Origin of the sequence: Klebsiella sp. CN_Kp106, from assembly GCF_040064575.1 — a bacterium.
In the GTDB taxonomy this organism is placed as follows: Bacteria; Pseudomonadota; Gammaproteobacteria; order Enterobacterales; family Enterobacteriaceae; genus Klebsiella; species Klebsiella michiganensis.
This window is the reverse complement of record NZ_JBEAIG010000015.1, coordinates 115,344-229,757: the sequence shown is the minus strand read 5'-3', so window position 1 is coordinate 229,757 and position 114,414 is coordinate 115,344. Positions and strand designations below refer to the sequence as shown.

General features: G+C 56.5%; 103 protein-coding genes, 4 pseudogenes and 2 riboswitches (2 of these 109 running past the window's edge). Of the genes and pseudogenes, 48 read left to right on the top strand and 59 right to left on the bottom strand.

Going from position 1 to position 114,414, the window contains the following annotated elements:
- A protein-coding gene (locus ABLU96_RS09955) for a Vmh family MBL fold metallo-hydrolase (protein WP_048263040.1) crosses the window boundary here: on the bottom strand, positions 1-500 show its 5' portion. It extends 352 nt beyond the left edge of the window; 500 of the gene's 852 nt are visible here — the first part of the coding sequence; the start codon lies at positions 498-500; its stop codon lies beyond the left edge, outside the window.
- Positions 501-614: 114 nt separating this feature from the next.
- On the opposite strand from ABLU96_RS09955, the gene ABLU96_RS09950 reads away from it, so the two are divergent.
- The 7 genes from ABLU96_RS09950 to ABLU96_RS09920 all read left to right on the top strand — a co-directional run bounded on the left by ABLU96_RS09950 (position 615) and on the right by ABLU96_RS09920 (position 8,215).
- On the top strand, positions 615-1,517 hold the full coding sequence (locus ABLU96_RS09950; protein WP_025108266.1) for a LysR family transcriptional regulator: 903 nt from the start codon (positions 615-617) through the stop codon (positions 1,515-1,517).
- Positions 1,517-1,996 carry a GNAT family N-acetyltransferase gene (locus ABLU96_RS09945; RefSeq protein ID WP_032695032.1) on the top strand — a complete coding sequence of 160 codons (480 nt, stop codon included), beginning with the start codon at positions 1,517-1,519 and terminating at the stop codon, positions 1,994-1,996. Before ABLU96_RS09950 ends, ABLU96_RS09945 begins: the two co-directional genes overlap by 1 nt.
- 80 nt (positions 1,997-2,076) lie before the next feature.
- A complete protein-coding gene (locus ABLU96_RS09940) occupies positions 2,077-2,508 on the top strand; it encodes an OsmC family protein (protein ID WP_004138064.1) in 432 nt (143 codons plus the stop codon).
- A gap of 114 nt (positions 2,509-2,622) precedes the next feature.
- Positions 2,623-3,492, top strand: a complete 870-nt coding sequence (locus ABLU96_RS09935) for an oxygenase MpaB family protein (protein ID WP_025108268.1) — start codon at positions 2,623-2,625, stop codon at positions 3,490-3,492.
- A 199-nt stretch (positions 3,493-3,691) separates the two neighbouring features.
- A complete protein-coding gene (locus ABLU96_RS09930) occupies positions 3,692-4,600 on the top strand; it encodes a cation diffusion facilitator family transporter (RefSeq protein ID WP_049104245.1) in 909 nt (302 codons plus the stop codon).
- A 203-nt stretch (positions 4,601-4,803) separates the two neighbouring features.
- On the top strand, positions 4,804-5,721 hold the full coding sequence (locus tag ABLU96_RS09925; RefSeq protein ID WP_014229301.1) for a bestrophin family ion channel: 918 nt from the start codon (positions 4,804-4,806) through the stop codon (positions 5,719-5,721).
- A gap of 193 nt (positions 5,722-5,914) precedes the next feature.
- Positions 5,915-8,215, top strand: a complete 2,301-nt coding sequence (locus tag ABLU96_RS09920; protein ID WP_064404878.1) for an FdhF/YdeP family oxidoreductase — start codon at positions 5,915-5,917, stop codon at positions 8,213-8,215.
- Between the two features lie 44 nt (positions 8,216-8,259).
- Here the strand turns inward: ABLU96_RS09920 and ABLU96_RS09915 are convergent, their stop codons facing one another.
- Both ABLU96_RS09915 and ABLU96_RS09910 read right to left on the bottom strand, forming a co-directional pair.
- Positions 8,260-8,877 (bottom strand): LysE family translocator, encoded by a 618-nt coding sequence (locus tag ABLU96_RS09915; RefSeq protein WP_014229303.1) that lies wholly within the window; start codon positions 8,875-8,877, stop codon positions 8,260-8,262.
- Between the two features lie 85 nt (positions 8,878-8,962).
- The gene (locus tag ABLU96_RS09910) at positions 8,963-9,763 is read right to left on the bottom strand and encodes an AraC family transcriptional regulator (RefSeq protein WP_049104247.1); all 801 of its coding nucleotides are present in this window, start codon (positions 9,761-9,763) and stop codon (positions 8,963-8,965) included.
- 156 nt (positions 9,764-9,919) lie between these two features.
- Between ABLU96_RS09910 and ABLU96_RS09905 the strand changes: the two genes are divergently transcribed.
- Complete coding sequence (locus tag ABLU96_RS09905; protein ID WP_014229305.1) at positions 9,920-10,825, top strand: LysR family transcriptional regulator; 906 nt, start codon at positions 9,920-9,922, stop codon at positions 10,823-10,825.
- Here the strand turns inward: ABLU96_RS09905 and ABLU96_RS09900 are convergent.
- A pseudogene (locus ABLU96_RS09900) lies at positions 10,822-11,028 on the bottom strand (LysR substrate-binding domain-containing protein); the annotation flags it as partial. The gene ABLU96_RS09905 and the pseudogene ABLU96_RS09900 sit on opposite strands and share 4 nt — an antisense overlap.
- A 5-nt stretch (positions 11,029-11,033) precedes the next feature.
- Complete coding sequence (locus ABLU96_RS09895; protein ID WP_025108275.1) at positions 11,034-12,443, bottom strand: MFS transporter; 1,410 nt, start codon at positions 12,441-12,443, stop codon at positions 11,034-11,036.
- 287 nt (positions 12,444-12,730) lie between these two features.
- On the opposite strand from ABLU96_RS09895, the gene ABLU96_RS09890 reads away from it, so the two are divergent.
- The 5 genes from ABLU96_RS09890 to mgtU all read left to right on the top strand — a co-directional run bounded on the left by ABLU96_RS09890 (position 12,731) and on the right by mgtU (position 17,450).
- Positions 12,731-13,243: an anti-virulence regulator CigR family protein gene (locus tag ABLU96_RS09890; RefSeq protein ID WP_048263050.1), complete on the top strand. Its 513-nt coding sequence runs from the start codon at positions 12,731-12,733 to the stop codon at positions 13,241-13,243.
- 412 nt (positions 13,244-13,655) lie between these two features.
- Positions 13,656-14,351 carry an MgtC family protein gene (locus tag ABLU96_RS09885; protein WP_064374954.1) on the top strand — a complete coding sequence of 232 codons (696 nt, stop codon included), beginning with the start codon at positions 13,656-13,658 and terminating at the stop codon, positions 14,349-14,351.
- A gap of 155 nt (positions 14,352-14,506) precedes the next feature.
- On the top strand, positions 14,507-17,239 hold the full coding sequence (mgtA, locus tag ABLU96_RS09880) for a magnesium-translocating P-type ATPase (RefSeq protein WP_025108278.1): 2,733 nt from the start codon (positions 14,507-14,509) through the stop codon (positions 17,237-17,239).
- Positions 17,240-17,257: 18 nt separating this feature from the next.
- Positions 17,258-17,350, top strand: coding sequence for a protein MgtR (mgtR, locus tag ABLU96_RS09875; protein ID WP_014229313.1), 93 nt, complete (start codon positions 17,258-17,260; stop codon positions 17,348-17,350).
- A 13-nt stretch (positions 17,351-17,363) separates the two neighbouring features.
- Positions 17,364-17,450 carry a magnesium transporter protection protein MgtU gene (gene mgtU / locus ABLU96_RS09870; RefSeq protein ID WP_251009858.1) on the top strand — a complete coding sequence of 29 codons (87 nt, stop codon included), beginning with the start codon at positions 17,364-17,366 and terminating at the stop codon, positions 17,448-17,450.
- Between the two features lie 50 nt (positions 17,451-17,500).
- Here the strand turns inward: mgtU and katG are convergent, their stop codons facing one another.
- A complete protein-coding gene (katG, locus tag ABLU96_RS09865) occupies positions 17,501-19,684 on the bottom strand; it encodes a catalase/peroxidase HPI (protein WP_032695023.1) in 2,184 nt (727 codons plus the stop codon).
- 265 nt (positions 19,685-19,949) lie between these two features.
- Positions 19,950-20,882, bottom strand: coding sequence for a LysR family transcriptional regulator (locus ABLU96_RS09860; RefSeq protein ID WP_049083657.1), 933 nt, complete (start codon positions 20,880-20,882; stop codon positions 19,950-19,952).
- A 99-nt stretch (positions 20,883-20,981) separates the two neighbouring features.
- Here ABLU96_RS09860 and ABLU96_RS09855 point away from each other — a divergent pair, with 99 nt between their 5' ends.
- The 3 genes from ABLU96_RS09855 (at position 20,982) to ABLU96_RS09845 (ending at position 22,675) form a co-directional block, all read left to right on the top strand.
- The gene (locus ABLU96_RS09855) at positions 20,982-21,416 is read left to right on the top strand and encodes a DMT family transporter (protein ID WP_004850792.1); all 435 of its coding nucleotides are present in this window, start codon (positions 20,982-20,984) and stop codon (positions 21,414-21,416) included.
- 9 nt (positions 21,417-21,425) lie between these two features.
- Positions 21,426-21,893, top strand: a complete 468-nt coding sequence (locus ABLU96_RS09850; RefSeq protein ID WP_025108281.1) for a DMT family transporter — start codon at positions 21,426-21,428, stop codon at positions 21,891-21,893.
- Between the two features lie 149 nt (positions 21,894-22,042).
- Complete coding sequence (locus ABLU96_RS09845) at positions 22,043-22,675, top strand: LysE family translocator (protein WP_014229317.1); 633 nt, start codon at positions 22,043-22,045, stop codon at positions 22,673-22,675.
- Positions 22,676-22,721: 46 nt separating this feature from the next.
- Here the strand turns inward: ABLU96_RS09845 and ABLU96_RS09840 are convergent, their stop codons facing one another.
- The gene (locus ABLU96_RS09840) at positions 22,722-23,414 is read right to left on the bottom strand and encodes a B3/4 domain-containing protein (protein WP_014229318.1); all 693 of its coding nucleotides are present in this window, start codon (positions 23,412-23,414) and stop codon (positions 22,722-22,724) included.
- Between the two features lie 43 nt (positions 23,415-23,457).
- On the opposite strand from ABLU96_RS09840, the gene ABLU96_RS09835 reads away from it, so the two are divergent.
- The 10 genes from ABLU96_RS09835 to ABLU96_RS09790 all read left to right on the top strand — a co-directional run bounded on the left by ABLU96_RS09835 (position 23,458) and on the right by ABLU96_RS09790 (position 36,990).
- Positions 23,458-24,051, top strand: a complete 594-nt coding sequence (locus ABLU96_RS09835; RefSeq protein ID WP_348862483.1) for an XRE family transcriptional regulator — start codon at positions 23,458-23,460, stop codon at positions 24,049-24,051.
- A gap of 212 nt (positions 24,052-24,263) precedes the next feature.
- Positions 24,264-24,362, top strand: a riboswitch (guanidine-I (ykkC/yxkD leader).
- Positions 24,363-24,419: 57 nt separating this feature from the next.
- Positions 24,420-25,478, top strand: coding sequence for a putative urea ABC transporter substrate-binding protein (locus tag ABLU96_RS09830; RefSeq protein ID WP_014838452.1), 1,059 nt, complete (start codon positions 24,420-24,422; stop codon positions 25,476-25,478).
- A 24-nt stretch (positions 25,479-25,502) separates the two neighbouring features.
- On the top strand, positions 25,503-26,318 hold the full coding sequence (locus ABLU96_RS09825) for an ABC transporter permease (protein WP_348862481.1): 816 nt from the start codon (positions 25,503-25,505) through the stop codon (positions 26,316-26,318).
- Positions 26,315-27,091: an ABC transporter ATP-binding protein gene (locus tag ABLU96_RS09820; protein ID WP_009652163.1), complete on the top strand. Its 777-nt coding sequence runs from the start codon at positions 26,315-26,317 to the stop codon at positions 27,089-27,091. Before ABLU96_RS09825 ends, ABLU96_RS09820 begins: the two co-directional genes overlap by 4 nt.
- Before the next feature lie 4 nt (positions 27,092-27,095).
- Positions 27,096-27,824 (top strand): urea amidolyase associated protein UAAP1, encoded by a 729-nt coding sequence (locus ABLU96_RS09815; RefSeq protein ID WP_014838455.1) that lies wholly within the window; start codon positions 27,096-27,098, stop codon positions 27,822-27,824.
- Between the two features lie 10 nt (positions 27,825-27,834).
- Positions 27,835-28,470, top strand: coding sequence for an urea amidolyase associated protein UAAP2 (locus tag ABLU96_RS09810; protein WP_009652130.1), 636 nt, complete (start codon positions 27,835-27,837; stop codon positions 28,468-28,470).
- A gap of 168 nt (positions 28,471-28,638) precedes the next feature.
- Entirely contained in the window at positions 28,639-32,244 is a 3,606-nt protein-coding gene (uca, locus tag ABLU96_RS09805; RefSeq protein WP_348862480.1) for an urea carboxylase, read from the top strand.
- The gene (gene atzF, locus ABLU96_RS09800) at positions 32,241-34,037 is read left to right on the top strand and encodes an allophanate hydrolase (RefSeq protein ID WP_064404890.1); all 1,797 of its coding nucleotides are present in this window, start codon (positions 32,241-32,243) and stop codon (positions 34,035-34,037) included. The genes uca and atzF overlap by 4 nt, the downstream gene beginning before the upstream one ends.
- Before the next feature lie 185 nt (positions 34,038-34,222).
- Entirely contained in the window at positions 34,223-36,142 is a 1,920-nt protein-coding gene (gene mrdA / locus ABLU96_RS09795) for a penicillin-binding protein 2 (protein WP_004850811.1), read from the top strand.
- A gap of 104 nt (positions 36,143-36,246) precedes the next feature.
- Complete coding sequence (locus ABLU96_RS09790; protein ID WP_064404894.1) at positions 36,247-36,990, top strand: glutamine amidotransferase; 744 nt, start codon at positions 36,247-36,249, stop codon at positions 36,988-36,990.
- Between the two features lie 2 nt (positions 36,991-36,992).
- Here the strand turns inward: ABLU96_RS09790 and ABLU96_RS09785 are convergent, their stop codons facing one another.
- The gene (locus tag ABLU96_RS09785) at positions 36,993-37,541 is read right to left on the bottom strand and encodes a TetR/AcrR family transcriptional regulator (RefSeq protein ID WP_064404896.1); all 549 of its coding nucleotides are present in this window, start codon (positions 37,539-37,541) and stop codon (positions 36,993-36,995) included.
- Positions 37,542-37,657: 116 nt separating this feature from the next.
- Here ABLU96_RS09785 and ABLU96_RS09780 point away from each other — a divergent pair, with 116 nt between their 5' ends.
- A complete protein-coding gene (locus ABLU96_RS09780; RefSeq protein ID WP_064404898.1) occupies positions 37,658-38,446 on the top strand; it encodes an SDR family oxidoreductase in 789 nt (262 codons plus the stop codon).
- 342 nt (positions 38,447-38,788) lie between these two features.
- Here the strand turns inward: ABLU96_RS09780 and ABLU96_RS09775 are convergent, their stop codons facing one another.
- The 9 genes from ABLU96_RS09775 to ABLU96_RS09735 form a co-directional block, all read right to left on the bottom strand.
- Positions 38,789-40,270, bottom strand: coding sequence for an aspartate aminotransferase family protein (locus ABLU96_RS09775; protein WP_163520711.1), 1,482 nt, complete (start codon positions 40,268-40,270; stop codon positions 38,789-38,791).
- Between the two features lie 9 nt (positions 40,271-40,279).
- Entirely contained in the window at positions 40,280-41,665 is a 1,386-nt protein-coding gene (locus ABLU96_RS09770) for a diaminobutyrate--2-oxoglutarate transaminase (RefSeq protein ID WP_009652210.1), read from the bottom strand.
- A 307-nt stretch (positions 41,666-41,972) separates the two neighbouring features.
- A complete protein-coding gene (locus ABLU96_RS09765) occupies positions 41,973-42,908 on the bottom strand; it encodes an ABC transporter substrate-binding protein (protein WP_025108383.1) in 936 nt (311 codons plus the stop codon).
- Between the two features lie 24 nt (positions 42,909-42,932).
- The gene (locus ABLU96_RS09760; RefSeq protein WP_004850829.1) at positions 42,933-43,673 is read right to left on the bottom strand and encodes an ABC transporter permease; all 741 of its coding nucleotides are present in this window, start codon (positions 43,671-43,673) and stop codon (positions 42,933-42,935) included.
- Positions 43,670-44,398: an ABC transporter ATP-binding protein gene (locus tag ABLU96_RS09755; protein WP_014229332.1), complete on the bottom strand. Its 729-nt coding sequence runs from the start codon at positions 44,396-44,398 to the stop codon at positions 43,670-43,672. The genes ABLU96_RS09760 and ABLU96_RS09755 overlap by 4 nt, the downstream gene beginning before the upstream one ends.
- Positions 44,395-45,090 (bottom strand): TenA family protein, encoded by a 696-nt coding sequence (locus tag ABLU96_RS09750; RefSeq protein WP_064404903.1) that lies wholly within the window; start codon positions 45,088-45,090, stop codon positions 44,395-44,397. Before ABLU96_RS09750 ends, ABLU96_RS09755 begins: the two co-directional genes overlap by 4 nt.
- A 69-nt stretch (positions 45,091-45,159) precedes the next feature.
- Positions 45,160-45,261: riboswitch (TPP riboswitch) on the bottom strand.
- A gap of 152 nt (positions 45,262-45,413) precedes the next feature.
- A complete protein-coding gene (locus tag ABLU96_RS09745) occupies positions 45,414-46,586 on the bottom strand; it encodes a Gfo/Idh/MocA family oxidoreductase (RefSeq protein ID WP_064404905.1) in 1,173 nt (390 codons plus the stop codon).
- 14 nt (positions 46,587-46,600) lie between these two features.
- On the bottom strand, positions 46,601-47,524 hold the full coding sequence (locus tag ABLU96_RS09740; protein ID WP_064404906.1) for a TIM barrel protein: 924 nt from the start codon (positions 47,522-47,524) through the stop codon (positions 46,601-46,603).
- Between the two features lie 184 nt (positions 47,525-47,708).
- Complete coding sequence (locus ABLU96_RS09735) at positions 47,709-48,743, bottom strand: LacI family DNA-binding transcriptional regulator (protein WP_064404909.1); 1,035 nt, start codon at positions 48,741-48,743, stop codon at positions 47,709-47,711.
- 168 nt (positions 48,744-48,911) lie between these two features.
- Between ABLU96_RS09735 and ABLU96_RS09730 the strand changes: the two genes are divergently transcribed.
- The gene (locus ABLU96_RS09730; protein ID WP_064404910.1) at positions 48,912-50,054 is read left to right on the top strand and encodes an alpha/beta hydrolase; all 1,143 of its coding nucleotides are present in this window, start codon (positions 48,912-48,914) and stop codon (positions 50,052-50,054) included.
- A 60-nt stretch (positions 50,055-50,114) separates the two neighbouring features.
- Here ABLU96_RS09730 and ykgR read toward each other — a convergent pair whose 3' ends face one another.
- Positions 50,115-50,216, bottom strand: a complete 102-nt coding sequence (gene ykgR / locus ABLU96_RS09725; RefSeq protein ID WP_004137159.1) for a small membrane protein YkgR — start codon at positions 50,214-50,216, stop codon at positions 50,115-50,117.
- A gap of 200 nt (positions 50,217-50,416) precedes the next feature.
- On the opposite strand from ykgR, the gene ABLU96_RS09720 reads away from it, so the two are divergent.
- Positions 50,417-50,842 carry a hypothetical protein gene (locus tag ABLU96_RS09720; protein ID WP_025108376.1) on the top strand — a complete coding sequence of 142 codons (426 nt, stop codon included), beginning with the start codon at positions 50,417-50,419 and terminating at the stop codon, positions 50,840-50,842.
- 5 nt (positions 50,843-50,847) lie between these two features.
- A complete protein-coding gene (locus tag ABLU96_RS09715) occupies positions 50,848-51,408 on the top strand; it encodes an RNA polymerase sigma factor (protein ID WP_075912516.1) in 561 nt (186 codons plus the stop codon).
- 57 nt (positions 51,409-51,465) lie between these two features.
- Here the strand turns inward: ABLU96_RS09715 and ABLU96_RS09710 are convergent, their stop codons facing one another.
- The 5 genes from ABLU96_RS09710 to ABLU96_RS09690 form a co-directional block, all read right to left on the bottom strand.
- The gene (locus ABLU96_RS09710) at positions 51,466-52,083 is read right to left on the bottom strand and encodes a TetR/AcrR family transcriptional regulator (RefSeq protein WP_064404916.1); all 618 of its coding nucleotides are present in this window, start codon (positions 52,081-52,083) and stop codon (positions 51,466-51,468) included.
- Positions 52,084-52,094: 11 nt separating this feature from the next.
- The gene (locus tag ABLU96_RS09705; RefSeq protein ID WP_064407250.1) at positions 52,095-55,202 is read right to left on the bottom strand and encodes a multidrug efflux RND transporter permease subunit; all 3,108 of its coding nucleotides are present in this window, start codon (positions 55,200-55,202) and stop codon (positions 52,095-52,097) included.
- A 16-nt stretch (positions 55,203-55,218) separates the two neighbouring features.
- Entirely contained in the window at positions 55,219-55,641 is a 423-nt protein-coding gene (locus tag ABLU96_RS09700; RefSeq protein ID WP_064404920.1) for a hypothetical protein, read from the bottom strand.
- A gap of 126 nt (positions 55,642-55,767) precedes the next feature.
- Positions 55,768-56,220: a nuclear transport factor 2 family protein gene (locus ABLU96_RS09695; RefSeq protein WP_064404923.1), complete on the bottom strand. Its 453-nt coding sequence runs from the start codon at positions 56,218-56,220 to the stop codon at positions 55,768-55,770.
- 51 nt (positions 56,221-56,271) lie between these two features.
- Positions 56,272-57,561 carry a glycoside hydrolase family 10 protein gene (locus ABLU96_RS09690; RefSeq protein WP_162557345.1) on the bottom strand — a complete coding sequence of 430 codons (1,290 nt, stop codon included), beginning with the start codon at positions 57,559-57,561 and terminating at the stop codon, positions 56,272-56,274.
- A gap of 308 nt (positions 57,562-57,869) precedes the next feature.
- Here ABLU96_RS09690 and ABLU96_RS09685 point away from each other — a divergent pair, with 308 nt between their 5' ends.
- Both ABLU96_RS09685 and nqrE read left to right on the top strand, forming a co-directional pair.
- Positions 57,870-59,405 carry a cyclic diguanylate phosphodiesterase gene (locus tag ABLU96_RS09685; RefSeq protein ID WP_064404924.1) on the top strand — a complete coding sequence of 512 codons (1,536 nt, stop codon included), beginning with the start codon at positions 57,870-57,872 and terminating at the stop codon, positions 59,403-59,405.
- A gap of 120 nt (positions 59,406-59,525) precedes the next feature.
- A complete protein-coding gene (nqrE, locus tag ABLU96_RS09680; RefSeq protein WP_009652200.1) occupies positions 59,526-60,137 on the top strand; it encodes an NADH:ubiquinone reductase (Na(+)-transporting) subunit E in 612 nt (203 codons plus the stop codon).
- Positions 60,138-60,225: 88 nt separating this feature from the next.
- On the opposite strand, the gene ivy is transcribed toward nqrE, so the two are convergent.
- Together ivy and ABLU96_RS09670 are read right to left on the bottom strand one after the other, a co-directional pair.
- Positions 60,226-60,666 carry an Ivy family C-type lysozyme inhibitor gene (gene ivy, locus ABLU96_RS09675; RefSeq protein WP_049079850.1) on the bottom strand — a complete coding sequence of 147 codons (441 nt, stop codon included), beginning with the start codon at positions 60,664-60,666 and terminating at the stop codon, positions 60,226-60,228.
- A gap of 57 nt (positions 60,667-60,723) precedes the next feature.
- Positions 60,724-60,885 carry a YqaE/Pmp3 family membrane protein gene (locus ABLU96_RS09670; RefSeq protein WP_004102047.1) on the bottom strand — a complete coding sequence of 54 codons (162 nt, stop codon included), beginning with the start codon at positions 60,883-60,885 and terminating at the stop codon, positions 60,724-60,726.
- A 318-nt stretch (positions 60,886-61,203) separates the two neighbouring features.
- On the opposite strand from ABLU96_RS09670, the gene ABLU96_RS09665 reads away from it, so the two are divergent.
- On the top strand, positions 61,204-61,434 hold the full coding sequence (locus ABLU96_RS09665; RefSeq protein ID WP_004850864.1) for a hypothetical protein: 231 nt from the start codon (positions 61,204-61,206) through the stop codon (positions 61,432-61,434).
- A gap of 53 nt (positions 61,435-61,487) precedes the next feature.
- On the opposite strand, the gene ABLU96_RS09660 is transcribed toward ABLU96_RS09665, so the two are convergent.
- Both ABLU96_RS09660 and ABLU96_RS09655 read right to left on the bottom strand, forming a co-directional pair.
- A complete protein-coding gene (locus ABLU96_RS09660) occupies positions 61,488-62,372 on the bottom strand; it encodes an SDR family oxidoreductase (protein ID WP_064404926.1) in 885 nt (294 codons plus the stop codon).
- Between the two features lie 116 nt (positions 62,373-62,488).
- Positions 62,489-63,016 (bottom strand): GNAT family N-acetyltransferase, encoded by a 528-nt coding sequence (locus ABLU96_RS09655; RefSeq protein WP_025108366.1) that lies wholly within the window; start codon positions 63,014-63,016, stop codon positions 62,489-62,491.
- Positions 63,017-63,160: 144 nt separating this feature from the next.
- Between ABLU96_RS09655 and treZ the strand changes: the two genes are divergently transcribed.
- Genes treZ through glgX form a run of 3 tightly spaced genes read left to right on the top strand, consistent with a single transcriptional unit; the run spans position 63,161 to position 69,563 of the window.
- Positions 63,161-64,948, top strand: a complete 1,788-nt coding sequence (gene treZ / locus ABLU96_RS09650) for a malto-oligosyltrehalose trehalohydrolase (protein WP_064404929.1) — start codon at positions 63,161-63,163, stop codon at positions 64,946-64,948.
- A complete protein-coding gene (gene treY, locus ABLU96_RS09645; RefSeq protein WP_064404930.1) occupies positions 64,945-67,488 on the top strand; it encodes a malto-oligosyltrehalose synthase in 2,544 nt (847 codons plus the stop codon). Before treZ ends, treY begins: the two co-directional genes overlap by 4 nt.
- 5 nt (positions 67,489-67,493) lie before the next feature.
- Positions 67,494-69,563, top strand: a complete 2,070-nt coding sequence (gene glgX / locus ABLU96_RS09640) for a glycogen debranching protein GlgX (RefSeq protein WP_064404933.1) — start codon at positions 67,494-67,496, stop codon at positions 69,561-69,563.
- A 44-nt stretch (positions 69,564-69,607) separates the two neighbouring features.
- On the opposite strand, the gene lpdA is transcribed toward glgX, so the two are convergent.
- The 4 genes from lpdA to ABLU96_RS09620 are packed head-to-tail and all read right to left on the bottom strand — an operon-like array spanning position 69,608 to position 74,512.
- Positions 69,608-71,005 (bottom strand): dihydrolipoyl dehydrogenase, encoded by a 1,398-nt coding sequence (lpdA, locus tag ABLU96_RS09635; protein ID WP_064404936.1) that lies wholly within the window; start codon positions 71,003-71,005, stop codon positions 69,608-69,610.
- Positions 70,989-72,518 (bottom strand): 2-oxo acid dehydrogenase subunit E2, encoded by a 1,530-nt coding sequence (locus tag ABLU96_RS09630; protein WP_064404937.1) that lies wholly within the window; start codon positions 72,516-72,518, stop codon positions 70,989-70,991. Before ABLU96_RS09630 ends, lpdA begins: the two co-directional genes overlap by 17 nt.
- Positions 72,519-72,521: 3 nt before the next feature.
- Positions 72,522-73,541 (bottom strand): alpha-ketoacid dehydrogenase subunit beta, encoded by a 1,020-nt coding sequence (locus ABLU96_RS09625; protein WP_064404939.1) that lies wholly within the window; start codon positions 73,539-73,541, stop codon positions 72,522-72,524.
- Positions 73,542-73,552: 11 nt separating this feature from the next.
- Positions 73,553-74,512 (bottom strand): thiamine pyrophosphate-dependent dehydrogenase E1 component subunit alpha, encoded by a 960-nt coding sequence (locus ABLU96_RS09620; protein WP_162557587.1) that lies wholly within the window; start codon positions 74,510-74,512, stop codon positions 73,553-73,555.
- 253 nt (positions 74,513-74,765) lie between these two features.
- Here ABLU96_RS09620 and ABLU96_RS09615 point away from each other — a divergent pair, with 253 nt between their 5' ends.
- Entirely contained in the window at positions 74,766-77,519 is a 2,754-nt protein-coding gene (locus ABLU96_RS09615) for a LuxR C-terminal-related transcriptional regulator (RefSeq protein ID WP_064404942.1), read from the top strand.
- Positions 77,520-77,697: 178 nt separating this feature from the next.
- Here ABLU96_RS09615 and ABLU96_RS09610 read toward each other — a convergent pair whose 3' ends face one another.
- Positions 77,698-78,612, bottom strand: coding sequence for an AraC family transcriptional regulator (locus ABLU96_RS09610; RefSeq protein WP_064404944.1), 915 nt, complete (start codon positions 78,610-78,612; stop codon positions 77,698-77,700).
- A 209-nt stretch (positions 78,613-78,821) separates the two neighbouring features.
- Between ABLU96_RS09610 and ABLU96_RS09605 the strand changes: the two genes are divergently transcribed.
- Together ABLU96_RS09605 and ABLU96_RS09600 are read left to right on the top strand one after the other, a co-directional pair.
- Positions 78,822-79,910 (top strand): alpha/beta hydrolase, encoded by a 1,089-nt coding sequence (locus tag ABLU96_RS09605; protein ID WP_163520707.1) that lies wholly within the window; start codon positions 78,822-78,824, stop codon positions 79,908-79,910.
- Between the two features lie 84 nt (positions 79,911-79,994).
- On the top strand, positions 79,995-80,366 hold the full coding sequence (locus ABLU96_RS09600) for a DUF2255 family protein (RefSeq protein ID WP_064404945.1): 372 nt from the start codon (positions 79,995-79,997) through the stop codon (positions 80,364-80,366).
- A 103-nt stretch (positions 80,367-80,469) separates the two neighbouring features.
- On the opposite strand, the gene ABLU96_RS09595 is transcribed toward ABLU96_RS09600, so the two are convergent.
- From ABLU96_RS09595 to ABLU96_RS09555, 9 genes are all read right to left on the bottom strand, one after another.
- Positions 80,470-81,039 carry a histidine phosphatase family protein gene (locus ABLU96_RS09595; protein WP_047723907.1) on the bottom strand — a complete coding sequence of 190 codons (570 nt, stop codon included), beginning with the start codon at positions 81,037-81,039 and terminating at the stop codon, positions 80,470-80,472.
- 4 nt (positions 81,040-81,043) lie between these two features.
- Entirely contained in the window at positions 81,044-81,799 is a 756-nt protein-coding gene (locus ABLU96_RS09590; protein ID WP_064404947.1) for a CbtA family protein, read from the bottom strand.
- 10 nt (positions 81,800-81,809) lie between these two features.
- Positions 81,810-82,019, bottom strand: coding sequence for a CbtB-domain containing protein (locus ABLU96_RS09585; protein WP_004850884.1), 210 nt, complete (start codon positions 82,017-82,019; stop codon positions 81,810-81,812).
- The gene (locus ABLU96_RS09580; protein WP_064404949.1) at positions 82,016-82,486 is read right to left on the bottom strand and encodes a nitrile hydratase accessory protein; all 471 of its coding nucleotides are present in this window, start codon (positions 82,484-82,486) and stop codon (positions 82,016-82,018) included. The genes ABLU96_RS09585 and ABLU96_RS09580 overlap by 4 nt, the downstream gene beginning before the upstream one ends.
- The gene (gene nthB, locus ABLU96_RS09575; protein WP_032719090.1) at positions 82,483-83,136 is read right to left on the bottom strand and encodes a nitrile hydratase subunit beta; all 654 of its coding nucleotides are present in this window, start codon (positions 83,134-83,136) and stop codon (positions 82,483-82,485) included. The genes ABLU96_RS09580 and nthB overlap by 4 nt, the downstream gene beginning before the upstream one ends.
- 15 nt (positions 83,137-83,151) lie before the next feature.
- On the bottom strand, positions 83,152-83,760 hold the full coding sequence (gene nthA, locus ABLU96_RS09570; RefSeq protein WP_049076625.1) for a nitrile hydratase subunit alpha: 609 nt from the start codon (positions 83,758-83,760) through the stop codon (positions 83,152-83,154).
- Between the two features lie 23 nt (positions 83,761-83,783).
- Complete coding sequence (locus ABLU96_RS09565; protein ID WP_064404951.1) at positions 83,784-85,298, bottom strand: amidase; 1,515 nt, start codon at positions 85,296-85,298, stop codon at positions 83,784-83,786.
- Between the two features lie 134 nt (positions 85,299-85,432).
- Positions 85,433-85,969: a group 1 truncated hemoglobin gene (locus ABLU96_RS09560; protein WP_223226793.1), complete on the bottom strand. Its 537-nt coding sequence runs from the start codon at positions 85,967-85,969 to the stop codon at positions 85,433-85,435.
- Positions 85,970-86,761 (bottom strand): transporter, encoded by a 792-nt coding sequence (locus ABLU96_RS09555; RefSeq protein WP_348862496.1) that lies wholly within the window; start codon positions 86,759-86,761, stop codon positions 85,970-85,972.
- Here ABLU96_RS09555 and ABLU96_RS09550 point away from each other — a divergent pair.
- Positions 86,722-87,441 (top strand): annotated as a pseudogene (locus tag ABLU96_RS09550) (AraC family transcriptional regulator); the annotation flags it as partial. The gene ABLU96_RS09555 and the pseudogene ABLU96_RS09550 sit on opposite strands and share 40 nt — an antisense overlap.
- Before the next feature lie 277 nt (positions 87,442-87,718).
- A pseudogene (locus ABLU96_RS09545) lies at positions 87,719-88,305 on the top strand (ISNCY family transposase); the annotation flags it as partial.
- 120 nt (positions 88,306-88,425) lie between these two features.
- On the opposite strand, the gene ABLU96_RS09540 reads toward ABLU96_RS09545, so the two are convergent.
- Positions 88,426-88,779 carry a nuclear transport factor 2 family protein gene (locus tag ABLU96_RS09540; RefSeq protein ID WP_038423437.1) on the bottom strand — a complete coding sequence of 118 codons (354 nt, stop codon included), beginning with the start codon at positions 88,777-88,779 and terminating at the stop codon, positions 88,426-88,428.
- A gap of 323 nt (positions 88,780-89,102) precedes the next feature.
- Here ABLU96_RS09540 and ABLU96_RS09535 point away from each other — a divergent pair, with 323 nt between their 5' ends.
- Entirely contained in the window at positions 89,103-89,918 is an 816-nt protein-coding gene (locus ABLU96_RS09535; RefSeq protein ID WP_064407248.1) for an APH(3')-I family aminoglycoside O-phosphotransferase, read from the top strand.
- A gap of 128 nt (positions 89,919-90,046) precedes the next feature.
- On the opposite strand, the gene ABLU96_RS09530 is transcribed toward ABLU96_RS09535, so the two are convergent.
- Entirely contained in the window at positions 90,047-90,940 is an 894-nt protein-coding gene (locus ABLU96_RS09530) for a LysR family transcriptional regulator (RefSeq protein WP_025106358.1), read from the bottom strand.
- 193 nt (positions 90,941-91,133) lie between these two features.
- Here ABLU96_RS09530 and ABLU96_RS09525 point away from each other — a divergent pair, with 193 nt between their 5' ends.
- From ABLU96_RS09525 to ABLU96_RS09510, 4 genes are all read left to right on the top strand, one after another.
- On the top strand, positions 91,134-92,291 hold the full coding sequence (locus ABLU96_RS09525; protein WP_064407247.1) for an iron-containing alcohol dehydrogenase: 1,158 nt from the start codon (positions 91,134-91,136) through the stop codon (positions 92,289-92,291).
- A gap of 77 nt (positions 92,292-92,368) precedes the next feature.
- Positions 92,369-93,550, top strand: a complete 1,182-nt coding sequence (locus ABLU96_RS09520; RefSeq protein WP_224243713.1) for an MFS transporter — start codon at positions 92,369-92,371, stop codon at positions 93,548-93,550.
- Positions 93,551-93,685: 135 nt separating this feature from the next.
- Positions 93,686-94,183 (top strand): lipocalin-like domain-containing protein, encoded by a 498-nt coding sequence (locus ABLU96_RS09515; protein WP_196547451.1) that lies wholly within the window; start codon positions 93,686-93,688, stop codon positions 94,181-94,183.
- Between the two features lie 270 nt (positions 94,184-94,453).
- Positions 94,454-95,041, top strand: a complete 588-nt coding sequence (locus tag ABLU96_RS09510) for a TetR/AcrR family transcriptional regulator (protein ID WP_025106354.1) — start codon at positions 94,454-94,456, stop codon at positions 95,039-95,041.
- A gap of 26 nt (positions 95,042-95,067) precedes the next feature.
- On the opposite strand, the gene ABLU96_RS09505 is transcribed toward ABLU96_RS09510, so the two are convergent.
- The 8 genes from ABLU96_RS09505 to ABLU96_RS09470 form a co-directional block, all read right to left on the bottom strand.
- A complete protein-coding gene (locus ABLU96_RS09505; protein WP_025106353.1) occupies positions 95,068-95,850 on the bottom strand; it encodes a BPL-N domain-containing protein in 783 nt (260 codons plus the stop codon).
- 545 nt (positions 95,851-96,395) lie between these two features.
- Positions 96,396-97,418 (bottom strand): acyl-CoA--6-aminopenicillanic acid acyl-transferase, encoded by a 1,023-nt coding sequence (locus ABLU96_RS09500; protein ID WP_025106351.1) that lies wholly within the window; start codon positions 97,416-97,418, stop codon positions 96,396-96,398.
- 19 nt (positions 97,419-97,437) lie between these two features.
- Entirely contained in the window at positions 97,438-98,160 is a 723-nt protein-coding gene (glnQ, locus tag ABLU96_RS09495) for a glutamine ABC transporter ATP-binding protein GlnQ (RefSeq protein WP_025106350.1), read from the bottom strand.
- A gap of 2 nt (positions 98,161-98,162) precedes the next feature.
- Entirely contained in the window at positions 98,163-98,819 is a 657-nt protein-coding gene (glnP, locus tag ABLU96_RS09490) for a glutamine ABC transporter permease GlnP (protein WP_025106349.1), read from the bottom strand.
- Positions 98,820-98,871: 52 nt separating this feature from the next.
- Entirely contained in the window at positions 98,872-99,624 is a 753-nt protein-coding gene (gene glnH, locus ABLU96_RS09485) for a glutamine ABC transporter substrate-binding protein GlnH (RefSeq protein WP_025106348.1), read from the bottom strand.
- Positions 99,625-99,756: 132 nt separating this feature from the next.
- On the bottom strand, positions 99,757-100,308 hold the full coding sequence (locus tag ABLU96_RS09480; protein WP_025106347.1) for a carboxymuconolactone decarboxylase family protein: 552 nt from the start codon (positions 100,306-100,308) through the stop codon (positions 99,757-99,759).
- Positions 100,305-101,648, bottom strand: a complete 1,344-nt coding sequence (locus tag ABLU96_RS09475; RefSeq protein WP_014229371.1) for an aspartate aminotransferase family protein — start codon at positions 101,646-101,648, stop codon at positions 100,305-100,307. Before ABLU96_RS09475 ends, ABLU96_RS09480 begins: the two co-directional genes overlap by 4 nt.
- Before the next feature lie 132 nt (positions 101,649-101,780).
- Positions 101,781-102,638: a MurR/RpiR family transcriptional regulator gene (locus ABLU96_RS09470; protein ID WP_025106346.1), complete on the bottom strand. Its 858-nt coding sequence runs from the start codon at positions 102,636-102,638 to the stop codon at positions 101,781-101,783.
- A 329-nt stretch (positions 102,639-102,967) separates the two neighbouring features.
- Here ABLU96_RS09470 and ABLU96_RS09465 point away from each other — a divergent pair, with 329 nt between their 5' ends.
- Complete coding sequence (locus ABLU96_RS09465) at positions 102,968-103,408, top strand: helix-turn-helix transcriptional regulator (protein ID WP_009652280.1); 441 nt, start codon at positions 102,968-102,970, stop codon at positions 103,406-103,408.
- 73 nt (positions 103,409-103,481) lie between these two features.
- Here the strand turns inward: ABLU96_RS09465 and ABLU96_RS09460 are convergent, their stop codons facing one another.
- From ABLU96_RS09460 to pgtC, 5 genes and pseudogenes are all read right to left on the bottom strand, one after another.
- Entirely contained in the window at positions 103,482-104,849 is a 1,368-nt protein-coding gene (locus ABLU96_RS09460) for an L-serine ammonia-lyase (protein WP_014229375.1), read from the bottom strand.
- Positions 104,850-104,912: 63 nt separating this feature from the next.
- Complete coding sequence (locus tag ABLU96_RS09455; protein ID WP_014229376.1) at positions 104,913-106,196, bottom strand: HAAAP family serine/threonine permease; 1,284 nt, start codon at positions 106,194-106,196, stop codon at positions 104,913-104,915.
- Between the two features lie 350 nt (positions 106,197-106,546).
- A complete protein-coding gene (locus tag ABLU96_RS09450; RefSeq protein WP_064404958.1) occupies positions 106,547-107,797 on the bottom strand; it encodes a sigma-54 dependent transcriptional regulator in 1,251 nt (416 codons plus the stop codon).
- Positions 107,787-109,781, bottom strand: a complete 1,995-nt coding sequence (pgtB, locus tag ABLU96_RS09445; protein WP_163520716.1) for a two-component system sensor histidine kinase PgtB — start codon at positions 109,779-109,781, stop codon at positions 107,787-107,789. The genes ABLU96_RS09450 and pgtB overlap by 11 nt, the downstream gene beginning before the upstream one ends.
- Positions 109,782-109,792: 11 nt before the next feature.
- Positions 109,793-111,046 (bottom strand): annotated as a pseudogene (pgtC, locus tag ABLU96_RS09440) (phosphoglycerate transport regulator PgtC).
- 373 nt (positions 111,047-111,419) lie between these two features.
- Here pgtC and pgtP point away from each other — a divergent pair.
- On the top strand, positions 111,420-112,808 hold the full coding sequence (pgtP, locus tag ABLU96_RS09435; protein WP_064407246.1) for a phosphoglycerate transporter PgtP: 1,389 nt from the start codon (positions 111,420-111,422) through the stop codon (positions 112,806-112,808).
- 72 nt (positions 112,809-112,880) lie between these two features.
- Here pgtP and ABLU96_RS09430 read toward each other — a convergent pair whose 3' ends face one another.
- Entirely contained in the window at positions 112,881-114,191 is a 1,311-nt protein-coding gene (locus ABLU96_RS09430; RefSeq protein WP_064374685.1) for a salicylate synthase, read from the bottom strand.
- Between the two features lie 27 nt (positions 114,192-114,218).
- Positions 114,219-114,414 carry the 3' end of a yersiniabactin-associated zinc MFS transporter YbtX gene (gene ybtX, locus ABLU96_RS09425; RefSeq protein WP_064404962.1) on the bottom strand. 1,085 nt of this gene lie beyond the right edge of the window, so the window shows 196 of its 1,281 coding nt (coding positions 1,086-1,281); its start codon lies beyond the right edge, outside the window — the gene reads right to left on this strand; the stop codon is at positions 114,219-114,221.

The following is a 114,414-nucleotide window of genomic DNA, read 5'->3' as shown; positions in this document are numbered from 1 at the left end:
ATCCAGACATAGGCGGCATAATTTTGCGGCTGGCGGATCTCAACCTTTTCGCCGTCGATGGTGAAGGTGTTTGCCGTCAGCGCTTGCGGGACGTAAACCTGCTTCGGCGCGCCGTCCTTCATCTGCGGGCCCCAGTAGGCCAGTTTGGCCGCTTTGGTTGCGTTAATGTGTTTAACCACTTCCGCGGTCGCCACCACGTTGACATCCGGGAAAGCCTTTACCAGCGGCTCGAGGCCGAAATAGAAGTCCGGATCGCCGGAGGTAATCACGATGCGGGTCAGTTTTTTACCGCTTTTCTTAATCATTTCAACCAGCTTCTCGCCATCTTTGACGCTGAATTGAGCGTCAAACAGCACCGCTTCATGCGGGCCGGAGGCGAGGGTGGAGTTAACCGCGAAGATGCCGTTCTCCTGCGGGTTGTAGGTTTGCAGCGTTAGGGGCGCGGCCAGAACTGACGTGCTGAACAGCGTGGTCGCGATAGCAAGGGCAGATAATTTCATATTCGTTTTCTCTTGGTCAGGTGAATAGGCGCTATTGTACGGATTTCATGATTTGCGAAAATTCCTGAAAAAAGAGATGCTGAGTTTCATAAAACGTGCAGATGGAAATCAGTTATGGATCGGGTTATTGCCGCGCAGGTGTATATGCGCATTTGTGAACTGGGGAGCTTAAGCGCCGCCGCCCGCGCGCTGGGGATGTCGCGTCCGATGGTCAGCCGCTATCTGGAACAGATGGAGCAGTGGGCGGGAACCCGGCTGGTCCATCGCTCAACCCGCAAACTGACGCTCACGGCTGCGGGGGAAAAGGTGCTGCAAAAAACGCGCACCCTGACGCAGCTGTCGGATGAGATCGCCGGGCAAAGCGAGCGTGCGATCCCCAGCGGGACGCTGCGCGTCGCCTGCGCTCACTTTACGGCGATGCAGCTGATTTCGCCGCTGCTACCCGATTTTCTCGCCCGTTATCCGCAGCTGCGCCTTGAGCTGGATATCAATAATCACCCGGTCAGCCTGATCGGCGAACGGATCGACGTGGCGATTCGGATCACCGACAATCCGGAGCCCGGGGCTATCGCCCGCCGCCTTGGCGTGTGTCGTTCGGTGCTGTGCGCGTCGCCGCGCTGGCTTCAGCAGAACGGTCCGCTGCAAACGCCGGAAGATCTCACTCGTCACAACTGCCTGCATTACAGCCATTTTGCCAGCCAGACCTGGCAGTTTAGCGACGCCAGCGGCGAAAACGTGGCGGTGGCGGTTTCCGGCAACCTTAGCGCCGGGATCTCCTCGCTGCTGATGGAGGCGGCGGTCGCCGGCTGCGGCATCGCGATGCTGCCGGAGCTGGAGGCGCAGCGGGCGCTCAACAGCGGGGCGCTGAAACAGGTTTTACCGGCCTGGCGGCCAAAAGCGCTAAGCGTATATGGTATTTACCTTTCACGGGACTATCAGCCAAGCGCGCTGCCGCTGTTTCTCGGTGAGATTCAGCAGAAACTGGCGCAAACTCACGATATAAAAGGAACCCTTTAATGATAGTGCTTCGCCCAATGCGCGCTACGGAGTACCCGGCGTATCTCGACTACTTTATCCCCGACTACGCGGCGGAAATCTCCGCCAATTACGCGCTCTCGCCGGCGGCCGCGTTAGCCCAGGCACAGCGCGAAATCGCCGCGGATCTGCCCGACGGCGTCAATACTCGCGGCCAGGTTTTATGCTGCTTATTCGATGACAGTGACGGCGCGGAAAAGCGGGTCGGCTATCTCTGGTACAAGCCTGACGAAGAAATGCGCTCCGCCTTTATCTGCGATTTTTATATTTATCCGGCGTTTCAGGGACAGGGCCTGGGTAAACAAGCGATGGCGGCTTTTGAGCATGCGCTGAAAAGCCAGGGGATCGGCCAAATTAAACTGCGCGTCGCCGGGGATAATCAGCGCGCGCGCCATCTCTACGACGCCGCGGGTTTCCGCGTTACCGGCGTTAATATGAGTAAAAATATCCCGACGGATTGATCTGAAAAACGCCGCGCGCCGCCCAAATGCCTTAGGGGGTTCTATACTTAACCCTTTCATATCAAAAAAGGAGCGATATTATGGCAATCCATAAGAAAGGTCAGGCGCATTGGGAAGGGGATCTGAAAAGCGGAAAAGGAACCGTCTCGACCGAGAGCGGCGCGCTGAACCAGCAGCCTTATGGTTTTAACACCCGTTTCGAAGGCGTCAAGGGCACCAACCCGGAAGAGCTTATCGGGGCCGCCCATGCCGCCTGTTTCTCCATGGCGCTCTCGCTGATGCTGAGCGAAGAGGGCTACACCGCCACCTCCATTGATACCGTGGCGGTGGTGACGCTGGATAAGTCCGGCGGCGGCTTCGCCATCACCCAAATCGCGCTGCAGAGTAAAATTGTGCTGCCAGGCATTGAGGCCGATGCGTTTGACGGCATCATTCAAAAAGCCAAAGCCGGTTGCCCGGTGTCGCAGGTGCTGAACGCGGAGATAAGCCTCGACTACCAGCTCAATCCATAAGCTCACTGGCGCCCGCTATCGGCGGGCGCTCCTGCCCTAAAAGCCATCGTTGGCAAATGCCCCCGTCGTTAATAAATGCTATCTTTCTCGCTCACGGATCAGAGCAGGTGGGTAATGACCAGCATACGCGGAATGATTGAAGCTCAGGTTCTGGGCTTAACCGGCATGGCGCTAAAAGAGATCGATTTTGAACACCCCAAAGGCGAACCGGGGCTATTTGGTCCGCAGTCGGCCATCTGGCAGGTTCATGGCGATTTTACCTCCATGCTCTGCGGCGGCGTCAGCGCGCTGCTGTTACAGATGCTGCATCCTCTGGCACTGGCGGGCGTCTGGGATCACTCAAATTTCCGCGAAGATATCTTTGGCCGCCTGCGCCGTACCAGCCAGTTTATTTCCGCCACCACCTTTGGTACCACCGCCGACGCCGAACGGCTGATCGCAAAAGTGCAGGGGATCCACCTGCGGGTGAGCGGCAAGGATAAAGACGGCACGCCCTATCAGGCCAGCGACCCGGCGCTGCTCACCTGGGTTCATGTCGCCGAATGCAGCAGCTTTATGGCCTCGCACCTGCGCTACAAGCGGACCGTGGTCAGCGCTGCCCGCCAGGAGCAGTATTATCAGGAGGCCGCCGAAATTGCCCGCCGCCTTGGCGCTCGGGATATCCCGGTAACGCCGCGTCAGGTTGCCGACTACCTGCAGGATATGCGCCCAACGCTGCGCTGCGATGAGCGAACGCAGGAAGTTGCCGACGTCCTGCTATCGACCCGCCTGCCGGGGCGCCTGAGTCAGCCCGTCGGGCGAATGATGATGCGCGCCGGGATTGACCTTCTGCCGCCGTGGGCGCAGGCGATGCTCAATTTGCCGATGAGTGCGCTGCAGCGGCACAGCGCACGAATTGCGGTACACGGCGTCGCCCGCGTACTGCGCGCGTCGGTGCGTAACGGCGCGTATCATTGCGCAATGCGCCGGATGAATCAGTTTTAATTATTCAGGCTGCGTTTTTACGCCAAAAATATAGCCATGGCTATTATTGTTATGGCTATATTTTTTAAAAACAAACTATTCTCATTTATATATTTGACAGCAATAAAAATAAGTAAATATTCTCTTAACGGCGGCGGATTATTCAGGAAAAATTAAGCCAAATCGCGTACGTTATTTCTTTTTTTACGGGGGAGTCATCATGGCGAAAATGACTGACGATGGTCAGCGCGCCCAGGTTGCGCGTAAAACGACGCTGGTCAGCGTGGTGGTCAATCTTTTTTTATCCAGCGCCCAGGTTCTGGCGGGCGTTTTTTCCGGTTCGCAGGGATTAATTGCCGATGGTATTCATTCTCTTTCCGATTTAGTCGCTGATTTCGTCGTGCTGTTGGCCAATAAAAAAAGCGGCAAACCCTCGGATAGCGATCATCACTACGGACACCGGCGCTATGAAAACGGCGCTTCACTGGTGATTGGCGCGCTGCTGTTACTGGTTGGCGCGGGTATGCTGTGGTCCGCCTGCGGCAAACTGCTGCATCCGGCGTCTATCCCGAGCGTGCATATTACCGCTCTGTGGGTGGCGCTCGCCGCGCTGACCGCCAAAGAGATGTTATTCCGCTATATGCTCAGGGCGGCTAAACAAATTCAGTCGTCCATGCTGATTGCCAACGCCTGGCACGCCCGCTCGGATGCCGCGTCGTCGGTGGTGGTCGCGGTCGGCATCATCGGTAACCTGGCCGGCTTCGCCTGGTTCGATCCGGTGGCCGCGCTGGCCGTCGGCGCGCTGGTCACCCGCATGGGCTATACCTTTTCGTATGACGCCCTCCATGACTTGATGGATCGGTCAGTGGATAGCGACAGCGAGCAGCAGATAATCACCACTATTCTGGCAACGCCCGGCGTCGTGGCGCTGCATGACCTGAAAACCCGACGCGCCGGCGATGGGATCCTGGTCGATGTACATATCGAGGTGCCGGGAGATTTATCGGTGGCGGAAGGGCACGATATTGCGCTGTTGGCCCGCGCGCGGGTGCTAAACAGCCAAAACGTGCTGCATATGATGATTCATATTGACCCTTGCCGCGCGGATAGCGACGCGATTATCGCTTAGGTTATTCCCCTGAACGCTTGAGGGCTTTGTCAGCCTGCGGATAATATTGCCTGTGAAATAAAAAAGGACCATAATCCAGCGGCTATTCTTTCATCGCTGATAAATAGCCGGCTGACGCCGTGTCGTGTTTTTAAACAATATAAAAAGGCAATCGCATAATAGAAAGTATCTATTATTCGTTCGAAACTTCAGGAAGTAAAACAATGATTATCCGGCCAGAACAACACTGGTTCCTTCGCTTGTTTGACTGGCACGGCTCCGTGCTGTCAAAAATCGTCTTTCGCCTGCTGCTTAACCTGATGATGTCGATTATCGCGATCATCAGCTATCAATGGTACGAACAGCTGGGTATCCATCTTACCGTCGCGCCGTTTAGCCTGCTGGGGATCGCCATTGCCATTTTTCTTGGCTTTCGCAATAGTGCCGGATACAACCGCTTTGTTGAAGCGCGCAATTTGTGGGGAACGGTGCTGATTGCCCAGAGAACGCTGGTGCGCCAGCTGAAGAATATCCTGCCGGCCGAAAGCGCAGCCCATCAACGCCTGGTGAGCTACCTGGTGGCGTTTAGCTGGAGCCTGAAGCATCAGCTGCGCAAGACGGATCCGAGCGCCGATTTAGCGCGTCTGCTGCCGGCGCAAAGCGTGGCGGAAATTCTCGCCAGTTCGATGCCAACCAACCGCATTCTGCTGCTGGCAGGCGATGAGCTTGGGCGCCTGCGCGCAGAAGGGAAGATCGGCGATGTCACCTTCAGCCTGATGGACAATAAGCTTGATGAGCTGGGGCACGCCCTGGGCGGCTGTGAGCGCCTCGCCAGCACCCCGGTGCCCTTTGCCTACACGCTCATTTTGCAGCGCACCGTGTATCTGTTCTGTACGCTGCTGCCGTTTGCGCTGGTCGGCGATCTTCACTATATGACGCCGTTCGTGTCGGTGTTTATCTCCTACACCTTTCTGTCGTGGGATTCGCTGGCGGAAGAGCTGGAGGACCCGTTCGGTACCGCAGCCAACGATTTGCCTCTGAACGCGATGTGTAACACCATTGAGCGCAACCTGCTGGATATGACCGGCCAGCATCCATTACCGGAGAAACTGGCGCCGGATCGCCACTACAATCTGACCTGATTTTTGTATGTTTATTATTCGTTAAATAAGTTAAATCTAACGCGTGATAGATAACATTGATTATACAGTCACCGCCCTGATTGTTATGCTTTCGTTAACAAAAAACGCCCGTTATCCTGGCTGGTAACGGGTGATAAGAGATCGTGCGGCGTTTCACCTGCCATACGCCGCCGAAAGCGCATCAGGAGTGAACATGAGTAACAGAAGACGCGTCGTTCCCGGCGTCCATCCCTATGATGGTCCGGCGGGCGGCTGGGGTGCCTTAAAAGCCACCGCTATCGCCGTTCGTACGCAAATGGATGCGCTCGATGCCCCCGCCACGCTGCTGCGGACCAATCAGCCGGATGGCTTTGATTGTCCCGGCTGCGCCTGGCCCGACAAAGAGCATAAATCGACGTTTCAGTTCTGCGAAAACGGCGCCAAAGCGGTGACCTGGGAAGCCACCAGTAAACGGGTCACGGCTGAGTTTCTCGCGGCTAACACCGTGACGTCGCTGCTGGCGCGCAGCGATTTTGAGCTGGAAGGCTACGGGCGCTTAACCCAGCCCCTGGCCTACGATAAGGCCAGCGATACCCTGCGTCCGGTCTCATGGGACGCGGCGTTTACCCGCATCGGCGCCATTCTCCGTACGCTGCAGCCCAATGAAGTCGAGTTTTATACCTCCGGGCGCGCCTCTAACGAAGTGGCCTTCCTGTTCCAGCTGTTTGCCCGCGAATATGGCACCAACAACTTTCCGGACTGCTCCAATATGTGCCACGAGTCGACCAGCGTCGGCCTGCCGCAGTCCATCGGCATCGGTAAAGGGACGGTCTCCCTCGATGACTTTGATAAGACCGAGCTGGTTATCTCTATCGGCCACAATCCCGGAACCAACCATCCGCGCATGATGGGTACGCTGCACGAACTGGCGCGCCGGGGGGTGCCGATTATCGTCTTCAACCCGCTAAAAGAGCGGGCGCTGGAGCGTTTCGCCGATCCGCAGAACGTCATTGAGATGGCGACCTACGGCTCAACCAACATCGCGTCGACCTATTTCCAGGTCAAAGCGGGCGGCGACGCGGCGGCGCTTAAGGGTATCGCGAAGGCGCTGCTCCGGCTGGAAGCAGAGCAGGGCGAGGTGCTGGATCGGGCGTTTATCGATGAGCATACGCTGGGCTTTACCGACTTTGCGCAGGATGTGGACGCGACGCCGTGGCCGGATATTGAACGCGAGTCCGGCCTGACGCGCGGCGATCTTGAACGGGTAGCGGCGGCTTACGCTAAATCTAACGCCACGATTATCACCTACGGTATGGGCATCACCCAGCACAATAAGGGCACCTCTAATGTACGCCTGATAGCCGACCTGCTGCTGATGCGCGGGAATATCGGCAAGCCGGGGGCCGGGATCTGCCCGCTGCGCGGACACTCCAACGTACAGGGCAACCGTACCGTCGGCATCACTGAAAAGCCGAGCCCCCCGTTTCTCGCCAACCTGCAGCGGGTGTTTGGTTTTACGCCGCCGCAGGAACATGGTCACGATGCGGTAAAAGCGCTACAGGCGATGATCGACGGCGAATCGAAAGCGCTGCTCTGCCTTGGCGGGAACTTCGCGGTGGCTATGCCGGATAGCGAACGGGCTTTTCCGGCGATGCGGGGGCTGGATCTGAGCGTGCATATTGGCACCAAGCTGAATCGCTCGCATCTTCTGGTGGCCAATGAGACCTTTATCCTGCCGTGCCTTGGCCGAACCGAACTCGATATTCAGGAGACGGGACGCCAGTCAATCACCGTGGAAGATTCGATGTCGATGGTGCACGCGTCGTCGGGCAAGCTGAAACCCGGTTCGCCAGAGCTGCGATCGGAGCCGGCGATTGTCGCGGCGATGGCCATGGCGACGCTGCCGGAAAGCAAGGTTGACTGGCTGTCGCTGGTCGCCGACTACGATCGCATTCGCGATCTGATCGAGCAGACCATTCCCGGCTTTGACCAGTACAACCAGCGTATTCGCCATCCCGGCGGTTTTCGCATGCCGCTGCCGCCGACGGAGCGTATCTGGCCGACGCCGACCGGCAAAGCGATGTTTTCCGTTTTTCACGGGGTGCACGAAAACCAGCAGGTAGCAGGGCATGACGTGATGCGCCTGGTGACGCTGCGCAGCCACGATCAGTACAACACCACCATTTACGCCATGGACGACCGCTACCGCGGCGTGTTTGGCCGTCGCGACGTGTTGTTTATGAACGAGCAGGATATGGCTGAGCAGGGATTCGAACACGGCGATCGGGTGGATATCAGCTCCGCGCTGCCGGGCCACCATCAGCGGTTGGAAGATATCACGCTGGTCGCCTACAGCATCGCGCCGGGCACCGTTGCCGCTTATTACCCCGAAGCCAACGTGCTGGTCCCTCTGGATTATCTCGATAAAGAGAGCGGCACGCCGTCGTATAAATCGGCGCCCGTCCGTTTAACGCTGCGCTCGAAAGAGATCCGCGCGCTGGCGGGGCTTCGCTAAAGCGCCGTTTGCCCGCGGCGATCGTCGCGTCGTGGGCAAAATCGCTACCTCTGCGCCAGAATCAGCTTAATCCCCAGCCCGACAAAACCGGCGGCAAAGCAGGCTCTCAGCCCCTGTAACACCCGCGGACGCGACAGCACGTATCCGCGCATCGCCGCCGAAAAGGCGCCATAGAGCATAAAAACCAGCAGCGTCATCAGCATAAAAACGGCGCTCAGGATCAGCATTTCCCCGATCGGCGAAGCCGAGCCGCGCTGGATAAACTGCGGCAGAAAGGCGAGAAAGAAGAGCGGCAGCTTAGGGTTAAGCAAATTAATCAGAATCGCGTGGCTGATGACCTGGCGCGGGTTGCGTTGCTCGACGCCCTCCACGTTCAGGCTGCCGCGCTGGGTCAGGGTGGCCCATGCGAGGTACAGCAGCCAGGCGACGCCGGCGTACTTCACCAGCTCGAAGGCGCCGGGGGTACTGTGGAGGATAGCCGCCAGCCCGGTTATCGCCGCCAGCATATGCGGAATAATGCCCAGCGTGCAGCCGAAGGCCGCGGCAAAACTCATGCCTCTGCCCGCCGCCAGGCCGGTGGCAATGGTGTAAAGCGTCCCGGTGCCGGGGGCGATGACCACAATCAGCGAAGTCAAAAGAAACTCAGGGGTGATGAACGCCATGATGTCATTCCTGTTGCAGAGAATCGAGGCCCTGAGTATTTCGCAAAGCCGCGCGCCGGTATTGAACAAAATTGCACAGCGTCGGCTAGCGGCTCGCCTGATAGCTGCCTGGGGTCATGGCGAACTGCCTTTGAAACGCGCGGGTCAGATGGCTTTGATCGGCAAAGCCGGCCATGAAGGCGGTATCGGCGGGGGAGTGACCTTCGGCGAGCAGGCGGCGCGCCAGGCGCAGGCGGGCCTGTACCAGATAAGCGTGCGGCGTGATGCCGGTTTCGCGAGCGAAGCCGCGGATCAGCTGAAAGCGGCTGAGACCGCAGAGGGTAGCAAGCTCCTCGAGAGAGATTTTCTCTTCGGGGGCATCATCGAGATATTGCCTTGCCAGCGCGATGGAGGGGGTACCGCTTTTATCAGGCCGCCGTGCGCAGAGATGGTATCGGCTCACCCGCATCAGGCAGAGCAGTAGCGCCTCTTCTACGGCGGTATCCTCGGGGGCGCTGGCGACAATCTCGCTAAACAGCCGCAGCATCAGTCCGCGCAGCTGCGGGTCCTCGACCACCGGGCGCAGGAGAATATCTTCGGCCTTTATCGCCCCCTGAAATTCAGCGGCAACCCGCTCGGGATCGAGATAGATCATCTGCCAGCTGCGCGGGCCATTCAGCGGGATACCGTCGTGCATCTCCCCCGGATTAACCATAATGATATTTCCGGCGGCGGCCTCAATTTTGCCCAGATGGCTCCACGAACGCTGCGCGCCCTGAGTGAAAATCCCGATGCCGAACTGGTCGTGGGAATGGCGCGGAAAACTCTGTTCCGTGACTAACGACATGGCTTCCAGTCCCGGCATGGTGAGCCGGTGCTGCTGAACGTGATGAAGGCGAGTTTTCAACGGTTTCTCCTGCCGGGGCATAGCATGAGTGTAGCCTCAGGCACGCGGGACGAGCAACGGTCGACCGGCGCTTGAATTTCATCAACGCAGAACATAACATTTAGCTAACATTTTGCCTGCTGCGCTGCCAGCAGATTGCGCAAACAGTGGATGATAATGGATATTAAACAGCTTAAGTACCTGATTGCGCTCGACAGAACACGACATTTCGGCCAGGCCGCGGCGGCCTGCCATATCACCCAGCCCACGCTATCGATGCGTATCCGCAATCTTGAAGAAGAACTTAATCTGACGCTGATTCAGCGCGGGCAGCGGTTTGAAGGGTTTACCCCAGAGGGCGAGCGTATTCTGGCCTGGGCGCGAGCGCTGCTGGCGGCGCACGACGGGCTGGAGGCGGAGGCGGCTATCTGTCGCGGGCAGATGGTCGGCCAGCTAAGAGTCGGGATGGTGCCTTTAGCCAGCCTGAATCCGATGCAGCTGATCAAGCCGCTGGCGGATAAATACCCGGAGCTGCAGTTCAGTCTGCTGTCCATGACCTCGGAACAGATTATCGACGGCGTTAGCCGCAACCAGCTGGATCTGGGGATCTGCTATCTGCACCACGTCGATAGCCAACTGTTCAACGTGGTCTGGCTGCCGAATACCCGCATGGGGCTGCTGCACGATAGGCGTCATTATCAGTTTGCCGACGCGACGCCTGAGTGGGATACCCTGGCCGCGCTGCCGCTGGGCTTTCTGACCAAGGGTATGTACTACCGTGAATCGATTGAGATGAGCTTTAAGGCCAAGGGGCTGGCGCCAAAATACGTTTTTGAAAGCGACTCTACGTTTCAGATCATCCAGGCGGTGCAGGCCGGGATCTGCTGTGCGATTATGCCGCTGAACAACGGCCTCGAAGCGCTAAGCGATAATCTGGAAATCAGGCCGATCCCCGAGACGGAGGTCGACTCGATGCTGGCGCTGATCATGCGCAACAAAGAGCCGGTGTCGTCGCTGGCGGAAAAATGCTTCGCCGATGCGCAGGTGATTTTTAGCGAACGCCAGTCGGCTGACGGCGCTTAGCTGGCCATCTGCGACTGGATAAATTCAAGCCAGACGCGCGTTCTGGCGGGCATAAAGTGGCGCTCCCGATAGAGGGCGGAGAGCTGTAACGGCGCCGGCGGCAGCTCCAGCGCGACTTCCTGGAGTTCACCGCGATCGATAAACGGGCGGCAGGGTTTCTCCCCCAGAATAGCGAAGCCAACGCCGGCTAACCCGGCGGCGGCTACCGTCAAATATTCTCCAGGCTGATCCCGCGGGTTTTCGGACCAAAGATGCCCACCGACAGCATCACCATCAGCATACTGGCGACGATAAAGCTAATCACGCCAGGGGTACCGGCGTATTGCAAAATAATGCCGATCAAAATGCTGGTGATCGCCGTCGACAGCCGGCTAAAGGAGTAGCAGAAGCCGACCGCCCGCGCGCGAATGTGGGTCGGGAAAACTTCGGCCTGGTAGGCGTGATAGCTAATGGTCAGCCAGGCGTTTGACCAGGTGATCATAAACCCACAGATCACCAGCAGCACCGGGCTGTTCTGCAGGGCAAACAGGGTGCCAAACACCACCGTCATCAGCGCGGAAAGCACAATTTGCCATTTGTTTTCAAAACGATGAACGAAGCGGGTGCAGAACAGACAGCCAATCGGATAGGCGAGGGTAATAAAGAACGCATACAGCAGGCTGTGGGTGATGCTCGCCCCCTGGCCGGAAAGCAGGGCCGGTAGCCAGTTGCCGAAGCCAAAGAAGCCGATGGCCTGGAAGAAGTTCATTACCATCAGCATGATCGTACGTTTGCGGTACTGCGGCGCCCAGATCGCTTTAAAGCTTCCCAGCCTGCGCGGGTTATCCTGCCTCTCAACCTGGTGGCGTGGCGAGGGAGAAACGCCGCAGCGCTGTTCCATTTCGCACATCACCTTATGGGCTTCCTCGTGGCGGCCTTTTTCATCCAGCCAGCGCGCCGACTCCGGCAGCTTCTTGCGGATAACCCAGATAATCAGCGAACAGAGCGCGCCGAAGATGATCACCCAGCGCCAGCCGGTCAGGCCGAAAAGGGTAATCGGCACCAGCAGCCACGACATCAGCGCCACGGCGGGAACCGATAAAAACTGAATAAAGAAGGCGAAAGCGAAGGCTTTATTGCGCAGATGCGTCGGCACCCATTCGCTTAAATAGGTGTCGATGGTCACCAGCTCAATGCCGAGACCGACGCCGACCAGAAAGCGGCAGAAGATAACCCCTTCAGCGCTGCTTTGCAGGGCCATCATCAGCGAAAATACGCCGTACCAGGCGAGGGCAAACATAAACGTCAGGCGGCGGCCCAGCTTATCCGCCAGCGGCGCAAGCAGGCTGGCGCCAATAAACAGCCCCATAAAGGTGGACGACGCGAAGGCGGCCTGGTCGGAGATACCGAAGATACCCTGCTCGCCGGTATGGAAAATATCCTCTGCCAGCAGCCCGGTGCTGATATAGCCGGTCTGAAAAAGATCGTACAGCTCGAAGAAGCCGCCCAGCGCCAGGAGGGTGATAAAAGACCACAGGCCAACGGAGGCGGGGAGCGCATCGATGCGAGCGGTCAGGCTGGAGTGGGGATGTCCTGGGGAGGCGAACGCGGCGTCGCCCAGAACCTGGGTGGTAGACATATTATTATTTTCCTCAGATAAAATGTTTGCCTGCTAATGTTATTTGATTGTTAATGGTTTTAAATTTTTAATCGCATCGGGGGAGAGAGATTTGCAGAATAAAATAATGCCAATGTGGTTTGGCTGGCGTTGTGTGCTGGTTTTCGCCTGTGGCCCGGCCGCAGAGTGAAGGAATTCACCATCGGGCCGCCAAGTTTGACCTGAAATAAATTTAAGATAACGAGAGATTGTTGCGCTCAGGTTATTCACCTACATTCAAAGCGAGTACTCCCACTCAGGAAAAAATCATGTCCAGTAAGAAAGTCCTACAGGCAGCGCTGGCCGCGGCGCTTTCGCTGTCAATGATGGCCACGCCGGTTTTCGCCAACCCGGGTAATGGCAACGGCGGCGGTAATCATGGTAATAGCGGTAACCATGGCAATAACGGTAACAACGGCAATAGCGGTAAAAACAACGTTGATAAGGGCAACCAGGGTCATAAAGAAGGAAATCCGGGGCAGAGAAAAAACTACGGCAAACCCGATCATGTCTCCGCTGATATCAGCTTCTCCAGAGCGCGTTCGCTGGCGGTAAACTACGGTTTAACCGGCTATCAGTCGCTGCCGCCGGGAATCGCCAAAAATCTGGCTCGCGGTAAACCCTTACCTCCGGGGATTGCAAAAAAAGCGGTTCCGGCATCGATGCTCAACGAACTGCCTTACTATCCTGGCTATGAATGGCGCGTGGTGGGCCAGGATTTAGTGCTGATCGCGCTGAGTACGGCGATCGTGACGTCGATAATTAATGGCGTCTTTGACTAGTGAATTAACCCCGGTTCGCGCCGGGGTTAATCCTGACGGGCAGGCTTAGCGCATTAAGGTCATTCTAAACAAATCGTCACTAAAGCGAGATTTTAACTTTACTCAAATAATTGAATGACTATAATGAGCACAAATTCACACAGGAGAAATATGTTGGACAGTCACCCTTACTTAAACATCAAGGCAAGCTGACGCTATTTTTTCTGCGCTGCTTGCCAACCGGCGGGCAGCAATCTCCTCATCCAGACGATTGCATCCCATAAAAAATAACGCAGCATGGCTGCGAGGATAATCGTCATGTTCATGTTTAAAAATACATTATTTCCTCCACCGTCAACGCGACGTTAATCGCCTCTCTGGCGACAATTTGTCGTGTGCTTAATAAAGCACGTAGTTAATTCTTCCAGCAAAAATGGAGGAAGCTATGTTGATGTTTCCTTATATCGCAAATTTACTCGCCGCGATGCTGTTGGGCGCGCTGATTGGCGCCGAAAGACAGTGGCGTCAGCGGATGGCTGGCCTGCGCACCAATGCGCTGGTCGCCACCGGCGCGGCGGTTTTTATTCTGAGCTCTATCTCCACATCGCCGGATAGTCCGGGACGTATTGCCGCGCAGGTGGTTTCCGGAATTGGTTTTCTCGGCGCCGGGGTCATCATGCGGGAAGGCATGAACGTGCGCGGCCTGAATACCGCGGCAACCCTGTGGTGCTCTGCGGCGATTGGCGTACTGTGTGGCTTAGGCCAGTTCTGGCAAGCGGCGGCGGCAACGCTGATCATCCTGTGCGCCAATATTCTACTGCGCGAAGCGGCGCAGAGAATTAATCAGATCCCCGGCGCGACAGAAGAAGAAAAATGCTACGTCCTGAATATTATCTGTCATAGCGAACATGAAAACGCGATTCGTCAGCTATTGCTTAATATCAGTAAAGATATGACGCTCAGCTTGCAGGGGCTGGTGTCGATAGCAGCAAAAGAACAAGGACATAAAGAAATCCGCATCGAACTGGTTGGTAATACCGACTCCCGCAAAGCGCGAGATCTTATTATGTCAAGAATTGGCGGTGACGAAAACATTACGTCAGTGCGCTGGTGCGTCGAGGGGAGTTAGCCTCCCTGATATTCTACTCTGGCAATGATTTATCTAAGGAGGGAATGATGGATATTCCCAGGCAATTAAAGTAATAAGCGTTTAATAACGTAAAAATGAATTATGCATAAGTCAATTATGCAGGGATAACGACGTCTTAAATTTGAGGAATAATCATGACTGACATGAAAATAGAAAACCGGAAAATAAACCGGTCTGCGTCAGAAAATGATAAGCAGCATAAAAAAAGCTTCGCCATTGAAACCGAGGCATTTAACAGCCCGGATCATACGCTGGCGCGGCTCAACAGCAGCCGTCAGGGGCTCACCACCGAAGATGCCCTTGAACGGCTGAATGAATATGGCCGCAATGAAGTCGCGCACGAGCAGGCGCCGCCGGCGCTAATCCAGCTTTTGCAGGCATTCAATAACCCGTTTATCTATGTCCTGATGGCGCTGGCCGCCGTCAGCTTCGTGACCGATTACTGGCTACCGCTGCGTAACGGCGAAGAGACCGATCTGACCGGGATTATCATTATCGTCACGATGGTCAGCCTGAGCGGGTTATTGCGTTTCTGGCAGGAGTTTCGCACCAACAAAGCGGCGCAGGCGCTGAAATCCATGGTTCGCACCACGGCGACGGTACTGCGTCGCGGTCCTGGTAACATGGGGCCAGCGCAGGAGGAGATTGCCATTGAGGAACTGGTGCCCGGTGACATCATCTTCCTGGCTGCGGGGGATCTGGTTCCGGCGGATGTCCGCCTGCTGGAGTCCCGGGACCTGTTCGTCAGCCAGTCGATACTTAGCGGCGAATCGCTGCCGGTGGAAAAGTATGACGTTCTGGCCAGCGTGTCCGGCAAAGGGTGCGACAGGCTTCCCGAGCCGAACAAAGATAAAAGCCTGCTGGAGATGGGCAATATCTGTCTGATGGGCACCAACGTGACCAGCGGCAGGGCGCAGGCGGTGGTGGTGGCTACCGGAAACCGCACCTGGTTTGGTTCGCTGGCGAAGTCCATTGTCGGTACGCGCACCCAGACGGCGTTCGACCGTGGGGTAAACAGCGTCAGCTGGCTGCTGATCCGTTTTATGCTGGTGATGGTGCCGATTGTGCTGCTGATTAACGGCTTCAGCAAAGGAGACTGGGTTGAGGCATCGCTGTTTGCCCTGGCGGTCGCGGTGGGCCTGACGCCGGAAATGCTGCCGATGATCGTCAGCTCAAACCTGGCGAAAGGCGCTATCGCCATGTCGCGGCGCAAAGTGATCGTCAAGCGGCTGAACGCTATTCAGAACTTTGGCGCCATGGACGTGCTGTGCACCGATAAAACCGGCACGCTGACGCAGGACAATATCATTCTTGAGCATCATCTTGACGTCAGCGGCAGCGAGAGCGACCGGGTGCTGACGCTGGCGTGGCTCAACAGCAGCAGCCAGAGCGGGGCGCGCAACCTGATGGACCGGGCGGTGCTGCGCTTTGGCGAGGGGCGGATTGCGCCAGCGACCAAAGAGCGCTTCGTAAAGCTTGATGAACTGCCGTTTGATTTTGTCCGCCGTCGGGTCTCGGTGTCGGTGGAAGATGTCCGCCACGGCGATAAAAGCCTGATCTGCAAAGGCGCGGTCGAAGAGATGCTGATGGTGGCCACGCATCTGCGCGAAGGCGACCGCGTGGTTGCGCTGGATGAAACCCGCCGCGATCTGCTGTTAGCCAAAACGCAGGATTACAACGCCCAGGGTTTCCGCGTGCTGCTGGTCGCGACCCGCAAGCTGGATGACTCCGCCCTGACAACCCCGCTGTGCGCCGCGGATGAGCAGGGGCTGACGGTCGAAGGGATGCTGACCTTCCTCGATCCGCCGAAGGAGAGCGCGGGAAAAGCGATTACCGCGCTGCGCGATAACGGCGTGGCGGTCAAAGTGTTGACCGGCGATAACCCGGTGGTCACGGCGCGTATTTGCCTGGAAGTGGGGATTGATGCCCACGGTATCCTGACCGGCGCACAGATTGAAGCGATGACGGATAACGAACTGGAGCGCGAAGTGGAAACGCGTTCGGTATTCGCCAAACTGACGCCGCTGCAGAAGTCGCGCATCCTGAAAACGCTGCAGAAAAACGGCCACACCGTCGGCTTCCTCGGCGATGGCATCAACGATGCGCCGGCGCTGCGCGATGCGGACGTCGGTATTTCCGTCGACAGCGCGGCGGATATCGCCAAAGAGGCATCCGATATCATCCTGCTGGAAAAGGATTTGATGGTGCTGGAAGAAGGGGTGATCAAAGGGCGTGAGACCTTTGGCAATATCATTAAGTACCTGAATATGACCGCCAGCTCTAACTTCGGCAACGTCTTCTCGGTACTGGTGGCCAGCGCGTTTATTCCGTTTCTGCCGATGCTGGCGATTCATCTGCTGATCCAGAACCTGATGTACGATCTCTCTCAGCTCTCGCTGCCGTGGGACAAGATGGATAAGGAATTCCTGCGTAAGCCGCGCAAGTGGGATGCGAAAAATATCGGCCGCTTTATGCTGTGGATTGGCCCGACGTCGTCCATTTTTGATATCACCACCTTCGCGCTGATGTGGTACGTGTTTGCGGCGAATCACGTTGAAGCCCAAGCGCTGTTCCAGTCCGGGTGGTTTATTGAAGGGCTGCTGTCGCAAACGCTGGTGGTGCATATGCTGAGAACGCAGAAAATTCCGTTTATCCAGAGTCGGGCGACGTTGCCGGTGCTGCTCACCACCGCGGTCATTATGGCGATGGGCATCTACATTCCGTTCTCGCCGCTGGGGGCGATGGTCGGGCTGGAGCCGCTGCCGCTGAGCTACTTCCCGTGGCTGATCGCGACGCTGCTCAGCTACTGCCTGGTCGCGCAGGGCATGAAGCGTTTCTATATCAAACGCTTTGGTCAGTGGTTCTGATGATAAGGAGGCGCAGAGATGAATCGTTCTCCGGACACCCTCATCGCGCTGATATTTTTCCTGGTGGGTCTGCTGGTGCTGTTGCTGGCTATCTGGCAAATCCTGTTCTGAAAAAGGGGGCGCGATGCGCAGAGGATCGCTGGATAAAGTCTTTATTCAGGTGGCGATTATTGCGGCCATCATTATTCTGCTGACAATCTGGATTAGATAAGAGGAGCCCGGGCCATTGGCCCGGGTTTAGCATTTCTGCCGGGGAAAGGATTACAGATCGAAGCGGTCGAGGTTCATCACCTTGGTCCATGCGGCAACGAAGTCATTCACGAACTTCTGCCGCGCATCGCTGCAGGCATACACTTCAGCCAGGGCGCGCAGGACGGAGTTGGAGCCAAACACCAGGTCAACGCGGGTCGCGGTATATTTCTCTTCGCCGCTTTTACGGTCGCGGCCGATAAACAGCTCAGCGTGCTCGTCAGCGGCTTTCCAGACGGTCCCCATATCGAGCAGGTTAGCGAAGAAATCATTGCTCAACACCCCCACGCGGTCGGTGAACACGCCGTGTCGGCTGCCGTCGAAGTTCGCGCCCAGCACGCGCAGACCGCCCACCAGTACCGTCATTTCCGGCGCCGTCAGCGTTAACTGCTGCGCTTTATCAATCAGCAGCGTTTCGGTAGAGATGCCGCCGCCAACGCGACGATAGTTGCGGAAACCATCGGCCAGCGGCTGCAGCAGATCCATCGCTTCCACATCGGTCTGATCCTGACGCGCATCGACGCGGCCAGGGGCGAAGGGAACGCTAACCTGAACGCCCGCCGCCGCGGCAGCCTGCTCAATGCCCACCACGCCGGCCAGAACGATAATATCGGCCAGCGACGCTTTACCGGATGCCTGCTGAATCCCCTGCAGGGTCGGCAGCACGCGGGACGCGATGGCGTTTACCGGCCAGGATTTCTGCGGTTCCAGCGCCAGACGCGCGCCGTTGGCGCCGCCGCGTTTATCGCCGCCGCGGAAGGTGGAGGCCGATGCCCAGGCCACGGAAACCAGCTCGCTGACCGAAAGGCCGGCGTCGGCAATGGCGGTTTTCAGCGTCGCGATATCCTCTGCGGTTGGGGTGTGGACCGCCGCCGGTAGCGGATCTTGCCAGATCAGATCTTCTTTCGGCACTTCCGGGCCCATGTAGCGGGACTTCGGCCCCATATCGCGGTGGATAAGTTTAAACCACGCGCGGGCAAAGGCTTCGTTAAAGGCCTGCGGGTCGTTAAGGAAGCGGCGGGAAATCTTGTCGAACTCCGGGTCGAAGCGCAGCGTCAGGTCGGTGACCAGCATGGTCGGCTTGCGTTTTTTCTCCGGATTAAACGGGTCAGGAATGATCTCCGGCGCATCTTTCGCTTCGAACTGAATCGCGCCTGCCGGGCTGCGGGTTTGCACCCACTCATATTTGTACAGGTTTTCGAAGAAGTAGTTGCTCCACTGGGTCGGCGTTTGCGTCCAGACCACTTCCAGACCGGAGGTGATCGCGTCGGCGCCCGCGCCGCTGCCGTAGCTGTTCGCCCAGCCGAGTCCCTGCGCTTCAATCGGCGCCGCTTCCGGCTCTGCGCCAACGTGGCTGGTCACCGCGGAACCGTGGGTTTTGCCCAGCGTATGACCGCCGGCGATCAGCGCGACGATCTCTTCATCATTCATTGCCATATTGCCGAAGGTCGCGCGAATCGCGGAGGCGGCGGAGAGCGGGTCGCCGCTGGCGTTGGGGCCTTCAGGGTTGACGTAAATCAGCCCCATTTCGGTCGCGCCGATGGCCTGCTGATTCAGGCTTTCCGGATGACGATGGGCCAGCCATTCGGTTTCGTTACCCCAGTCGACGTCCAGATCCGGTTCCCAAACGTCTTCACGACCGGCACCGAAGCCAAACGTACGGAAACCGGCATTTTCCAGCGCCACGTTGCCTGCCAGCATATAGAGGTCGGCCCAGGAGATTTTTTGCCCGTATTTTTGTTTTACCGGCCACAGCAGGCGACGGGCTTTGTCGAGGCTGACGTTATCCGGCCAGGAGTTGAGCGGTGCGAAACGCTGCTGGCCGCGGCCCGCGCCGCCGCGCCCGTCAACGGTACGATAGGTACCGGCGCCGTGCCACGCCATACGAATAAACAGCCCGATATAGCTACCCCAGTCCGCTGGCCACCACTCCTGAGAATCGGTGAGCAGGGCGCGCAGATCGGCCTTCAGGGCCGAGTAGTCGAGCTTCTTAAACTCTTCGCGGTAGTTAAAGTGTTCGCCCAGCGGGTTTGAACGATTGGAGTGCTGATTCAGCAGATCCACCCGTAGTTGATTTGGCCACCAGTCGCGGTTGCCGGTGCCACCGCCCGCGCTCTGGGTGGGCGTCGCCGTCTCGGCGTGGAAAGGGCATTTCCCTGCCGACGGGGTATTCGAAGGATCGTTTGACGTGCTCATATCAGGCTCCGTTTGCTTTTGTGAATGCCATTACGATATACACTGCTACCAATAAGCGATATTTGAATGAGTCTACGGATTTAATAGTTATTTCCGTTCAATGCCTTTGTAAAAACCGAACATATATCATTGTTCAATGATTGATTGTTCAGTATTGACTCAACCACAATAGTCGTAACATACGCGTAAAGGAATCGTTAAGACATCATCCCCGCCAGCGAAGACCGATTGTTTGAGTTACGACAATTTTAGTGCGTAAAACGGCTTAGCGCTGCCAGTATAAAGGCGTACCAAAAACGTCGATAAAATAGTCTATTACCGCACGTACGTTTAACGAAGGATGACGGGCGTGAGGGTAGATCGCCGACACCGGCGAGGGGCTGCTGCCGATCGCCGCGCTGTAGTGAGGCATCAGCTGAATCAGCCTTCCAGCCCCCATGGCTTCATTGACCATCCAATCGGGAAAGAGCACCACCCCCATGCCTCCCAGCGCAGCGGTCAGCAGCGCATCGGCGTTATTTGATGCCAGCCGCGGCGTTTGCGGATAGTGAACCCATTCTCCCTCCGCGAGGCGGAACAGCCAGCGGTTAGGTCCATTTGAACCGCTGTAGACCAGCGTGCTGTGATGGCGAAGATCTTCCGGTTTCTCCGGCGTGCCGCAGCGCTGCAGATAGTCCGGAGCCGCAACCAGATAGTGATGCTGCATACCCAGCACTCTGGCATGAACGCTGGAGTCCGGCAGGCTGCCGATGCGGAAAATCAGGTCGGTCGCTTCGCGGTGCGGATCGATAAAATCATCGGTCAGCGCCAGCGCAATTTGCATCTGTGGATAGCGCTGCGTCAGCCCCGGCAGCCACGGCGCGATATGGCGCTGGCCAAAATAGACCGGGGCGTTGATCCGCACCAGTCCACCCGGCTCAAGACGACGGTCCTGCAGGTCGCGCCTGGCAACGCTGAACCGTTCGCCGAGCTCTCTGGCATGTTCGGCAAACAGGCGTCCCGCTTCGGTGGGAACCACCGCCCGGGTATTACGATAAAAGAGCTGCTGGCCGAGCGCATCCTCAAGCTGGTGAATGACGCGCGACACCATCGAGGGCGAAACGCCTTCCCGCCTCGCCACCACGGAGAAACTCTGGCTGTCATAGACGGCGATAAACAGCTGTAGCGCCCGAAAATTTACATTACCCGCATCGCTCATTAATGCAATATCCGCAAAAGTGTTTCCCTGATTGTATCGTTTTTCACATTACTTCGCTGCTTTATGCTCAGCCACCCAATCAATAATCGGATATCAACGATGCAGTTATTACTTATTTTTCTTGTGATTGCCGGCGGCATGGGGTTATCCGTGGAAGCCGGACTACTCGGGCCGCTTGCCGGTCAGGTAGGGGACCTGTGGGCCACATTCAGCATTTTTAGCGTCGGGAGCGCGCTAACCTTTCTGCTGATGCTGCTGTTTGGCCCCAGGCAGGGCCCCTCGTTCTTCTCCTTACCGGGCTGGCAGCTTACCGGGGGCGTACTGGGGCCCATTTACGTCGTCATCTTAACCATTGCCGTACCGGTTATCGGTATCGCCATGACGATGATCGGCATTCTGGCCGGTCAGGTATGCAAAAGCCTGCTGATTGACCATTACGGTCTGTTTGGTTCGGCAAAACGTAAAATCGATGGACGGCGGGTTATCGCGCTGCTGTTTATCATCGTCGCCCTGATTCTGATCGCCACAAGCTGAGGAGTTAACATGAGTAGCATAATGATTTTGCTGGCGCTGGTCGGCGGCGCGATGCTGAGTATGCAGGCGGCGATTAACGGCCGTTTGGGCAGCCAGGTGGGCGTATTTCGCAGCGCGTTTCTCACGTTTGCGGTGGGCGCCTTGATCACGGCGCTGCTGATTTTTTATTTTGCCCCCCATCAGTCGACAACGCTACTGGATGTGCCGAAATGGCAGCTGCTGGGCGCATTTTGCGGGGTTCCCTATATCGTAATTATGGTGGTGGCGGTGCAGCGTATCGGTACCGCGACGGCCACGGTGGCGGTGATTTTTGGCCAACTGGCCATGAGTCTGCTGATCGATAATTTTGGCTGGCTGGGTAACGACGCCATTGCCTTTTCAGCGGGGCGGCTGGGGGCCATCGTCTGTCTGGGGCTGGCGCTGTTCTTTATTTACCGCTCCAGCGCGGCGGCAAAAGCTGAAGATAAGGAGAGTTAGCCCACCTGTTCAGGTGAGTTGTCGCGCATCGCCAACCGCGGTCATACTGTTCGTCACCCTGTGACTGGCGCTTTAGACAGGTACTGTCGGGGAGCATGGGGATCGCCGCCGCGCGCCTGGGCATCACATCACTTTACCGGAGATACGCTATGCCTGAGATACCGTCGCTGCTGACCTTCGCGCTTGTTGCCCTTGGCCTGGTATTGACCCCGGGGCCGAATATGATCTATCTGATTTCGCGCTCGATTTGTCAGGGAAGAAGGGCCGGACTGGTCTCCCTCGGCGGGGTGGCGCTGGGGTTTGTGTTTTATATGCTGTGCGCCGCGTTCGGTATTACCGCACTGATCTTCGCCGTTCCCTACGCTTACGACGCGTTGCGCATCAGCGGCGTGGTCTATCTGCTTTATCTGGCCTGGCAGGCGGTGAAGCCCGGCGGGCGCTCGGTCTTTGCGGTGCGCGACCTGCCTGCCGATAGCGGCCGTAAGCTGTTTATGATGGGCTTTATTACTAACCTGGCGAACCCTAAAATCGCCATCATGTATCTCTCACTGCTGCCGCAGTTTATCTCTCCCGGACACGGCAGCATCCTTGCGCAGTCGCTGGTGCTGGGAGGGACGCAGGCGCTCATTAGCGTAGCGGTTAATGCGCTTATTGTGGTGATGGCCGGGCAGGTGTCGCTGTTTCTCGCGGGGCGCCCGTTATGGCAGCAGTTTCAGCGCTGGCTGATGGCGACGGTGCTGGCGGGGATGGCGGTGAAAATTGCCTTCGAGGCGCGGAAGTAATCGCTGCGCCCGGCGGTGCTACGCTGCCGGGCGCAGGGGAATGGCTTTAGGCCCCTGGCCCTATCAGCTGTGAGCGGATCGTCGCCTCCGGCATCATCTCCAGCAGGCCGTTGCTCAGCATCTCTCCCGCCTCCTGCAGCGCGCTAAGCGGCATTTCCGGCAGGCTTTCAAGAATAAACCACATCCGCGGACTCTCCACGCTCAGACGAGTACGTACTCCCTGTCGCCAGTTCCAGCGTCGGCAGGTCACGCCGCGATCGTCGCCCCAGACCACTTCTCCCGCATCGGGATATTCGTGAACGATCTGCCCCTCTTTGACGGTATCGAACGGTTCGCTGCCGTCCGCGAGCTTGAGGTGCGGGGCGCCAACGTAAGCCGCCAGGTTTTCGCCGCCGACCGGCACGGCGTAGCGCAGGCTCACCGCATTATAGAGATCGACGATGGGATCGATCGCAGCCATCTCGCCATCGCGCAGCACCCGCCTGCGCAAGGCTTCCGCCGAGCAGGGCGTCCGCTTGGGTTTTGCGCCAAAGGCGCGGAATACCTCGTTCCAGGCCTGCAGGTGCGCCTCCGCCCACTGCGGCTCGCCGGCGATAACCGCCTGGCAGGCGGAGCGGAGCGCATCGGACCCGACCAGGGGGGCGCGTACGGCGGCGGAAACGACATCAATGCTCAGGGCGCGAAAGCCGGGGGCCAGCGCGGAGACCTGCGGGCTGATTGACGGTAATACGCTATTCATTGGATAATCCTGTAACGACCATTTTAAAGCATAATATCGACCGATGACCAATAAAGTCAATATAACGACCGACGCGGGCGCCGATGCCGCCATGATTAATGAAGCCGTTGCGGCGCGCATTAAGCGCTACCGGGCGGAAAAGAAGATCTCCCTGGATGAGCTGTCGCGACGCGCGGGCGTCAGCAAAGGTATGCTGGTAGACATTGAAGCCTGCAGGGCCAATCCCAGCATTGCGCTGTTGTGCCGTCTGGCCTCGGCGCTGGGCGTTTCCGTGGCCGATTTTGTCAATGTCGCCACCGCGCCGCCGGTAAAGGTGATTGCAGAAGGCGAGATTCCCACGCTGTGGCAGGGCGGCAAGGCGCGGCTCCTTGCCGGTACCAGCGGTCCGGATATGGTTGAGCTCTGGCAGTGGAGCCTCAATCCGGGAGAAATGTTCACATCGCCGGGGCACGGGGAGGGGACGACTGAGCTGCTTTTCGTGACCGAGGGCGCCTTAACCCTGACGGTTAACGACGGGGTCTATCTGATTCGAGAGGGGGATTCCGCCGTCGCGCGTACCGACGCCCCGCATAGCTACGCTAACGCCGGGGATAAGATCGCGCGATTCACCATGACGGTGAGCGAAAAAGCGCGCTAGCAAGCGTTTCCCGGCGAGCGGCTATCGTCCCGACCGCTCGCCGCCTTCACGCCATACGCACCAAATCCATGCAATGCCCCATCATCACTCCCCATTTTTGGGAGCCGCGGCGGCGCCTGCCGCCGTAGGGCTGATTTTACGCGCGCTGCGCGCCTGGCATAGACCTTGCAAACTCCTGTTCAGAAGGCAGCGCAACAGACAATTGAGATAACACAATAGCTGGCTAGGGTTCCGGTTCACTCAGGTGAACGTCTGGTCCGAGAGCTGGCGACCTCTGCGAGGTTACACGGCGGGACAAAAGCCCGGGAGACAGCAGCACCGTTGGGTGTCGCGCTGCCCCCGTTTCTCGTGCTAACCAGAGGTCCACCATGAAGACACCGCCGATCCTCCGCTCTCTTATCCTGTCGCTGGCGCTGCTGGCCAGCGTCCCCTCGTTTGCCGCCGTCAAAAAAGAGTTCAACATCTGCTGGACTATCTATGCCGGATGGATGCCCTGGGGCACCATCAGCAACGAAAAGATCATCGATAAATGGGCCAGCAAATACGGCATCAAAATCAATATCGTTCAGCTGAACGACTACATCGAATCCATTAACCAGTACACCGCGGGCCAGTTTGACGGTTGCACCATGACCAACATGGATGCCCTGACCATTCCGGCGGCGGGGGGCGTTGATACCACGGCGCTCATTACCGGCAGCTACTCCGACGGCAACGACGGCGTGGTGCTGAAGGGGGCGGATAAAAAGCTCAGCGATCTGAAAGGCATGGCGGTGTATCTCCCGGAGCTTTCGGTATCGCACTACCTGCTGGTTCGCGGTCTGGAAAAAGCCGGGCTGCAGGAAAAAGACGTCAAAGTGGTCAATACCTCGGATGCGGATATCGTCTCGGCTTTTGGCACCAGCGGCGTACGCGCGGCGGTGGCCTGGAATCCGCAGCTTTCGGTTATCAAAAAGACGCCGCAAACCACGGAGGTCTTTAGCTCTTCGCAGGTTCCCGGCGAGCTGATCGACATGATGGTGGTGAATACTCAGACCCTGAAAGATAACCCGGCGCTGGGTAAAGCCCTGACCGGCGCCTGGTTCGAGATGATGGCCAAAATGCAGGCCGGAGATACGCAGGCGCTAAGCGCAATGGCCGCCGATTCCGGCACCGACCTCGCCGGCTACCGGGCGCAGCTAAAAACAACCCATCTCTTCTGGACGCCTGCCGATACCCTGACGTTTATCTCCTCGCCGGCGCTGGCAAAAACCATGCAGCGGGTGGCGCAGTTCTCTTTTGATAAAGGGCTGCTGGGAGAGGGGGCGCAGAGCGCTGACTTTATCGGCATGACCTTCCCCGGCGGCGTCACCGTCGGCGATACCGCCAACAGCAAATTGCGCTTTGACGACAGCTATCTGAAGCTGGCCGCGGCGGGGCAGCTGTAATGATTGACCTTGGGAGTCCACGCCATGCGCCACATTAACCGCTATCCCCGGCAGGGTATGCGCCTGACGCTGATGCTATTGCCCTTCGTCCTGATGATCGCCGCCTGGTTTATCGGTTCGGCGGTGCGGCTGGAAGCCAACCCGCAGGATAAGCTGCTGCCCGGCCTGTCGCAGATGATCGCGGCCATCGATCGGATGGCCTTCACCCCGGATAAACGCAGCGGCGAGTATCTGCTGTGGGCCGACACGCTGATTAGTATGAGCCGCCTGCTGATTGGTCTGGCGCTCTCGTCGCTGATTGGCCTGGGCATCGGCATCGCCGCCGGCGTGTTCCCGATGTACCGCGCGGCGCTGTCGCCGCTGATGACCGTGGTGTCGATGATCCCGCCGCTGGCGATCCTGCCGGTGCTGTTTATCGTCTTCGGCCTGGATGAGCTATCAAAAGTGATGCTTATCGTCATTGGCATTACGCCGATGCTGGCGCGCGACCTTGAACAGCGGGCGCGGGAAATCCCGGCGGAGCTGTTTATCAAAGCGCAAACCCTCGGCGCCAATAGCTGGACGGTGGTGCTGCGGGTAGTGCTGCCGCAGCTGCTGTCGCGGCTGATAACCTCCCTGCGCCTGCTGCTGGGCTCCGCATGGCTGTTTTTGATCTCCGCCGAGGCCATTTCCGCCACCGCCGGTCTCGGCTATCGCATATTCCTCCTCCGCCGCTATATGGCGATGGATGTGATTATTCCTTACGTCATCTGGATAACCCTGCTGGCATGGCTGATGGATCTGGCTCTGCGCCAGCTGCACAAAGCCTGTTTCCCGTGGGCGGAAGGAGGCCGGGCATGAGCTTTATCGACATCAAAAATATCTGGCAGGAGTACGGCGACCACGTGGTGCTGGAGCGCATCAATTTGCAGGTGAAAGAGGGCGAGTTCTGTTCGATGGTCGGCGCGTCCGGCTGCGGGAAGTCGACGTTTTTACGCCTGCTGCTCGGCCAGGAAAAGCCGACTCGCGGGGAAATCACCCTCGACGGCCAGCCGCTGGCGGCGGAGCCGGACCGCAGCCGCGGCGTGGTGTTTCAGCGTTATTCGGTTTTTCCGCACCTCAACGTGCTGGATAACGTCGCCATTGGCCTCGAACTCCCGGCGTCACCGCTGTTTGGCCGGCTGTTTGCCGGCAGGAAACGCGACGCGCGCGAACGGGCGCAGCGGATGCTGGAGAAAGTCGGGCTGGGGCACGCGCTGAATAAATATCCGGCGCAGCTCTCCGGCGGGATGCAGCAGCGGCTGGCGATCGCCCAGGCTTTCGTCATGCAGCCGCGCGTACTGCTGCTTGATGAACCCTTCGGCGCGCTGGATCCCGGTATTCGCAAGGATATGCACGGGCTGCTGCTCCAGCTGTGGAGCGAAACGCGGATGACGGTATTTATGGTCACCCACGACCTCGCGGAGGGCTTCAACCTTGGCACCCGGCTGCTGGTTTTCGACAAAGTGCGCATCGATCCGCAGGCGCCCAACGCCTGGGGTGCGCGCGTTACCTACGATATTCCGCTCAATGAAGCGCGAATGTCGCAGATAACCACCGGCAGCGACAATAACGTTTACGCATTAAGGAGATAGTTTGATGACCGCACTTTTTCACTCATCCCCCAGCCTGCGCGAAGAGCGGCTACCCGGCGGGGCGCACACCTCATTGATTTTGCGCAAAGGGCAGATTCTGCGCCTGACCGATATCGACGGCGGAGCCAACGTCAGCATGATGATGCTGAATCCCCATGAGAAGAGTGAGCGCCTGAATCTGCCGGATACCCTCAAGGGGCAGCACACCGCGCGCCTGACCGCCGGGCACTGTTTCTACTCCGATATGGGGCGCGTTCTGGCCGGGATTGTTGCCGACAGCTGCGGCTGGCACGACCCGTTCGGCGGGATACTCAACGCCGACGAGACGCGTGAAAAATATGGCGCAGGACGCTACCAGGAGCTGCGAAACGGCTTCTACCGCAACGGCGTCGATAACCTGCTGGTTGAAATGGGTAAATGGGATCTGGGCCTGGAGGACCTGCTGATGGTGGTTAACTTCTTCAGCAAAGTCACCGTCGATGAGGATGGCCGTTTTCAGTTTATTTCCGCCAACAGCCGCGCCGGAGATTACGTTGAGCTGTTTGCGCCGATGGATGTCCTCATGGTGCTGACCGCGCTGCCGCATCCTCAGGACCCTGCCGCTGAGTACGCCCCGCGGCCGATCCAGCTGAGCTGGTACCAGGCTGACGATGCGCAGGCGGCCGCGGAAGCGCTCTTTACCCGCGATGAAAACCAGCGCGCGTTCCTCAACACCCAACTTTTTGCCCTGTAAGGAGGCTGCGATGACCCTGATCGCCAGTAACCGTCGTCCCGAAGATGCCGTCTATCGCCATGTGATCCCGGCAGGGGAACCCTGGCTGTTTGAGGTACAAAAAGGGCAAACCCTGCGCCTGCTTGACCTCGAAGGCAACCAGGCCATTGATACCCTGTTTTACAACGCCGATAACCCCCGAGAACGCTACGATCCGCAGCGCACGCTGCGCCGCCAGGGCAATGCCTATCTGACCACCGGCAGCGTACTCTATTCCAATCTGGGCAATCCACTGCTGACCATCGTTGCCGACACCTGCGGTCGCCACGATACCCTCGGCGGCGCCTGTGCCCAGGAGAGCAACACCGTGCGCTACGCCCAGGATAAACGCTATATGCACAGCTGTCGGGATAATTTCCTCTGCGCCTGCCTGCACGATGGCCGCCTGCATAAACGCGATATCGGCGCCAACATTAACTTTTTCATGAACGTCCCGGTAACGCCGGAAGGCGGTCTGACCTTTGAGGACGGGATATCGGCGGCGGGGAAATACGTTGAGCTGCGCGCCGAGTGCAACGCCGTGGTGCTGATTTCCAACTGTCCGCAGTTAAATAATCCCTGCAACGGCTGGAACCCCACGCCCGCCGAGGTGCTGGTATGGAACTGACCCGCTGGCAGCGCTGGCGTCTGCTGGCCTTTCGGCTCTTCGCCGTCCGCGCAGACCGCCTGAACAGTACGCCGACGCGCAAACCTTAAGCGCCGGTTCACCCCGGGGACGACCTCAGGGGAACATCGAATTCTTGCGGGACGACCCGCGACCCTGTGAGTTCCGCTTATGTTTGATACCTTACTGATTGCCAACCGCGGCGCCATCGCCTGCCGCATTATGCGCACCCTGCGCGCGATGCAGGTGAAGGGCGTCGCCGTCTATTCCGAAGCCGACCTGAGTAGTCTGCATATCCGCGACGCGGATGAAGCGTTAAGCCTCGGCGACGGCCCGGCGGCGCAAACCTATCTGGTGACGGAGAAGATCTTGGCCGCCGCGCAGCAGAGCGGCGCCAAAGCGATCCACCCCGGCTACGGCTTTCTGTCTGAAAACGCGGCCTTCGCCGAGGCCTGCGAGGCGGCGGGGGTGGCGTTTGTCGGCCCCACTCCGCAACAGCTGCGCACCTTCGGCCTGAAGCATACCGCTCGGGCCTTAGCCAAATCCGAGGGCGTGCCGCTGCTGGAAGGCAGCGAGCTGCTGGCCGACAGCGGCGAAGCCTGCCGGGCGGCTGAGGCGGTGGGCTATCCGGTCATGCTCAAAAGCACCGCCGGCGGCGGCGGAATTGGCATGCGCGTCTGTCGCGACGCCCGTGAACTGATTGAGGCGTTTGCCGCGGTGCAGCGGCTGGGACAAAACAACTTCAGCGACGGCGGGGTATTTCTCGAAAAATATATCGAACGCGCCCGCCATCTGGAGGTACAAATCTTCGGCGACGGGCGGGGAGAGGTCATCGCGCTCGGCGTGCGCGACTGTTCAGTCCAGCGGCGTAACCAGAAAGTGATTGAAGAGACGCCCGCGCCGAATCTGCCTGACGGGATGGCGCAGGCGCTATGCGCGGCGGCTATCGCGTTGGGCAAAGCGGTGAGCTACCGCAGCGCCGGGACGGTGGAGTTTGTCTACGACAGCGCGGCGCGGCAGTTTTATTTCCTCGAGGTAAATACCCGGCTTCAGGTCGAACATGGCGTCACGGAGCAGGTGTGGGGCGTTGACCTGGTGCGCTGGATGATTGAGCTGGCGGCGGGGGAACTGCCTCCGCTACCTGAGCTGGCCGCCGGGTTACGGCCCCAGGGCCATGCTATCCAGGCGCGAATTTACGCCGAAGATCCGGGGCGGCAATTCCAGCCTTCTCCCGGACTGTTAACGGACGTCTTCTTTCCGCCGGCGGACGGCGCAGCCCTGCGTATTGACCGCTGGGTGGAAGCCGGGTGCGAAGTCCCGCCGTTCTTCGACCCGATGCTGGCGAAAGCGATCGCCTGGCGCCCCAGCCGCGATGAGGCTATCGCCGGCCTGGCGCAGGCGCTGGCGGAGACCCGCCTGTACGGCGTAGAAACTAACCGCGTGTACCTGCAACAAATTCTTGGCTTTGCGCCCTTTACCGAAGGCGAGCCCTGGACCCGCTGCCTTGAGCAGCTGCGCTACCGCGCGGCGACCGTGGAGGTGCTGAGCGCCGGAACCCAGACCAGCGTGCAGGACTATCCGGGACGTTTGGGGTACTGGGCGGTGGGCGTACCGCCGTCGGGGCCGATGGACGATCGCGCCCTGCGTCTCGGCAACCGCCTGCTGGGCAATGCCGAGGGAGCGGCCGCGCTGGAAATCACCCTCAACGGGCCGACCCTGAAATTTAATACCGACGTTCAGGCGGTGGTGTGCGGCGCGCCATTGGCGGTGACGCTCGATGGCGTAGACCAGCCGCTGGACTGCGTATTGACTATTCCGGCGGGGGCGACTCTGAAGCTGGGCGCGATAAGCGGCGCGGGGGTCAGAAGCTATCTCTGCCTGAGCGGCGGCATTCAGGTACCGGACTATCTGGGGAGTAAAAGCACCTTTACCCTCGGCCAGTTTGGCGGCCACGGTGGACGGGCGCTGCGCGGAGGCGACGTGCTGCATCTGGCGCCGCACGCCACCGCCAGATGCGGGGATCAACTACCCGCCGCGCTACGCACAGCGCTGGCTGAAGTGCGGACGCTGCGGGTGATTTACGGCCCCCACGGCGCGCCGGAATTCTTTGCGCCGGAATATATTGCGACGTTCTTCGCCACGGAGTGGGCGGTCCACTTTAACTCCAGCCGCACCGGCGTGCGCCTGATTGGCCCCAAGCCGCTGTGGGCCCGCGACAGCGGCGGCGAAGCGGGGCTGCATCCGTCGAATATTCACGATAACCCTTACGCGGTGGGCGCGGTCGATTTTACCGGCGATATGCCGGTGATCCTTGGACCGGATGGGCCGAGCCTCGGCGGTTTTGTCTGCCCGGTCACGGTGATTGAAGCCGACCTCTGGCAGTTAGGCCAGCTCAAGGCCGGGGATAAGGTACGTTTCGTGGCGGTGGATTTACCCACCGCCCGGCGGCTGGCGGAAGGGCGGCGCGCCGAGCTGGCGACCCTAAGTCACCAGGCGATAGCCTGGCAGCCCGTGCCGCTGACGTCGCCTGTCGTGATGACCTGCGGCGAGGCGGACAAACGCCTGGTGGCGCGACTCTCCGGCGATACGCATCTGCTGCTGGAAGCCGGGGAGCCGGAGCTGGATCTGGTTCTGCGTTTCCGCATTCACGCCCTGATGCAGGCCCTGGAAGCGCAATCAAGAGACGGCGCGATCGATATCACCCCGGGGATTCGCTCGCTGCAAATCCATTTTCAGCCGGAAACGTTGCCCCTTGAGACGCTGCTGGCGTGGGTGCGCAGCGAGTGGTCCACGGTCTGCCTGAGCGACGATCTGCAGGTGCCGACGCGCGTGGTGCATCTGCCGCTCTCCTGGGACGATCCGGCCTGCCGCAGGGCAATCGATAAATATATGACCACCGTGCGCCAGGACGCGCCCTGGTGCCCGAGTAATCTGGAATTTATACGTCGCATCAACGATCTGCCCGATGAACAGGCGGTATGGAATACGGTATTTGACGCCAGCTATCTGGTGATGGGGCTGGGCGATGTTTATCTCGGCGCGCCGGTGGCGACGCCGCTTGACCCGCGCCATCGCCTGGTTACCACCAAGTACAACCCGGCGCGCACCTGGACGGCGGAAAACTCGGTCGGCATCGGCGGGGCCTATCTGTGCGTCTACGGCATGGAGGGGCCCGGCGGCTATCAGTTCGTTGGCCGGACTCTGCAGATGTGGAATCGCTATCGCGAAGTAGCGGATTTTGCCGGCAAACCCTGGCTGCTGCGTTTCTTCGACCAACTGCGTTTCTATCCGGTTTCGGCCGAAGAGCTGCTGCAGATTCGCCGCGATTTCCCGCTCGGACGCTACCCGCTGCGCATTGAGCACAGCACGCTGCGGCTGGCGGAATACCAGCAGTTTCTCCGCCGCGAAGCGCACAGCATCGGCGCGTTTCGCGAGCATCAGCAGCAGGCGTTTAACGCCGAACGCGATCGCTGGATAGCCAGCGGGCAGGCCCATTTTGACAGCCAGGAGAGCGCCGTGGATGAGGGCGGAGACGCGCCGCTGCGGCAGGGCGAACAGGGGGTGGAAAGCCCGATTTCCGGAAACCTGTGGCAAGTACAAACGGCGGCAGGCAGCCGGGTCCGCGCGGGGGATGTGCTGGTCGTGCTGGAGTCGATGAAGATGGAGATCCCGCTGCTGGCCCCCTGCGATGGCGTTATTCAACAGGTTCACGTGCAGCCGGGCAGCGCGGTACGCGCCGGGCAGCGGGTGGCGGTGATTATTGAGGAGAAGGCATGATGCAGCAGACGTTTGATTTACGCCTGGCAACCCTGGCGGAGCGTTACCGCACCGGTAAAACCACGCCGCGCAGCGTGCTGGCGGACATCCGCCAGCGGGCGCAGGCGCTGAACTCCGAGTTCCGGTTGTTTATCCATATTCTGAGCGAAGAGGAGCAGGAGCCATTTCTGGCGGCGCTGGATGGCCTCTCGCCGGCCGCGCTGCCGCTGTACGGCGTGCCGTTCGCCATCAAAGACAATATCGATCTGGCGGAGATTGTCACCACCGCGGCCTGTCCGGCGTTTGCGTATCGGGCGGAGCAGAGCGCGATGATTGTCGCTCAGCTGATTGCGCTGGGCGCCGTGCCGGTCGGTAAAACCAATCTCGATCAGTTCGCTACCGGCCTGAACGGTACCCGATCGCCGTACGGTCGCTGCCGCAATAGCTATCATGCGGAGTATCCCTCCGGCGGTTCCAGCGCCGGTTCCGCGCTGGCGGTGGCGCTGGGCGTTGCCAGCTTCTCGTTGGGCACGGATACCGCCGGTAGCGGCCGCGTCCCGGCAGGGCTGAATAACCTGGTGGGTCTGAAGGCCAGTAAAGGGCTGATATCCACCGCAGGGGTGGTCCCCGCCTGTCGTACGTTAGACTGCGTGACCTTTTTCAGCCCCACCGCCGACGAGGCCAGCCAGCTGCTGGCGCTCGTCGCACAGTGCGATCCGCAGGACGCCTGGAGCCGCCGTAATCCTCAGTGGAACAGCCGTCAGGCGTTCGGCAGGCCGTCCGCGGGGTTTCGTTTTGGCGTTCCGCGCGAGCTCAATTTCCTCGGCTGCCGCGCAAGCGAACGCCTGTTTTCCCAGGCCCGGCAACGGCTGACGGAGCTGGGCGGGGTGGCAGTTGAGATTGATTTCACGCCGTTTCTGGCGGCAGCCCGGCTGCTGTATGACGGGCCGTGGGTCGCCGAACGCTACGCGGTGGTCGGTCCGCTGATGGCGCGGCAGCCGGAGGCGGTGCTGCCGGTTATTCGCGACGTGCTGGCAAAAGCGCCGGGCACCGATGCCACGGCGACCTTTACGGCGATCTATCAGCTACAGCAGTACAAAGCCCGGTGCGACGCGATACTCGAGACCCTGGACTGCGTGCTGACGCCCACCTATCCGCGCCCGGTGACGCTTGACGAGCTGGAGGCGGAGCCGATCGCGCGCAACGCCGATCTCGGGTACTACACCAACTTTATGAACCTGCTGGACTATGCCGCGGTGAGCGTGCCATGCGGATTTATGCCGGACGGATTGCCTTCGGGCGTCACGCTGTTTGGCCGGGCCTTTACCGACCAGTATTTACTGGGCCTGGCCGATGCGTTTCAGCGCGCTGAGCGGCTGCCGCTGCCGGGCGGAGCGCGGCTGGAGACCCCGCCGCCTGAACGCGTCGCCGGCCATGACCGAATGGCGCTGGTTGTTTGCGGCGCTCATCTTTCTGGCCTGCCGCTTAACGGCCAGCTGCTGGCGCGGGGCGGTCGGCTGCTGCAGGCGACCCGCAGCGCGCCGCACTATCGTTTATACGCTCTCGCGGACGGCAAACGCCCGGCGATGGTTCGCGCCGATAGCGGCGGGGCGTCGATCGCGGTTGAAGTGTGGGAGCTACCCAGCGCGGAGGTCGGTTCGCTGCTGGCGGCCATCCCCGCGCCGCTGGGCCTGGGAAAAGTTGAGCTTGCCGACGGACGCCGGTTAGCGGGCTTTATCTGCGAAGCCAACGGATTAGGCGAGGCCACGGAGATTACCGCCTACGGCGGCTGGCGCGCCTGGCTGGCACGTTAAACTACAACCCCTCCATCGCTTTTTGATGGAGGGGGTTGGTGACAGTGTCACATTAAATTTCTAACATGCTGAAACATTTCTGCCAGATCATTAGCAACCTTTAGGTAGGGCTCCCGCTGCGATAACGCTATTCTTCCCCGCTTTTCCCTTTTCAGGCACTTTGTAACCCAGGTAAATGACCGCTAATGTCCCTAATGAGAGATGAAATTCGCGACCATTCAGCGGAAAAGATGCTATTTATCCGCCGTGCCGTCATTGCGTTTCTACTGGTGGTGATTTGCTTCGCCATCCTGATCCTTAATCTTTACCGCCTGCAGGTGGATCAGCACGACTTTTATCAGACGCGTTCAAACCAGAACGACATTAAAATGCTGCCCATCGCGCCGAGCCGGGGGCTGATTTTCGACCGCAACGGCATCCCGCTGGTACAAAATATTACCCTCTACCGTTTGCAGGTGATCCCGAGCAAAATCGCCGATATGACGGCGCTGCTGCAGCAGCTGACGCCGATCGTTGATTTAACCCCGCAGGATATCGCCGACTTCCGCGACGATATGCACCACAACAGCCGCTACAAAGAGGTGACGTTAAAATCGGACCTGAGCGATGTTGAAGTAGCGCGTTTTGCGGTCAATGAGTTTCATTTCCCCGGCGTCACGGTGGAGAGCTATCAGCAGCGCGCTTACCCCTACGGCGCCGAACTGGCGCACGTGGTTGGCTATGTCTCGAAGATCAACGACAGCGATCTGCAAAAGCTGGCCAAAGCCGGGGAAGAAGAGAACTACGCCGCCGACCACAATATCGGCAAGCAGGGCATTGAAGGCTACTACGAGAAAGCGCTGCACGGCACCACCGGCTATCAGGAAGTGGAAGTGGATAACCACGGGCGGGTCGTGCGTCTGCTAAAAGAGGTCCCGCCGGTGGCCGGGAAGAACATCTACCTGACGCTGGATCTGCACCTGCAGCAGTATATCGAATCGGTGCTGAAGGGGCAGCGCGCGGCGGTAGTGGCCGTCGATCCGCGCGATGGCGGCGTGCTGGCCATGGTGTCGAGCCCCAGCTACGATCCCAATCCCTTTGTCAGGGGCATCGGCTATCAGGCCTACCGTTCGCTGCTCGATAACCCGGACCGGCCGCTGATTAACCGGGTCACCCAGGGGCTCTATCCGCCCGCGTCGACGGTGAAGCCCTACATGGCGCTGTCGGCGCTGTCGGCGGGCGTGATCACGCCAACCACTTCCTTCTTCGGCGCGCCGACCTGGACGCTGCCGGGGACCCAGCGCCGCTACCGCGACTGGCTGAAGAGCGGCCACGGCATGCTTAACGTCACCAAAGCGATAGAAGAATCGGCGGATACCTTCTTCTATCAGGTGGCGTTTGAGATGGGCATCGACCGCATTCACGAGTGGCTAAGCAAGTTTGGCTACGGTCAGTCTACCGGCATCGATCTTAACGAAGAGTATGCCGGGGTGCTGCCGAGCCGGGAGTGGAAACAGCGGGTGCATAAAAAACCGTGGTATCAGGGGGATACCATTTCCGTCGGTATCGGTCAGGGCTACTGGATTGCCACGCCGATCCAGATGGTCAAGGCGCTGACGACCCTGATTAATAACGGCAAAGTGCAAAATCCGCATCTGCTTTACTCCATGAAGCAGGGTAATAAGGTCGAGCGCTATCAGCCGCCGCAGGATCTGCCGCAGGTTGGCGATCCGCATTCGCCGTACTGGGGCGTGGTGCGCAACGGCATGTACGGCATGGCGAACCTGCCAAACGGCACCGGCTATAAGCTGTTCCATACCGCGCCGTACCAGATCGCCGCAAAATCCGGGACGTCCCAGGTCTTCAGCCTGAAGGAGAACCAGACCTACAACGCGAAGATGATCCCGGTGCGCCTGCGCGACCATATCTTCTATACCCTGTTTGCCCCCTATCAGCATCCGAAGGTGGCGATGGCGCTGATTCTGGAGAACGGCGGCGGCGATGGCGTGGTTGCGGGACCGACGGCGCGCGCCATCCTCGACCATATCTTCGACCCGGCCAACGCGCCGGCGGAACAGGGCGCGACGTCGACGGTGCCGCAGGTGGAGAGCGCCGACGCGCAGTAAACGTTATTCACTCTGAGCATAAGCGTTAGCGGATTGGTTATTTGCCGCCGCCGGCGCTTTTGCTCATAGTAGCGTTCTGTATTGCTGTGAAAAAAGGCGCTCTGATGTCGTTAAGCCGAAATACGCTTCTTCTTGTACAAACCGGGACTCCGCCGGATGAAATCGTCTCCGACCACGGCGATCTTCCCCTCTGGTTTGGCAATTTACTGGCGCCGTGGCGCAAAAAAATCAGCGTGGCGCGCGTCTATGCCGGAGAGCCGCTTCCCGCGCCGGATAACGCGACCATCGCGGTGATTACCGGCTCCTGGGATATGGTGACCGAACGCCTGCCGTGGAGTGAAATGACCGCGGCCTGGATCCGCGAGGCGATGGCGATCGAGATGCCGCTGTTTGGCGTTTGCTACGGGCATCAGCTGATGGCGCACGCCCTGGGGGGTGAGGTGGACTACCATCCAGCCGGACGCGAAGCCGGAAGTAAAACCATTTCGCTGTCCGCACACGGCCTGGCGGATCGTCTGCTGGCTGACCACCCGGCGCCGTTCAGCGCGCACCTCACGCATATGCAAACGGTCACCCGATTACCGCCAGGGGCGAAGGTGCTGGCTTCGTCGCAGCACGATCCTCACCAGATTGTACGCTACGGCGCGCATGCCGTTTCTACGCAGTTTCATCCGGAGATCACCCCGGCGATTGCCCGCTCGCTGATCGCGTTCCGCCAGGCGGCGCTGCGCAACGAGGGGGTTGACCCGGACAGGCTGAGTCGTGACGTTGTGGAGAGCCCGGTGGCCTCGGCGATTCTGGCCCGCTTTGTCGCAGGCTACCTGCAGCCAGACCTGAACCCGGCTTAACCTCAGCGCTGTTTTTCCGCGAGCCAGGCCGCCGTTTCACCGAGGATTTCGTCGGAAAACGTTGAATCCGCGGTCATCCGCGCCAGAATTAACGCGCCGACCATGGCCGACCAGCTGCCAATCGCCGCGCGGCGGCTGGCTTGAGCGTCCCGATCATCCATCGCTTCACTGAGCTGTGCTATCTGCTGCTGCAGCCGCGCGCTCATTTCGTCACGCGCGGGTTCGGACTGACGGATGGTCTCCGCCGCCAGCGCCGCCAGCGGGCAGCCGCTGGCAAAATTATCCCGATGTTCGGGGGAAAGATAACGCTCGATTTGCGCGACGACGTCGTTTTTCGCCGCGTCGTTCTCCATCTTCAGTTCCGCGAGGGTTTGGGCGATCAGGTCATCCTTCGATTTGAAGTAGCCGTAGAATCCGCCGTGGGTCAGACCGGCTGATTTCATAATATCGGTGACCGTGACCGCGTCAAAACCCCGCTCGCGAAACAACCGCCCGGCGGCGGTCAGGATTGTCTGCTTATTCTCTTCAACCTGTTTTCTGCTCACTCTCATGGCATCGTCCTGCTGCGAAATTATTTATGATGACCATCATATAACATTATTTACAGCATACCCAGCCCGTGCCATTATACATGACGACCATCATGTATAAATTGAGGAGTACACCTATGAGCAGTGAATCAGCGGTGCTGGTAACCGGCGCATCGACCGGAATTGGCGCAGTCTATGCCGAACGTTTTGCCCGCCGCGGCCATGACCTGGTGCTAGTCGCGCGTAATCACGAGCGGCTGACGGCGCTGGCCGAGCGGTTGCGCGACGAAACCGGCGTTCAGGTCGACATCCTGCAGGCCGACTTAACCCAGGATAGCGACATCGCCGCCGTGGAGCAGCGGCTGCGGGAAGACGCGCGTATCAGGATTCTGGTCAACAATGCCGGCACCTCGATTCCCGGTGATTTCCTCCACCAGAGCAGTGACGATATCACTCGCCTGATTACCCTCAACGTGACCTCTGTGGCTCGCCTGGCGAACGCGATCGCGCCGCGTCTGGCACAGGCCGGAGAGGGGGCGATTGTCAACATTGCGTCGGTCGTTGGGCTGGGTCCGGAAATGGGGTTGACCGTCTACGGCGCCACGAAAGCCTTTGTGCTGTTTCTCTCGCAGGGGCTCGACGTTGAGCTGAGCGCGAAAGGCGTATACGTTCAGGCGGTACTGCCGGCGGCAACGCGCACCGAGATTTGGCAGCACAGCGGCAAAGACGTGGATACCATTCCCGGCGTCATGGAGGTGGATAAACTGGTGGATGCCGCCCTGGTGGGGTTCGACCGCCGCGAATCGGTGACCATACCGCCGCTGCATGATGAAACGCAGTGGCAGACGCTGAACGCGACGCGTCAGGCCATGCTCCCCGGCTTTGCGCAATCTGAACCCGCGGCCCGTTACCTGTCGCGATCGTGAGTTTGTCGCACCGTGTATCGGAAAGGAGAGTCGATACACGGTGCGACAACATCCCGCCATGTCACGCCCGGCACGGATACAACGCCTCTGGAAGGCAGTGCTGCGCACAGCCATCATCGGGCCGGTAGCCCGGGCAGGCGCTTTGCGCCGCCCCCGGGAGAAGAGCGCTGAGTGGCAGAATACCCGGAGGCGGTGCTGCGCACCTGTCCGGGCTACAGGTTCACAGCCATCTTCAGGCCGGTAGCCTCAATATTGTGACAACGTCACAAATTCAGGGCGAAAAACCAATAAAAAAGCCGATAAGGTGAGTTATCGGCTTTCAAGGTTAATGCGAAAACAAATTTACTGCGCCAGCAGCTCCTGGGCGGTACGTTCTACCAGACTCAGCAGCACCTTCACGTCCTCTAACGTCACGATCGGGTTCAGCAGCGTCAGCTTCAGACAGGTGACGCCGTTGTGCTCGGTCACGCCGACGTTAGCGCGACCGGAAGCCAGCAGCGCATCGCCAACCCGCTGGTTGAGCAGGGCGATCGCGGCATCGTCGCTGCCCGCCATCTGCTGCGGACGGGAACGGAACAGCACGCTCGCCAGCTGCGGCTGCATGACCAGCTCCAGCGTCGGCTGCGTTTTGACGTAATCCGCCACGTTCAGCGCCATCGTCACGCCGTGATCGATGATTTCCGCGTACTGCTTCTGGCCCAGCGCCTCCAGGCCCATCCACAGCTTCAGCGCGTCGAAGCGGCGGGTGGTCTGCAGCGATTTGGATACCAGGTTCGGTACGCCGTGCTCTTCATCGAACTCAGAGTTCAGATAGGCCGCCTGATAGCGCATCAGCTCATAGTGACGGGCTTCTTTTAACAGAAACGCGCCGCAGCTGATGGTCTGGAAGAACTGCTTGTGGAAATCCAGGGTGATGGAGTCCACTAAGTCAATGCCGTCCAGACGATCGCGATACTTCTCGGACATCAGCAGGGCGCCGCCCCAGGCCGCGTCAACGTGCAGCCAGATCTGGTGCTCAGCCGCGACGGCCGCAATCTCGCGCAGCGGGTCGATTGCCCCCGCGTCGGTGGTGCCGGCGGTGGCGACGATGGCCATAATCTGTTCACCGTTAGCCTGCGCCTCGGCGATTTTCGCTTTCAGATCCGCCACGTCCATCCGCGCGAATTCGTCGGTTTTCACCAGCGTCACGGAACGGTGGCCGAGGCCCATCAGCGCCATGTTCTTCTGCACCGAGAAGTGGGCGTTTTCTGAACACAGCACTTTGTACTGACGAATATCGCCCGGCAGACCATCCTGCTGGATGGAATGACCCCGGCGGGCAAAGAAGGCATCGCGCGCCAGCATCAGCCCCATCATGTTGCTCTGGGTGCCGCCGCTGGTGAAAACGCCCGCATCGCCGGCGCCGTAGCCGACCTGATCGCGCAGCCATTCAATCAGCTTGATCTCGATGATGGTGGCTGACGGGCTTTGGTCCCAGGAGTCCATGCTCTGGTTGGTGGCGTTAATCAGCACTTCCGCCGCCTGGCTAATCACCAGGCTCGGGCAGTGCAGATGCGCCACGCACTGCGGGTGATGTACCGACAGGCTGTCTTTCAGGAAGTACTCGATCGCACGTTCAATCGCCGCCTGGTTGCCCAGACCCTGTTCGTTGAAATCAAGGGTGATGCGCTCACGCAGTTCGTCAACGCTTTTCCCCTGATACATTTCAGGCTGCTGCAGCCACTGCGCTACCGCCTGGCTGGTCTGGGCGATCGCTTGCTGGTAGGCATCAATACTTTGCGCGGAACCAGCAAGAATCGGATTCAACTTGGACATTGCGGTCACTTACTCCACTCAGACCGGTTTTACGCCGGCGGCCAGCAGGGCCTGTTCAAATTTGTCGAAGAAAATTTCCAGCTCAGCGTTGCTGATCAGCAGGGACGGCAGCAGACGCAGCACGCAGCCGTGGCGACCGCCGCGCTCGAGGATCAGACCCGCTTCGAAGCATTTCTTCTGCAGCAGCGCGGAGAGTTCGCCATCCGCCGGGTAGCAGCCCATGTGGTCCGGCGCTTCGTTCGGTTTAACGATCTCGATGCCGATCATCAGGCCCAGACCGCGAACGTGGCCGATCACCGGATAGCGTTTCTGCATCTCGGCCAGCTTGCCTTTCAGCCATTCGCCCTGAGCGGCGGTTTTATCCGCAATGTTATTATCTTTCAGGTGGCGCAGGGTGGTCAGGCCGGTGGCCATCGCCAGCTGGTTGCCGCGGAAGGTGCCGGTATGGTGACCCGGTTCCCAGGCGTCGAACTGCTTTTTGATACCGAGAACGGCCAGCGGCAGACCGCCGCCAACGGCTTTCGACATCACGATAATGTCCGGCTCGATGCCCGCGTGTTCGAAGGCGAAGAATTTACCGGTACGCGCAAAGCCAGCCTGAACTTCATCGATGATCAGCAGAATGCCGTGTTCCTGAGTCACTTTACGGATGCGCTGCAGCCACTCGACCGGAGCCGGGTTCACGCCGCCTTCACCCTGAACGGCTTCCAGGATCACCGCCGCCGGTTTACGCACGCCGCTTTCGACGTCATTGATCAGGTTTTCGAAGTAGTAAGTCAGCGCTTTCACGCCGGCTTCACCGCCGATACCCAGCGGGCAGCGGTACTGGTGCGGGTAAGGCATAAATTGCACTTCCGGCATCATGCCGTTAACCGCCGCTTTTGGCGACAGGTTGCCGGTGACGGACAGCGCGCCGTGGGTCATCCCATGGTAGCCGCCGGAGAAGCTGATCACGGAAGAACGGCCGGTGTATTTTTTCGCCAGCTTCAGCGCCGCTTCCACGGCGTCAGCGCCGGACGGACCGGTGAACTGCAGGCAGTATTCTTTGCCTTCGCCCGGCAGCAGGGAAAGCAGGTATTCAGAGAAGCGATCTTTTAACGGAGTGGTCAGATCGAGAGTATGTAACGGCAAGCCGCTGGTAATGACACTTTGGATGCTCTGCAGCACATCAGGGTGGTTGTGGCCGAGTGCCAGAGTACCTGCGCCGGCAAGGCAGTCCAGATACTGTTTATTATCCGCATCGGTCAGCCAGACGCCTTCCGCTTTGGTAATCGCAAGGGGCAGCTTGCGCGGGTAGCTCCTGACATTCGATTCGAATTCAGCCTGACGGGCCAAAAAGGTATCGTTGTTTGCATCTAATAAATCTGCGCCTAAAGTATCAATACGGACTTTATCCGTCATCATATCACTCCCACAACCAGCGTTACGGTTGAGCGCTGGTTGAATAAATTGGTGTAAGAAATTGAATCGCCATGCATTAAAGCGGGCACAATATATGGCTTTTTAGATACGCATTCAACGTTTTATTGATTAAGGTATATTTACGTTATTTTTACACAGAAAAAAACCAACGTAACCATTTGATTTAAATCATGTATTTTAAAGGATAAAAGACCTTTAAAATTGTAATTATTAGTGAGGAAGTTTCTCGTTTTTTAATACTGCCGCGCGGGCATTGCTGGCGAAAAGTTTCCGCCAGCAATGGCATGACTCAATGCAGCTCAACCGCATAATTTGTTAAAGGTGTGACTTTTTTCACCAACTTATTGTTATATAAAAACTGTTCATAAGCTTCATACCGTGGTTTATCCAGCGCCGCCGGATCGCTGGCAAACAGAGGAAGGGTTTTCAGCCATGCCTGCTTGTTCAGTTCGGTGTTGAGCTCGGGATGCGCGGCGGCAAACGCCTGCCAGGTCTCCTGCGGGTGAGCGCGCAGGTAAGCGACGCCTTTTTGCAGCGCCTTGAGGAAGGCCCTGATTTTCGCCGCGTGGACTTCATCCCGGTTGGCGACAATCACCAGCTCGTCGTAGGCCGGTACGCCGTAATCCTCAACGTTCATCACCTGCGGATCTTTCCCCTGCAGCTTCAGCTCCAGCGCTTCGATATTACGATAGCCGCCAATGACCGCGTCGACCTGTCCGGCCAGCAGGGCGCTGGTCAGCTGGAAGTTAACATTGATGAGCTTGATGCTTTTGGGATCGATTTTCGCATGCTGCGCCATGGTGGCCAGCGTCGCCTGTTCGATGCCGCTCACCGAATACCCCACTTTTTTGCCCTGCAGATCGGCGGGAGATTTTATGCTTTTATCCAGCGCGATCACCGTATTCAGCGGCGAATTAATCAGCGTGCCGACGCGGACCAGCGGCAGCCCTTCATCAGCAAAAAAATGCACCTGCGGCTGGTAGGTAATCGCCAGGTCCGCCTGGCGGGCGGCGACCAGCCGCGGCGGCAGCGCCGGGTCGGACGGCGGCACAATCTTGACGTCCAGCCCCGCGTCTTTAAAGGCGCCAATCTGTTCGGCCACCAGGATCGGCGCGTGGTCGGGATTGATATACCAGTCCAGCACCAGGGTGAGTTTCTCGTTGGCCAGCGCCTGACCGCTGAACAGCGCGGCAATCGTCATACCGGCATAAACACGTTTACGCATGATTAGTCCTTTTATTTAAGAGCGTTATTCCGGCGTCCAGTTAATCAGCCGGTGTAAGAAAGCATCCACCGCCAGCCAGAGCAGGACGGTCAGTAGCACCAGAATAAACAGGGCCGCAAAGCAGATATCGGTTTGCAGACGGGCGTTGGCGTTAAGCATCACGTAGCCCAATCCTTCGGCTGAACCGACCCATTCGCCGATGATCGCCCCGATGGGGGCGACGGCGGCCGCCATCCGCAGGCCGGAACCGAGGGCCGGAAGGGCAGCCATCAGGCGAACGTGGCGCAGCTGCGCGCCAAAAGAGGCCCCCATCGTGCGCGCCAGATCGAGATAGTCGTGGTTAACCCGGCGCAGACCGTCAAAAAACGCCGAGGTGACGGGAAAGAAAATCACCAGCACCGCCATCATGACCTTGGCGCTCATGCCGAAACCGAACCACAGCACCAGCAGCGGGGCAAGGGCGAAAACCGGGATCGCCTGACTGGTCAGCACCAGCGGCATCAGCCAGCGCTGAAGGCGAGGCGAGACAATCATGCACAGCGCCAGGATCACGCCGAGCAGAACGCCGAGCGCGAGGCCGCTGAGGATCTCGCTTAATGTGATCAGTGTGTGTTCGCCGAGGTACGCGCGGTTGACCCACAGAGCGCTTGCCACCGCCGAGGGGGAAGGCAGCAGGAAAGCGGGAATGCCGCTGCGGGTCGCCAGCCACCAGAGCAGCAGCAGGCCGCAGAACACCACGGCGGCGCGAAACAGTTTTGCGCTCATCCGTTAGCCCTTATGAGCTGTTGCAGCAGCTCCGCCTGGCTGGCCAACAGCGCCGGGTCGTCCGGCGCGCGCGGCGGCATGCCGGAGAGGTGATGCCCGTCGTCAATCCCGCCGGGAGCGGGGGAAAGGACCAGCAGACGGTGGCTCAGGCGGCAGGCTTCCATCGGGTCGTGGGTGATCAGCACGACGGTGCGGTTTACCAGCAGCCCGGCGGCCAGGGTCTGAATGCGCGTGCGGGTAATCGTGTCGAGCGCGGAAAAGGGCTCGTCCATCAGCACGATGGGCCGGTCTTCGTAGAGCGTACGCGCCAGCGCCGCACGCTGGCGCATGCCGCCTGAGAGGGCGGCCGGGCGGTCGCCGGCGCAGTGTTCAAGGCCAACCTGCTGTAACAGCGCAGCAACCCGCCGATGGTCCACGCGCTCCCCGCGCAGACGCGCGCCAAGCGAGACGTTGTCGCGCACGCTTAACCACGGATACAGCAGATCTTTTTGCCCCATCCACGCCAGCCGCTTGTCTATTGGCTGCCCGTCGCTGGCGCGAACCTCACCGGCGGTGGCTTTTGCCAGCCCGGCGATAATACGCAGCAGGCTGGTCTTTCCGGCGCCGCTGGCCCCCAGCAGCGATACCCACTGGCCGCCGGGGATAGTGAACGTCAGATTGTCGAAGATCTGCCGCGAGCCAAAGCGCAGGCCCAGGCCGTGCACCTCAATTCCGGGAGCCGTCACGCCGGGCGCTCCGCGACGGCGTTAAGGCCCATCTGCCAGAAGTTAGCCTCCAGACGCGTGGCGGTGGTGAAAATAGCGCTGAGTTCAGCGAAACGCGCCTCGCCGCCGCGCTGCCGCCAGAGGGTTTCCAGCAGGCCGATGGCGTTATTGACGCTATTCAGGTAGCCCTCATCGCCGTAGTTGCGGATCCAGGAGGCATAAGGATTGGCGGTCAGTCGGGTCGCCGGATCGTGCAGCAGGCCGAGGCCGATTTCCGCGTAGCCGGCCACGCAGGGCATCAGCGCCGCCAGCAGATCCAGGGCGTCGCCGGAGTGGCCGATGTCCAGTACGTAGCGGGTGTAGTTGACGGTTTCCGCGGCTTCCGCTTCGGCGGCCATCGTCGCTTCATCCAGCCCCCATTCCCGGCAGTAGCCAACGTGCAGAGGCAGTTCGTCGAGAATGGCGTTCATCGACGCGGCGGCAGCGCGTATTTCCGCCAGGGTGCGCAGCTTGCTGACCAGCAGGGCGTAGCTGCGGGCGAAGTGGATCAGAAACAGATAGTCCTGCGTCAGATAGCGGCGAAAAGCGGGCTCGGGGAGGGTACCGTCGGCGAGCTGGCGCAGGAAGGGGTGGGCGACGTAGTGCTGCCAGTCGGCGCCGGCCTGCTGACGCAGACGACCATAAATACCCTGGGTAAACGCGGGAAGAATCACAGGACCTCCTGAAAAAAGGGAGATCCGGGCGTGCTGAAAGAAGTGTGAACAGGCAATGGCGCAAAACTGGCGGAAATGCCGACCCGTCCCTTCGCTGGCATGACCCAGATCAGGTTCAAAGGGTTCGGCTTACGCCATCTCAGCCCTCACGGGACACCCCTCGGTTTGGCCCCTGTTATACGACATTCCCTTTTTGATTACAATGCTGTGAATTTTATGAGGAAAGGTGACGTTGTCACGTGTGAGTGTCGCGAGAAAGGGCTTTTTGCATCGTGGCAGCCCGGCGGCGGCTAATGCCTTGCCGGGCGCGTATAATCAAAGGATCAGTGAAATTCTACCCAGCTGGCGCCGCTGTCTGCTGAACGTACGCACTTCTCGACCCAGTGCACGCCGAGCGCCCCGGCTCTGGCATCCGGATACCAGAAGTTTTCCAGCAAAGCGGCGTCGCGACGGTCGGTCGCATCCATGGCGATGGCAAAGCGGCGATACAGATTCGACCAGGCCTCAAACAGCCCTTCGGGATGGCCGCCGCCGATCCGGTCGTCCTGCAGGGCCAGCGGATCGAGATAGGACATTCCGCGTTCGAGGATGCGCACCGGCTCGCCCTGAATTTCGTAGCGCAGCTGGTTCGGCTGTTCATCCCACCACTCCAGGCTGGCTTTCTCCCCGACGATGCGGACTTTCTGTCCGTGCATTGAGCCGCTGTTGACCGCCGAGCACCACATCGACCCTACGGCGCCGTTGTCGTACTCCATCAGCACATGCGCGTTATCCTCCAGCGGCGCGCGGCTTTTGACAAAGCTCTGGCGGGAGCACATCAGGCGAGTGATATTAAGCTTCGGCGCCATGGTCTCCGCCAGGAACAGCGGGTGGGTGGCCAGATCGCCCAGCACGTAGCTGGGGCCGACAAATTTCGGGTCCACCCGCCAGCGGGTGCTGGGGTTATCCTGCTCTACCGGCTGGTTATGGAAACCGTGGGCGAACTGCATATTGATGATGCGGATCTCGCCCAGCAGCCCCTGTTCAATCATCTGCCGCGCCTGCAGAATCAGCTGATGCCCGGCGTAGCCGTAGGTGACGCCGATGATTTTGCGCTGTTTTTCGCTCAGGGCCACCAGCGCATCGGCCTCTTCGCCGGTAAAACAGAGCGGTTTTTCGCAGACCACATGCAGTCCGGCCTCCAGCGCCGCGCGGCAAATGGCGTAGTGGGTGTTGTTTGGCGTGGCGATGGAGACCGCTTCAATGCCGTCTTCCCGCGCCGCCTCTTCGCGAAACAACGTTTCGTAGTCGGGGTAACAGCGCCCGGCCTCCACGCCCAGCTGCTGGCCAAACTCGCGCCCGCGCTGGGGGTCAATATCAAAGGCTCCGGCCAGCAGGGTAAACGATCCGTCACGTAGCGCCGCAGAGCGGTGAATATAGCCAATCTGGCTGCTTCCGCCGCCGCCCACCATGCCCCAGCGCAAGGAGCGGCCAACAGGTTTAATACCGTTAATCATGTGTTTTCTCCCGATTAAAAACCAACCGAGCGCAGGTAGCGCAGGCTTTCCGTGACCGCCTGCAGGCTGCCCTCGACGTTGCGCGGATCGCGCTCTTGCTCAATGGTGATCCAGCCCTGATAGCCCCGCTTGTCGAGAAAGGCGCGCACCGCCGGATAATCAATGGCGCCGCTGCCGAGCGGGCACATCACCCCCTCCGCGCAGGCGGAGAAGAAGTCGATGCCGCGGGAAATCACGCTCCTGAACACCTGCGGGTCGACATCTTTAAAGTGCAGGTAGTCAAGGCGATCAAAATGGCGATCCAGCCAGCTGATGGGGTCCATGCCCGAATAGAAGAGATGGCCGGTGTCGAGACATAAACCGGCTACGTCATGGGGGATTTGCGCCGCCAGCAGATCGATTTCATCGGCAAACTCAATGCAGCCGCCGGCGTGAGGATGGATAACCGGGCGAACGCCGTACTCCTGCCACGCCAGTCGGCTGATGGTCACAATGTGGTCGACCATCCGCTGCCAGTCGGCGGGTGACAGGCGGGGAGCCCGCTCGCCGCGCCCTGCATATTTCGCCCGCTGCGGATTGCCGAAATCAATAATGACCAGATAAGGCGGCTGGAAGGGGTTGCCCGGCGTCTTTTCCGCCGACGGCACCTGCGAAAGGTTGCGGCAGAGGTTATGCGTCAGTTCGACAATATTCGCGAAGTTCTCTTCGCTGACCAGATCGTCGAAGATCGTTCCGGCAACCAGCGACAGCCCCTGTTTATTCAGCGCTGCGCTGAGTTCATCGGCCCGGGTCGGCAGATAGCTCCACGGGCCCAGTTCAATGCTTTTATAACCGGCGGTCGCCGCTTCTTCCAGTACCTTGGACCACGGCGGCAGATAAGGGTTTTTGGGATCATCGACGCCCCAGCTGCACGGCGCGTTGGCAATATGTATGGTCATGATGGCTTCCTTTTCAGATGAGGAGAAAACATGACCAGTATTGAATGAAAATTTCATATCCAACAATGATGAAATTTAAATTCTTTGATGGGATTCAAGGTTTATTTTGATAACATAAATGATAGTTTTTTATCAAATGCAGCGCTGAAGCGGGGCGCGGCGACTTTACCCGCGCCTGCGGCAATCAGAGGTTTTCTTTAGTGAGGAGGTCAAACGGCTGCAGAGCGTTGATAAACGCCACCTGCGGCTGGCTGGCGGCGTGGACAAACGCGTTGATGGTGGCGGCGGCAAATTCGTCAAGCCGATGGGTAAGCATGAGATCGATAGTGCCGTCAATTAGCGCCAGCTCGCCGCTATCCACCGGGCCATGACAAATCAGGGTGACCTGATGCTGGCGCTGGCGCGCGCGCAGGGCGGCGACAATCCCTTCCACGCCGCCGCAGGGCGCGTAAATGGCCTTGAGATCGGGGTACTGTTGCAGCATCTCTTCCGTAACCTGGCGCGCGACATCGGCGCGTTCGTGGCTGCGCACCGGTTCAAGCACCCGATCGCCTTTGCCCTGTTCACGCAGGTAGGAGCGGAAACTTATCTCGCAGCTTTCCTGACAAATAAACCGATTATCGCCGACGATAATGCCAATTTCGCCGTCGTCGTGGCACAGCCTGTCCACCGCCCAACCGGCGGTGCGGCCCGCTTTCTGGTTATCCAGCCCGATATAGCCGGTACGCTGCGGGATGCTCATATCGGAGAGCAGGGTGAAGACGCGGACGCCTTTCTCGATGGCCTGCACGACCGCATGGCGGATAAGCGGATTATCCAGCGCGACAATACCGATAACGTCGACCGTATCGCTCAGACGGGCGATCGCGGCGGCCATATCGTCGATGGCGTTAATATCATAATGCAGGAAAGCGGGGGCCTGCGCCGGGCTATGCCACGGTAACGCCGCCTGCTCCAGCGCCTGCGCCAGCTGATGGTAAAACGAGTGTGACTGCTGTAGCAGAATGAAGCCCATTCTGAGGGCTACCGCCGGCCGATCCGCCGCCAGCCGATAGCGGGATTGCTCCAGCGCGAAGCCTAAGCGCCGCGCGGATTCCAGCACTTTACGTTCGGTGCTCTCTTTCACGGGCGTGCGTTTATTGAGCACCCTGTCCACCGTCGCGATACCGACTCTGGCCTCTTTGGCGATATCCGCCATGGTGACTTTTTTTGCTGACATGATTCTCTTCCTTTGAGGTTAATGATAAAAAGCTATCATTATTGTGACAGGCAAACAGCGAGGCGGGTCAGACTTCAGGAAAATCATTTCGCCGCTCTGGCTTCATTGACCTGATATTCAACCGCCAGGGTCTACACTAAGTGCATCCCCACTCAGGAACAGGATGTTATGACGTATTCCCTCTCAAAAAAATTTCTCGCCGCCACCTCTGCGCTGCTACTGCTCTCCATGAGCGCGGTCCCGGCCAGTGCCGCCGCCGATAATAGCGACGCGGTCTCTCCGCTCAGCGCCGGAAATGGCTTAAGCGAAGCGGCAAAGCAGTATCTCCTGCGCTATCCCTCCCGCAGCGGCGTGGACGGCAAAACCGCCCGTGAAGATACCGCCGCGGTCTTTATTCCGTTTGGCGCCACCCCGGAAGGGGGATGGCCGGTCGTGGTCTGGGCCCACGGTACCGTGGGCGTAGCTAATCACTGCGCGCCGTCGTTAAACCCGCGCAGCGAACGCGATAAGCAGTACCTGAACACCTGGCTGTCGCTGGGCTACGCGGTGGTCGCGCCGGATTATGCCGGTCTGGGTTCGTCTGGCCTGCACCACTATCTTAATGCCCGCGGCGAAGCGTGGAGCGTGCTTGATAGCGTTCGCGCCGCCCTGAAACAGTTCCCGCTGAAAAATGAACTCATTCTGGTCGGACAGTCGCAGGGCGCGCACGCCGCGTTCGCCAGCGCCGGATATCAACCCCACTACGCGCCGGAGCTGAATGTTCGCGCAACGGTGCTGACCGGGACGCCGTATTTTGAGAAGGGGACCACCGCAGCCGACATTCTTCCGCCGGCAGGCGGCAAAGCGCCGAGCGGCGGCGACCCGAAAATACCCTATATTTTCTATATTTACCTCTCGGCTGCCGATAGCAACCCGCAGCTCAATCCGGCTGATTATTTCCAGGATAAAGCGCTGCCGCTGCTGAAAGAGGCGAGCAATTTATGCATTACGCCGCTCAACGATGAAGTGATGAAGGCCGGTCTGAATGCGGCTAATGCCCTGAAGCCGGGGGTGGATTCGCTGTTAAACGCCAGCGTGGGCGCCATGCTCTACCCGACGCTGAAAATCGATCACCCGGTGTTTATCGGTATTGGTAGCGCGGATATTAACGTGCCGACGGCAATGCAAAAACGCTTTGCGGACGCGGTGAAAAGCGCGGGAACCCGTGCGGACGTGCATATTTATGAGGGGCTGGATCATAGCGGTACGGTTAACCCGTCTTTACGCGACTCGGTGCCGTTTTTGATTAAGACGCTCAACGATAAGCGGTAGCGGCGAAGGGATGATGAGCCGCCCTGAGCAAGGGGCGGTTCAGTACAGGTATGGCGTCGATTACCAGTATTTGGGGATCAGATAGCCATACATAACGACGGCGACAACAATCATCAGCGTAATAATCGCCCAGTCGGCTTTTAGTGATTTTACCGCGTTCATAAGTTCCTCTTTTTCAATGAATCACCGGGTAACGTTACCGCCGTCGCGCCTGCATGTAGGTGATAGAGATCACATAAAAAATATTTGTCATACAAATAAAGTGTGTCAATTTTTTTACTCTTCTCAGCAATATTTTGCCCGCTCATTCGTCTACCTCCGCACAGGGTAATTATTCAATAGCGTAATGAGGTAAACAGACGATGAGAGATATCGATATGCACGGTCAGCACCACCATCACCGCTTTGGCCGCCACAGAATGGCGAAGCCGCTTCTTATCGGCGTGGCGCTAATCGCCATACTTGGGCTGCTGGTGATGTCGCTGTGGAATGCGCTGCTGCCGGCCATCCTTGGGGTGAAGAGCATTGGCTTCTGGCAGGCGTTAGGTGTGCTGGCGCTGTCGCGGATCCTGTTCGGCGGTCTCGGCTTTCGCCCGGGAATGTTCGGCATCGGTAACGCGCGGCGTCGGATGCATGAACGCTGGATGAACATGAGCCCGGAGCAGCGCGATGAGTTTGTGCAGCGCTTTGGCCACCGCGGGCATCGCGGCCACTGCGGCTGGCGCGACCGCCGCAGCGAGCATGCTCCGCAGCAGGAGAGTTCGCCTAAAAGCGCGGATCCCGAGTGAGCACAATGAAAAACAGGATCGTGGCGCCATCACGGCTTGTTTCCGCCCTCGATGCCTGCCGGTCGCGGCTGAAGGCTTTTATTCGCGGACGGACCCCGCTGCGCGATGAGGCGGACGATATCCTGCAGGAAGTGACGTATCAGCTCATTCGCGTCGAGCAGCCGGTGGAGAATATCGCCGCCTGGTTGTTCCGGGCGGCGCGTAACGAGATGACCGACAGGGCAAGAAAAAAGCGCGAGCTGCCGCTGGCGGGCGGTTTCAGCGACGAGGAGGAGGGCGATTTTCCCGAGGATGAGCTGGCCGAAACGCTGTTTGGCGTTGCGCAAACGCCGGAGGATGAGTATCTGAAAGCGCTGCTCTGGGAGGAATTAAGTCAGGCGCTCTCGGAACTGCCGCCCGCCCAGCGTGAAGCCTTTGAGAAAACCGAACTGCATGGCTACAGCTACCGGGAGCTGGCAGAGGAGTTCGGCGTCAGCGAACAGGCGCTGCTCTCACGTAAGCATAAAGCGGTACTCTACCTTCGTACCCGCCTGCGCGCGCTGTACGATGAACTGCTGGCCAGTTAGGCATTCTCCGGCTCCTGCTGCAGGGGCCGGAGAGGTGCGTTTAAACCGCTGATTGAATTATTGCCTGTAGCCCCAGGCCGTGAGGAAGGCGCTAATCGCGCATTCGGCGAGCTGCTCCAGCCTCTCTGGCGCCACCGCTTTTTGCGCAATTAAGGCCCCCGGCAGCGGATAGCCCATAATCGCGCCGAGAAACGCCGTCGCCTCTAGCTCCGGGTCGCTGAGGGTCAGCAGACCTTCGTCTTGTTTCTGCGCCAGGATATCGCTCAGCGCCTGCAGTACGCGGCCTGAGGGGCGCTGTTCGAGCGTGACGTAAAGCTCGGGCCTTTGCACCAGCACCTGGATCAGCAGGCGCTGAAAGTGAATATTCTCCGGCGCATAAAAGTGTTGTTGCACCACTTTCGCAAACCCGCGCAGCAGCGCGGGAAGATCCTGCTGACGATCCTGCAAAAGCTGGCGCAGGGGCGGCTGCATGGTGTCATTGAGAAACGCGAACGTCTCCAGCAGCAGCGCGTCTTTGCCGCCGGGAAAATGGCTGTACAGGGTCGGGCGCGTGGTACCCGCTTCGGCGGCAATGGTATCCAGCGACACATCAAGCCCGTGGCTGAGAAACAGCTCACGGGCGGTTTGTAAAATGCGTGGGCGGGCTTTCATTGGCCGCCCGCGTTGATTTCCCATCAATTGAGTCCTTACCGTTTGCGCCCTTTAAGGCGCATCATTCCTTGCTGTACCAGCAGGAAAAAGAGTGGAACGAAGAGCAAGGTCAGCAGCGTCCCGGCGAGCATACCGCCGATCACCGCGGTGCCAATCTCACGCTGGCTGGAAGCGCCGGCGCCGGTAGAGAGTACCAGAGGGATAACGCCGACAACAAATGCAAGTGAGGTCATCACGATGGGGCGCAAGCGCAGGCGAGCGCCCTCCAGCGCCGCGTCGGCCAGCGTTTTACCTTGCTGAAACCGCGCCAGGGCGAACTCAACGATCAGAATCGCGTTTTTGGCGGAAAGCCCCATGGTCGTCAGCATACCGACCTGAAAGTAGATATCGTTTTCGTATCCGGCGAGCAACGAAGCGCTCACGGCCCCAAGAATGCCTAACGGGACGATCAGCAGTACGGCGACAGGAATCGACCAGCTTTCATATAAGGCGGCGAGACACAAAAACATAAAGGCCAGCGACGCCAGGTATACCCATAACGTCTGCACTGAGGAGGTCTGCTCCTGCCAGGATAAACCGCTCCATTGCCTTTCAAACCCGCTCAGCTCGCCCACCAGTTCGGACATCGTCGCCATCGCCGCACCGGAACTGACGCCCGGCGCCGCGTTTCCCTGAAACTGCACGGCCGACAGTCCGTTAAACCGCTGGAGCATTTGCGGCCCGGTAGTCCAGCGGAATGATGAGAAGCTGTCGAAGGAGGCCATGTTGTTGCTGTCGCCGCGGACAAACCAGGCGGATAAATTATCCGGCGTCGAACGCCAGGCCGCATCCCCCTGCATATACACGCGCTTGACGCGCCCGCGGTCGATAAAATCGTTGATGTACACGCCGCCCCAGGCCGCAGAGAGGGTGCTATTGATGGCGGCCTGATCCAACCCCTGGGCCTGGGCTTTTTGTCTGTCGATACCCACCTGCAGCTGCGCTTTCTCCTCCAGACTGTTAATTCGCACGGCGTCCAGCGTCGGCGTTTGCCTGGAGGCAGTGAGGAGGGTGGTTTGCGCTTCGATGAGCGCCTGGCGGCCGTTTTCCGCGCTGTCCTGCATCCAGAGTTCAAAGCCGCTCGACTGCCCGAGTCCGCGTACGGTAGGCGGCGACATGACGCTGATGGTGGCCAGCCGGGCGTTTTTTAAAAAGTACCGGTTCGCCCGCGCGATAATCGCCTGCGCGCTGTTCTGTTCCCCGGGACGCGCGTCCCAGTGCTTTAGTTCGGCGAAGGCCATCCCGACGTTCTGCCCGCTGCCGGCGTTGTTTCTGCCGGTGACCATAAAGATGACGTTGAGGTTATCCTCCTCCTCGGCCATGAAATAGCGGGTAATGTCCGCGCCGACCGCCTCGGTCATCGCCATCGGCGAACCGGATGGGAGCGTAAACTGAACCATCACCGCGCCCTGATCCTCTTCGGGCAGAAAGCCGCTGGCCAGCTTCTGATACTGCCAGAGCATCAAAAGCGTCAGCGTCAGGGCCAGCAGCACAAAGCGGAGCGGGCGAACGGTTATCCGCCGGAGTATGGCGAGGTAACGGTTCTGGCTGGCGGCGACGCCGCGGTTGAAACAGGTGAAGAATCGCCCTTTTTTAAGGTGCCCGGATTTAAGCAGATGGGCGCACAGCGTCGGCGTCAGGGTTAACGCCACCAGCGCAGAGAGCGCCATTGCCGAGACGATGGTGACGCTGAACTGGCGGTAGATAATCCCCACCGAGCCGCCGAAAAACGCCATCGGGATAAATACCGCAGAGAGAACCAGCGCGATGCCAATCAGCGCGCCGGTGATCTCATTCATCGAGCGCAGGGTGGCTTCAGGCGGGGTAAGATCCTCCTCCGCCATCAGGCGTTCAACGTTCTCCACCACCACGATGGCGTCATCAACCAGTAAACCGATTGCCAGAACCATCGCAAACAGGGTGAGGGTATTAATGCTGTAGCCCAGCAGGCTGAGGATGCCGAAGGTGCCGAGCAGAACCACCGGCACCGTGAGCGTCGGGATCAGCGTAGCCCGCCAGCTCTGAAGAAAGAGGTACATGACGGCCACCACAAAAAGAATCGCCTCTATCAGCGTACGCACCACGCTTTCAATAGAGACCGTCACGAACGGCGTGCTGTCGCGCGGGTAAGCGGCGACAACGCCTTGCGGAAAGCGCGGCGTCAGGCGTTCGACCTCCGCCCGGATCTTCTCCGCCGTCGCCAGCGCGTTAGCCCCCGAGGCCAGCTGAATTGAGATCCCGGCGGAGGGGAAACCGTTGAGCGTGGTTTGGTTTTGATAGTTTTCCGCGCCGATCTCCACCCGGGCGACATCGCGCAGATAGACCACCGAGCCGTCGCTGTGGGTGCGCAGGATAATGTTTTCGAACTGTTCCGGACGCTCAAGGCGGGACTGGGTGGTGACCGTTGCGTTCAGATACTGCCCCTCCAGCGTGGGCAGCGAGCCGATTTCACCGCTGGTGACCTGCGAATTCTGCGCCTCGATGGCGGCCTGCACGTCGGAGGGCATCAGACCGTAGCTGGTCAGCTGCAGCGGATTGAGCCAGATGCGCATTGCATACTGGGCGCCGAAAACGGTGGTTTCTCCTACGCCTTCAACCCGGCTCAGCGGCTCCTGCAGGGAACTGACGAGAAAGTCGCTAATATCGAGGCTGGTTAACGACCTGCTTTGGTCATACAGGGCCACCACCATCAGGCTGTCTCCCTGTGATTTGGTCACCGCGATCCCTTGCTGCTGCACCTCCTGCGGTAAGCGCGTGATAGCCTGATTGACGGCGTTTTGCACCTGTACCTGCGCCATGTCAGGGTTAATGCGCTGATCAAAACTGAGGCTAATGCGCGCCTGGCCCGCTGAACTGCTGCTGGAGGAAAAATAAAGCAGGCCGTCGATGCCTTTAATCTGCTGCTCCAGCACCTGCGTCACGCTGTCTTCCACGGTTTCAGCCGAGGCGCCGGGGTAGTTTGCCGTGACGTTGACGCCGGGCGGGGCGATATCCGGATACTGTTCAACCGGCAGGGTCAGCAGGGCAAGGGCGCCGGCCGCCATAATACAGATGGCGATGACGGCGGCGAAAACTGGGCGAAACACAAAAAAGCGAGCCAGCATCGTGGTGCACCTTCGGTCAGTTAAGGGATGCTTGCAGAGCAAACACGGCGGATGGCGCGTTTATCGCATCGTCGGGCGGAATCGGGGTAAAGGGCAGCCCATGGAATGCCTCATCGTGGACTTTGCTCATCAAGAAGGCGCCGATCTCAGAACATGACGTCGTACGCTGGTACTCACTCCACAGATAGTCGTAGGTTTGAATGCTGAAAATATTCTGCTGCAGTAAAAAGTGCAGATAGCGTTGCCGCTGTTCCACGCGCTGGCTAATGAGCAGGGCGCGACAGCGCCAGGCCTCGGACGGATCTTGTAGGTGCGAGCAGGCGTCATAGAGCGGGGCGCCCTGCGCGGGCAGGCTGGGTAAAGCGGCGTTCATCGCGCAGGGGAAAATGGCTAATGCAATGAAATAAAAAAGCTTTCCCCATTTTTCTTTGTTAATCATCAGATTCACTCCGCCAGTTTATTTACTTTACAGTAAAGTAAATAAACTGTTTAAACAAGCGTTCATCTGTACGAAGAGTAAACGGGGAAAGCGAGGGGGGATGAGCAGAAAACGCCTGCTCAGGATTTAAAACATGCCGTTGCCGCTGACGGTTTTTTGCGGAACGTTCTGGGTCACGTCCCAGTGTTCAACGATTTTATGCTGTTCGTCGACGCGGAAGATATCGATAATCGCCCGCGTCACGCCCGGCTCGCGACCGGTGACCTCAACGTGCAGGATCACATGATTGCCGTCGACAAACGCCTGCTTAATTTCGCTGTGCGAGTCGGGATATTTGTTCTTCAGGAAGGCGATAAATTGCTCAAAGCCTGCAACGCCGTCTTTCGCCATCGGGTTATGCTGTACGTAGCGGTCTCCCAGATAGGGTCTGGCGGCGGCAAAGTCTTTGTCATTTAACGCTTTATTATAAAAATCAATAACATTCTTTTTATTCAGCTGTTCATTTTCACTGTTGCCCGCAAAAACGGCGGGTGTCAGAGCGCAGAACAAGGAAAAGGCGACGATCGATTTTTTCAACATACATCCTCCGGTGGGGTTGATACCAGGCTCCTGGCCTGTCAGGTGAGTGCATCAGCTTCCCCAGCGGCTTTTCAGGTAGTTAACGGCCTGCTGGGTTTGCGGCTGATTGAGGTAATTCTCTCTGAATAAAATCGTGCCCTGAATTTGCGGCATGGATTCATTCAGATCAAGCTGCTTTTTCAGCTCCGGCACGCCGCCGCTAATCATCCAGTCAGGTTCATTCTTCGATGGCTCGCCAACTTTGTACAGCGCCACGCCAATATAGAGGCGGGTATGGGTGGGTTTCACCACGTCAGCCCACCACTTTGCCAGCACATCGTAGCGGGCCGCGTCGCGGGCGAAAGGCCAGTAAATCTGCGGCGCGATGTAGTCCAGCCATCCCTGCTGGACCCAGAGGCGGGTATCCGCATACGACTCATCGTAGGCCGCTGCGCCGCGGGTATCCGAACCCGCCGGATCGTGGGAGCGGTTGCGCCAGACGCCTGCCGGACTGACGCCAAATTCAACATCGGGATTCAGCTGCTTGATGGTGCGGGAAACCTGCTCAATCAGCAGCTGCGTGTTGTGCCGCCGCCAGTCCGCTTTCGCGGCAAAGCCCTGGCCGTACTGCTGGAACGTCCGGTTGTCGTTAAGGGCCGATCCCGGTGATTCGGTGTAGAAGTAATCGTCGAACTGGACGCCGTCAACCGGGTAATGCTCCACAACCTCGGCCACGATGCTGGTGATCCAGTCGCGGACTTCCGGGATGCCCGGATCTAGCACGAAGCGATCCCCGGAGGTGCGAATCCACTCAGGGTGCAGGACGTATACGCTGGCGGGAACCTGCGACAGCGTGCTGTTCAGTTCGGTGACGGTTTTCGGCCGCGTATTGACCGAGACGCGATAGGGGTTAAACCAGGCATGAACGCGCATGCCGCGCTTATGGGCTTCATCCAGCATAAACTTGAGCGGATCGTAGCCCGGATCCTCACCGATTTTGCCGGTCAGCATATCGGACCACGGCAGAATCTTCGATGGCCAGAGCGCGGTGCCATCCGGTTTCACCTGGAAGAAGACGGTGTTAATGCCGAGGCTTTTTAAATTATCCAGCTTGGCAACCAGCGCCTGCTGCTGCAGGGCGATGCGCCGTTCGGCGCTAATACCGCCATTGACGGATTCCAGCGGCGGCCAGTCGAGGCGCGACACGGTCGTCAGCCAGACGCCGCGCACCGGCTCCTGGCTTTTGGGCAACGTCGGCTGGCGGGCCGCGGGCGGCATGGGCGTGACAAGAGAAACGGGCGGTTTGCTACCGCAGTGGGCCAACAGCAGCGCGGCAGCTATAGCTACCGCGGATATTTTCACCTTGTTCAGAATAAACTTACGAGAGCGGATCGTCATCATATTTGCCAGCTTTTCTGGTCATCGCACAAAAGAGTCATTTTCGTATTATTCGGCTTTAAGTCAATCATTTAGCTACAGATGCGGCGGCATAAGCACGCAAACCTCAGACGCAGAAAACGCCTCCTGCGCCGCGCAATGGTTTGCCATGATATATCATTGATATGCATTAAAACTTGATCGGTTCAGGGCGAGTATAAACAGGATTTATTAAAACTTGGCCAAACAATTGACCTTTGGCCTTTTCCGGCGAGTCAAACTGGATTAGCACAATGAACTACTCATCATCACGCCATCGTCTGTGGATACTCCTGTTTCTGCTTGCGTTACTGAGCCTGGGCACCGGGCTTTGCTACTGGCAAATGCAAAAAAAGGTGGATCAAGATATCCATTCGCGCCTGCAGCAGGCGATAGCCAGCCTTGATGTGACCGTCTCCCATGCGGAACAGGCAGCCGATCTGGCTGAGCCTTTTTATGGTAAAAGCTGTAGCGAGAATGTCCTGACGGAGCTGCGCACGCTGGTGGCCACCATTCCCGATGTGCGCACGGTGAATTTAGGTAAGGATAACGAAATATACTGCACCTCGGTTTTTGGCGGGCGTAAATTTCAGTTCGATCGTCGCCAGTATACGCATGGCGCTCTGCGCCTGCTGAGCGGCAGCGAAATCACGCCGTTTCATCCCTTGATGGTTTACAGCGAACAGGATGAGCGGGGAAATACGATTCTGGTTGGCGTTGACGGCTATTATTTATACAACATTTTGACCGTTCTTGATGGCGATGCGCATCTCTATCTTCAGGTTGGCGATCGGATAATGACCCGCAAAGGGGAAGTGACGGCGACGCCGGATATCAAGGTTCCCGTGCGCCTGGCCTCTGAGCTGTTTACCTATTCGGTTATTGCCGACCGCGGCTACGCCTCTGGCGTCGGGGCGTTTATCCGCTATGAGCAACACACGCTTATCGCCATTATTCTGGCCTCCTTGCTGCTCACCTTTTTATTCAGAAACTACCTCCGCTACCGTAATACGATTGAGTATCAGCTCAGAAAGGCTATCGAACTGAAGCAGCTCAAGCCCTATATTCAGCCGATTATCAACAATGATAGCGGAGCGGTTATCGGCGGTGAGGTGCTGGTGCGCTGGGAACATCCGAAGCAGGGATTTATTGCGCCGGATAAATTTATTTCCGTGGCAGAGCAGACCGGCTTGATTAAAGACGTGACGGCGATTTGCTTTGCCGAGGTGATCCGTCAGCTTCGGCGCCATCAATCCGTAATCCCTGGAGGGTTGTTTATTTGCTTTAACACCAGTTCGGTAAACTTTCAGGACGACGAAATAGTGACCCTGTGCCAGACGTTTATCCAGCAGATGAAAGAGGCGCAAGTCCGCCTTGTTCTGGAGATAACCGAGCGGGAGTCGATCGAAAATACCCGGCAAACATCAGCGGTGACGGACAAACTCAGGCGTATCGGCGTTCAGTTTTCGCTGGATGATTTTGGTACCGGCTACGCGAACTACAGCTACATCCAGCAATTTAATCCTGAGATTATCAAAATCGATAAGGTCTTTACCCTCAACATTGTGACCAACACGGCTTCCGCGCTGGTGGTGAAGAATATGGTTAATCTGGCCAGGAAATTTCATTGCCAGATTATTGCTGAGGGCATCGAGGATAAGGAGCAGCTCACGATGCTCAAAAAAATGGGGATTACCCTCTATCAGGGCTATTACTTTTCTAAACCGGTGCCGGTCGATGCGTTTATTCAGATGCTTCCTCGCTCGTTTAGCGAGTCAGGAAGGCGCTAAAGGCGACGCTCTTGCCCACGCAAAACACAGGAAATTAAAAGGTGATCGACTCGGCAAAACCGAGTAATAATAACCCGTTCAATCTGAAAATTTGGCATTATTGAGAAACAACTCAACAACATGGAGGTTGTCTTGTTTGAATCTCATCTCAATATTTTTATCCGCGCGGTTTTCGTTGAAAATATGGCGCTCAATTTTTTCCTCGGGATGTGTACTTTTCTCGCTATCTCCAAAAAAATCGATGTCGCATTTCGCCTCGGGGTAACCGTGACGGCGCTGCTGGCCATTGCGACGCCGATTAACAACCTGATTTACCATTACCTGCTAAAAGAGAACGCCCTCATCGAAGGGGTTGACCTGAGCTTCCTCGATTTCATCACGTTTATCGGCGTTCTTGCGGCGCTGGTGCAGATCCTCGAAATGGTGATCGACAAATATTTCCACGCGTTAAACCATGCTCTGGGGCCGTTCCTGCCGCTGTTAACTATCCACTGCGCCATTTTCGGCGCGACGATTTTTATGGTGCAGCGTGAATACAGCTTCCTTGAATCACTGACTTATGGCACCGGGTGCGGTATTGGCTGGGCGCTGGCGATTGTGGCGCTGGCCGGCATTCGTGAAAAGCTGAAATATGCCAATATGCCGAAAGGCTTACGCGGTTTAGGCAGCGTATTTATTACCGCCGGCTTAATGTCGCTGGGGTTTATGTCGTTCGCCGGCATCTCGCTGTAGGCTACGCTGAACGTCGGGGGAGAGATTCTGCCGTCCAGACCCTGGGGTTGTACGGCAGAAGGCGCGAAATTATTGCCTCAGCGTTTTACTACGGGTAGTTAAACGCATCCGGATGGTTCTCCAGGCTGCCGCTCAGGGCGGCAAAGAGCACCGTCTTGCCATCGATAGAGCGCTCATCGCTAACATTCAGCCAGGTCAGTGTCTCCTGGGCGGTTTTTTCGTCAACGGCGGAATAAAGCCCGGACATCTGTCCGGATTTTTCCGACCACAGCACGGCGAAGCGCTCCGCTGCGCAGTCGTGGGGTTTGCAGACGCTGAATACCTGATAGACCTCGGCGCCAAGCTTCACCGTCCGGGCAGGCGAGCCCGTGCCGCCGGACTTTATCCAGGCGGGCAGGGTATGCCCTTTAACCATCTGGCTAAAGGCTGCCGGTTCCTTTTTGGCCAGACCGTCCAGCGTCATATCGGCTTGCGCCATGGCGTGGGTGGATGCAGCCAGAAAAGCGATAGCGGTTAAGTGTTTAAGCATAAAATAGCTCCTGCGAACTTTCTGATTCCGTTTGATGACCGGTGATAATGGCTCTGATTAGCTGTTTTTGGTCTGGACCCAAAAAGCGTGGATAAGGCCTGGAATATAGCCGAGGATCGTTAAAATAATATTGAGGATAAACGCCCAACCAAAGCCTTTACCCAGCAGTACGCCAAGCGGGGGTAGAATAATCGTCAACACAATTCGCCAAAAACCCATAATATCTCCCTGTTTAGTGAGTTAGCTCATAATTATTTTAGCGGTTGCGTCTGTTTTTGCAAATTTTAACTTTTTGAATAATAAGACTGCTAATATTACCCGCACCTCGTTACTACATATTTAATAAATAGAAAAGCCCCAATTCACCTTTCTGACATATATAAGATTATTCCAGGGTGATGCTTGCGTCAGCAACGCTGACAAAGCAAGAGTGTTCCATCGTAAACGCATTTAAACGTAAATAAGGAATGCAGGTAACGAGGCGGGAAGTGCGCTACACTGGCGGGGAGATTTATCCCATCATGAAATGGCGGCGGCATGGACAACATTATCCTTTATAAAGTTATCGTCATCCTGACCATTGTCGGGTGGGGCTGGAGCATGCTTAGAAGGAAGCAGAAAAAGCAGGTCCTGGAACCCGCTATTGCGCAGGCGAATGCCAGGGAGCGTTATCAGTGGCGTTATTTCAGGTGGGGCTGGAGAGTTTTGCAAATCGTCTGCGGTTTTTATTTGCTGATTACCCTCATCCAGTTTCTTCTCTGCGGCTAGCGTTCGCCGCTGCGGCGAGCTGGAACAGCGCGCGACAGCGACGAGCGCTTCTTTTATGCGACGCCGGTACCGCCGTCTGAGCACCAGACCTGACCGGAAGCGTACGAGCAGGCATCTGAGGCGAGGAGAACGTAAAGGGGCGCAATCTCGACCGGCTGTCCCGGTCTGCCGAGCGGCGTATCCTCACCAAAATGCTGAACTTTCTCTTGCGGCTGGCCGCCGCTTGACTGCAGCGGAGTCCAGTACGGGCCGGGCGCCACGGCGTTAACGCGGATACCGCGCGGACCAAGCTGCTTAGCCAGCGATTTGGTAAACGCCACGTTGCAGGCTTTGGTCTGGGCATAATCCAGCAGGATCTCGCTGGGTTTAAACGCCTGCACGGAAGAGGTGTTAATGATCGCCGCCCCCTGCGAGAGATGACGAAGCGCGGCTTTTGTTATCCAGAAGGGCGCATAAACGTTGGTTTTAAACGTAGCGTCAAACGCGGCGGTCGTTAACGTCTCAATGGATTCACAATACTGCTGCCTGCCGGCGTTGTTAACCAGAATATCCAGCCCGCCCAGCTCAGCGACCGCCTTTTCAACCAGGGTATCGCAAAATGACTCAATCCGAATATCGCCGGGAATGGCGATGGCTTTTCTTCCCTCGGCCTGGATCAGCGCGATAACGGCAGCCGCGTCGGACTCCTCCTCCGGCAGGTAGCCGATAGCGACATCCGCGCCTTCCCGCGCGTAGGCAATCGCGACAGCCCGACCAATCCCCGAATCACCGCCGGTAATCAGCGCTTTTTTCCCCGCCAGCTTTCCGGAACCGGTATAGCTGGTCTCACCGTGATCGGGAAGGGGCTTCATTTCGGATGCCAGCCCCGGGGGCTGCTGCGGCTGCTCGACAAACGGCGGAAGTGGATAGTGTAGCGTTGGGTTATTTCCTGTTGTCATACCGGCCTCCTTAATAAATGAAATTTAAGATTAGTCAATGACTGCGTTTGGGCGATAAAAAAAGCGCAAACCAGGAATAATTAACATCGTAAAACCAGGAATTATTTACCTGGCTTTTAGGTCAACATGTAATACCAGAACAGCGCAATTTCATCTTTTTCCGGTAACGCGCTGTAGAGATAACGATCGTATCCGCCCAGGGTAAAGCCATAATTTCGGTAGAAAAGGCAGGCGGGAACGTTGACGTTCTGGGTTTCCAGCTTTAATCCCGCCGCGCTCATGCTCCGAGCCCATATATGGGCTGCCGCCATGAGCTTGTTGGCCGCGCCCGTTCTGCGCTGTGAGCGCTCGATGGCGATATAATCCACGGAAATAAATTTGTTCCAGATCAAGGAAGCGGTGATAAATCCGGCGACTTGCCCCGCGTCGGTTTCCGCGATTAAAAATATAGCATCCGGATTAACGCAGTGGTTTTCCAGCGTCTGGATGTCCAGTTCATAGGTTTTATTATAAGCGCTGGGAAGTGTTTCAATTTTCAGATCATTATTGACAAAGGGGCCGGTGGCAATCTGGCTGACGGTGAAGGAAAAATCACAATATTCCAGACGAGCCAGGTCGGAATTTAATCCTTTACGAATCTGCATAGCATTCCTTGTTTTTTAAGCGATTTATTAATCATAGACAACGTCTTTAAAAATAACAGCCTCGCCATCAACAGCGCACGCGTTTAAACCTGGTCTAATCTTATATTCATGCCGCATTTTCCACAGGTCATTTGAGGATATTTAATGGAATCCAGAGTATTTAAAAAACATTGGGGGGCGGAGTTCATTGCCGCGGACACGGTCCGCTTTCGCGTCTGGGCCGAAGGTCAAAAAACGATGACGCTGAGCCTGACGGGCCGGGATATTCCGATGGACGCCGCGGGAGAGGGCTGGTTCCAGATTGACGTCCCCGGCGTAAAGCATGGTGATGAATATATGCTCCGTTTAGCCGACGGCACGCGCATTCCGGACCCGGCGTCGCGCGCGCAACGCGATGATGTTAACGGCCCTTCGGTGGTCATCGACCCCAGGCGTTTTCAACCGGTTAACGCTGGCTGGAAAGGGCGTCCGTGGGAAGAAACCGTGATATATGAACTTCATCCGGGCACCTTTACGCCGGATGGCACCTTTCTGGCCGCCATCGAAAAGCTGCCTTATCTGGCGGAGCTGGGGATCACCCAGATAGAGGTCATGCCCGTAGCCCAGTTTGGCGGTTCCCGCGGCTGGGGTTACGACGGCGTATTACTCTATGCGCCGCACGCAGCGTATGGCGCACCGGAGGATTTTCACGCCTTTATTGATGCCGCCCACGGGTTAGGGCTATCGGTGGTTCTCGATATCGTACTGAACCATTTTGGCCCGGAAGGCAACTATCTCTCTCTGCTGTCGCCGGGCTTTTTTCATCAGGACCGGATGACCCCGTGGGGTAACGCTATCGCCTATGAAACCGAGGCCGTGCGGCAGTATATTACCGAGGCGCCGCTGTTCTGGCTGACCGAATACCAGCTTGATGGGCTGCGCTTTGATGCTATCGATCAGATTGAAGATCGCTCCGCCAGGCATGTACTGATAGAAATAGCCGAAAATATCCGCGCCGCGATTCCCGACCGCCACATCCACCTCACCACTGAAGACAGCCGGAACGTGATTTTCCTCCATCCGCGCGATGAGAACGGACAGACGCCGCTCTTTACCGCCGAGTGGAATGATGACTTTCATAACGCCGCCCACGTTTTCGCGACCGGCGAAACGCACGCCTATTATCAGGATTTTGCGCATCAGCCGGCAAAGAATGTCGCAAGGGCGCTGGCCGAAGGGTTTGTCTACCAGGGTGAGCTTTCTGCGCAAACCGGAAAACCACGCGGCGTGGCCTGCGCCGCTCAGCCGCCGCAGTTTTTTGTCGACTTTATTCAGAATCACGATCAGACCGGGAACCGTGCGCAGGGGGAAAGGCTGATTTCTCTTGCCGGCGCCGGGAAAACGCGCGTTCTTCTCGCCGCATTGCTTCTGTCGCCCCACATTCCTTTGCTGTTTATGGGCGAAGAGTTTGCGGAGACAAACCCCTTTCTGTTCTTTACCGATTTTCATGGCGACCTCGCGAAGGCGGTGCGGGAAGGGCGGGCTAAAGAGTTTGCCGGGCACGCGGGACACGATGCATCAGTCCCTGACCCGAACGATCCCCGGACCTTTATCCGTTCTAAGCTCGACTGGCAGAAGGCGGCAAGCGAGGAGGGGAAAGCCTGGCTGCGCTTTACGCGCCACCTTATCCAGCTGCGCCATCGCTACATTGTCCCGCTGCTCGCGGCGGGAGGGGCCGTGGAGGGCATGATCCTGCACGCGGCGGCGCAGGCGCTGGCGGTGAGCTGGCAATTCTCCGGCGGCACGCTCTCCGTGGCGCTGAATATCGGCGAGGAGCGGGCCGCGATGCCGGAAATACCGGGCGAGGTCATTTTTAGCTGGCCGGAGCGGCAGGAGGCGTTATCGCCAAACAGTATTGTTGTCCGTTTTGCACATGGAGAAGCCTCATCATGATCCCTTCCGCAACCTATCGTATTCAGTTCCGTAACGGCATGACCTTCGATCGCGCGGCGGCGCTCGCGCCATATCTCAAAGACCTGGGTATCAGCCATCTTTACGCCTCGCCGATTTTTACGGCAACCAGCGGGTCAACCCATGGCTATGATATTACCGATCCTAACGAGATCGATCCGGCCATCGGGGGCCGCGAAGGGTTTGACCGGATGGTGAAGGCGCTGCGAAACGCGCAAATTGGCCTGATTCTGGATATTGTTCCCAACCATATGGCGACCTCGCTGGAGAATCGCTGGTGGCGGGACGTCATCGAGCAGGGCAAAAACAGCGCCTGGGCCCATTATTTCGATATTGACTGGACGCGTCCCGTTACGCTGCCGTTTCTGGGGGATACCTTTGAGGCAGAGCTGGAGAGCGGGGCGCTCGCGCTAAAACGCGATCCGGAAACCGGGAAGCCGGCGTTCGTCTACTATGACCAGGCCTGGCCCCTGAATCCTCAAACCCTGGCGACAGGTGAGCAACTACTAACATCCTCGGATCGCGACGCCATTCTGGCGCTGCACAAGGCGCAAAGCTGGCGGCTGATGTCCTGGCGGGAGGCGCCCAGGCAGCTCTCCTGGCGGCGTTTTTTTGAAATTACCGGCCTGATTGGCGTCCGGGTTGAAGACCCGGCGGTGTTTGACGACACCCACCGCCTTATCCTTGAACTGGTGCATTCTGGCATCGTCGATGGTCTGCGCATTGACCATATCGATGGCCTTGCCGACCCGCTGGGGTATTTGCAGCGCCTGCGCCAGGCAACCGGGCCAGAGTGCTACATTACGGTGGAAAAAATCCTCGCCAAAGGCGAGCAGCTGCCCGCCGACTGGCCCGTCTCCGGCACCACAGGATATGAGTTTATCGCTTCGCTGGCGGAAGTGCTGGTGGATGACAATAACCTCGATCAGCTGCAGCAGGTTCATGATGAAGCGCTCGGCGGAGCGATAGATCGCCATACCGCGCTGCGCGAGGCGAAAGGACTGATGGTGGATCGCAATTTTGAGGGTGAATTTACCACCTTATTGCGGCTGGCCACCGAACTGGCGGAGCGTAATAGCATGGCGGTTGAGAGCGACGCGCTGCGCCATGCCTTGCGTGAACTGCTGCTGGCCTTCCCGGTCTATCGTACCTACGGCACCGCCGAAGGACTGACCGCAGGCGATATTACGCTGTTAAACCGGGTGGTTGACCAGGTGAACGCCAGGGAAGACAAACCCGATGCCAGGGCGCTTGAGGTCATTATCGCCATCCTGACCGGCAATCTGCACGGAAGTAGCCTCGACACCGCGTCACTCTTCAGAACCCGCTTTCAGCAGCTGACGGGGCCGTTGATGGCTAAATCGGTCGAGGATACGCTGTTCTTTCGCCATAACCTCGACCTGGCATTGAACGAAGTCGGGGCCGATCCTACTCCTCGCGCTTTTTCTCTCTCTCGTTTTCACCAGGAGATGCGCATTCGTCTTGCCCGCCAGCCCGACGCGCTGCTGGGAACGTCGACGCACGATACTAAACGCGGGGAAGATGCGCGCGCCCGGCTTTACACCCTAACGGAAGCCCCGCAGCTGTGGGCGGAAAACCTTGCGCGCTGGCGTCAGATGAATCAAACCCAGGTGCGTTTTTTGAACGACGGTACGGCGCCGAACGCGGCGGATACGTGGATGATCTATCAGGCGCTCGCCGGCGTGTGGCCTGCAACGCTGCTGCCCGACGATACCGCAGGGCTGAAAGAACTCGAGACGCGTTTTCTTGCTTTTATGGAAAAAGCGCTGCGCGAGGCCAAGCAAAGAACCGACTGGATCGACAGCAATGAAAGCTATGAAAGCGTTGTGCTGAACTATGCGCAACAGCTGTTCGCTGCGGATAATTCGCTCTTTCTCAACGATTTTCACACCGCCCTGCAGCCTTTTATCCGTGCCGGCCTGGTGAACAGCCTCAGCCAGACGGTCATCAAACTGACCGCGCCCGGCGTACCGGATATTTATCAGGGGAGCGAGGCGCTGAACTTCAGCCTTGTCGATCCGGATAACCGACGTGAACCTGACTTCGCCGTCCTGGCGCATAACCTCGATAGCGAAGGCCCTGAGTTGTTTAATAGCGAAAACGCATGGCGAGACGGGCAGCTGAAGCAGTACGTCACCGCGTCGTTTCTCAGGTTAAGGCAGCGGCATTCCGCGCTCTTCCATTATGGTGACTGGGTACCATTAAAGGTCACCGGTGACAGGGAAGAGAATCTTATCGCCTACGCGCGCATCAACGACGAGGAGGCCCTTATCGTGGTGGTTCCTCGCCTGGCCTTTGACGTCGCGGCGCACGGGTTGGCTGATTCCCCGGCCAGGCTGTGGGGCAACACTGCGGTAGCCATACCCGAAGATCTGGCAGGACGACATTATCGCGATGCGTTAACCGGCGAAAACCGTCTTGTCGAAGAGGCGCTCGATCTGGCGTCAGCAACGGGGTGGTTAGTAACGCTTATTAGTGAAAAGAAAAGTAGAGAGGAATAGTGTCAATGAAAGAAACGTTTGCAATAGAGCCCGGGGACGGCCAGCAGCTGGGGGCTAATTTTGACGGAAAGGGCGTGAACTTCGCGCTGTTTTCAGCGCACGCTGAGCGGGTTGAGCTGTGCTTATTCGATCCTTGCGGAAAAACGGAAATAGCCCGGCTTGAACTACCTGAATATACACACGAAATCTGGCACGGCTACGTACCCGGTCTGCAGCCCGGAGCCTTATACGGTTATCGGGTTTATGGGCCGTACGATCCGGAGAACGGCCATCGCTTTAATCCACACAAATTGCTTATCGATCCCTACGCGCGGGAGCTGGAAGGCGATATTGAATGGAACGATGCGCATTTCGGCTACGAGCTGGGCCATGAGGAGAAAGATCTGAGCTTTGATACCCGCGATAGCGCGCCATTTACGCCAAAATGCAAGGTTGTCGACCCGGATGCCTTCGACTGGCAGGGGGAGAATCGCCCCGACGTCCCCTGGCCGCATGCGGTTATCTACGAAACGCATGTGAAGGGTTTTACCCAGCGCAATCCGGCGCTTCCCCCGGAGCTTCGCGGCACATTTGAGGGGCTTGGGCATCAGGCTTCCGTCGATTATATCAAGAGCCTGGGCATCACTTCCGTTGAGCTGCTTCCCATACACTGGTTTCCGGACGATCGGCATCTGCTCGACAGAGGGCTAAAAAACTTCTGGGGTTACAATACGCTGGGCTTCTTCGCTCCCGCGTCCCGTTACTATGGACCTGCGGGTATCGCGGGCTTCCGCGACATGGTGCGCGCATTTCATGATGCCGGTATCGAAGTGATCCTTGACGTGGTTTACAACCACACCGCGGAAGGCAATGAGCTGGGACCGACGCTCTCATTTAAAGGCATCGATAATTTTTCCTACTACCGGACGATGCCGGATCAGCATCGCTATTACATAAATGATACCGGGACGGGGAACACGGTGAATACCTCGCATCCCCGGGTGCTGCAGATGGTCATGGATTCGCTACGTTACTGGGCGCAAGCTATGCACGTCGACGGCTTTCGTTTTGATCTGGGGACCATTCTCGGACGCGAACCCGAGGGCTTCGATCCGCGAGGCGGGTTCTTCGATGCGGTAACCCAGGATCCGGTTTTATCGAAGCTTAAACTGATTGGTGAGCCCTGGGATATCGGTCCCGGGGGTTATCAGGTCGGCGGTTTTCCGCCTGGCTGGGGCGAGTGGAACGATAAATATCGTGATACGGTGCGGGAATACTGGAAGGGGGATAATGTTTCCAACGACTTTGCCGCCCGTTTACTGGGCTCCGGCGATCTGTACGATTTACGCGGCCGTCGTCCGTGGTCCAGCGTCAATTTTATTACCGCCCATGACGGCTTCACGTTGAACGATCTGGTTTCGTATAACGAGAAGCATAATGAAGCCAACGGTGAGGACAATAACGACGGGCATAATGACAACCGCTCCTGCAATTATGGCGAAGAAGGCCCGACGGAAAACCAGGATATCGTCGCCGTCCGCGAACGCCAGAAGCGGAATTTCCTGACCACGTTATTGTTCTCCCACGGTACGCCGATGCTGCTGGCCGGCGATGAGTTTGGCCGTTCTCAGCAGGGCAATAATAACGGCTACTGCCAGGACAGCGAGATTTCATGGGTCAACTGGGAAGCACTGTCCGATCAGGACCATGCGTTGCGCCATTTCACCCAGCGTCTGATAGCGCTGCGTGCGGAGCAACCGCTTTTACGCCGTGAAAGCTGGCGTGACGGGCTCGAGATACGCTGGTTTAACGCCGGCGGCGGTCTGCAGCAATCTGAACAATGGGATGAAGGTTCGACGTTAGGTCTCGCCATCAGCCGACCCGATCTTGAACAGGAGGAGGGCATCTGGCATGACGTGCTGATGCTGTTCAATCCCTTTGAGGGCGATGTTCCGTTCCAGATCCCGCAGTTTGGCGAAGGCGGCTGGGTTCTTGAGCTGTCGACCGCTGAAGAAAAAACGGACGGCGTCATCATTACCGAGACAATTGATTTTGTTCTGGCCGGGCGCAGCATTGCCCTTTTCAGACGGCCTTAAAGCCTCAGACAAACCCGGCGTTGAATGCCGGGTTTATATTGTCATTATTGATGCAGCGGCTGACCACTGGCGGCAAGGATGGATTCATGCATGGCTTCAGAAAGCGTTGGATGAGCAAAGATCATCGATAAGAGACTCTCATCTGTGGCCTCCAGATGATGCGCGATACCAAAACCCTGGATCTGTTCAGTGACCTGCTCACCAACCATATGCGCGCCCAGCAGTTCGCCGGTTTCGGCGTCGAAAACAGTCTTTACAAAACCCTCCGTCTCCCCGCTGGCCAGCGCCTTACCATTCCCCTGATATGCGAACTTACCGATCTTGATTGGCCGTCCCGTCTCGCGAGCCTTCGCCTCTGTCAAGCCCAGGCTGGCAACCTGTGGCCGGGCATAGGTACAACCGGGCACATAGTCGCGGTTAAGAGGGCGTACGCCTTCGACGCCGGCCAGCGTTTCGACGCAGATCGCGCCTTCGTGGCTGGCTTTGTGCGCCAGACACGGCGGGCCGGCCACATCGCCGATAGCATAGAGCCCAAATACGTTGGTTCGGCAAGCTGCATCCGTCTTGATAAACCCGCGGTCCAACTCGACTCCCAGCGCTTCCAGCCCCAGGCCTTCTACATTAGGCTGTACGCCCGCTGCCAACAGCACACGTTCGACTTCCAGGGTCTGTTCGGCGCCGGTGGTTTTCAAGGTGCAGCGCACGCCCGTATCGGTGCGCTGTACCTGCGTCAGCAGAGTTTGGCTATGGACGTGTATACCGCGTTTTTCGAACGATTTACGCACGGTAGCGGATACTTCGGCGTCTTCAACGGGCAGAATCTGCGCGGCTTGTTCGACCAGCGTCACGTTACTGCCAAGATCGTTATAAAGGCTGGCGAACTCGACTCCGATGGCCCCTGAACCGATGATTAATAGAGACTCCGGTAAGCGCTCAGGCTGCAGGGCCTCAAAATAGGTCCAGATTCGCTCACCATCTGGCTCTACTCCTGGCAACGCTCGCGGCCGGGCGCCAGTCGCAAGGATCACATGACCAGCGCGATAGTCTCGCTCTTCCCCTCGGGGATCGGCGACCGTTACTTGCCCCTTACCACGCAGCCGGGCGGTGCCGGTAATGACAGTAACGCCATTTTTCTTCAGCAGGTACTCGACACCTCCGGTCAGCTGTTGCGACACGGCGCGGCTAAACTGCACCAGTTTCTGCACATCGAAACTCACCTCTCTGAGACTAAAACCCAGCCGATCGGCATGCGCAATACTGTGCGCCACCTCTGCACCATGCAGCAGCGCCTTGGTTGGAATGCATCCCCAGTTCAGGCAGATCCCCCCTAAATGCTGCTTTTCCACCAATGCTGTACGAAGCCCTAGCTGGCCGGCACGAATGGCGGCGACATACCCCCCAGGCCCGCCCCCTATTATCAGTACATCATATTTGTCGTGCATAGCTCGTCTCCTCGATAAACAACAGCGTCGGTGTTTCAACCAGCCGCTTGAGCGCCTGGAGAAAAGCCGCGCCTGACGCCCCATCGATGACCCGGTGATCGCAGGACAGCGATACGGTCAGTTGATGGCGGACGACGATTTGTCCATCGCGAACTACCGCTCGGGGCTCGCCTGCGCCAATCGCAAGGATCGCGCCCTGGGGTGGGTTTATGATGGCGTCAAACTGCCGTACTCCGAGCATGCCCAGGTTTGACACGCTAAAGGTGCCGCCCTGAAATTCTTCGGGCTTGAGCATGCCAGCCCGGGCTTTGGTTATCAGAGAATGAACTTCGTTTGATATGTCGCTTATCGACCTGCTGTTGGCCGAACGTACGATAGGGGTAATTAACCCGTCTGGCAGCGCAACGGCCACGGAAATGTCGGCATCGGCAAAACGGCGGATGCTCTGGGTAGCCTCATCAAACTGTATGTTGACGTCCGGGACGGCTATCAGCGCCATGGCGCAGGCCTTAACCAGCATATCGTTAACCGAAATCTTGACGCCGGGTACTTCGCTGTTGATTTCCTTACGCAATGCTAAGAGTCGCTCCAGATCGAGATCGACGGTCAAACGGAAATGGGGTGCATGTTGCTTGGACATTTGCAAACGGCCAGCGATCGCCCGCCGCATACTGGACATCGGCAACGTCTCAAAGGCTGTCGCTGACGTGGCTTGTGAAGCCCCGGCCTGGGGTAGCCCATCAAGCAGCAAAGCGGCCGCCAGCACATCATCACGGCTCACCCGTCCGAGTGAACCGCTTTTGCGGCAGTCGTGCAGGTTGATCCCCAGTTTGTTGGCCAGACGGCGCGCCAACGGGGTTGCCGATACCTGGCTATCATCGGTATGCGATCGCGGCGCTTTGCCGGAACGAACGGGCGGCGGCGGAGAGGCGATGCGGCCGCCTGCGGCAACGATCGCGCTCTCCAGGTCAGCGACAGAGATACGCTCGCCACGCCCGCTACCCTGGACCTTTTTCAAGTCAACGCCCAACCGCGCAGACTGACGTAACGCATGGGGAGTGGCATTCACCTGAGTCGGATCGGTTATGCCTTGCAGGCTGGTGGGTACCTCGGTCTGCCCAATGGATGCCGCAGGCTTATTGGCGGGGGCTGGTACAATGGAGGGCGCGACGGCCGCTACAGCAGGCTCGGTAGTCTGCGTGGCAGGCGCTGCTGGCTGCGCCGCGGCCAGACTGGCGGCAAAGGCATCCAGTTCAGCATCGCTTACCGAAGAGTCAGCTACCAGCGCCAAAACAGCGCCGACCGGGAGGGTATCTCCCACCCGGGCGATTATCCGCCGTAGCGTACCGGCGAAGGGGGCCTCCAGAACATTGACGATTTTGCTGGTCTCAATTTCACAGATTTCCTGCCCTTTGGCGAAGCGGTCACCCTCCTGGATGGCCCACCGCGCGAGCACGCCTTCCTCCATTGAAAGGCCCCACTTCGGCATTTCAAGTGTCCTGATATCGCTCATAGCTTAATCCTCCAGCACTTGACGGACGGCAGCTTCGATACGTTCAACGCCAGGGATCCAGAGTTTTTCGAGAGCAGGGGAGAACGGTACCGGGGTGTGTGGTGGTGTCACCAGAACAACAGGCGCTTTGAGGAAATGGAATGCCTGGGAAGCAATCAGCGCTGCGACATCATGAGCAAAGCCAAAACGCGCGGCTGACTCGTCGACAATGACCACGCGGCCGGTAGAAGCCACTGATTCCAGAATACCTTCTTCGTCCAGAGGCGAGATTGTACGTGGATCGACCACCTCCACCGAGATCCCCTCCCTGGCCAGTTTGTCGGCGACCTGGTTTGCTTTATGTACCATTGCCGACAACGCGATGATGGTGACATCCTCACCTTCACGGGTATAGTTGGCGACGCCCAGGGGGAGGGTATAAATCTCGTCCGGTACCTCGCCCTTGAGGTCATAAAGCATTTTATGCTCGCAGAACACCACCGGATCGTCGTCGCGAATCGACTGGATCAGCAGCCCTTTGACATCATAAGGCGTCGATGGCACAACCACCTTGAGCCCCGGTGTGGTAGCAAAAATATTATAGGGTGACTGCGAATGCTGGGCTGCTGCAGAAAAACCAGCACCGATCATGCCCCGCATCACCAGCGGCGCCTTGGCCTTGCCACCAAACATATAGCGAAACTTTGCCGCCTGGTTGTACAGCGCATCATGGCTAACACCGAAAAAATCCATAAACATCAGCTCCGCCACCGGCCGCAGACCCGTTGCAGCGGCGCCGGCAGCCATGCCGACGATCGCCGACTCCGTAATGGGGGTGTCGATCACCCGGTCGGAGCCGAACTGCGTCCACAGCCCTTTAGTGACTCCGAGCACACCTCCAAAGGCCTCTATCCTTGCTTCTTCGGGCGCATTTCCGCCGTGACCGCCGCGCAAGTCTTCACCAATCAGAACGACGCGTTCGTCGTGCTCCATTTCCTGGACCAGGGCTTCCTTGACCGCTTCTCGATAGGTTTTTATAGGCATTGTTATCACCCTCAGTATGAGACGTAAACGTCTGTAAGCAGGTCTTCCGGAGCCGGATAGGCAGCGGCGCGCGCTTTGAATACAGCATCATCGACAAGTGCTTCAACCGCCGCGTCGATCGCCGCCAGTTCCTCAAGGGAGATGTGTTGTTTGACCCTGGCGGTGAAAATCTTCAGCGGATCATGTTGTTCGCGCAGACGTTGAACTTCGCCCTCAGCGCGGTAAAGCGCCGGATCGCCCTCAAAGTGACCGTGCCAGCGGAAAGCTTTGGCCTCAATCACGCTTGGGCCTCCACCTTCTCGGGCGCGCTTGACGGCCTCTGAGGTGGCATCGTAAACGGCAAAGAAATCTGTGCCATCAACCGTCACTGCCGGTAAACCGAAGCCCGCGGCGCGCCCGGCGATATCACGACCACCGACGGCGTAATCATGGCCAGTACCTTCGCCATAACCGTTGTTCTCGAAAATAAAGATGGCAGGGAGTTGCAGCACCACTGCCATGTTGATGGCTTCAAATACCAGGCCCTGATTAGAACCGCCGTCACCGGTAAAAGAGACCCCAACGTTACCGGTCTTGAGGGTTTTGGCCGTCAGAGCAGCGCCGATGGCTAACGGAGGGGCGCCACCCACGATAGCGTTCGCACCCAGCATACCTTTCGACAGATCGGCAATATGCATAGAGCCTCCCTTGCCCCGGCATAATCCGCTGTCCTTACCGAATATTTCAGCCATCATGCCGTGAATATCGCAGCCTTTGGCAATACAGTGGCCATGCCCACGGTGCGTGGACCCAATGAAATCAGCGTTAGTGAGATTTTCGCAGACCCCCACCGCAATGGCTTCCTCACCGGTATAAAGGTGAATGAAGCCCGGAATATCCCCGCTGGTGTTTTCCTGATGCAAACGCTCCTCAAACGTCCGGATTTCGCGCATCTTACGGTAAGCCTGGAGTAAAGCCTGTTTGTTAAGCATCACTTAATTCTCCTCAGTAAAGGTCGTCAGGCGGGGGTTTGACAGGCTGGAAGCCCCTTAACCACGCCGATGCAATGAATCTACGAGTGCGACGAGGAGGTGCGAAGCCACCTTCATGGGGGGGTAGGAGGGGGTTTTCATGCTTGAGGTCAAACTTTATAAATTTTATGTATCTATCGAGAGGGGTGGCTCCATGCCATCCCGGGCTCTGGCGTACAATTGATAAAAAAATAATACGAGTAGATAACTACGGATGAAGCCATCGGATTTGAAAAGTCGCCAGGCAACTTCACTGGTCTCCGGGCCATTGCGGCTGACGAGAGATTTGCCGCTAATCCTGACCAAATTCGTTCCACCACGCTCTTCGATACGGCTGCTACAGCGCTCACGGCTTCTGCTCCTCCTCGATCGCATGCAGCGACGCCGTCTGGGCGTCGTTTGCGCGGGTGCTGGATTTGGCAAAACCACGCTGTTGGCGCAGTGGTATCAGCAAATGATTGCCCAGGGTGAACGCGTTGCCTGGCTTAGCCTCGATGAGGATGATGATGGCGTATGGCAGTTCATTCCTTATCTGCTGCAAGCATTGCGGCCGCTCTATGGCGATTGGGACGCCGACTTTTGGCGCAACATAGAAGAACAGACGCCCTCCAGTTCTCAACAGCTGCTGGCCGGGTTGATTAACCAACTGCATTACTGTCCGCACGACCTGTATCTGATCGTTGATGACTTCCATATGATTAATGATGCTGGTGTATATGAAGCCCTGGGATATTTGCTCAAGCATGCTCCTGCCGCCTTGCACCTGATCATTGGCAGCCGTTTCCACCCCAGTCTCTCTCTGAGCCTGCTTCAGGCACAGGACCAGCTGGTGGAAATCTACGATCGAGACCTGCAATTTACGCTTGAAGAAACCAGAAACTATTTCAGCCAGACGATTGACATACCACTCAGTAATCAGCATGTACAGCGGCTACTTTCCGCGACAGAGGGGTGGATCGCCGGCATGAAAATCGCTTCGTTATCCCCAGAATTGCTCAATGATCCAGAACATCTGCTGCGCAATATTCGTGGTGGAACCCGCGCTATCGCCCGTTATCTGAAAGAGGTGGTACTTGACCCATTGCCACAGGAAGTTTTTGATTTTCTCGTCAAAACATCGTTTCTTAATCGTTTAAATGCCGGGTTATGTAACGGGGTTACAGAGCGTGATGATAGTGAAGCGATACTGGCATGGATTGAGCGGCACAATCTTTTTTTGTCAGCCCTGGACGAACAAGGCTGCTGGTTTCGCTACCATCCTCTTCTGCAGGAAACCCTGCGAACGATATTGCAGCAGAACAACGATATCAACCTCAAGCACTTACATGAATTAGCCAGTCATTGGTTCGTTGAGCAGAGATTGTGGTCCGAGGCGGTACGCCACGCACTGGCAGCGGGCAAGCCGATCCATAATCCCGGGCAGGATGGCGCGGGCGCGCAGTCGCTGGCGGAAGAAGGGGATATAGATACCCTGGTTTCCTGGATGCATCACTTACCTGCGAGTACTGACCCTTCGCGCATTGACCTGCAAATCAATCTGGCCTGGGCGCTGGCGCACTATTTTCGCTTCGATGAATCGAGGCAGTTACTTGATAATCTTGACCAAATGGTCGTTAATCATCGTGATGATATAACCCCCAACGCCTGGCTCAAATTACGTGTCGTGCGCGCAATTTGCGAAGCTTTTGCCGAGAAAATCCCGGAAAGCCTGGCGATTGTTGAGCCGTTGCTGGCTAAAGTGCCCTGCGGAGACACCTGGGTCGACGGTCTCATATGCAATATTCTGAGCTACTGCCACGTGGTTAACCAGCGCTATAGCGACGCTCTTGAGGTCCAACGGCATATGCCTTGCCCGGAAAGCCCATTAGACAATCTATTTGTCTCGGTTTATCGCGCTTTTATCATCACTCAGTGCCATCTTGGTCAGGGTGACCTGGAGAACGCCTGGGGGCATGCAGAGAATGCATTGCGCCAGGCTGAGCGTTATACCGGCCCTCAGTCGACCAGCGGCGCGACGCTTGCGCCGCTGCTGGCGGAAATGGCTTACGAACGTATGAACCTGGACTCATTAAATACGCTGTTAGCAGATAGACTCGAATTCATCGATCGGTTTGGTCCACCCGACGCCCTGAGTCGCTGCTATACCTACCTTGCGCGCCAGGCCTTGAATGACGATATGCCGCATGAGGCAGAACGGCTGCTGGAACACGCGCAGCGACTAGCGGTGTCTCGGGGATGGCAACGGCCGCAGGCTTTATTGTTAGCAGAGCAGGCGAGAGTGCGCCTGCAGCGCGCGAATTATCCAGGCGCGGAGCTGCTGCATCGGCAACTCGAACAACTGGCGGCCCGTGCCACAATTGATGCCGAAAACCCCTGTCAACGCGCAATAGCTCAGCATGCCAATGTCAGCCGCAGCCGCCTACTTCTGGCGTCAGGTCAGGCGCCACAAGCCAGCCTTTTGCTGGGCGAACTCATGACTGAGCAGGAGCGTCGGGGAGACCGGCTCTCCGCAGCGCGTCTTCGTACGCTATGGTCATTATCATTGTGGAATAGTGGCGAAAACGCGGCGGCCGTGGCTGCATTGCAGCCCGTCCTGCAATTAGCGGCACAACAGCATCTCAAACGTATTTTTCTTGATGCTGGCGATGCATTGCAGCTTCTGCTTGTCCGTGTACGCGAAACTTCGGCAGCCAGCGAAGGGGATGCCCCTTGGCCCGGGAAAGGGAGCCTGTCTGAAGGCAAGCGGATTGAGCATGAAAACCTTGATGTTAACCAGGAGCTCAGTGAGCGAGAGCTGCAGATATTACAGCTCATTGCTGACGGTCAGATGAACAAAGAAATCGCTCGCTCCCTGACTATCTCTACTGAGACGGTGAAATGGCACATCAAGAACATCTACGCCAAGCTCAAAGTCAATAGTCGTACGCAAGCCATGAGTCGGGCTCTGGAAATGAAGTTACTGGATTAATAATGTCAGTGATGCGCAAATATTATCCATAAGTGAATATGTCAATGGCATCTGTTAGCTGACTTTTTACGGGCTGCCCGACGAGGGCTGTCTGATTTTGAGTTCAGGTCTTTAGCATCTCCTGTAGCCTTCACGTACAATAGATTTCACCGGGGGAGGCAGAGCAGGGCAGAATTTACTAAAGCCTACCGGCAGACTCTCTCAGCACAGTAATATCCCTCTTGGGTGATTCCCCAAACATCCGCGTATATTCCCGGCTGAAATGGGATAAGCTTTCGTAGCCGACAGCATAGGCCGCTGTGGTGACATCGTAATGCTCATTCAGCATCAGTCGCCTTGCTTCATTGAGACGCAGCCATTTCTGATAGCGGAGCGGACTCATTCCCGCAAGCTGTCTGAAATGGTGGTGGAAGGAGGGCGTGCTCATTTGCACGCGACTTGCCAGCTCTTCGACACGTAGAGGCGAAGCAATATTGGTCTTTAACCAGTCGATAGCTTTACCGATACGGTAGCCATGGCCGTCGACTGCTGCAATCTGCCTGAGACGATCGGACCGATCGCTCATCAACAGCCGGTAATGTATCTCCCTCTGAATCAGCGGGCCGAGAACGGGAATGGCTTCAGGTTCGTCCAGTAGTGAAAGCAGGCGGCAGAAAGGCTCCAGTAAAACATCAGTCATGGTTCCTATACCGACCCCCGTTCCCGCATCTCGTTTTTTGACTGGCGGCAGGCATCCCTGGGCAATTAATTCCATCAGTACGCGCTGGTCAAGTTTGTAGGCGACGCCGACACAGGGCCGTGATGGCGATGCCTGTAACACTTCCGAACTGGCTGGCAAGTCGAGAGACGTGATCAGGAATTTTTCCGTATTATATTCATAAGCTTCACCGCCAACCCACATGATCTTCGCGCCATCAGCCACCAGGACGATACTCGGAGGAACCAGGCAGCTCACCGGAGGGGCGGGTTCGTTGCGCCGGAAGAGTTCCAGCCCTTCAACCACGGTGGGAAAATCACCGGTACCGGGCGTGCGCTGAGCAATATCCCGGGAGAGCTTGCCGAGTCGTCTCTCAACCGATTTGTCTGAAATCATTCCGTCACGCCTCATATTTGTTAAGTCTGTGCGACGTCGTCAACTTACCCGTTATGAAAAGTGAAATATACGCTTTGGCATCATGTTAATAGGATCAGGCAAATAATACAGAGTATTTTAATAACAGATTTCATTAGCGACATCCAAAATAGCCATACCGAAATGAGGCGCTGACTACAGCCCAATCCGCATCCAATTTGAATGAAGGTATGACTATCATGACGCTAAAAACTTCAACCCGCTTTTTTAATGGCGCACTCCTTGCCGGAGCGCTGGCCATGATTTCAACAGAATCTGCGGTCGCCCAGCCGGCAGCAGGCACAGCAGATTCTTCAGTACGCCTGGTTCAGACGTGGGATAAAACCTTCCCAAGGAGCGACAAAGTGGATCATCAAAAAGTAACTTTTAAAAACCGTTACGGCATTACGCTGGCCGCAGATGTGTATCTTCCTAAAGATCGCGGAAACAAGAAGCTTGCGGCACTGGTTATTTCCGGGCCCTTTGGCGCGGTAAAAGAGCAGGCCTCAGGTCTTTATGCGCAAACCTTAGCCGAGCGCGGATTTGTGACGCTGGCATTTGATCCGTCTTATACCGGCGAAAGCAGTGGGGAACCGCGCAATATCGCGTCACCCGATATTAATACCGAAGACTTTATGGCAGCCGTTGATTTTATTGGGCTGCAATCTTATGTGGACCGTGAACGTATCGGCGTCATCGGTATCTGCGGTATGGGGGGGATCGCGCTGAACGCTGTTGCCGTGGATAAACGCGTAAAAGCGGTTGTTGCCAGCACCATGTATGATATGAGCCGCGTGATGTCAAAGGGCTACAATGACAGCGTAACGCCGGCGCAACGCGAGCAGGCGCTTGAGAAGATGAGCCTTCAGCGCTGGGACGATGCGGCAAACGGTCAACCGGCCTATCAGCCAGCTTACAATAAACTGAAGGGCGGCGAAGCGCAGTTCCTCGTGGAATACGCGGACTACTATATGACCAAACGCGGATATCATCCACGTGCCGTCAACTCCGGAAACTCATGGTCCGTGACAACGCCGATGTCCTTTATGAATTTCCCGCTGATGACGTATATTAAGGAAATCTCTCCGCGCCCAATCCTGTTTGTTCATGGTGAAAAAGCGCATTCGCTTTATTTCTCTAAAACGGCATATGAAGCGGCAAATCAGCCTAAAGAGCTTCTGATTGTGAAAGATGCCACCCATGTTGATTTATATGACCGCATGGATAAGATTCCGTTTGATAACATCACGGAATTTTTTAATAAATACCTTAATAAATAAATCATAACACCGTTCGATATTCTCCGACGCAGTGTTACCAACTTTATAATAGACGAAATAACGTATAGAAAAGAGGAAAGGTTTATGCTCTGGAACCGCGAGCTTTTAGCAAAAATAGATGCGGCGGACGACCTGAAAATCGCGCCGTACCGTCCCGATATGAATACCACCGGCACGCCAACATGGATTTGGGAAGTGACGGTGGATAACCGGCTTTTCGTCCGTGCCTATAGCGGTACCCGTTCAAAATGGTATCAGGCAGCACTGTCTCAACGGGCGGGTAAGATAGTGGCTATCGGACAGGAATTCGACGTGCGGTTCGTAAAACCCGCGGACCCGGCTCTTGAAAGTAAAATCGATCGGGCCTACCAGATAAAATATTCCGGCAGCAGCTATGTTTGCGCAATGACGGAAGCTCGCGCCAGAGCGGCCACGGTTGAGATATTACCTTCGTGAATTTTCCGTCACGGAAAATGTAAAGCGTCCGGGAGTTAATCATCCCTACGCCAGTCACTGAACAACGTGTATAACAGACATCCGTCCGCTGGCTGAACGTGGTCTATTCACCATTTATGTGGCTCTTCAATAAACACAAATTCCAGCGTCGTCCGTCGCTGCGCAATTCGGTGATGCTCAGCGGGTGGATGTCGATACGCGCAAATGAGTGAAGCGGGGCGCCGAGAACGTCGACGATCGTGGCGCGGATTGCGGCGGCAGGCGCAATGGCACAGTGGCGACCTCGAATATCGACGTGTTTAGCCAGCCAGCTGCCACAGCGCGCCAGCAGCTGAGCACGTGACTCTCCGCCCGGGGGAGCGGCACCCTCCAGCCAGGCCTGGAACGCTTCGGCGTCTTGCATCATCACCTCATGCACTGGCCGACCGGCCCAGATGCCGTAGTCGGGCTCCGCCAGTTCCGTCACTGGCGTACCCTGTAAAGAGAGCGCTGCGGCGGTTTGCCTGGCGGCGGCGTCCGGGGCGAACCAGACGCGGTGATAACGGGCGACACTGCTTTGTAGCTGGCGCGCCCGTTGCCACTCCCGCGCCTCCAGAGGGTCATCACAGGGAAAGTGTGAACCTCTGGAGGCTGCCGTTTCTCCCTGACAAATCAGCGTTAGCGACGCTCTCATGTTGTTAACCGCGCCGGAAGGCCGGGCGATGTTCGCGTGTCGTCGGCGTGCGTTCGGCTAAAGCACCGAAAGCCACGCCGATGACGCCCCAGAGCACCAGATGCGTGCCGAAGGAACTTATGCGGAAACGCCATAGCAGGTCCGCCGGGAAGGGGTCGGAGACTTCGTTCACTGTCGGCATCAGGGCACAAACCACGAGCATCAGCGCCACGGCGAACAGCGTTGCCCACATCATCGCATTCCCTCTGCCGAGGCGCGGCGTGAGCTGATGTGATAACCACGCGGCCGCGATGACGATGCCGATAGAAAGCAACATCATGACGAAATAGAGCCCGGTACGATAGCCGATAGTCTCCGGGTTGCCGACTGCGGGCGGATTGGGCGGGTATTTCAGACCTGGCATCAGGCTCATTGCCAGGAAGCCGGCCAGCGCCAGGCACAACGCCAGCACACGCGGGTCCGATGGCCCAAAGCGCTGGTAGCTAAAGGCCCACGCCAGCGCCAGACCGCCGCCCAGCGCGGCGCCAAACAGCGCCATGCCGGTCATCAGGCCAATCCCGGACTGGGTCTGTCGGCTAAACACCTCTTCTTCTTCGCCGTCTGCTGACGCGCCGTGGTGGTGAGCGTGAGCTGACATGCTTTTTTCCAGGCCAATCGCGCGATCGACCTGCGGCTCGCCGAAATGGTGTGCAAAGGCAAATGCCACCATCCCGGCCAGAACGCCGGCCATCATCCCTTTAAATAACAGTTTGCCAATCATTTCCGCCTCCTCAGTGGCAGGGAAAGCCCAGCAGATGACGTGCGTCGTGGAAGAATTCATGCACCTGCGTGCCGGAAAACATCGACGTTGCGCCTTGTTCTGCGCCAACGAAATAGATGGCCAGCAGCGCCAGCAGGGCGGTGAACAGCGCCCAGGGCAACAGTTTCGCGACAGGAATGGGAGCAGCCGGGGTGTGGGCATTAAGGGTGATATCACTCATGGTGTAACTCCATTATCGATTTTGCTGTTGATAGAGAGTGCCGGACTCACCGTGACCGGCACGCCCGGCGAAAGGTGATGATGGCTATGTGCCGGCGGGCAACTGGCGTTCGCCAGTACAATCGGCTGGCCGTGGGGCGTGTTGAGATACGCCTTGCGCCACTCCTGCGTCCGTCGGTTGATTTCATCCGGCACCGTCAGGTTGAGTGCCGTCATCATGTTTTCCATCGCCGCCGTCCACTGACGATAGTAGGCATCATTCGCGCTTTCACCCGGTTGCGCCGGCGCCGCGTTGATCTCTTTACTGAATGTCTGTACCCATTCTGCCCACGGGAACAGCCCGGCCCGGTGGAGATGGACTATCAGGGAGAACGCTTTTGCCTGCCAGGGCTTATCGAACACCGGCCCTTCCTCATCGCGCGGTAACCCGAGGGCGGCGTAATCGTGTTGTGCTACCGTATTATTCATGCTTCCTCCAGATAGTCGTCCCACAGATCGATGAACACTTTGTCAGGGCGCGGCTCTCCCCACAGCGCCTGCGCGGTGAAACTGACGCTGTAAACATGCTGGGGATGTTCGCCCAGCCCGTGCGCCGCAGTATCTGGCGTGATAAACACACCGTGAGCGATCTCTATGCGACCGACTTTATCGCGTGCGTAGCGTGGCAGGCGGGTATGGGTGGTCGGGTTGAAATTTTTCGTTCGTACCCAATCGCCCACCCGGAAGCGGGGCGCAACATCGTGACTGACCCGAGCAGACCCGCCGGTGCTGACCACCATCGACACCATCTCCTGCGTCAGCACAGGTGTGCCAGGCTTGCAAGGGGCAGGCTTCGCGCCACCCCACAGTTCTTCAACGGTGATCGCCCCCTTTGCCAGCAGCAGCGTTTCGAATGCATGCAGCCAGTGCTCGTAGTAGCTCGACTGCAAATATTCGGTCGGCGCCATACGTTCGATGGCGTGGCGAAATTCATCGACGTTAAAATGTCCGCCGACGAACAACGAGGCGAACAGAGGAAATACCCGGCGTTCCCACTCATGATGGAAATAGGGCTCGTTTTCCTCGGTAGGGATCGGGCCAAGGCCGTGCATCCCCCCCAGATCATGTATCCCGTTCATGGTTTTCTCCTTTCGTTATGGTGCGCTAACCACACCGGTGCCAATCATCGAATCGCGCGTGATGAGTTCGCTCAACTGCGCTTCGCTCCAGCCTTCCGTGCCTGCCGGACGTTCAGGCAGGACCAGATAGCGCAGCTCGGCGCTGCTGTCCCAGACGCGAATCTCTTTGTTTTCTGGTATGTGTAACCCGAACTCGGCGAGAACGCCGCGCGGGTCGATGACGATACGCGAACGATAGGGCGCTGATTTGTACCACACCGGCGGCAGACCCAGCACCGGCCAGGGGTAGCAGGAACACAGCGTACAAACGGTGACGTTATGCACGTCCGGCGTGTTCTCCACGACCAGCATGTCTTCGCCCTGTATTCCGGAGAAACCCAGTTCAGCAATAGCGGCAGTGGCGTTTTCCATCAGTCGACGTTTGTATTCCGGGTCGCTCCACGCTCTGGCGACAACCTGTGCGCCGTTTCGGGGGCCGACTTTGTGCTCGTAGGTGTCAATCAGCTCATCCAGCGCAGCCGGGTCGATCAGGCCTTTTTCCTGCAGCAGGGATTCCAGTGCGCGGACGCGTAGCTCGATATCAACGGGGGGGTGGGTATGGTCGTGGTCGTGTTTATGGCTCATTTTAGGCTTCCCGAGAGTTAAGGTTAAAACGTCCGCCAGTCACCGCAGGCTTCGAAAGCGGCGGCGGCCTGATAGAGCGTGTTTTCAGCGTAATGACGTCCTACCAGCATCATGCCAACCGGAAGTCCGTCGACCATGCCACAGGGGATAGACATGGCCGGGTGACCGGTGATGTCCTGCGCAGCGGTGTTACCGATCATTTCGAAAGCGCGCGAGATGTATTCGGTGATGGAGCAGTCCGGGTCTGGTATCGGCTGAGCGAGGACAGGCACGGTAGGCATCATCAGCAGGTCGAAATCGCTCAGGGCCCGGTCGTAGCCGGCGCGGGCCCGACGCGCGATATTCTGCGCTCTGGCGTAGTAGCGACCGTTATAGCGCTCCAGCCCATACTGGCCGACGAACATGCAAACTTTGAGCGACGGGGAGAGGGCATCCGCGCTGTCGCGCCATTGCGCGTGTTTGTCCAGCAGGCTGACGTCGTACTGGCCTTCCCAGTTAAAACCCATGCCGTTGCCGTGCATCATCTGGGCGGTCAGACCTTCGCAGCCGATAGGCGACCAAAGCGCGCCCGCCAGATTGTGTTCCGGCACGGAAATTTCGCTAACGATGGCGCCCAGTGCTTGCAGGCGGGCGATGGCGTCCCGCACCTTCGTTTCTACCTGCGGGTCCATATTCGGCAACTGGAATCCCTCGGTCAGAATGCCGATTTTCAGGCCGCGCACACCTTTTCCGAGGGCGGCGGTATAGCTCTCTACAACGGGCGCGTACTGACGCGGGTCAAGCCCGTCACTTCCGGCGATGGTTTCCAGCATCAGCGCGTTGTCGCGCACGTTGGCGGTGATGGGACCGGCGTGGTCGATGGTCGCCTCAATCGGCATGATGCCCGTGTAAGGCACCAGACCGTGGGTCGGTTTCATGCCGTAGGTACCACAAAAGGCGGAAGGGATACGGATAGAACCACCCTGATCGCAGCCTATCGCCATGTCCACTTCGCCAGCCGCCACCAGTGCGGCGCTGCCGGAGGACGAACCGCCGGAGGAATAGCCATGACGATGGGGATTGTGCACCGGGGCCGGGTCGGAAGTGTGGCTGCCGCCGGAGAGGCAGAAGTGCTCGCAGGTGGCTTTGCCGAGAATCGTCGCCCCGGCATCCAGCAGGCGGGTGGCCACGGTCGCGTCGTAGGATGGGACGAAACCTTCGAGCGTGGAGGCGCCGTTCATCATCGGTACGCCGGCGAGCGAGACATTGTCTTTCAGAGCGATGGTCCGCCCGGCCAGCGCGCCAGTCGCTGCACCTTTTACCTCCGTTTTGTAATACCAGGCATTGAGCGGATTGTCCTCGCCAGTCGGACGATAGCCGGCGGCGCGCGGATAGCGGACCTCCGGGATATCGTCGGGAAGGGAGTCGATCAGATCGTAAGCGTCGAAGTTAGCCTGCATCACCGCCAGATATTCCTCGGCCTGCGCCGGCGTCAGGCTGATATGCAGCCGACTGGCAAGCTCCTGGAGTTGTTCGGCAGTGGGACGTTGAATAGCCATGTTGTTTCCTTTTTCTGTGTTTGCTCATGCGCCTGTCTTGAACATAAGCCCGGAATGCCATCCTGACTTGGTTATCCGGGTCAGTCGTTTGGCTGAAATGGACACCCGCGCAGCCTGTGGGTGTCCGTAAGGTGTTAAGACGGCTTATCGGCTTTAGGCCAGTGGATACCGACACTTTTCATGCCTTTGGTCACGTCCATGTCCGGGTGTGAGAGCACCACGTCGCGATACGAAGGACTGCCGATGACCGCGGGCTTGAATTGAGTCAGGAAAGCGGTGACCTCTTCACGAATATCCTGCGGCACATTGAAGTTTTCGTAACACTCGTCGATAGACTCGAATACGGCTTTCCAGTGCACCTCGGTCAGCCCCATGCCGCGATGCGCGGTCACCATATCTCGTCCCCGATAGACGGTGTTGCCACCCCAGTGCTTGCACAAGAAATCAACGAAGTTGATATGCTCTTTCTGAAATGAAGACTCGGACACGTGCGCCCAGATATGGCCGATGTCGGGATGCTTCATACAGGTCTTCAACACTTCGCCTGCGAAGGCGTAGACGGCGTCATACCCGCCGAGACGTTCATAGAGAGACGGCTTTTGCTGCTGTTCGCTCATGGTGGATTTCTCCGTAACATGTGAGTGGAAGGGGGTGCATAGGTCTCTGTTCAATCAGAACAGTTTCATCACGCGCAGGGTGGTGTGGAGATCTTCCTTAAAACCGCCATCGACGTTGATGTCGCGTTGGAGCAAGCCCTGCACTTGCACCGTGGGGGTGATGAATTTCGACAATTCCAGCCTTACCTGATCCGAACGCGTCGCTTGTCCGTTCTCGACGCCGTCGATCTGCTGCTTACCGCCCCACAATTTGGCGTAACCGGCGGAGACGGTCCAGGTGTTGTCTGCGGGCGGCGTCCAGCTTACCCAGCCCTGAAATTGATAGGTGTTGTCTTGTTTGAGGCGGCCGGTGCCGATGCCCGTGGCATCGTCGTTGTCGCCATACCACATCGCATCAGCGGACAGCTGCGTGGCGAAACCGTTACCAAGCTGCTGCACGCCGCCAAGCTGCAGATCGAACTTCCAGCGGTTCTCACCGACGTTGAGCGTGCGCCCGGCATCGTAGGAACCGGCAGGGACGTACAGGTAGGGCACGAGGGCGAAGGTGGTGCTGGGGTTGTTCACCAGCCAGACCGGGGTGGCCAGAATGGGGTCGCCCAGGCCGCTGGCGGAATCGAGGCGGGCACCGCCCAGGGAGCCGTTATAAAGACGTCCGTAGGGCATCAGCACCTGCGGCGCGACCGTGAAGCCCCCCACATCCATATAGTGGACGTAACGAAAGATGCTGACGAAGGAGTCCAGCCCGGTGCCTTGCTTAATTTCGTCGCCACCTGTGGGGGTAAAGCTGTCTCGCGTGGCGTAGGTGAGGCGGGTACGGCCAGCTTGAACAGGGAGGACGCAAGGCAGCGCTGGCGGCGGATAGCCTGGTGTTATACGACGCCGCGCAGACGTTCAGTTTCAGCTTGGGTGGGGGCGATAATCACCTGGTGAGGATCCCGCGGCATCTGCTGAGTTGTCGTTTGCCGAGGATTGAAACGCTCACCGCTATGGTACTGGATGACAGTCGGCCCGGCGTGATTCCACTGCGTGAAATGCTGCGTCAGGCGACAGCGATGCCCGCGTGTCTGGACAACCCAGATATTTCTGGCCGTTTCTCCCAGACGATGCTGGATCTGCTGGTGCTGAGTCTGGAATTGCAGGATCTGGATAACGTGAGTGCTGAGCGCGATCTGTACGCCAGGATGATGATTTACATTCGGCGGCAGCTTGTCGATCCAGATTTGAACATTGAGAGCCTGGCTCGGGCGCACCATGTTTCCATTCGCACCGTCACGCGTGCTTTCGCCCGCCACAAAAAAACGCCGATGGCCGTGATTTGGCAGGAGAGGCTGCGAGCGAGCCGAGAGGCCCTCGAACGCGGACGAGTCAGTAGCGTGTCCCAGGCGGCGCTGGATTTCGGCTTCTCTGATTTCTCTCATTTCAGCCACGCCTTCCGCAAAGCCTTTGGCATCTCGCCTCGCTCATTATTGCCCAAAGAGCAGCAGGGAGCGACGCCATCGAACAGGCACACCGGGTCAGACTCCTGAGTCTGCGCGATATGAGTGCGAGCTGCGCGTGACGGAAGGCGCTCCCAGGCGTTGCGGCGGCAGGTGGATGACACGATGGCGTTAGTTCTTTAGCGACGGGAAATGATTTGAATATCCCGGCTTAGCGCGGGGTAAGGTAAGGGTATGGGGGCGCATTGCGGCAGACTCGGTTTCTTTAATGGCATTTAACATAATATACATTATGCGCACCAATATAGAAGTAGCAAGATTATGCGGTTTTGATCAGAACTCAGTTAACCATCCCGGGATTCTGCTCATGGCCCATTCAGCGCGGTTTTTTACTTTGGATGAAGTTAACCCATGTTGTCGACCGGCACCTGACAACGCAGATGCCCGCGCAGCGCCTGGGTATCTCCGCTGGTCAGTGCCGGCGTCTTCTGTCGCGTTACCGTGAATCTGGCCCGCCAGGTATGGCTAACCGCCGTCGAGGAAACCCCAGCAATAACCAGCTGCCTGATGGTTTTGCACAGTGTGCGCTCAATATAATCCGAGATCGCTATACCGACTTTGGGCCGACGCTTGCATATGTGAAACTCGCAGAACTGCACGATGTTCACCTGTCCAAAGAGACCGTCCGTTCACTCATGGTCAAAGCCGGTCTCCGGATCCCCCGCAAACAACGTGCGCCGAAAATTCAGCAGCCACGCTATCGCCGGGCCTGCTGCGGCGAACTGATGCAGATTGATGGCTGCAAGCAACCATCGCTGGTTCGAGAACCGTGCACCCGCCTGTACCGCACTGGTCTACGTCGACGACGCGACGAGCCACCTGATGCAGCTTCGATTTGTAAAACCGGAATCGACATTCACCTATTTTGAGGCCACCCGGGGCTACCTGGAAAAGCAGGATCACATTATACGATGGTGTAAAGAATCCACAGATTGGTTAAGGGAAGTTATTATGCTTCCCTTAATGCACACTTTAAGAAATTTGCAAGCTATTCATATAAGGTATATATGAATTTTATTCAATAGGTAAATTGTGCTGTTTTAAGAAAGATAGCTTATCCCAATAGCCTCTTTGAAATATAATTTTATTATTTACTATTTGAAAAAAACCGCAACCCCTCAAACCTAATGGGGCACGCCACTCTAAAATTGCCCATTGTCCATCTTCGAAAATGTTTTCAACGATACAAACCATTTCTGGAAAAGAAAAATCTTGTTCAAACATTTTCTTTATAGCCTCTTTCCCAATAACTGGCTCATTGGCTACCTGATGGTTTATTGCATTATCATCATATAATTCTGAAATAGTTTCTACATCTGCATTATTAAATGCGTCAACCCATTGGCAAAGTATTTCTTTTGGCGTCATATAAATTACCTCCAGACCTGTAAATAATCCTTTTCCATAGCATAACATCAAAATCCTATCAAGCTCAAAATTTATTGGCACGCTCGATGCCATGTTCCTCGACTACTAAGCGGCCAAAGATTATGCGATCCGCTTCAGGCTGGTCACGGCGGCGAATATCCCTTCTTTCGGAGCGCCAGAATGATGTTGGTCTGGCCGGATTTTCACATGGCGGGAACCACGTTGTGTCTCAAAATCTCTGATGTTACATTGCACAAGATAAAAATATATCATCATGAACAATAAAACTGTCTGCTTACATAAACAGTAATACAAGGGGTGTTATGAGCTATATTCAACGGGAAACGTCTTGCTCGAGGCCGCGATTAAATTCCAACCTGGATGCTGATTTATATGGGTATAGATGGGCTCGCGATAATGTCGGGCAATCAGGTGCGACAATCTATCGATTGTATGGGAAGCCCGATGCGCCAGAGTTGTTTCTGAAACATGGCAAAGGTAGCGTTGCCAATGATGTTACAGATGAGATGGTCAGACTAAACTGGCTGACGGCATTTATGCCTCTTCCGACCATCAAGCATTTTATCCGTACTCCTGATGATGCATGGTTACTCACCACTGCGATCCCCGGGAAAACAGCATTCCAGGTATTAGAAGAATATCCTGATTCAGGTGAAAATATTGTTGATGCGCTGGCAGCGTTCCTGCGCCGGTTGCATTCGATTCCTGTTTGTAATTGTCCTTTTAACAGCGATCGCGTATTTCGTCTCGCTCAGGCGCAATCACGAATGAATAACGGTTTGGTTGATGCGAGTGATTTTGATGACGAGCGTAATGGCTGGCCTGTTGAACAAGTCTGGAAAGAAATGCATAAGCTTTTGCCATTCTCACCGGATTCAGTCGTCACTCATGGTGATTTCTCACTTGATAACCTTATTTTTGACGAGGGGAAATTAATAGGTTGTATTGATGTTGGACGAGTCGGAATCGCAGACCGATACCAGGATCTTGCCATCCTATGGAACTGCCTCGGTGAGTTTTCTCCTTCATTACAGAAACGGTTTTTTCAAAAATATGGCATTGATAATCCTGATATGAATAAATTGCAGTTTCATTTGATGCTCGATGAGTTTTTCTAATCAGAATTGGTTGTAACACTGGCAGAGCATTACGCTGACTTGACGGGACGGCGCTTCCCTACCCTCATGGCCGCCTCCCAGGAATCGACCCAGGTGCTTATCGTGGACATAATCCTTTACTCATAAATTTATCTTATTCCATTATTGTACCTGTCGCGCAAAACTTGCAGAAAAGCCATAAACGCAGGAGAATCCTGTCGGCGGTGAGGATAATAAATATGGTAGCCGTCAAAATATGGACACCACTCGGTCAGAACAGCAATCAGCTTGCCGCTTTTGATATATCCATCTGCAACATACTCGGGAATATAGGCAATCCCCAGCCCGTCTAATGCTGCATCGAGCTGATGAATCGTGCTGTTCGCAATATATTGCCCTTTGACTTTCAGACTGAATTTCTGAGCATCTTTCTCGAATTCCCAGGCGTACAATCCACTCGTATCAGAATAGCGGACGTTAATGCAGTTGTGGTTCAAAAGATCCTGCGGCTTCCTGGGCTTAGCATAACGCTTAAAATAATCTGGTGCAGCAACAACAAGCTGGCGCCAGTTCTGGCTTATTTTTGCGGCAATCATATCATTATTCAGAACATCGCCCGGACGAATCCCGGCATCAAAACGCTGATCAACAATATCTGTAAATCCATAGTCAATGCCGATTTCAATCTGAATATCTGGGTAGCGACTCAGAAAGTCCGGTAATACAGGACGGATCAAATACTGGATAACATCATCTGCCGCCGTGAGGCGTATGACGCCAGTGGGTTTTTCCCTAAGCTCACTCAACCGACTAATAGCATCATCAACCTGTTCCATTAACGGGCCTACTTCGTTAATGAGCCTTTCACCTGCTTCCGTAGTGGAGATACTGCGGGTGGTTCTGGCCAGCAGGCGGATCCCAAGCCTTTCCTCAAGAGATTTCACCGTGTGGCTGATGGCTGAGGGTGTCACACCTATTTCAGCTGCGGCTTTGGTAAAGCTTTTCAGCCTGGCCACTGTTAAAAAAACCTTTAATTCATCCACACGATCCCTCCTCGTCGGTCCCTACTGGAGACGTCAGCGTACCAGCCTGTCATTAATTATCAAATAAATTTCACAAGTAAGTGAAATTTATGTTGATTAATAAATAAAATTTAAAATGGTACTTTATATTCCACGACGTGAATATGTCCTCGTTGTAGTGACGGCTTTTAATTCTGAAAATGAGGTAATCATTATGCAAGATTTCATCTATCATAATCCGGTAAAAATTCTTTTTGGTCGCGATCAAATTTCTGCGTTAGCACAAGAAGTCCCGCAGGGTAAAAAGGTCATGATTGTCTATGGCGGGGGCAGCGTTATAAAACACGGTATATTGAAACGCGTAAAAGAGTCCCTGACAAACACCCTGGTTTATGAGTTTGGCGGTGTAGAAGCAAACCCTCATTATGAAACCCTGATGAAAGCCGTTGAGATTGTCAGAGCAGAAAAAATTGATTTTCTTCTGGCCGTGGGCGGCGGTTCAGTGATCGACGGGACTAAATTTATTGCCGCCGCAGCCCTCTACGAAAATGATCCATGGGAGATCGTCAAGAGTTATGGCGGCGTGGTGAAACAAGCTCTCCCTTTTGGATGCGTGCTGACCCTGGCGGCCACGGGTTCAGAGATGAATAACACGGCGGTGATTAATCGGGTGACCACCCAGGATAAACTCTTTTTCACCTCCCCTTACGTTATGCCGAAATTTTCAGTGCTCGAACCGGAAATGACCTACACGCTGCCTGAACAACAAACCGCAAACGGGGTTGTTGATGCATTTGTCCACGTTCTTGAGCAATACATCACTTACCCGGTTAACGCTAAGGTGCAGGATCGCCTGGCGGAAGGACTGCTGAGCACGCTGAAAGAAGAAGGACCAGTAGCCCTTAAAAATCCCCAAAACTACGACGCCAGAGCTAACATCATGTGGGCTGCGACGATGGCCCTGAATGGAATGTTGAGCACAGGTGTCCCAACTGACTGGGCTTCTCACATGATTGGCCAGGAAATTACTGCATTATACGGAATCGACCACGCCCGTACCCTCGCTATCGTTATGCCTGCACTATGGCGCTTGTGCAAAAAGGAAAAAGCAGAAAAGCTGGCTCAGTACGGTGCGCGTGTCTGGAATATTCCTGAGTCTGATAGCGAAAAAATGGCCGATGAGGCTATCAATGCCACCGTGGAATTTTTTGAACTGATGGGCGTTAAAACCCGACTTTCTGATTATGGTCTGGGCGCGGAAGATATTTCAGCTGTTATCGGCAAGTTAAAAGAACATGGGCACATCGCATTAGGTGAACATGGAAAAATTACTGCTGAAGTGGCGGAAACAATACTGAACATGGCACTTTAATTGACTAACGATCTACTCTATTAGGCGCTAAGCCTGCGCACCTGGCAGGCTTAATTAAACATTAACGGTATTGCAAAATGCAGAAAATGAATGACACATTTCCCTATATGCCATTAATGGCTTTTGCGATGACCGGATTTATTTGCATCATGACGGAAACTATTCCAGCAGGATTATTGCCAGAAATCAGTAAGGGAATGAATATTTCGCTGGCTAGCGCAGGCCAGTGGGTCACCGTCTACGCCCTCGGGTCATTATTTGCCGCTATTCCGTTAACTATCGTTACCCGGTCGTGGAATCGGAAATATGTCTTATTAATGACCGTAGCGGGATGCTTCATTTTTAATACCATTACAGCACTTTCATCAAATGTTTACCTGACCCTGTTAGCGCGTTTGGGGGCCGGGGCGGCTGCGGGACTGGCGTGGAGCCTGCTGGCGGGGTTTTCACGCCGAATTGTTGACCCGCTTCATCAGGGTCGGGCTATGGCGATAGCCATGGCTGGGACACCGCTGGCGCTCTCACTAGGCGTTCCGCTGGGAACCTGGCTTGGGCATTATCTTGGCTGGCGCCTGACGTTCGGTATTATGTCAGTACTTTCGCTGTTACTAATGATATGGATCCGTATCAGCGTTCCGGACTCTGCGGGGCAGCAAAAACATCAAAAAATACCGTTCAGGAAAGTACTGGCGACCCCCGGGGTCAGGCCGGTCCTCGCGGTCGTACTGACCTGGATGCTTGCACACAATATCCTTTACACCTATATCGCACCGTTTTCGTCATTATCAGGTATGGGGGCCCATGTTGACGGTATTTTATTAATTTTTGGCCTGTCCGCTCTCGCGGGTCTTATCTTTACCGGAAAAATAATTGATAGCCAGTTACGTAAAATGGTACTGGCATCGCTGGCTATATTTTCTATCGTCTCATTATTCCTGGGGCTGTTCTCTTATACACCCGCCATTCTTATTGTAGGTAGCGCTGTATGGGGTGTGACATTTGGTGGTGCTGCAACGCTGTTGAATACCGCACTTGCCGATGCGGCGGAAGATGGTGCTGATGTAGCGATCTCCATGACGGTGGTGAGCTGGAACGCGGCGATTGCCCTGGGGGGGATTACCGGAGGAATTATCCTTCAGGGACCCGGCGTCAATGGTTTGCCTTGGGTCATTCTGATACTGGCCCTGGTCAGTTTTCTGATTGTAAAAATCAACAGTGAATATGCATTCCCACACCCCATTCGGGACGAAGCCGAATGATCGCATCAGCTACAAGGAGAATTAGTCATATCGCTTATCAGGATAAGCTATTCAGCTATCTTCAAAAGGTCACAGGAATCAAAATCCTATAATCAGCCGTTCAGATTTCTAATCATAAAACAATGGAGAATATATATGCGTTTTTACATCAAGGTTGCGGTCATTCTTTTTATGGCCACCCGGGTTATACCCGTCATGGCCAATGGCAATAATGTCCAGCCGGTTTGTACAGAGAAAGGTGCCTTATCAGGGAAAGACAGCAACCAGTCCGCCCTGATTGGCGCGTGGAAAATGGTCAAATTTGAAACCGGGACTGGTGAAGAATTGAAAGAGATACCTTACACCGGACAACTTATTATCACCGATGCCGGAACCTTGTCTGCGCAAGCAAGCAATCCGGACAAAACAGTACCTGACTCCGCCTATACGGTAAACGGTTATGAAGCACTTTATGGTGATATTAAAATTGACGATGTTGCCGGGCGTTTCATCTTAACGGTGAATTCTGCACTTGCCAGTGGATTAATTGGTCAAAAAATGGAGCGCGCTTTTCATTTAACAGGAAATAAACTTGAACTGTCGCCTGTCGATAAAGGTGAAGGCTGGCGTGTGACCTACGAGCGCTACAGATAGTATAATGGCATAACGGTGCGCCGGTTTGTGCCGCGCTGACCCGGCTGGCTTCCCTGCTCTACCTACGAACGCCTCTCGGAAATCGTTCAGGGAGCAATCGCAGATGTAAGAAACCGCCACGCCATGATGGTAACGTTCACCGTCCTGTGTAAAACCCAGTCATTGCCTCTGGCCATGACTGTGTAGTAAATTTGGCTGTTGATTAGGTGCAGAGCAATGATAGAGCGTTTTCTGCGACACGATAATTTTACGCACTATGAAGGTTAAATTTTGAAAGCAACAAATTTTTCGGAACTAATAAAGATAGCCGCTCTGCAGCTTTTTAGAGAAAAAGGATTCAACAATGTCTCCACCCGCGATCTTACACAAAAGCTTAATATTTCAAGGAGCCACATCTATCATTATTATAGTAACTGGGAAGCATTAAAAAAATCGGCCATAAAATATATGTTTGATAATGACATCGAGGAATGTCATGCAACGTTTAATGCCTCGGAAAGTATGAGCCCAACTGACAGGGTCAGGCTGTATATCAAAACGCTGTTACCTGATGCGCCATCAGCGCACTGGCTGCTCTACCTTGAACTCTGGCCGATGGCCGCGCGCGACGGTGATTATGCTAATTTGGTCCATAATCAATCACTCCAATGGATCAATATACTCGAAGAAATCATCGACTCCGGAATTAATGAGGGCGAGTTTTCCTCGATAAACGCTTCGGTATCCGCCAGACAAATAAATGCATTAATAGATGGATACTCGAGTATGCTGATCCTCGATTATTCAAAAGAAAAAAGAACCGCTTTTCTTAATGAAATATATGAGATTTCTTTTAAAATCCTTGGTAAATCCTTCTGAAGCGCATGAAAAACCCGCAGTAGAAATTAGCGCTTGTTTATGCCCAGATAGCTTAAAATGCGTTTCATTTTACTTTCCGCGGTGGTGTTACCCGCAACTCGGGCATCTATCCATGTTTCATCGGCTTCAGGGTGAGGGCCTGATAATATGACATGCCCTTCCCCATATTTATATCTGGCGATAGCGACATCCCCATTGTCGTAATACGCTATCGCCTGGAACCCAGCATTTGAGGTTGTGTTATTCAGATAGGGGCCATCCTGATAGTAAAAAGGTTCCTGTTTATTATTCCATTTCACTTGCAAGGTGTAATCCCCCTCATCATAGGCGCGTGAACCAGGTCTTCCCACTTCTGACTCAAGGGGAGCATCAATGAGCCCAATCCAGTCTTTATCGGCAAGATACGCCCCCATGCAAATGCCAATAAAATCTTTGCCGCTTTTCACAAATTGACGGATAGCCTCAGCGCCATCATCACCAATGACGTCATAAGAACCGGCTATATCCTGACCGCCGCCGGGTTGAATGTAGATATCGAATTTTTTAAGCGTTTGCTCATTCACTTTCAGCGTTTCTTTTTCACCCACATAAGCGATGTTCAGCGGCAGGCCAGTACCGACGAGCGATTTCACCACCATTTCTGAACACCCCGCGCACCCGGCATCTCCCCTATAAATAGCGATACGATAAGTTTTTGATGGTGAGGCATTTGCTGAGGTTGGTGCGGAAAAAATAGAGAAAGTAAAAGCCAGAGCAAGGGTAATCATATTTGCTCTCTTCAACTGAGTTTCCTGGAAAAAAAGTGGCATTACGCTATTCCCCTTGTTATAGAGTGTTTTGTAAATCATTAAGAACCATTTTTACCATTCTAAATACATGACATAAAATTAGAGCACTCGCTCAAATTTAACTTTGGCGTTGATTTTGTCAAGCGTTTTTAAGCTCAGCAAAAAAAAGTTAATACGTAAAAATGTGTAACTCTGACAAAGTTGTATAAATTTTTTAGTGAGATGCAGGCGACATACGAAAGGATAAAAAAGCAGAAACAGCAGTAACCTTGAAATCATCAACTAAGGTATAAGGGCTAATTAACAGGCGATGTCCTGAAAGCCATACTTAACTGAACAAGACATTTTGTTTTTCGTAGTATGTCCGTGAGAGTATGCTTCGGCGCGCACGAGGCAGATGAGAAACGGCGATGGCCCGAATCGTATAGAGACGCAAACCTGAATATTCCGGACACCGCGCTTCAGGACATCTCCCTGGACGCAGATATCTGGCAGTATCCGGACGGTACTATCGAACGCCGGGCCAACGGTACTACCCTGCCCTTTATGACTGACGACCTGCTATCTCACCCACGCACTTCTCCCTGAAATTTAGCATCGTCGCGGTTAATGTCGAAAATTTGCCACCTGACGTGGTTGGCATCGAGGGTGAAAACTACCGTTGCGAGGGTGTTCTCCTCATCCGGATCGTCGGCAGCCAGCCGGTAAATTGGCAGTTCTGCGTCATGGGTATCTGAGAGAATGGTTTTTGCCGCCGCGGCGTCAAACGGAGGTTGCGTTTCCCGCCACTGCACGAGGCGTAACTGCCGCGACGCTGAACTGTCGGTAACGATCTGCTCAACGCCAGCCAGTGCCGCATGCACCAGATGGTTGGCATGCCCGGTTACCGTCGTCAGGGGTAGAACGGAACAGCCTTGACCGGTGGCCTCAACGCTGAACAGCCGCGCATCGCCCAGCTGCCCGAGCGTATGGTGAAACGCCCCGGATCGCGGCTGGCCGGTAAGTATAGTGATGGCCTCGTCGAGGGTGTTCGCATTCAGCGAGGCGCGAGCCAGGATCTGACGCGGTAATCCCTGCGGACGATGCACTGCACGGATGTTATTCACCGTGTTAACGATACCTTTTTCATTTACCGCAAAGGTGTGGCCGCAAATCGACCCCGGATAGGCAAAACTCGTAAAGCTCAGTCCGCGACTCGGGGTAATGGTAGCCAGCAAGCATTCATCCCGTAACTGAGGAAAACCGTCTTCATTGTGCGCGATAATCCGCTCGCCAGCGGCGTTTACCCCGGCCACCGTCGTACAGCCATCCGACGTTGAGCGCACCAGATCGCCACGGCAGTTCCAGGCAAAGACCTGATCAACAGTAGCCTCCAGCCCCTGCGCCAACCCCTCCAGCTCCTGCCAGATGAGCGGATAATGCCGCTGCACCTCGGTGCGCATTAACCGGGTCTCAGGGGATGCCTGCAGGGTCATCACCGTTTGCCACAATGACGTGAGCATCAGTTTCTGATGCCATGCTTCACGGCCAAGCTCGCCAAGGCGCAGGCCAATCTCAAACGGGGAACCACTGATGTCGATTTTCTTCATGTGATGGATTCACTTATGTTCAGGAAACGTGCTGTAAAAATTCTTTCAGGCGCGGATTGCTACTGGCATTCAGCAGGATATCAGGTGGGCCATCTTCAGCAATGGTTCCACCATCGATAAAAATCAATCGAGAGGCCACATCGCGTGCAAAGCCAATCTCGTGCGTCACTATAATCATGGTCATCCCTTCATCCGCCAGTGAACGCATCACTTTTAATACTTCATGGCGCAACTCCGGATCGAGCGCAGAGGTTGGCTCATCAAACAGCATCATTTTCGGTTTCACCGCCAGCGCGCGGGCGATAGCCACGCGCTGCTGCTGGCCGCCTGAAAGCTCCGACGGATAGTGCTCGGCCCGTTCGCCCAGGCCGACACGTTCCAGCAGCGCCAGCGCCTGTTCACGGGCTGCCGCTTGACTCATTTTGCGTACGCGGATAGGCCCAAACATCACATTTTCCAGCGCCGTCAGATGCGGAAACAGATGAAACTGCTGGAATACCATCCCCGCTTCGCGGCGGATTTCGCACTCGTTGACGTGAGGATCGGTCAGGTGCATTCCGGCAACCAGCAAGGTGCCGGAGGAGATCTCTTCCAGCTTGTTGATACAACGCAGCAGCGTCGATTTACCTGAACCTGAAGGACCGATAATCACGACCACTTCACCGGCATCAATTTTCAGATTGATATCGTGCAGCACCTGGGTGGTACCGAAATGTTTAGCGACCGCGCTAAATTCAACCATGCTCATAAAATATGGATCCTTTTCTCCAGTTGCTTCAGCAGGAAGCTCAGGCACAGGGTGACGACAAGATAAATCAGGGCTACCGCTGTCCAGACCTCAAGGGCACGGAAGTTCCCGGCGATGATCTCCTGCCCCTGGCGCGTTAATTCCGCGACGCCTATAACAATGAACAGCGAGGTGTCTTTAATGCTGATAATCCACTGGTTGCCCAACGCCGGGATCATGCGGCGCAGGGCCAGCGGCATAATCACGTGCCATAGCGTTGCGCGCTGCGATAATCCCATCGCCAGACTGGCTTCTTTAAATCCTCTATTGATGGACAAAATTGCGCCGCGCGTAATTTCCGCAATATACGCGCCGGAGTTAATAATAATGGTGACCATCGCGGCCGTGATGGGGTCGATACGAACAGGCAGAATCATTGGCAAGGCAAAATAGATAAACATCACCTGTACCATAATTGGCGTACCGCGAATCAGCTCGACAAAAATTAATGATAACGTTTTCGCGATGCCGCCTCCCAGTGCGCGACAGATTCCTGCCAGCAGACCGATGATAAAGCCGCCCGCCAAACCGACCATAGAGATCAATATTGTCAGCTGCAGCCCCTGTAATAATAGCGGCAGCGATTCCCATATATATTTCGTTTCGAAATTCATAATGCGGTCTATTACTCTCGGTTCTGGCCGGGGTTACCCGGCCCGGCGGGGATTATTTAGGTTGCTTGTTAAACCATTTGAAATAAATCTTGTCGTAGGTGCCATCCGCGCGTAATGCGTTTAACGCGGCATCGACCTTCGGCGTCAGGCTGCTGTTTTTCTGCAGGGCAAAACCGTATTTCTGCGGCAGAATGCTGTCCGTTTCCCCGGTCGATTTTACCTTACCGCCACCTGCGGTTTTCACGTAGTAGAGCACGTTCGGGGAGTCGTGAACCACCGCGTCCAGGTTGCCTGCCTGCAGGTCGAGATAGGCGTTATCAATATTGGGGAATTCGACATAGTTGGCTTTATATTTGGATTTCATAAAACTGGCCGCGGCGGTGCCCTGCTTCAGCCCCACTTTTTTACCGGCCAGCTCGCTGAATTTGGTGATGGAATTATCACCGCTCTTCACCGCCATTAAGAGATCCGCATCGTAGTAACCGTCGCTGAAATCAACGACCTGTTTGCGGGCATCGGTAATGGTGATCCCGGCCATTGCCACATCTAAATTACGCGATTGCAGCCCAGGAATTAAACCGCCGAAATCCATAGGGCGTAATTCGTAGCTGACATTCATTTTCTTTGCAATGGCTTCCCATAAATCGATATCAAAACCAACATATTTATTACCTTGCTTAAATTCAAAGGGAACGAAGGCGGTATCCACACCGACTAATAATTTATCTTGTGCCATGACGGCAAAACTCGCCGAACAGGCAACCAGTGCCAGGGTAATCTTTAATTTTTTCAATAATGCAGACATAATAATCCTCAGCGTAATTAAGACAGCAGACAGGAGTTTTCACGCAATACCCTAAAACTGATATTGGCGTTGAGAATAAAAACAGTATCCCTACATTCGCACGCGATACAAAAATGAAAGCGTGCGAATTATTTATGCGGGAAGAATAAAATCCCTGGTGTCGGGTACTGGCGTCTGCGCGCCGTTCATGATCATTGAAAGAAAGCTGTAATAACCGTTGATGCCAATCAGATCGACAACGCCCTTTTCCCCCCAGAGACCGATTGCCTGTTGCCAGATATCATCGCTGACTTTTTTATGCTGATGCAGCTGCTGGCAAAAATGGTAAACCACCCATTCATCAGCCGCCAGCGTCTCTGGTTGACGCCATTCATTGATTGCCTGCACCGCCTGCGCCGGGATCCCTTTTTCCCTCGCTATTGGCGCATGAATGGCCCACTCAACCGGCTGCGACCAGTGACGCGCGGTCAGCAGGATGGCCAGTTCCGACAACCGCTGCCCCAGCGCGCTACGGTAGCGCAGATACTCCCCCATTCGCTGCGCATGGGCCATCAGTTCCGGGCTGCGCAACAACGGTTCAAACGGCGGCAGCAGCGCGCCGCGCGGCCCGTTGATAATCTCCTCCGCAAGCTGGCGTTGTTCATCGCTCCACTGCTGTTCTGACAGCGCAGGTAAACGATTCATGGCTGACGTCTCATCAGTTTATGCGTCTCTTCGCTGATGACCTTGTGCAGGGTATCCACCACGAAATCGAGTTCTGACCGGCTGACAATAAACGGCGGCGCAATCAGAATATGATCGCCCCGCTGGCCATCAATGGTTCCGCCCATCGGATAGACCAGCAGCCCGTGGGCCATACACTGCGCTTTGATAGCGGCGTGCAGCTTCAGCAGCGGATCGAATGCCGTTTTGCGCTCTTTATCGCATACCAGCTCCACGCCGGCGAACAAACCGCGACCGCGCGTATCACCGACATACGGTAATCCGCCGAGCACATCATGCAGAGCCTGCTGCAAATACGCGCCCTGCTGCTGCACCTGCTCGAGCAAACGATCTCGCTCGATAACCTGCTGTACGGCCAGCGCAGCCGCTGCGGCGGTCGGGTGGCAGATGTAGGTGTGACCATGCTGGAACATTCCGCTACCGGCTTGCAGCGCGGCGACGATTTGCTCACTGGCCAGCACTGCGCCAATGGGCTGATAACCCCCGCCTAAACCTTTTGCGATGGTCACGATGTCAGGGACAACGCCATCCTGTTCAAAGGCGTGCAACGTGCCGGTACGGCCCATGCCGCACATCACCTCATCGGCGATATACAGAATGCCGTATTTATCACACAGCCGACGAACGCCTTGCAGATAACCCGGCGTAGGCGGCATTGCGCCAGTGGTTGCGCCAACCACCGTTTCGGCGATAAAACCGATAATTTTTTCCGGCCCGGCGTCCAGAATTGCCGCTTCGAGTTCGCCAAGTAAGCGCTCGGTATATTGCTGCTGGCTTTCACCCGCCTCACGGTCACGGTACTCATTACAGGCCGACACGCGCACCACATCCATCAGCAGCGGCGCGAACTGGCGGCGGCGCCACTCGTTACCGCCAACGGCCAGCGCACCCAGCGTATTGCCGTGGTAGCTTTGTTTACGGGCAATAAATAGCGTGCGATCCGGCTGCCCGATCTCCACAAAATACTGGCGCGCCAGCTTCAGCGCCGTTTCAACCGCTTCCGATCCGCCGGAGACGAAATAGGCATAGTTCAGGGAACCGGGCGCGGTGCGGACAAGCTGCTCTGCCAGTTGTTCCACCGTATCGCTGGTGAAAAAACTGGTGTGGGCATAGGCCAACCGATCGATCTGCCGGTGCATCGCCGCCAGCACATCCGGGTGGGCATGACCCAGACAAGAAACCGCCGCCCCGCCGCAGGCGTCCAGATAGCGTTGACCACTGGCATCGGTGATGTAAGCGCCCTGGGCGCTGACTGCCACTGCCGGGGTGGTACGGAGGCTGCGGTGAATGATTTGACTCATGCTTTTATCCTGCTTTAGAAATCGCTTTCGCGTAAGTTGAAAGCATCTTGCAGGATCCATTTGAATCTCGTCAATTCAATAATGATTCAAATGTATTTAATTTTCTTATGATAAAAGCAAATGAATCATTTATCAGGATTTATCGGGCATCACATACGCCCCGGAGCGTTGCAGATAACGTTCTGCGCTCTCAATTTTATTCACCGCCTCCCTACCGTGGCGGGCAACCAGCATCGCCAGCAAACACTCGGCGACGCCCATACCGGACACTATCGAAGGGAAAAAAGAGGGGCTGCTGAGGGAGAAAAGCAACGTGCAGTCCGCCGCTTGCGCCAGCGGCGAAACCGGAGAGTCGGTGATGGCGATAATCCGTGCCCCGGCCTGCCTGGCAGCATTGAGAACGTCGAGAGATTCGCGGGAATAGGGAGAAAAGCTGGTCAATAGCAGGCAGTCTTCCGCGTTGATCTCACGGGTGAAGACTTCGATATTACTGGCCAGCCCGTCAATCAGCGACACCTGGCGATTGAACAATCGATAGACATAAAACAACGACCAGGCGATAGGAAAGCTGGCGCGGAAGCCGCAAATATAGACCTGCTTCGCTTCATCCAGCAACGTCACCGCTTGCTGCATAGCGTGTTGATTCTCTGCCTGAGTGAATGCCAGATTGGCCTGATGCGCGAGGAACACCTCTTCGTACAGCGCGGGCTGCGTCCCTTTGGCGATCAATTTTTCAGCCTTAGATACATATGTATCATTTCCTAAGCCGAGATCGTCGATAAATGCGCTTTTCAGCTCCCGCCAACCGTTATAGCCCAGACGCTGCGCCAGGCGTAGCAGCGTGGCAGGCTTAACGCCGGCTTCCGCGGCGAAGGCGCGCATTGATTGCACCACCAGTTGGTTGGCATTTTGCAGGGAAAATTCCGCCGCGCGCTGGAGTTCTGGCGACAGCAGGCTGAATTGGCTCACAATATTTTCACGAAGATTCATGGCGTATCGTTATCATCCGTAAGAGTGGCTGCGGCGAAACCGGGCCGCAGAAAGGGATATATATAACCATAATTCGCCGTAATTGCATTATGGCAGAGACGGAGGCTCATCCCTGCGCCACGGAGTATCGCCCCAGGCGAATGATCCGAAGCCTCTTTATTCGGCGCCTGAAACCGCGGGATTTGCAGGAACGACCCTATACCCAACTCTTTGATGACATTGGCAAAAAACATTGTCGCCGCTATCGCAAAAGAGAAATTATTCGCTTTATTTATAAATTGGCTTGCTAAATAATTAGTCAGGTTTTATTACGCAGTAGAGGAATTAAGATGCGTTTCAGTACCATGCCCGACAGTGAAATTATTTCTGAACTGTGCCGAAGAATTAAAGAAACGCGTATACAGCTGGGCCTGTCACAGATTGAGCTGGCCGAACGCGCTCAGGTCGGCGCGGCAACCATTAAACGCGTTGAATTAGGCGAATCCGTTACCCTCAGTACGCTGATTGGTATTTTGCGCGGTCTCGATCGGCTGCATCAGCTGGAGTCGATTTTATTTGACTCGCACATGCGTACATTTAAGGCGCAGCTCAATGCCGGCCCCCCTTCCCGTATCCGTATTCGGAAAAAAACGCATCAGCCAAAAGAGAAATTGCCCGCCGCTGCCCAGACCAACGAGGCTGATGCCACAATTAACGAATGGTACACCTCATCGGCTTCTAACAGCGTGGTGTGGTCTTTTACGCCGTCCGACGGAGAGAAAAAAAGCTAACAGGCTTCAGATGATTTTAAAGATCAGGGAAGAGAAAACCGCCTGCGGCTCAGGCAGGCGGTTTTTAGGGGGCTCAGGATTCACACACCGCGACTTTAATCGCCAGACCGCCCCGGGCGGTTTCACGGTACTTGGCGTTCATATCTTTGCCCGTCTCAAACATCGTTTCGATAACTTTATCCAGGGAGACTTTTGGATCGCTGGTACGGTACATCGCCATACTGGCCGAGTTTATCGCCTTCACTGCCGCAATCGCGTTACGCTCGATGCACGGCACCTGCACCTGGCCGGCCACCGGATCGCAGGTCAGGCCGAGGTTATGCTCCATGCCGATCTCCGCGGCGATGCACACCTTCTCCGGACTGCCACCCAGCAGCTCGGCCAGTCCGGCAGACGCCATCGAGCAGGCCACGCCCACTTCGCCCTGGCAACCGACTTCTGCCCCGGAAATGGAGGCATTCATCTTGTACAGAATGCCTATCGCGCCCGCCGTCAGGAAATAGCGCATATAGATTTCCGGCGTCACCTCTTTGATAAAACGATCGTAATAGGCCAGTACCGCCGGAACAATGCCGCAGGCGCCGTTGGTCGGCGCGGTTACCACTCGCCCGCCCGACGCGTTCTCTTCCCCCACCGCCATGGCGAACATATTGACCCAATCCATCGCGCTCAGTGGCGTAATCGACTGGCTCTGCGGCGCCAGCACGCGGTGCAGCGCAGAAGCCCGGCGCGGCACTTTCAGCGGCCCCGGTAAAATACCTTCCGTATTCATCCCCCGGTTAATGGCGTTTCTCATGGTCTCCCAGATTTTCGCCATATTTTGCTCAACGTTCTCCCGGCCGTGGCGGGCGATCTCGTTTTTCATCATCACGGCGGAAATCGACAGGCAGTTGTTCTGGCAGTGCGCCAGCAGGTTGCGGGCAGAATAGAACGGGAACGGAATATCAACCTCCGCCTCCAGGTTCTTACCAAAGTTTTCCTCCGTGACGATAAAACCGCCGCCGATGGAATAGTAAGTCTGGAAGTGGACGATTTTGCCATCGCAAAACGCCGTAATGCTCATCCCGTTTTCGTGCAGCGGCAGAAACTCATTGTGAAAGCGCATGCATTCCGCCACCGGGAACTGTATCTCGCGCTGGCCTTCTTCAATAAACAGACGATGCATGGTGTTGACATCGCGAATAATGCCCGGAATGGCGTCGATATCAACGGTATCCGGTAGATACCCTGACAGACCAAGAATAATGGCGATATCGGTATGGTGACCTTTACCCGTCAATGAGAGGGAACCATACACATCCACCACCAGCCGAGTCACTTTATGCAGCAGGCCTTTTTCCTGCAGGGTATCAACAAACTGTTTTCCCGCTTTCATCGGCCCAACGGTATGTGAGCTGGACGGCCCGATGCTGATTTTGAAAATATCGAAAACGCTAATCATATGGCACCCACGCGGTTACATAGCAAAACGGATGCGCCGCCGGTGACAGGCGGCGCTGAAAACTTAGCTGAACAGAGAGAAGAAAATAGCGGAGATGGCAATCAGTCCCATTACCACCACAAACGCGTTACTGATGTGGCCGCTGTACTTGCGCATGGCCGGTACTTTGTTGATGGCATACATTGGCATCAGGAACAGAATCATCGCGATGACCGGGCCGCCCAGCGTTTCAATCATCCCCAGGATGCTGGGGTTCAGGGTGGCAACAATCCAGGTGGTCACCAGCATGAACAGCGCGGTGATCTTGTTCAGTTTGTTGATTTCGATCGATTTCCCTTTTCCGCGCAGTGACTTAATCACCATGCCGTTGAAGCCTTCACGCGCGCCGAGGTAGTGGCCGAGGAAGGATTTAGTAATCGCAATCATCGCGATGATCGGCGCCATCCAGGCTATCACCGGCGCGTTAAAATGGTTCGCCAGATATGAGAGGATGGAGATGTTCTGCGCTTTCGCTTCCGCCAGGTTTTCCGGGGAGAGGCTCAGTACGCAGCTGAACACAAAGAACATCACCGTCAGCACCATCATGATGTGGGCGAAGCCCAGAATACGGGAGCATTTGCGCTCGGCGTCCTGGCCATATTCTTCACGTTTAGCCACCGCAAATGAGGAGATAATCGGCGAATGGTTGAAGGAGAAGACCATGACCGGGATGGCCAGCCACAGGGTCATCCACAGACCATTTCCCGTTGCCGAAGCGCTGCTCAGCGACAACGTATCCAGTACCGCGCCGTTCCATTGCGGGATCAAATACAGCGCCAATATCATCAACGCGAACACGAACGGAAACACCAGCACGCTCATGGCCTTAACAATCATTTTTTCGCCAAAACGGACAATCCCCATCATGCCGACAATTAAAATCAGCGACAAAATAGCGCGCGGCGGAGACACCAGACCAAGCTGGTGAGTAATAAAGCTGTCGACGGTGTTGGTAATAGCAACGCTATAAACCAGCAGAATCGGATAAATAGCGAAGAAATAAAGCAGCGTGATAAGCTTACCTGCACCGGTGCCGAAATGTTCTTCCACCACTTCGGTAATATCTTCTCCCGGATTTTTGCCCGACAGGACAAAACGGGTTAAACCGCGGTGGGCAAAAAAGGTCATCGGGAAGGCAAGAATGGCCATGATGATTAACGGAATTAAACCGCCGACCCCGGCGTTAATTGGCAGGAAAAGCACCCCTGCACCAATTGCGGTACCGTACAGGCCCAGCATCCACACGGTATCACTTTTTCTCCAGCCGCTGCTCTCGCGAGCAACGAGGGTATTTTGAACGGTTTCCATAATATGGCCTCAGTAATATAGAGTAGGGTCAAATTAATTTGACTCTGATTCAGGTAATAAAAACGCTGTGTTTGTTTGGCTATTTTATAAAATGCAACTATGCTGATTCACTAACAGCGATCACATAACCTGATTTATAGTGGCACCTTTTAACGCATCAAAATTAGTACTGAAATCTTATTATTTTTTAAAGTATCATTTTTAATACGTTATTATTTGTATGGGTGTACTTAACGTGCTGGATATTTATATAATTCACGTGCAGAGATAACAACCACTATTTGTCATACGATTAATAAAACGCAAAAAATCAGGGGCAAGGAAATAGACACCCTCCCCCTCAATTTTCGCTAAAAGCCCTTGTAGTGCTCTTTACTCAGGCCATATTTCTTCATTCTGAGATAGAGTTTTTTACGCGGAATAAGCAGATACTCCGCCACTTCATTAATGCGCCCCTGATGGAGATTCAGCGCTTCGGTGATGATCTGCCGCTCTACGTCCTCAACCCGTCGATCGAGCGGCGTCGGCTCGCCGACATGCATCAGCGGATTCACCGTATCCGCGAGCGGTAATACCCCCACCGCATACAGTTCGGCAGCGTTCGCCAGTTCGCGGACGTTGTTCGGCCACGCCCGACGTATCATCCCTTTTAACAGATGGCTATCCACCTCCGGGACGGGATGATTCAGTCGCTGACAGGTTTTTTGCAAATAGTGGTGGAACAGCGGCTCGATATCATCAGGCCGCCTTGACAGCGGCAGGCAGGCAATTTGCGTCATCGCGAAGCAGTAATAGAGCTCCGCCACGATCTGGCTACTGCCCGCCAGCGCCACTAGCGACGCGCTGCCGATACCAATCAGGCGAAAAGGCCGCTTCTCATGGCTCTGCGCCTGTACCAGCAGATGTTGTTGCTCATGAGTCAGGTGCTCCGGGTGGCTTAATACCAGCGTTCCGCCCTGCGCCTGCGCGATCGCGTCATTCAGCTTATGGGCGTTGGCCGCAGTCAGTTCGCAGTAGACAAAAGGGCCTTCGGCGTTACGCCCCAGCTGGTGCAGGTAACGTGCGCCGGTCATACGCCCGGTTCCCGCTTCGCCGTAAAGCCAGACCGCAATATCCGTCTCTGCCAGCTGCTGTAAACGCTGGCGATACTGTTCCGTCCATTCGCTGCGCCCGATCAGCTCAACCCGTAATTTTTGCTGGCCGTACTGGCGACGCGCGATCACCGCTTGCCGCTGGCGCAACGCGGCGTCCACCAGCGAGAGCAGCTTACCCGGATCGACCGGCTTTTGCAGAAAATCCCAGGCCCCCTTTTTCACCGCATCCACCGCCATCGGTACGTCGCCATGACCGGTGATAAGCAGAATCGGCAGTTGCTCGTCATCCTGATGAAACAGCGTCATCAAATCGATGCCGGAGCAGCCGGGCATGCAGACATCGCTCAGCACAATGCCGGGCCAGTCCTTCTGCACCCACGCCCGCGCATCAAAGGGGTTATCGCAGGCGTGGACGTGATAACCCGCTTGCTCAAGCAGCTGCGTATAGGCATCCAGCACGTCGCGATCATCATCAATCAGCAGAATCGAACACTCATTACTCAACATCATTTACATCCGTTAAATTAAATTGCAGCACCACGCAGGCATTGCGCGTTAACGTCGACGCCAGGCGCAGCGTCCCTTCCATTTGCGTCATCAGCGAAACAGAAATCGACAGCCCAATCCCCAGCCCCACATCTTTGCTGGTAGTGAACGGCTTCAGCAGTGACGGTAGCAAGGCCGCAGGCCAGCCGGGACCGTTATCGGCAATCAACACGCACAGGGTATCGCCGTGGATTTGCCAGCTCACCGTTATTTTCGCCGCGGTCGGACAGGCGTCGAGCGCATTCGACAGTACGTTGACCAGCACCTGATGAACCCGCACTTCATCGCCGCGGATCCAGACGGTTTCATCCGGTATCTCCAGCGTCCCCTGCTGCGGCTTATGGCGCATCGCCAGCAGTTCCCACGCCACCGTAAACGTCTGACGCAAATCAACCGGATGCAGCGGCGTTTCCAGTTCAGCGCGGCGGGTAAATTGACGCAGCGAGCGGATAATCGCGTCAATGCGGTTAATCAACCCTTCCGCTTTACTTAACGTCGCCCGCGCCTGCGCCGTCTGTCCCTGCTCAATCGCCCGTCCTGCCGTAAACAGATACATCGACAGCGCGTTCAGCGGCTGGTTGATCTCATGCGCCAGGGTGGTCATCGTCTGCCCCACCACCGCCAGTTTAGCGGTCTGGATCAGCTCGTCCTGGGTGGCGCGAAGATCGGCCTCAATCGTTTTTCGCTCGCCAATCTCCTGTTCAAGCTGCTGTTTTTGCGCGTTAAGCTGACCCAGCGTATGGCGAAGCAAACCGGCAATACGCCCCAGCTCATCCCGGCCATAAACCGGAATGGTGGCATCCGTCCGGCCTAAACCAATCTGCACCACCGCCTGGTTCAGCGCGGTAAAGCGCTTCACCAGCCGCGATCGGATGAAATAATGATTCAGCACCCACGCCAGCAGCAGCGCCAGCAGCGTCGCCACCAGAATCAACCCGCCGCTCACGCGGACAATCTGTCCCATACGCTGATTAAACATCTGCATTTGCTGATGACTGCTGCCAAGCTGGGCTTCAAGCAGCGTCCTGAAACGCCCCAGCGTGGCTTCTCTGGCGCGACTGGCGTCCACTAACGCTTTTTGCGCCGTCACGTAGTCGCGCATGGTATCCGGCATCTTATTTTTCACCATGCCGATTTCCAGCAGCTCATCAATCGTTTGTCGCAGCGTGATCGTGCTCGGCCAGTCGTCCAACGCGCGAATATTTTCATCCGACGTTTTCTTCAGGTTTTCGAGATAGCGGATATGCGTCTCCACCAGCATGCCGTCATCATTTCCGGATTTCAGTTCATTAAGCCTGTCGCGCAGGTCGTCAACGATTTGATTCTCAATGCGGGCCAGCGTATAGACCTGCTGCTGTTCATTCTGGACTTCTCTGGAACGCTTCAGGTACTGCGCCGCGTCGCCCTGGCGGGCTTCTATCTGATCGAGCAGCGTTCCCTGCTGCCAGGTAAAGTCCTGCACCAGTGAATTCAGCTCAGTGGTAAAATCATCGTGCAGCCAGTCGATACGCGCCGAGAGTTCCCCCACCTTTTCGCGTACCAGAAACATGTTGTAGAGCACGCGATCCAGCTCCGACAGCAGCGCGCGGCTGTCCTGTAAAATCACCGCCAGCTGCTGGCGTTCCGCGGGCGACAAGCCCTGGCTCAGCCGCTCGATTTTATCCAGATGCTGAATAATCTGGTTACGCAGCTGCAGGCGCACCGTGGTATTCGGCGCCAGCAGAAATTCATTCAGCTGATCGACCACTAGATTGAGATTGCCTTCAATCAGAAAAGCAGAGTGGATGCGGGGAAAATACTCGTCCAGCGAATAGCGTATCTGCGAGCTTTGCTCATGCCATGAATAGAGGCTGACGCTGCTGACAATCAGCGTCAGCAGCGCGCCCATCAGAAAGGCCCCGCGCAGGCTGCTGCTGATACTGATTTGCCGCAGACGTTGCAGTATGGAACGGGCCATCATTTCAGCTCTTCCAGTTTATTGATCGCCTGCCGCTGGTTGTTGAGAAACCAGAGCTGCCACTCCATCATTTGCTGCTCCGCAAAGCTCTTATTATCGAACTTAGCCAGCCAGGCTTCATCCTCGCTGCTTGCCGGATCGACCGGGACGCCGGTTAGCAGCGCGCGTATTTCGGGCAGCGGACGCTTAAGGCGAGCCTCCGCGCTGTGCAGCGCTCGCCAGGCATCTTTCAGCTGGGCGAGACGAAAGCTGATCGCCGTATCAAACATCCGCTGAACCAGGCGCTGACGCTTAAGGATCAGGCGATAGTTCAGCGGCGGTTGATTCATCAGCACCGCCTGCTGCGCCGCCCGTGGATTGCCTGCCGTCAGCGGCGTCACCGGGTATTTCCCGGTATTCGCGTCGGCGAGGATCCGCTGGCCTTCCGGGCTCAGCAGATAGCGAATAAACCGCCGCGCCTCGCTGGCGTGCTGGCTATTTTTGAGCACCGCAACGTAGGTAGGCGACACCGCCGACTGCGGAAAATAGATAAAGGCAAGGTGCGGATCGTTCAGCAACAGATTGGCATAGTTATCAATCACCGGACCGGCTACGCCCAGCCCGCTTTTGATCTTATCCGCCACGCCAAAGCTGCGGGATGAAATCGTCACCAGATTTCCCGCGCTTGCCAGCAGCGTTTGCCATCCCTTAAGCCAGCCTTTTTGTTGCAGCAGCGACTCCACCATCAGATGATTAGTGTCCGAGCGCGACGGGCTGCTCATCAGCAGCGCCCCCTGATATCGGGGATCGGTGAGATCGTCCCAGTCCGCTGGCGCAGGCAGATGCCGCGTCGTCAGCGCCGAGCGGTTAATCAGCAAGCCAAACCCCGACATCGCCACGGCAACGGAGGTGGCGCGGATGGATTCCGGCACCAGGCGTTGACTGGCCGCCGGCGCGCCGCTGAACGGCGCCAGCTTTTGATGCTCCTGAAGATGCTGCAGCAGCATCGGTGATGAGGTCAGGACCAGATCAACGTTCTCCGCATTTGCCGTATCAAGCAGCTGTTCCAGCGAGGCGCTGGTGCGGTTGAGGGTGCGAATCATCACCGACCCCGGCTCCGTTTACCAGCGTGCGATAATCCACGCGGTGGCGCTGGGGGAAAATGTTGTCGCCATCACCAGTTCGTTCCCCTGCGCCGCACAGGAGCTGAATCCGGCGGCCAGCAGCAGCAACGCAAGCGTTTTGCCGGGCGCCCGACTCCACCGCAGAAACATGTTTGTGATCCCGTTCATAAATATTGAAATACCGAAAAAAGAGCGTTGAGACAAAACTTACCCGTTTATGACGTCTGGCGGATTAATCACCGCTAGCCTCGAAATAGCCGCGCTGGCCGCCGGGAATATCAGCAAACATTACCAGATAATGAATGTGGAATTTGTTAATATCCGCACACGCCTGACATAAAATTAGCGGGAAATTAATTATTCGCTATTTCATTGATGCTCAATGCGTTAAAAATAACCCCTGAATTCATCAATTTGAGTCAGTTTTGACCCATTTCGACGATTTGAGTTTTCTGACCACTTATTTCACTCTTCATGCCGAATACTCCTGATGTTCATATCAATATAAAATACAGGTGACGACATGTTATCAATATTAAAAAAAGGGCCGTCGGCAAATAAAGTGCCGGCTGAGAAAATTCAGGCAACTTATGGCCGCTATCGCATGCAGGCGCTGCTAAGCGTATTTCTGGGTTATCTGGCGTACTATATTGTGCGCAACAATTTCACCTTATCCACGCCCTATCTGAAAGAGCAGTTAGATCTGAGCGCCACCCAGATCGGTTTGCTCAGCAGCTGTATGCTCATTGCGTACGGGATCAGCAAAGGCGTTATGAGCAGCCTGGCGGATAAAGCCAGCCCGAAAGTCTTTATGGCCTGCGGCCTGGTGCTGTGCGCGATCGTCAACGTCGGGTTGGGGTTCAGCACCGCATTCTGGATCTTCGCTGCGCTGGTCGTTCTGAACGGTCTGTTTCAGGGGATGGGCGTCGGCCCCTCTTTTATCACCATCGCTAACTGGTTCCCTCGCCGGGAGCGCGGTCGCGTGGGGGCTTTCTGGAACATTTCCCATAACGTCGGCGGCGGGATTGTCGCCCCGATCGTCGGCGCCGCGTTTGCAATTCTCGGTACCGAGCACTGGCAGAGCGCCAGCTACATTGTCCCGGCCTGCGTGGCGGTGGTGTTCGCCATCAGCGTACTGGCGCTGGGTAAAGGTTCGCCGCGCGAGGAAGGCCTGCCTGCGCTGGAAGAGATGATGCCGGAAGAAAAGGTCGTGCTTAACGCTAAACACGCGGTAAAAGCGCCGGAGAATATGAGCGCATTCCAGATCTTCTGCACCTACGTTCTGCGCAACAAAAACGCCTGGTATGTCTCCCTTGTGGACGTGTTTGTCTATATGGTGCGTTTCGGCATGATCAGCTGGCTGCCTATCTATCTGCTGACGGTGAAACATTTTTCCAAAGAGCAGATGAGCGTCGCGTTCCTGTTCTTTGAATGGGCGGCGATTCCGTCGACCCTGCTGGCGGGCTGGCTCTCCGACAAGCTGTTCAAAGGACGGCGCATGCCGCTTGCCATGATCTGTATGGCGCTGATTTTTGTCTGCCTGATCGGCTACTGGAAAAGCGAATCCCTGCTGATGGTGACGGTGTTCGCGGCGATCGTGGGCTGCCTGATTTACGTGCCGCAGTTTCTGGCCTCCGTGCAGACCATGGAAATTGTTCCCAGCTTTGCCGTCGGCTCCGCCGTGGGACTGCGCGGATTTATGAGCTACATCTTTGGCGCATCGTTAGGCACCAGCCTGTTTGGCGTGATGGTGGATAAAATGGGCTGGCACGGCGGGTTCTATCTGCTGATGGGCGGGATCGTCTGCTGCATTCTGTTCTGCTACCTCTCTCATCGCGGCGCGCTGGAGCTTGAGCAACAGCGTAAGAACACGCAGCAGCAAGAAGCCGAGCTGGCGCTGGCCGACGCATAATAAGCGCCTGAACCCGGCAAAAGAGAGTGCCAGCCTGCTGGCACTTTTAACCTTAAACAGGGTCGATAACCGTCACGCGGGCACCTTTAAATAGGGCGCAATGCTCGCTAATTTCTCACGGGTTTCCGTCAGTTCGCGTTCCGGCGTAGATTGCGCGATGATACCCGCCCCCGCCTGTATCCAGCAGCGCTGGCTATCCTGAAACACGGAACGCAGCACTAACGCCGCATCGAAGCGCGTATCTTCCAGCAGCAGGATTGCGCCTGAATAGAGCTCCCGCGGCGTTTTTTCAATTTGCATGATCGCGTTGAGGGCCGCTTTTTTAGGGATACCTGACGCGGTAATTGACGGAAACAGCACGGTAAACGCATCCCAGGCATCCTTATCTTCCGCGAGCTGGCCGCTGACGCCAGACCCCAGATGCTGGACGCTGCCGCGCTGGCGAACCGACATCAAATCCTCGACCACCACGCTGCCGGGCTGGCAAACCGCCTCCAGTTCGGCAATGGCTTCTTTGACCGAGAGGATATGCTCAAGCACCTCTTTACCGTCGTGCAGCAGCTCCCTCTCATTTGCCTGATTATGCGCCGTATCGCCCATGCGATCGCGGGTGCCCGCCAGCGGTTCAGTGACCACTTTCTTTCCCGTCACCGACATCACCAATTCCGGACTAAAACCCAGCGCCTCGCGTCCTTGCTGGCGAAACATAAACGTACGGGTGGGCGTGTTGGCCTGTCGTCCATATAGCAGCGTAGCGGGCATATCAATTCGCGCCGGCAGAGGAATCGCGCGTGAGACGATGACTTTAACGTAATCGCCGCGGCGGATCGCCGAAACGGCGCGCGCAACCTGCTGTTTATACGCTTCACCGTCCAGGGCGGTATCCACAACCATTGGCCCGCATGGTGTCGCCGTATCGACCTCTTTTACCCACTCGCACAGACGGCGGCATCCGTCGGCGGAGTCCGCGTAAACGGTAACATTTCCTTTCTCAAAAATAAGTTCTTCACGGGGAGCGGTTAACGTTAGCAGCGGCCACTCGCCGGCATCATAGGCCATTCCCCGCGCATGGGCCGCAAAGTTGAACCCAACCTGGCCATATACCCGGCATCCTCTCACCCGCGGATGCGTCATAAAACGACGCGCGCAGTCGGTAATCGAATCTACCGCCCACTTTTGTTCTCCGGCATCATCAATGAATGTCGCCTGGGTGCCGTCGGCATTAATCTGCAGTTGCGCCTGGCATCCTCTACCTATGTACCAGCAAGGTTGGCGCTCATAGACATAGCACTCTTCATCTCCGAACTGACGTAAGACGCCAGAAATCATCGGCAGCCATTGCTCCTCTGGTAACGCCAGGTGTAAAAATTCACTGATTTTCATCCCTTACCTCTCTGTGTTATTCCCGGATCAATCAATTGAGCTTGTCATCAGTTCTTCTGCCGAACGCAGTCGGATAGAAACAATCCACGCCGCCAGCAACGTGAATACGCCGGCAAACAGGAAGCAGGCCGCATAGCCAAAGCGCTGCGCGACAACGCCGCCGACTACGCCGGCCAGAATGGCGATGGCGGCGTCAGTACATTGAAAGAGCGTAAAATCGACA

What these genes read in the sequence shown, in the direction of transcription:
- ABLU96_RS09950 (WP_025108266.1), top strand. Translation starts at nt 615, where the DNA reads ATGGATCGGGTTATTGCCGCGCAGGTGTATATGCGCATTTGTGAACTG.
- ABLU96_RS09945 (WP_032695032.1), top strand. Translation starts at nt 1,517, where the DNA reads ATGATAGTGCTTCGCCCAATGCGCGCTACGGAGTACCCGGCGTATCTC.
- ABLU96_RS09940 (WP_004138064.1), top strand. Translation starts at nt 2,077, where the DNA reads ATGGCAATCCATAAGAAAGGTCAGGCGCATTGGGAAGGGGATCTGAAA.
- ABLU96_RS09935 (WP_025108268.1), top strand. Translation starts at nt 2,623, where the DNA reads ATGACCAGCATACGCGGAATGATTGAAGCTCAGGTTCTGGGCTTAACC.
- ABLU96_RS09930 (WP_049104245.1), top strand. Translation starts at nt 3,692, where the DNA reads ATGGCGAAAATGACTGACGATGGTCAGCGCGCCCAGGTTGCGCGTAAA.
- ABLU96_RS09925 (WP_014229301.1), top strand. Translation starts at nt 4,804, where the DNA reads ATGATTATCCGGCCAGAACAACACTGGTTCCTTCGCTTGTTTGACTGG.
- ABLU96_RS09920 (WP_064404878.1), top strand. Translation starts at nt 5,915, where the DNA reads ATGAGTAACAGAAGACGCGTCGTTCCCGGCGTCCATCCCTATGATGGT.
- ABLU96_RS09915 (WP_014229303.1), bottom strand. Translation starts at nt 8,877, where the DNA reads ATGGCGTTCATCACCCCTGAGTTTCTTTTGACTTCGCTGATTGTGGTC.
- ABLU96_RS09905 (WP_014229305.1), top strand. Translation starts at nt 9,920, where the DNA reads ATGGATATTAAACAGCTTAAGTACCTGATTGCGCTCGACAGAACACGA.
- ABLU96_RS09895 (WP_025108275.1), bottom strand. Translation starts at nt 12,443, where the DNA reads ATGTCTACCACCCAGGTTCTGGGCGACGCCGCGTTCGCCTCCCCAGGA.
- ABLU96_RS09890 (WP_048263050.1), top strand. Translation starts at nt 12,731, where the DNA reads ATGTCCAGTAAGAAAGTCCTACAGGCAGCGCTGGCCGCGGCGCTTTCG.
- ABLU96_RS09885 (WP_064374954.1), top strand. Translation starts at nt 13,656, where the DNA reads ATGGAGGAAGCTATGTTGATGTTTCCTTATATCGCAAATTTACTCGCC.
- mgtA (WP_025108278.1), top strand. Translation starts at nt 14,507, where the DNA reads ATGACTGACATGAAAATAGAAAACCGGAAAATAAACCGGTCTGCGTCA.
- mgtR (WP_014229313.1), top strand. Translation starts at nt 17,258, where the DNA reads ATGAATCGTTCTCCGGACACCCTCATCGCGCTGATATTTTTCCTGGTG.
- mgtU (WP_251009858.1), top strand. Translation starts at nt 17,364, where the DNA reads ATGCGCAGAGGATCGCTGGATAAAGTCTTTATTCAGGTGGCGATTATT.
- katG (WP_032695023.1), bottom strand. Translation starts at nt 19,684, where the DNA reads ATGAGCACGTCAAACGATCCTTCGAATACCCCGTCGGCAGGGAAATGC.
- ABLU96_RS09860 (WP_049083657.1), bottom strand. Translation starts at nt 20,882, where the DNA reads ATGAGCGATGCGGGTAATGTAAATTTTCGGGCGCTACAGCTGTTTATC.
- ABLU96_RS09855 (WP_004850792.1), top strand. Translation starts at nt 20,982, where the DNA reads ATGCAGTTATTACTTATTTTTCTTGTGATTGCCGGCGGCATGGGGTTA.
- ABLU96_RS09850 (WP_025108281.1), top strand. Translation starts at nt 21,426, where the DNA reads ATGAGTAGCATAATGATTTTGCTGGCGCTGGTCGGCGGCGCGATGCTG.
- ABLU96_RS09845 (WP_014229317.1), top strand. Translation starts at nt 22,043, where the DNA reads ATGCCTGAGATACCGTCGCTGCTGACCTTCGCGCTTGTTGCCCTTGGC.
- ABLU96_RS09840 (WP_014229318.1), bottom strand. Translation starts at nt 23,414, where the DNA reads ATGAATAGCGTATTACCGTCAATCAGCCCGCAGGTCTCCGCGCTGGCC.
- ABLU96_RS09835 (WP_348862483.1), top strand. Translation starts at nt 23,458, where the DNA reads ATGACCAATAAAGTCAATATAACGACCGACGCGGGCGCCGATGCCGCC.
- ABLU96_RS09830 (WP_014838452.1), top strand. Translation starts at nt 24,420, where the DNA reads ATGAAGACACCGCCGATCCTCCGCTCTCTTATCCTGTCGCTGGCGCTG.
- ABLU96_RS09825 (WP_348862481.1), top strand. Translation starts at nt 25,503, where the DNA reads ATGCGCCACATTAACCGCTATCCCCGGCAGGGTATGCGCCTGACGCTG.
- ABLU96_RS09820 (WP_009652163.1), top strand. Translation starts at nt 26,315, where the DNA reads ATGAGCTTTATCGACATCAAAAATATCTGGCAGGAGTACGGCGACCAC.
- ABLU96_RS09815 (WP_014838455.1), top strand. Translation starts at nt 27,096, where the DNA reads ATGACCGCACTTTTTCACTCATCCCCCAGCCTGCGCGAAGAGCGGCTA.
- ABLU96_RS09810 (WP_009652130.1), top strand. Translation starts at nt 27,835, where the DNA reads ATGACCCTGATCGCCAGTAACCGTCGTCCCGAAGATGCCGTCTATCGC.
- uca (WP_348862480.1), top strand. Translation starts at nt 28,639, where the DNA reads ATGTTTGATACCTTACTGATTGCCAACCGCGGCGCCATCGCCTGCCGC.
- atzF (WP_064404890.1), top strand. Translation starts at nt 32,241, where the DNA reads ATGATGCAGCAGACGTTTGATTTACGCCTGGCAACCCTGGCGGAGCGT.
- mrdA (WP_004850811.1), top strand. Translation starts at nt 34,223, where the DNA reads ATGTCCCTAATGAGAGATGAAATTCGCGACCATTCAGCGGAAAAGATG.
- ABLU96_RS09790 (WP_064404894.1), top strand. Translation starts at nt 36,247, where the DNA reads ATGTCGTTAAGCCGAAATACGCTTCTTCTTGTACAAACCGGGACTCCG.
- ABLU96_RS09785 (WP_064404896.1), bottom strand. Translation starts at nt 37,541, where the DNA reads ATGAGAGTGAGCAGAAAACAGGTTGAAGAGAATAAGCAGACAATCCTG.
- ABLU96_RS09780 (WP_064404898.1), top strand. Translation starts at nt 37,658, where the DNA reads ATGAGCAGTGAATCAGCGGTGCTGGTAACCGGCGCATCGACCGGAATT.
- ABLU96_RS09770 (WP_009652210.1), bottom strand. Translation starts at nt 41,665, where the DNA reads ATGATGACGGATAAAGTCCGTATTGATACTTTAGGCGCAGATTTATTA.
- ABLU96_RS09765 (WP_025108383.1), bottom strand. Translation starts at nt 42,908, where the DNA reads ATGCGTAAACGTGTTTATGCCGGTATGACGATTGCCGCGCTGTTCAGC.
- ABLU96_RS09760 (WP_004850829.1), bottom strand. Translation starts at nt 43,673, where the DNA reads ATGAGCGCAAAACTGTTTCGCGCCGCCGTGGTGTTCTGCGGCCTGCTG.
- ABLU96_RS09745 (WP_064404905.1), bottom strand. Translation starts at nt 46,586, where the DNA reads ATGATTAACGGTATTAAACCTGTTGGCCGCTCCTTGCGCTGGGGCATG.
- ABLU96_RS09740 (WP_064404906.1), bottom strand. Translation starts at nt 47,524, where the DNA reads ATGACCATACATATTGCCAACGCGCCGTGCAGCTGGGGCGTCGATGAT.
- ABLU96_RS09735 (WP_064404909.1), bottom strand. Translation starts at nt 48,743, where the DNA reads ATGTCAGCAAAAAAAGTCACCATGGCGGATATCGCCAAAGAGGCCAGA.
- ABLU96_RS09730 (WP_064404910.1), top strand. Translation starts at nt 48,912, where the DNA reads ATGACGTATTCCCTCTCAAAAAAATTTCTCGCCGCCACCTCTGCGCTG.
- ykgR (WP_004137159.1), bottom strand. Translation starts at nt 50,216, where the DNA reads ATGAACGCGGTAAAATCACTAAAAGCCGACTGGGCGATTATTACGCTG.
- ABLU96_RS09720 (WP_025108376.1), top strand. Translation starts at nt 50,417, where the DNA reads ATGAGAGATATCGATATGCACGGTCAGCACCACCATCACCGCTTTGGC.
- ABLU96_RS09715 (WP_075912516.1), top strand. Translation starts at nt 50,848, where the DNA reads ATGAAAAACAGGATCGTGGCGCCATCACGGCTTGTTTCCGCCCTCGAT.
- ABLU96_RS09710 (WP_064404916.1), bottom strand. Translation starts at nt 52,083, where the DNA reads ATGGGAAATCAACGCGGGCGGCCAATGAAAGCCCGCCCACGCATTTTA.
- ABLU96_RS09705 (WP_064407250.1), bottom strand. Translation starts at nt 55,202, where the DNA reads ATGCTGGCTCGCTTTTTTGTGTTTCGCCCAGTTTTCGCCGCCGTCATC.
- ABLU96_RS09700 (WP_064404920.1), bottom strand. Translation starts at nt 55,641, where the DNA reads ATGATTAACAAAGAAAAATGGGGAAAGCTTTTTTATTTCATTGCATTA.
- ABLU96_RS09695 (WP_064404923.1), bottom strand. Translation starts at nt 56,220, where the DNA reads ATGTTGAAAAAATCGATCGTCGCCTTTTCCTTGTTCTGCGCTCTGACA.
- ABLU96_RS09685 (WP_064404924.1), top strand. Translation starts at nt 57,870, where the DNA reads ATGAACTACTCATCATCACGCCATCGTCTGTGGATACTCCTGTTTCTG.
- nqrE (WP_009652200.1), top strand. Translation starts at nt 59,526, where the DNA reads ATGGAGGTTGTCTTGTTTGAATCTCATCTCAATATTTTTATCCGCGCG.
- ivy (WP_049079850.1), bottom strand. Translation starts at nt 60,666, where the DNA reads ATGCTTAAACACTTAACCGCTATCGCTTTTCTGGCTGCATCCACCCAC.
- ABLU96_RS09670 (WP_004102047.1), bottom strand. Translation starts at nt 60,885, where the DNA reads ATGGGTTTTTGGCGAATTGTGTTGACGATTATTCTACCCCCGCTTGGC.
- ABLU96_RS09665 (WP_004850864.1), top strand. Translation starts at nt 61,204, where the DNA reads ATGGACAACATTATCCTTTATAAAGTTATCGTCATCCTGACCATTGTC.
- ABLU96_RS09660 (WP_064404926.1), bottom strand. Translation starts at nt 62,372, where the DNA reads ATGACAACAGGAAATAACCCAACGCTACACTATCCACTTCCGCCGTTT.
- ABLU96_RS09655 (WP_025108366.1), bottom strand. Translation starts at nt 63,016, where the DNA reads ATGCAGATTCGTAAAGGATTAAATTCCGACCTGGCTCGTCTGGAATAT.
- treZ (WP_064404929.1), top strand. Translation starts at nt 63,161, where the DNA reads ATGGAATCCAGAGTATTTAAAAAACATTGGGGGGCGGAGTTCATTGCC.
- treY (WP_064404930.1), top strand. Translation starts at nt 64,945, where the DNA reads ATGATCCCTTCCGCAACCTATCGTATTCAGTTCCGTAACGGCATGACC.
- glgX (WP_064404933.1), top strand. Translation starts at nt 67,494, where the DNA reads ATGAAAGAAACGTTTGCAATAGAGCCCGGGGACGGCCAGCAGCTGGGG.
- lpdA (WP_064404936.1), bottom strand. Translation starts at nt 71,005, where the DNA reads ATGCACGACAAATATGATGTACTGATAATAGGGGGCGGGCCTGGGGGG.
- ABLU96_RS09630 (WP_064404937.1), bottom strand. Translation starts at nt 72,518, where the DNA reads ATGAGCGATATCAGGACACTTGAAATGCCGAAGTGGGGCCTTTCAATG.
- ABLU96_RS09625 (WP_064404939.1), bottom strand. Translation starts at nt 73,541, where the DNA reads ATGCCTATAAAAACCTATCGAGAAGCGGTCAAGGAAGCCCTGGTCCAG.
- ABLU96_RS09620 (WP_162557587.1), bottom strand. Translation starts at nt 74,512, where the DNA reads ATGCTTAACAAACAGGCTTTACTCCAGGCTTACCGTAAGATGCGCGAA.
- ABLU96_RS09615 (WP_064404942.1), top strand. Translation starts at nt 74,766, where the DNA reads ATGAAGCCATCGGATTTGAAAAGTCGCCAGGCAACTTCACTGGTCTCC.
- ABLU96_RS09610 (WP_064404944.1), bottom strand. Translation starts at nt 78,612, where the DNA reads ATGATTTCAGACAAATCGGTTGAGAGACGACTCGGCAAGCTCTCCCGG.
- ABLU96_RS09605 (WP_163520707.1), top strand. Translation starts at nt 78,822, where the DNA reads ATGACTATCATGACGCTAAAAACTTCAACCCGCTTTTTTAATGGCGCA.
- ABLU96_RS09600 (WP_064404945.1), top strand. Translation starts at nt 79,995, where the DNA reads ATGCTCTGGAACCGCGAGCTTTTAGCAAAAATAGATGCGGCGGACGAC.
- ABLU96_RS09595 (WP_047723907.1), bottom strand. Translation starts at nt 81,039, where the DNA reads ATGAGAGCGTCGCTAACGCTGATTTGTCAGGGAGAAACGGCAGCCTCC.
- ABLU96_RS09590 (WP_064404947.1), bottom strand. Translation starts at nt 81,799, where the DNA reads ATGATTGGCAAACTGTTATTTAAAGGGATGATGGCCGGCGTTCTGGCC.
- ABLU96_RS09585 (WP_004850884.1), bottom strand. Translation starts at nt 82,019, where the DNA reads ATGAGTGATATCACCCTTAATGCCCACACCCCGGCTGCTCCCATTCCT.
- ABLU96_RS09580 (WP_064404949.1), bottom strand. Translation starts at nt 82,486, where the DNA reads ATGAATAATACGGTAGCACAACACGATTACGCCGCCCTCGGGTTACCG.
- nthB (WP_032719090.1), bottom strand. Translation starts at nt 83,136, where the DNA reads ATGAACGGGATACATGATCTGGGGGGGATGCACGGCCTTGGCCCGATC.
- nthA (WP_049076625.1), bottom strand. Translation starts at nt 83,760, where the DNA reads ATGAGCCATAAACACGACCACGACCATACCCACCCCCCCGTTGATATC.
- ABLU96_RS09565 (WP_064404951.1), bottom strand. Translation starts at nt 85,298, where the DNA reads ATGGCTATTCAACGTCCCACTGCCGAACAACTCCAGGAGCTTGCCAGT.
- ABLU96_RS09540 (WP_038423437.1), bottom strand. Translation starts at nt 88,779, where the DNA reads ATGACGCCAAAAGAAATACTTTGCCAATGGGTTGACGCATTTAATAAT.
- ABLU96_RS09535 (WP_064407248.1), top strand. Translation starts at nt 89,103, where the DNA reads ATGAGCTATATTCAACGGGAAACGTCTTGCTCGAGGCCGCGATTAAAT.
- ABLU96_RS09525 (WP_064407247.1), top strand. Translation starts at nt 91,134, where the DNA reads ATGCAAGATTTCATCTATCATAATCCGGTAAAAATTCTTTTTGGTCGC.
- ABLU96_RS09520 (WP_224243713.1), top strand. Translation starts at nt 92,369, where the DNA reads ATGCAGAAAATGAATGACACATTTCCCTATATGCCATTAATGGCTTTT.
- ABLU96_RS09515 (WP_196547451.1), top strand. Translation starts at nt 93,686, where the DNA reads ATGCGTTTTTACATCAAGGTTGCGGTCATTCTTTTTATGGCCACCCGG.
- ABLU96_RS09505 (WP_025106353.1), bottom strand. Translation starts at nt 95,850, where the DNA reads ATGCCACTTTTTTTCCAGGAAACTCAGTTGAAGAGAGCAAATATGATT.
- ABLU96_RS09500 (WP_025106351.1), bottom strand. Translation starts at nt 97,418, where the DNA reads ATGAAGAAAATCGACATCAGTGGTTCCCCGTTTGAGATTGGCCTGCGC.
- glnQ (WP_025106350.1), bottom strand. Translation starts at nt 98,160, where the DNA reads ATGGTTGAATTTAGCGCGGTCGCTAAACATTTCGGTACCACCCAGGTG.
- glnP (WP_025106349.1), bottom strand. Translation starts at nt 98,819, where the DNA reads ATGAATTTCGAAACGAAATATATATGGGAATCGCTGCCGCTATTATTA.
- glnH (WP_025106348.1), bottom strand. Translation starts at nt 99,624, where the DNA reads ATGTCTGCATTATTGAAAAAATTAAAGATTACCCTGGCACTGGTTGCC.
- ABLU96_RS09480 (WP_025106347.1), bottom strand. Translation starts at nt 100,308, where the DNA reads ATGAATCGTTTACCTGCGCTGTCAGAACAGCAGTGGAGCGATGAACAA.
- ABLU96_RS09475 (WP_014229371.1), bottom strand. Translation starts at nt 101,648, where the DNA reads ATGAGTCAAATCATTCACCGCAGCCTCCGTACCACCCCGGCAGTGGCA.
- ABLU96_RS09470 (WP_025106346.1), bottom strand. Translation starts at nt 102,638, where the DNA reads ATGAATCTTCGTGAAAATATTGTGAGCCAATTCAGCCTGCTGTCGCCA.
- ABLU96_RS09465 (WP_009652280.1), top strand. Translation starts at nt 102,968, where the DNA reads ATGCGTTTCAGTACCATGCCCGACAGTGAAATTATTTCTGAACTGTGC.
- ABLU96_RS09460 (WP_014229375.1), bottom strand. Translation starts at nt 104,849, where the DNA reads ATGATTAGCGTTTTCGATATTTTCAAAATCAGCATCGGGCCGTCCAGC.
- ABLU96_RS09455 (WP_014229376.1), bottom strand. Translation starts at nt 106,196, where the DNA reads ATGGAAACCGTTCAAAATACCCTCGTTGCTCGCGAGAGCAGCGGCTGG.
- ABLU96_RS09450 (WP_064404958.1), bottom strand. Translation starts at nt 107,797, where the DNA reads ATGTTGAGTAATGAGTGTTCGATTCTGCTGATTGATGATGATCGCGAC.
- pgtP (WP_064407246.1), top strand. Translation starts at nt 111,420, where the DNA reads ATGTTATCAATATTAAAAAAAGGGCCGTCGGCAAATAAAGTGCCGGCT.
- ABLU96_RS09430 (WP_064374685.1), bottom strand. Translation starts at nt 114,191, where the DNA reads ATGAAAATCAGTGAATTTTTACACCTGGCGTTACCAGAGGAGCAATGG.